Here is a 113,977-nt window from a genome sequence, read left to right as displayed (position 1 = left end):
CGGACGAGGTCGGCATCGGACTGCGCGGAGAGTCCCCGGCCGCACTCACAGTTGCCAACACGGACACGAGATTCCGGGCGGTCGATCGTTCGGTATCCCAACCGAATAGCCCTGGACAATGCGGAATCCAATCCGACGAGGGCATCCGAGTCATCGGGCATCGGGGGTAGGTGACGGATGAGGAACTGGCACTGCTCTCTGGCGGTGACCGGAGCACGCTGCGCGATGGCAGCCGAGACCTTCGCGGCATAGTTGGTCAGCACCCCCGCGATGTCTCGGTGCGCTTTCGCGGCACCGCTATTGAACGGCAGGACCTGCTCAGCTCTCGTCGTGCGCACATACCCCAGCGAATCCGCGGAGGTGATGGCATCTGTGCGACTGAGAGTGATATCGAGTTCCGCCAACAGCGTTGGGACGACCTCGAGAGCCGCCATGACAGCGGCGCGACGCTCAGAGGTGAGATGTTCGGTGTACATATGACCTTCTTGACTAGAGCCTGTCCACTACTTGCGGACACGATGATGAATGAGGAGCGCTGCGACAAGTACGCCACCGTGGTAAGTGATGGCGTACTTGTCGTAGCGGGTTGCGATGCCGCGCCATTGATTGAGACGGCCGAAGCCGCGCTCGACGGTATTGCGTTCGCGGTAGCAGTCCTTGTCGAACGCGGGCGGGCGACCACCTTCTGACCTTTGGCCTTGCGGCGTTCCTTCTGATCGGCGCGTTCGGGGATGGTGTGCGCGATCCTCCGTTTCCGCAGGTGTTTTCGTGTGTTCGGATGCGAGTACGCCTTGTCCGCCAGCAGGCGAAACGATCTGGTGTCGTGCGTTCGGTGCGCCTCGAGCGGTGGGGCCAGGTACGGGTTGTCGCCGGCCTGGCCAGGCGAGAGCATCAGGGTCAGCGGACAGCAGCACGTGTCGGTGGGAGCGTGAACCTTCGTGTTCAGGCCGCCGCGTGACCTGCCGAGGGCGTGATCGGCGGATTCGTTGGCCAGATTCTTGTCATTCGATCGAGCCCCCTGTGTAGGCGTCGGTCAGCTGCTCCCGCCGCATGCTGGTGGGCGCGGACGATCGTCGAGTCGACCGGAAGCAGACGCGAGGCGCGTCTCGTCCTCGGGTGCCAAATCACGGACTGCTGCGAGCATTCGCGCGTAGGTTCGTAGCCTGAACAGCAGCGATGGCGTTCCCAGATCGACTGCCACGCACCGAAGTGGTCGGGGACGTCACCCCACGGTGACCTGTTCGGAACCTTTACACGATCCCTTCCAGGGTCAGCCGATGGTCATTCCACGGGCGACACCGTCGGCCTGACGGTGTCGGGAACATGGAGTCGATCACGGCCCACAGGTCGTCGGAAATCTCATCGGCACACAACACCGGGGCAGCATCGCGCATCGAGCCGCGAGATTTAGCAGACACGCTCTAGGCGATCAGATCCAGCGCCGCCGCGGGTTGCTGCGGGTTGTATCGGACATACACGACTCCCGCGCGCACCTCCGACTCGAAGCCCGGACCGAACGCGGCCGCCATTCCTGTACGGAGACGATGTTTGGTGGAGTGCGGGTATCGCGTCGGCCACGGATACATCGCCCACCGCCCAGGATGCCTGCGCAACTCTTCGGCAAACTGCCGATTCTCGCGTTCACGGGCACGAGTCTGCGGAGGAGGCAGCTGGACAGCGTTGGTGGACATGAGATTCCTTCTGGATGCACAGCGCAAGTCGGGGATAACCGGTGCAACCTGGACGGGCACCAGCCCTCGCGACAGCGACGTCGCGGGGCGCGACGCAGCACCCAGATTACAATGGCACGTGCAATCTGTGCAATAGATACCAACCGCCCGGGACGAGAAAGTCACCCTGGACGCAGTCTATTACCCTCCTCACCAGGCGTTTGAACAATTTAATTCGAAGATGCAATAGATGTGTGTAATTGTTGGTAATGGTATAGAATCGGATGCATGAGCAATCGCCAAAGTGCCCCGGTACCCAAGGAGGTCAGCGAGGCGATCCGCAGCATGAGACAGGCCAAGGGGCTGTCTCGTGCTGCTGCTGCACGAGCAGCCGGGGTCAGCGTCAGCCTTTGGACGCAGGTCGAATTGGGAACCCAGTACAAAGGCGAGAAGAAGGTCGATGCCCGAACCACAGCGCACACACTCCAGGCCATGGCCGAGGCCGTGGGGGCGGATCCTGTGCCATTGCTGCGCAAGACTGGATTGGACAGGCCCGCGACCGGCACCCCATCAACTTCGCGTCCGCAGCCCCTGCTCGACTTGACTGGATTGTCGAACGAGGACCTAGGCATGGTCGCCGCGTTCGTCGCTGGCCTCAGGGCGCGCTGAATTTCCTACAGTAACTACAAGTTTGTTGTATACAACATGCAATTCATGTTGTAGCCTAACGCGGTGAACGATCAACCACCTTGCCTTGGACTACCCGGATTCCTGCACCACAAGGACACGAGCAGCTGGCAGGTACTGCCGGCAACCATCGCTGCGAAGGCGCTGTGTCAGGACAGATGCCCTCGCGACATCTTCCTGGCTTGCGCACGTTCAGCTTTGACCGCCGGAACTTGCTATGGGGAAGAAGAGCCGCGCGTCGCTGACGGCGTGGTTATGGCGGGAATCGTCTGCCGCGGCGATGCCCTGACCGAGAAAGCACTCCGCCGCGCAATCAAGCAACTCGAGCAAGCGCCAACGGCGCGCCCTACCCATTGCCGGAATTGCCACAAGCCTATGACCACGCGCCGTCGCAAGCTTTTCGGCCACGTCGTCCATGAAGGGGGCGGAATGTGCACGGGGTGCCGCCGTGCTGAGCAACGATCGGCATGACTCGACGCACGGTGCAGCACTTGCGATCACAAGCTTCCGTGGCCATGCTGTTGGGCGCCCATGCCCTTTCTGGCCCCGCTATGCGGAGGTATCCGAATCACGAAGGTGCGATCAAGAACTGGGTCATCGCCATAGGTTTGATTACTGCGCCACTCATTATTTCGCCGGCGTCACCTCAGACCTATCCGTAGGGCTCAAGCTCTCGTCGTCATCGTTTACTCCGTGTACATCACACTCGCCGGATACGTGATCTGAAAGATGCCGCGTCGCTAGCAAGAGATGCCGCCCCGTCGACAACGGGGCGGGTGAGGCCTGGGCGGATCGTCGCAGAACCTCCGATTGCCGGCTGACTAAAGTCGTTTAGGCGCACCGATGGGGATTAGCCATTTAGCGCTAGTTTCGCCGTCCACCACTCTGACGTTTTTCGCACCCTGCTCTATGCGTTTCGCGTACCCCTCGCGTCCACTATTCGGACCCGTGCACCGTCGGGAATGAAGTCAGCAGGGCGATTGTCTTCTCTTTTTTACGCGACTTTGTAGGCGCAAGTCGTACAGGCAGCCGTCGACCGCGATTCCGATCGTGGCCGAATCGCCGCGACCTCGACAACTCAACCCACGACGTCGAATACTTCACTGTCCACCACCCCAGTCGCCGCGGAAGTGACGCCCGCTGCAACTCCCGCGATCATGCCCAACGTCGTGTGCATGAATCTTCAAGACGCGCAGGACACCATTCAGTCGGCCGGAGTCTTCTTCTCGAGAAGTGCTGACGCAACTGGCGCGGGTCGACGCCAACTGGTCGATTCCAACTGGATTGTCGTCGATCAGACACCCTCTGCCGGAAGTCCTTTCGGGGAAATCGAAGCCGTGCTCTCAGCCGTCAAGATCGGCGAACCCAACCCCTGTTGATCGAGCGAGATCTCGAACTTCGCAATTCCGGGAACGCCGCGCCCTACTTGACAACTACCTTCAACCTCCTTCACTGTAGTCAACATTATGAGTATCCAATATATTGGATGCGAAAGGTTGGATTGCAACATGAAGGTGCAACGAATACGGCAGAGCGCCAACTCTCCGGCGGGCATGAGCGAACCCGTCATCGGAATACTCGGAGGCATGGGGCCGGCCGCTACTGCGGACTTCTACTCCAAACTCGTTGCCCTGACGCCAGGTTCGACGGATCAGGAGCACCCCAAAGTTGTCATCTGGGCCGATCCCACGGTTCCCGACCGGACATTGGCACTCACCGAGGACGGCCCGGACCCCACCCCCTGGCTGCTTCGAGGTGCGCGCGTCCTCCGAGAGTCGGGCGCAACGACGCTCGCCATCCCATGCAATACCGCCCACGCCTTCCTGCCCGCCATCTCATCCCAACTGGGACTTCCCGTCGTCCACATGATCGACGAAGTTGCTCGGCACATCCGGACGCTCTCACCCGCCGTCACATCCGTCGGACTGTTGGCCACCACGGGGACGGTCCGCACCGGGTTGTATCAACAATGGCTGTCGGAATACTCGATTGACGTCCTGGTGCCAGGACCTGCGATCCAGGACGAACTGGTGATGCCGGCGATCCGAGCAATCAAGAGTGGCAACGTCGGAGACGAGACCACCGACAAACTCGTCAGGGCCGCCGATCTTCTCGTCGAATCGGGCGCGCAGGTCGTCGTGGCCGGATGCACCGAGATTCCGCTCGGACTGCCCGCCGACGCCACAACCTGTCAGATCATCGATCCGGCAACAATTCTCGCCCGCGCGCTGCTCCTACGCGTTGCGGATGCCCGGAAACACGCGTCGTTGGCCGACCTGGGCTGACCTGCGACAAGCAACGTGCAGAGTACGATATCCAGTATGTTGCGTGGCGGTAAACCGGTTGAGCGAGCACGAATGAGCGACATCGCTCTCGAACGCATTCGCGAAGCGATCGTCACCGGTGAACTGGCGCCGGGCTCGAAGATCAAGGACAGCGAACTCGCCGAGTATCTGGGATTGAGCAGAACTCCGGTCCGCGAAGCGCTCGCAAGGCTGGTCGACACCGGACTCGTGGAAGCGAAGCCCGGTGCGTACACGCGCATAACCACCCTCGACCGCGGCGACGTCGAGGCAACACTCGCAGTCATCGAAGCTCTCGACCAACTGGCCGTCGTCACCGCTGTACCGAACCTCACCGACGAGATGATCGGGGCGATGCGCTCCGCCAACAAAGACTTCGCCGCTGCCGTCAAGCGAAACGACATAGGCCGAGCGCTGACCGCGGACGATCGCCTACACAGCGTCATCATCGACGCTGCGGCAAATCCGCTGTTGAAGAAGCTGATTCACCAGGTTCACCCACAAATTCACCGCATCTACTACCGCAAGTTCTCGAGCCTTCTCGGCAGCCAGGACTCCGTCGACCATCACAACAAGCTGATCGAGCTGTGCGCAGACCACGATGCCGAGGCGGCAGCGACACTGTCGGCCGAACATCGACGCCATCTCGGCGGGCTGATCGGTGAACTCTTCGACGCCGACGAGTTCGCGCTCTCGGACTGACCGACGCCCGAATACAAGTTTCGGCGCTTGCCTATATTGGCCACTGCCGATATAAATGACTGGTGCATGCGTTCGACGTTCTCGGAGACCCAGTTCGGCGAAGAATCATGGAAATCCTGTCCAGCGGCGAGCGCTCGGCGGGTCAGATCGCCGAAGTCGTGGCAGCGGAGTTCGGAATCTCGCAACCGACCGCGTCCGGGCACCTGCGAGTGCTCCGAGAAAACGGATTCGCCACAGTCCGCAGCGAAGGCACCAGGCGTCTCTATGCCGTCGAGCCCGCGCCATTGCAAGAAGTGGACCAATGGCTCGACGGATTCCGGCAGTTCTGGAGCGGTCCTCTCGACGCATTGGCCACAGAACTCGCACGCGGGAAACGACGCGGCTCCGAACGGAGCAGATCTTCACAACCGAATTCTTCCGACCAAGGAGACTCACAATGACCGAGATCGCGAACCAGGACACCAGCCTCACCGCGGTAGAGCGGAGCATGGGCAACCGCGAGATCGCAGAAGGTGCGGCTCGAACTGCCGTACTCAAGCGCCGCTACAACGCGTCGGTCGACGACGTCTGGGACGCCATCACGACCCCTGACCGCATCAACCGTTTCTTCCTTCCGGTGAGCGGAGACTTCCAGGTGGGCGGCTCGTACGCCTTCGAAGGCCAGGCAAGTGGCGAGATCCTGGCCTGCGACGCCCCACGCCTGCTGCGACTGCAGTGGACACCGCCCGGCGATCGCGGATACAGCGATCAGGTCGAGATCAGGCTGACTGCAGACGGCCCCGACGCCACCTGGCTCGAGTTGGAGCACGCCTCCGTCGCCGATGTCTTCCGCAACGACCCTGATACCGGCTGCTACGGCGTCGGAACCGGCTGGGAAGGCCCACTTCACTACCTGGGCGAATACTTGCGCGGCACTCTCCCTGATGCGCCGAGCACCGAGTGGTACACCTTCGACGAAGCAGAGGAGCTTCGTCTGGCCAACTTCCGAGGGTGGGAGTGGGCAAAGATCGAGGCAGAGCACGGCGGCCGATAACGCCCAATTCTTCGAAAACGGTCACAGGATGGCCGTTTGCTTTGTATCGTGACCGAGCTGGACGTATGTCCAGCAGTTTTGGTGGCTTTCTTTCGTGCCACAACTGCTTCGGTCCACGAGAAGAGAGCTCCACATGGCGCCACAACCCGTAGTCGACAACGCGGCCACGACGCGACGCACGCACATCATCCGGACAGTTCTCGCTGTCCTCGTCATCGCACCGCTGTCGATTGCGGCGTTCTACATGTGGGCACTGTGGGATCCGGGCGACACGGTCAACCGCTTGCCCGTCGCCATCGTCAACGCCGATGCCGGCACAGAACTCGACGGAACACGTCTGCAAGCCGGCGATGAAGTTGTTGCCGCGCTCGTCGAGAGCGGAGACGTTGCATGGAAGGTCGTCTCGGAACAGGAAGCCGCCGACGGCGTCAACGACGGCACCTACTACTTCTCGGTCGTCATTCCCAAGACTTTCAGCGCAGACGTGGCCAGTGCCGCATCGGGTTCGGGCCGCAAGGCCGAACTCGACGTCTTGTACAACGATTACAACAGTCTGGTCGCCGGCCCGGTCGGTGAAAGCATCATCGCTCAGGTGCGCTCGGCGGTCTCCGAGTCGATCGGCGAGCAGTCCATCGACCAGGTGCTGGTCGGGTTGGGTGAACTCGGAACAGGATTCGGTGAAGCAGCCGCTGGCGCGCAACAACTCTCCGACGGATCCTCCGAAGCACTCGCCGGAACCAACGAGCTCTACGCCGGAAGCAAGGAACTCGCCACCGGCATGGGTGAAGCGAATCAAGGCGGCAAGGAGCTGGCCGCCGGAGCCGGCGAGCTGGCTGCTGGAGCGAACGAAGCTGCTGCAGGCTCGGGCGAGCTGAGCAGCGGACTCAACCAGTTGGTCGGGGGAACCGACGAACTCGGCGCAGGAGCCCTTCAGATCAGCGAAGTGGTCGACATGGTCACCACCCCGGTACTCGACCTCGCGGGGTCCTCGGACGCCGTCGTCGGTCAGATCGACGCCCTCACGTCGATGCTTCGAAACTCGGCTGATCCGGTCTCCGCCGGACTCGTCGAAGCCCTGGGTGGACTGCGGGCTTCCCTGACTGCACAACCGTCGGACGACGACGTGATCGGTCAGCTCGGCCAGCTTCGCGACGGTGCGCGGGAGATCTCGCGCCAACTCACCGATCCGAGCAGCGACTACCGTGGCGGGCTTCTTGCCGCGGCGGCCGGTGCAGGTGAACTCAACACGGGACTAGGCCAACTGTCCGACGGCGCAGGCCAACTCGCTACCGGCGCACAGGAACTCTCCACCGGCCTCGGGCAGTTGGACACCGGAAGTATTGCGCTCCGTGACGGTCTCGGGCAGCTATCGGCCGGGGTCGGCGAGCTCGACGCGGGCAGCGCAGAACTCGCCACCGGTTTGTCCGACGGCGCCGCCCAGGTGCCGCAGTTCTCGGACGACGAACGCGCCACCACAGCCAATCTGCTCTCGTCCCCGGTTGCCATCGACGCGCGGAACAACTATCCCGCAGCCGGTTTCGGACCGGGAGCCGTCCCTGCCGTGATCTCGGTGGCACTGTTCCTGTGCGGAATTCTCACGTGGTTCGTCGTCCGTCCACGACGCGGACGTTCACTGAACTCGCACACCAGCGTGGTGCGTGAGGGGCTGCGCCGCTACCGCATTCCCGCCCTGGTCACCTTGGTCGCGGCGCTCGTGTTGTCGGTGGTGTCACTGACCGTGGCAAACGTCGAACCACCTAGTGTTCTGGCGATGATCGCAGTGATGATCCTGGTGGGTGCCGCCGCGGTCAGCTCGGGCAGGCTCTTCACCGTTGTGTTCGGAGCCGTCAACGGAACCTTCATCGCTTTGGGCGCCTTGATGATTCAGATCTTCGCCTTCGGCGCGGTGTACCCCATCGAACAGATGCCGACGGTTCTGCAGTGGCTGCACGCTCTGATGCCACTCACGTGGGCGCGCAACGCCATGCGTATGGTCCTAGTCGGATACTACGGGCCGAAATTCTGGGTGGCGGTAATCGCTCTGGCTGCCTTGGTGATCGGAGCCGTCTTGTTCACCATCTGGTGGCGCCGCCGACAAGAACCGCCGACCGACGCCGATGACGACGCGCCGATCACCGAGGAGATCGTGTACCTCCAACCAACGCAAATGTAAATCTGCGCAAACGTGAGTCGGATCAGCGAACGAGCGTCGTACGCATCAACATGACGTTGTAGTCGGCCCACGTGGTGGCAAGGAAGTACAGATCCGAACCACTGGACCACGGGTGGATGTATGCAGCGTAGATACCGGGAACCTCGACCAGATTGACCAATGTTTCCGGTGCCGTCCACGGACCGACCGGACCGGGAGCGGTTCGCATCACGATCGAACTGAACGCGTCGGCGTACATCGCCACGAACTTGCCGAGGAACTCGTTGTACTGAACGGAGATCTCCCCGATGCGGCCGTCCATGACGGGTACGGCCGCAGCGGGATCGGCTCGGATCCAGCCGTTTCCGTTCCAGTACTCGTAGGCGGAAAGATCGAGGATCGCCCCCTCGGGCGCGCGAGAAAGTCGAACCTCGCCGGATCGTCCCGCGGGGGTTCCGTAGTTGTAGACGAACTCGCCGTCCTTCACCATCGAGCTCATCTGAAAGTTCTCGCTACCGGCGACGGGGGCGACACCCGCGGGAAGAACCCCACCGATGTTGGGGCGCAGCGTCTCCGGACGCATGGTCCACGTCTCGCCGTTGTCCGAGGAGGTGGCAATCTGTGAGTAGTTTGTACTCCACTGCCCGGCCTCGCCCCAGTTGCGCACCGACATGTAGCTCAGATACTGCACACCGTTCACTGCTATGCCGCTCGTGGGGATGCTGGAAGCCTCGACGCCCGGAATCTTCAGACCGGAGATGATCTCACGCGCCTGACCGGTACCGTCCTTCGGCGCGCTGTCGATGCGCATACCGTCGGCGAGTACCCGATCCGAGCTGCGGAAGAGCACATTACTTCGCCACTCGCCCACCAAACCGTCGCAGGTGGGGTTACGACTGAGCCCGGTGGTATCGCCGAAAGCGGTCAGAATCTGCCCCGCACCGTTGTCCCACATGATGCCCAGGTCGGTTCCCAGGACATTGAAGCGATCAACTGTCTTGTTGGGACTGTATGTGCCGGTGACTTTTTCGATCGCGGTAGTACGACCGGACAGACCTGGCAACCCTCCGGTGTTGCCGTTGAGCCACGGCGCCGCATTGGCCGGACCTCCACTACTACCGACGCCACTGACTCCGACGCATCCCGGCGCAGCCATCGCCGGCGAAGCCACCGCCGTGACGGCAGCAGCTGCCAGAGCAGCAACTACCCCGAACACCCCCAACGATCTCCCCGCGCGAAACATGACTCCCCCATGGCCGGGATTGTTGGTGTTGTCGTCGTTCCCCCCGAACCTCGGACAATCTAGCAACTGCAGTCACAGATAACCCAATCAGGCAAAGACGCGAAAAGGCCTGAAAGTCATAGTAGTTCAGACTTTCAGGCCTTTTCGGACAGAGAAGATCAGTCAGTAGGTCAGCGCGCTCCGCTCGCACCGCCGTCGAGTGGAATCACCGCGCCGGTCAGATAAGCCCCGGCACGTGAAGCCAGGAAGATGGCAAGACCTGCAGCATCCTGGGGAGTTCCGACCCTGCCCAACGGGACCGAGTCCGCCACAGCCTTTGCACTCTGCTCGTCCTCGAGGAGGAATGCCATCATCTTCGACGGGAACGGGCCCGGCGCAATGGCATTGACCGTGATCTGTTCCCCCGCAAGCGTTGCCGCGAGCTTGCGCGTCAACATGTGCACCGCAGCCTTACTGGCTCCGTACGAGAAGTTCTCCGAACCCGACACCACGAGTCCGTCGATCGATCCGATATTGATCACGCGCGCGGGATCTTCCGCAGTGGCCGCAGAACGCAACTGCGGCAACAGCTTCTGCGTCAAGAGGAAGATTGCCTTGACATTGATGTCGAAAATCTTGTCGAAGCCGGCGGCCGGAAAATCGTCGACGGGAGCTCCCCACGTGGCACCGGCGTTGTTGACCAGTACGTCGAGCGTCGGCGAAATCTCGGCGACCTTCGCAGCGAGGCTCTCGATCCCCTCGTCCGTGGACAGATCGGCCGGATGCGAGATGCAGGTGCCGAACTCCGAAAGCTCTCGCGCGGCTTCGTCACAGGCTTCGGCTTTTCGGGCCGAAATGACGACCGTCGCTCCGCCTTCGACAAATCCACGAGCGATCATGTATCCGATGCCGCGTGATCCACCGGTGACCACAACGGTCTTGCCACTGACGTCGAACAGTCCCTCGATCAAGCTCATGCGACCTCGAAAAGCCCGGCAGCACCCATGCCGCCGCCGATGCACATGGTCACCACCACGAGCTTGGCTCCGCGCCGTTTTCCTTCCAGAAGAGCATGGCCGACCAGACGAGCACCCGTCATTCCGTACGGATGGCCGACGGAGATACCGCCGCCGTCGACGTTGTACTTCTCGGGATCGATCCCGAGCTTGTCGCGGCAGTACAGGGCCTGAGAGGCGAAGGCCTCGTTGAGTTCCCAGAGATCGATGTCGTCGACCTTCAGTCCGTGAAGATCCAGCAGACGCGGAATCGCGAACACCGGTCCGATGCCCATCTCGTCGGGAGCACAACCCGCGACAGCCATCCCACGGTAGATACCGAGAGGAGCCAACCCGCGGCGTTCCGCCTCGCCTGCCTCCATCAGCACCGAAGCGGAGGCACCGTCCGAGAGCTGAGACGAGTTGCCCGCAGTGATGGAGGAATGCGCACTGACAGTCCCGTCGGCCAGAACCGGTCGCAGACTCGACAGCCCTTCCAACGTGGTGGAAGCGCGGTTGCCTTCGTCCCGGGTCAGCGTCACGGACTCGCTGCGGATCTCACCCGTCTCCTTGTCCTGCACCTGCTTGATCGAGGGCAGCGGGACGATCTCGAGATCGAACCGACCTGCGTTCTGAGCTGCTGCGGTCCGCTGCTGCGAGACGAGCGCGAACTCGTCCTGCTGCTCGCGGGTCACTCCGTAGCGCTCGGCGACGATCTCGGCCGTGTGCAGCATCGGCATGTAGATCGACGGCTTGTTTTCCTTCAGCCACGGATCAGCCGCGCGGAAGTTGTTCATGTGATCGTTCTGGACCAACGAGATCGATTCGACTCCGCCGCCGACCGCGATCTGCATTCCGTCGTCCACGATCTGCTTTGCTGCGGTCGCGATGGCCATGAGCCCGGACGAGCACTGACGATCGATCGTCATTCCGGAAACCGAGTCCGGAAGCCCGGCCCGCAGCACCGCTTGCCGTGCGACGTTGCCGCCGGAAGATCCCTGCTGCAGCGCGGCGCCGAGGATGACGTCCTCGACCTCGCCGCCCTCGAGGCCCGCGCGCTGAACTGCATTCGAAATGGCATGTGCAGCAAGCTCTTGAGCCTGAGTGTTGTTGAACGCGCCGCGGTACGCCTTACCGATCGGGGTACGCCTTTATTAACCGCCGGGGGTTAATAAAGGCGCACAGCAAGAATCAGGGCTGGAACACGACGCGACCAACAGTGGTGCCGTCGCCGAGGCGACCGATACCGTCGGCAACGTCCGTCAACGACAACCGCTCACTGATCAGTGGTTTGACCAAGCCGGCATCGGCGAGCCTGGTGAGCTCGACGTGGCAGTCGTCGATGGCCTGCTGGTTGTAGGCCTTGTACAGCCCCCAGTGCAGTCCGATGATCGAATAGTTCTTGATGAGAGCGTGATTGAGTGCCGGCTGCGGGATCGTGCCACCAGCGAAGCCGATGATGACGATCCGTCCCTCGAAGGCGATGCACTTGGTGGACTTCGCGTAGGCGTCGCCGCCGACCGGATCGAAGACCACGTCGGCGCCCTTGCCGCCGGTGAACTCCTTGACCGCTGCCACGAAGTCCTCACTGTGACGGTCGACGACGAGGTCTGCGCCGAGCTTGCGCGCGTACTCGGCCTTGTCCGGGCCGCCGACGACGCCGATGACCTTGGCGCCTGCCGCCTTGCCGAGTTGCACTGCCGCACTACCCACACCACCCGCAGCAGCGTGGACCAACAACGTCTCACCCTCGAGCAGTTGGGTGCGGCGATGCAGAGCGAACCACGCTGTCTGATAGCCGATGCTCAGAGCGGATGCTTCCGCGTCGTCGAGAGCCGACGGCGCCGGGAACGTGTTGTTCTGATCCAGTACCGAGTACTCGGCGAATCCGCCGGACGGCAGACTCGGATTACCGATCACCCGGTCCCCCACTGCGAACTTGGTCACCGATTCACCGACCGAGACCACTTCACCACACAGTTCGACACCGGGTGTGAAGGGCAGTGGCGGCTTGATCTGGTACTCACCCCGGCACATGAGGACGTCGGGGAAGTTGGCCGGAGCCGCCAGCACCTTGACCAACATCTCCGTCGCATTCGGGGTGGGATCCGCGGTCTCCTCCAACGCGAGCACATCGCGGGGTTGACCGAGTTCGTTGACGCGCCAAGCCTTCACAGCAATTCTCCAGACAGATAGTGGGTGAGTTTCAGGACGAGATCGGGAGGTCGACCAACTCGGCGAGGCGTGCCCGATGCTGATACGCGGTTCCCAGCGACAGCTGATCGCTCTTCGCCCGTTTGAGGTACAGGTGCGCCGGATACTCCCACGTCATTCCGATACCACCATGAAGTTGGACGCATTCCTCCGCAGCATGAACCGCGACGCCGCTGCAGAATGCCTGGGCCACCGTCGCTGCGATCGCCGCATCGGCGTCGCCGCGCGCATAGGTGTCCGCCGCATATCGTGCTGCCGCTCCCGAGGAGCTGACTTCGAGCCAGAGATCGGCGAGGCGGTGCTTGATCGCCTGGTACGAACCGATCGCCCGGCCGAACTGCTTGCGCTCCTTCACATACGCGAGAGTCGTTTCGAGGCACCACTGAGCTACAGCGAACTGTTCGGACGCCAGAAGTGCGCTTCCGCAGAGCAACGCTTCCTCAACCGCTTGCGCCGCATTGCCGCTGTCGACACGGACCGACGACGAACCCGAGAACTCGACGTCCGCCAATCGGCGCGTCATGTCCAGGGACAGAACCGGCGTGACGGTAGCGTCGGCGATCCGAACGGTGTGCAACTCCAGGCCGCTCTCACCGGCAACCGGAACAACAAGAACATCGGACTCGGCGACGCCGGCAACCGTCGTGACGCTGCCGACGAGTCCACTCGCCGTTACCTTGACAGTAGGTGTGAAAGTTCCTGGTGCAGTGGACAACGGGACGACCAGAGCAGCCGTCGAATCCCCCGCTGCCAATTGACCGAGCACCTCGGTCTCGCCGGCCTTCAGCAACGCCGTCGTCGCCAGCACCGCGCTGGAGAAGAACGGAACGGGAGCGACCGCACGTCCGATCTCCTCCATCACGACCGCCGCCTCACGCGTCGACGCACCTGCCCCGCCCAGTTCCTCGGGTACCAGCAGTCCCGCCAAACCGAGTTCCGACGCCAGCGACTTCCACAGCCCGGTGAAGTCGGCGGACACGTCGTCGTACGCCGTGACCACGGTGTCGGCGCCGGCCCGCTCGCTCAACAGTCGTCTGACGCTGGCTCGCAGATCTTGTTCGGTCTCGGAGTACAGCAGATCGGCGCTCATCGGGGTAAGTCCTTCCAGGCGATGTCCTTGTCGACGCGATGCTCGGGCGGCAACCCGAGTACACGTTCTGCGATGACGTTGCGCAGGATCTCCGACGTTCCGCCCTCGATCGAATTGCCCTTGGCTCGCAGGTACCGGTATCCGGGTTCACGCCCGGTGAAGTCGACGGAATCCGGTCGACGCAGCGTCCAGTCGTCGTAGCGCAGACCGTCCTCGCCGTGCAGCTCGAGGTCGAAACCCGAAATCTGCTGAGCCAAACCGGCAAACGCGAGCTTCATTCCCGAGCCTTCGGGGCCGGGCTGGCCGGCGGCGAGCTGCTGGCGCAGTCGCTCACCGGTCAGACGCGCAACTTCGGATTCGGTCCAGAGCCGCATCAACTCGTCGTGCATCGCCGGATTACGCAGCTCGGGCTTGTCACGCCAGGCCTGAGCGACCTTTCCGATCATGCCTCCCTCACGCGGTGCGCCCGAACCGATGGCAACACGCTCGTTGTTCAGGGTGGTTGTCGCAACCTTCCACCCCTGGCCTTCGGCTCCGAGGCGATTGGCGTCCGGAATCCTGACGTCCGTGAGGAATACCTCGTTGAATTCGGCCTCGCCGGTGATCTGACGCAGCGGCCGGACATCGACGCCCGGGTCGGTCATGTCGCAGATGAAGTAGCTCAGACCCGCATGCTTGGAACGTGACGGATCGGTCCTGGCCACGAGAATCGCCAGCTGCGCATTCTGCGCGCCCGACGTCCATACCTTCTGCCCGTTGACTATCCAGTCGTCGCCGTCGCGGACGGCGCGGGTAGCGACGGCCGCGAGGTCCGACCCTGCGCCCGGTTCACTGAACAGCTGGCAGTAGACCGTCTCCGCAGTCCACAACGGGCGCAGGAACTTCTGCTTCTGCTCCTCGGTACCGAAGGCGGCGATGGTCGGTGCCGCCATGCCGAGTCCGATGCCGTTCTTGCCGGTGGCCGGGCCGGGTGCGCCGGCGGCCTCCAGCTGAGCGTTCACCTGACGCTGAAAGCTCTGCGGTACACCGAGTCCCCCATGACCTTCGGGGAAATGAACCCACGCCAGTCCGGCGTCGAATCGTGCGCCGAGGAAATCCGACACCGACACACGGTTCGGATCGTTCTCCGCGAGAAGCGTGTTCACCTTTTCGGTGAGATCACGCGATACTGCCTCTTCGTCGAAAGCCATGCCCATTCCTTCGGTTCGAGCGGTGAGCGGACGGTCAGTCCTTGGGTCCACCGGCGACGTAGACGACCTGACCGGAAACGAAGCCCGCGCCTTCACTGACGAAGAACGACGCGGTGTGCGCGATGTCCTCGGGCTGACCGACGCGGTTGACCGGAATCTGCGAAGCGGCAGCGGTCTTGAAGTCCTCGAAGCCGACTCCCATGCGCTCTGCCGTTGCGGCGGTCATCTCGGTTTCGATGAATCCGGGGGCAATGGCGTTGGCGGTGACGCCGAACTTGCCCAATTCGAAGGCCAATGTCTTGGTGAATCCCTGCATGCCGGCCTTGGCTGCGGAGTAGTTGACCTGTCCGCGGTTGCCGAGAGCCGACGTGCTCGAGAGGTTCACGATGCGGCCGAACTTCGCTTCCACCATGTACTTCTGCACCGCGCGCGACATGAGGAACGCTCCGCGCAGATGGACGTTCATCACCGAATCCCACTCGGCGACGCTCATCTTGAACAGAAGGTTGTCGCGAGTGATGCCGGCATTGTTGATCAGCACGGTAGGTGCACCGAGTTCTGCGGCCACACGATCCACCGCTGCAGCAACCGAAGCCTCGTCGGAGACGTCAGCGCCCACGGCCAGTGCTTGGCCGCCTGCGGCCTTGATCGCGTCGACGGTTCCGGCACACGCTGCTTCGTCGAGATCCAGCACGGCAACGGCAAAGCCGTCTTCCGACAGTCGCTTGGCCACTGCCGCACCGATTCCGCGTGCTGCACCCGTGACAATTGCGGTTCTACGTTCCTGGCTCACTGGCCCTCCATAATTTCGTGATTCGACGGACACCGGACGATCTCGTCAGATCCCGGCCTGATCTGCAATTTCCCTGGCTTTGGCTACCAAGGCGTCAATACGTTCCACGGTGGGAGTTCCGCTCTCGGCGGCATTCTGCGGTTCGTCGCGGGCGCGACGCATCACGCCCTCGGCGATCACGGCGATCTTCCACAGCCCCAAGGTGTGCCAGAACTTCAGCGCAGCCGGATCCCGTCCGGTGGCCTCGAGATAGATCCGGGAGATCTCCTCTCGCGAAGGGAATCCCGGGAGCGCTGACGCCGGGAAATCGCCACCAGTGTCCTCCCCGGCCGCCGGCCAGTACGCCAACAAGCTTCCGACATCGGCCAACGGATCACCGAGTGTGCAGAGTTCCCAGTCGAGGGCCGCGACAACTTCGCCGTTCTCAGCGGAGGTGATCACGTTGCGTAGGTGAAAGTCGCCGTGCACCAACGTGGTTTCGGTGTGAGCCGGCTGAGCTGCAATGAGACGTCGGGTGAGATCGTCCAGGTCAGGACATTCCCGCGTCTTCGACTGTTCCCACTGTCCGCCCCAGCGCTTCAGCTGCCGTGCAGCGTAGGGCTTGTGGCTTGCCAGGTCGTCGAGACCGGCCTTCCCGAGGTCGACGGCGTGTATCTTCGCCAGCGTCTGAGCGAGCGAGATTCCGATTGCCCGGCGACGATCTTCCGACAACGCCTCAGCAAGAGGCATTCGGTCCACCACCTCGCCGTCCACGAATTCCATGAGGAGCAGCGGAACTTCGGTGACGGCTGGATCCTCGGTCAACCCGAATACTCGCGGCGAAGGCACGTCGGTGGATTCGAGAGCGCTCAGGATTCGAGCTTCGCGCGCCACGTCGTGAGCCGAGGCCAGCAGGTGCCCCAGCGGTGGGCGTCGTAGCACCCAGCGATTGCCGGCCTGATCGCGAACCAGGTACGTGAGATTCGACTGCCCCAGGCCGATTCGATCGAAGGACAACGGCCCGGTGAAGTCGATCCCCAGGCCTGCTATCCACCCGGTGACCGCTTCGGTATCGAGTCCCACTACTCCGACGCTAGCCACCGACGGACGCTCCCTGCCGGAACGGGAGTGCGTCACCCAACAACTGGCCACCGCCGATGGTCATGATCTCGCCGGTGATCCACTGGGCTGCATCCGAAACCAGGAAGGCGATGGCAGCGGCCACGTCCTCGGGTTCACCGATGCGTCCGAGAGCGGTCGACGCGGACACCGCTTCTTCATGTTCTTTCCACAGAGCTTCGGCGAGTTTGGTTCTCACCACTCCCGGAGCAACGGCGTTGACACGAATCTTCGGTGACAACTCGAGCGCCAATTGCTTGGTGATGTGGATCAGAGCAGCCTTCGACGCGTTGTACGTACCGATCCCGGCCTCGAACGCCATGCCGCCGATCGAGGCGGTGTTGACCACGGAACCACCGTGCTCGCCCATCCAGGCCCGCGCTGCCAGGCCGGTCCACAGGACTGGAGCCCACACGTTGACGTCGAAGGTCTTGGCGAAGCGCGAGTGATCCTGGTTGATGATCGGCCCGAACGACGGGTTGGTGCCCGCGTTGTTCACCAAGATGTCGAGACTGCCGAAACGCTCGATCGTCTGCTCGACGCACTTGCTGGCAGCATCCTCGTCCGTCGCGTGAGCGCCGACGCCGATCGCGTTGCCGTTCACCTGCGCGGCAGCCGCATCTGCGGATTCCTGTGAGCGCGAGGTCAGTACGACGTTTCCGCCCGCCGCCGCAATCGCCTGCGCGGTCGCGAGGCCGATGCCCCGCGATGCGCCTGTGACGATTGCCGTCTTACCGGTGAGATCCAGTCCTGCCATGTCAGTTCGCCTTGACTTCGCGGTACTTGCGCAGTTCCTGCTTGGCGATGGCGCGCTTGTGCACCTCGTCCGGGCCGTCAGCCAGGCGAAGGGTGCGCATGTGGGCGTAAGCCATCGCGAGCGGGAAGTCGTCCGTGACGCCGCCGCCGCCGTGAACCTGGATGGCGCGGTCGATGATCTTGAGCGCGATGTTCGGCGCTGCAACCTTGATGGCTGCGATCTCGGTGCGCGCTTCCTTGTTGCCCACCGTGTCCATCATGTGTGCGGCCTTGAGCGTGAGGAGTCGAACCATCTCGATGTCGATACGAGCCTCGGCGATCCAGTCCTGGATATTTGCGTTGTCACTGACAGGCTTTCCGAAGGTGATGCGGGTGGATGCGCGCTTGCACATCAGTTCCAGTGCGCGCTCGGCCATTCCGATTGCACGCATGCAGTGGTGGATGCGGCCGGGGCCGAGGCGGGCCTGGCTGATCGCGAATCCTTCGCCCTCGCCCGCGAGAATGTCCTTGGCCGGGACGCGCACGTCCTCGAAAGTGATCTCGCCGTGTCCTTCGCGGTCCTGGTAGCCGAAGACCGGCAGGTTGCGCAGGATCGTGACGCCGGGCGCATCAATCGGAACGACCATCATCGACTGCTGACGGTGGGTGGCGGCATTGAAGTCGGTCTTGCCCATGACGATCAGAACCTTGCAGTTCTGGTGCAAAGCGTTGGAAGCGAACCACTTACGGCCGTTCAGTACGTACTCGTCGCCGTCACGGTCCATACGAAGCTGGATGTTGGTGGCGTCGGAACTGGCAACCTCGGGCTCGGTCATCGCGAAAGCAGAACGGATTTCGCCTTCGAGAAGCGGCTTGAGGTACTTCTCCTTGTGCTCGTCGGTGCCGAAGAGCGTGAGCACCTCCATGTTTCCCGTGTCCGGAGCGGCGCAGTTGGTGGCTTCGGAAGCCAGGTGGCTGCGGCCCATGATCTCCGCAAGCGGTGCGTATTCCAGGTTGGTCAGCCCGGGGCCCCATTCGGGATGCGGGTGAAAGAGGTTCCACAGCCCGCGCGCCTTGGCTTCCTTCTTCAAGTCGTCGATGATCGGCGGCTGGAAGTGCGGGTTACCGGACTCACGCATCTGCTCTTCGTAGACCGCTTCGGCCGGGTAAACGTGCTTGTCCATGAAATCGAGCAGTTCGGCCTGGTACTTCTTGGTGCGATCCGAGAACTCAAACACTGACATGTGAACTCCTGACAGAGAGGGAAGGAAAATTGGGGGCTCGATGTTCGAGATGGCTGTTGACGCCCTCGACGACATCCGGGCCGTGAAATGCGTTCAGCATCAGCGATTCCGCACGCCTGGCGGAATCGGTGAAGGTCGAGTGCGCGTCGGCACTCATCTGAGATTTGATGACGGAGAGGGACGTCGGCGAGCAGTTGGCCGCGATGTCCTCGGCGTAAGCAATCGCCGCATCCAGAACGTCACCGCCGCTGACCAGGTGGTCGATCAAACCGATACGGTACGCCTCGTCGGCATCCACCATCCGGCTGGAAAGCAGAAGATCGACTGCTCGGCTGTGACCGACCAAGCGGGGCAACATCCAGGAGATGCCGTACTCCGCAATCAGGCCTCGACGCGCGAACGCGGTAGTGAATCGCGTTGCGCTCGAACCGAAACGAACGTCACAGTACAGAGCCTCGACCATTCCGAGCCCTGCGGCGACGCCGTTGACGGCAGCGATAAGCGGCTTGCGAATGGTGGTCGGGAAATCACGGTCCCGTGGTCGGACAAGATCACTTTCGGAGACGTCGCCGACGTTCTTCAAATTGCCGAGGTCAGCCCCCGAGCAGAATCCTCGACCGGAGCCGGTGACAACAATTGCTCGGACACTGGGATCTTCGTCTGCTGCGGCCAAAAGGTCGTAGTACTGATCTTCGAGCTCGTTGGTCCACGCGTTGAGAACGCGGGGCCGATTGAATGTCAGGACCAGCACCGCTCCTCTCTGCTCGGAGAGGACGAGTTCCTCGGTCATCGCGTTCCCGCGAGCAGCGACGCCTGATACCGGCGCATCCCGCGCAGCCAACGGTCGTAGTCGGCGCCCTTCTGCCGGTACATGTCCAGAACGTTCTTGTGCGGAAGGATGAGGAATTCCTCGGCATCTACTGCGGCAAGAACGATTTCGGCGCATTCAGCAGGCTCGAGAACATTGCCTGCCGCAAGCACGGCCCCGGTTGCGGCCTTGCCGACCGGATCGCCGGAGTTCTCGCCTTCGTAGAGAAGCTTGGTGTTGACACCCATCGGACACAGGCAACTGACGCGAACGCCCTGATCTCCGTAGGTGATCGAGAGCCACTCGGCAAACGCGACCGCGGCATGTTTGGTCACCGAGTACGCGGCGGACCCGACCTGACTGAGCAAGCCGGCAGCAGAGGCAGTGCTGATGAAGTAGCCTTCCCCGCGCTCGGCCCAACCAGGGACGAGGAGCCTGGCGGCACGAATGTGGGCGCGAACGTTGACGTCGATCGTCGTGTCCCAGACGTCCTCACTGATGTCGAGGCCCATGCCTCCGGTGACGCCGGCATTGGCGAAGTAGAGGTCGACCGGGCCGAATTCCTTTTCCGCCTGCGCGATGAGGCCCGCAATGACCGTCTCGTCGGAGACGTCGCCACCCGCAGACACTGCTGCGCCGGGATGCTCCATGTTGATCGCCTCTGCCACTGCCGAAGCTGCCGCCCCGTCGAGGTCGGCTACTACGACGCGAGCGCCCTCTGCGGCCAGTCGCTGCGCCAACGCACCGCCGATCCCCCCGCCGCCACCGGTGACAATTGCTACCTTCTGGGCAACCTTCATGAGCGATTCCTCTCGCTTGCGTCATACCTACGCGCTGACAGTGATCCACGTCTCCCCTCATGTATAGTTGAATCCGGCGTCAGTTTCAACCGTCGAATCGCGACGGTCACCCGAACGGCCCGTTCCGTCCTCCTGAACTGCGAGTAAAGGGATCAACGATGACTGAAAACCAATTGCCCGTCCGCCCGTCCACCTTCGCCGAGCTCGAGAAGCTCATCGGCCAGGAACTTGGCCCGACGGAGTGGTACGACATCACCCAGGAGCGCATCAACGCGTTCGCCGAAGCCACAAACGATCATCAGTGGATTCACGTCGACCCGGAACGAGCCGCATCGAGCCCGCTCGGCAGCACCATCGCGCACGGACTCTTCAGCCTCTCGCTGGGCCCACAGTTCTCCTACCAACTCATCCACTTCGACGGCTTCGCGCACAGCCTCAATTACGGCTACGACAAGGTTCGCTTCCCCGCTCCGGTTCCCGTGGGATCCCGGGTCCGCATGCGTGCAACCGTTGTGTCCGCGGAGCAGTTGCCCGGCGGAATCCAGGTGAAGATGAGCCAGGTGGTTGAGCGCGAAGGTTCCGACAAGCCAGTCGTCGTGGCCGAATCCGTCGCTCGCGTCGTCGAGAAAAGCTGAACAGAGAAAAGCTGACTAGAGAAAAGCTGAAACAAGACTCGGCACGTCCCGGCCGCTCGAACGTCGATACGGCCGGGGCGACCTGCCGCTTCAGGATCGGTCAGGGAACTTCAGCGCGTTAGCCCACAGGTCTGTCACCGTGGCGACAATCTGATCGAACTCCGGCGAACGCCCGTCCACCTCACCCTCATGGAGGGTGAACAGACTGTAGGCGAGCCGACTCACCATGCCGGACAGAGCAATTGACGCTGTCATTGGATCCAGCGTCGTGTCCGCGATACCACGACTCTGCAGATCTGCAATCCCGCGGGCATTACGGCGTATGAACGCATTGGCACGCTCGCTGCGGAACTTTCGGAACTCCGGGTCGATGTGAGCAACCTGCTCCATCAGCCCCATCAATTTCGCATTGCGTTGATACGCCGCCAGATACGCTCGATTACTTGCCTCGAGCACGGCGTACGGATCGTCTGCGCCCGCCACGCGTCCCATGCCCGGGTGCATCATGTCGTCTCGCGCGACCTCGAGGACGGCGGCGAAGACCTCTTCCTTGTTCGCGAAGTAGGTGTAGAACGATCCCGTCGCGCAGCCGGCTTCTTTGGCGATGTCGATCAGACGGGCATCGAGATAGCCACTACGCTCGAATACCGTGCGGGCAGCGGCAATCAGCGCTGCGCGCGTGCGGGTTCCCCGCTCGGTGGTGGGCCGATCTCGGAGCAGCGCAGGCGGAGCCACTGGCAGGGCGGCAATTCGCGATTCGTCATCGAGCACGGTGCGCTCCCCATCCTTCCGAGCCAACATCATTTCGGGACAATCCCAGCAGACTCGATGTTGACGCCGGATTCAAGTGTACGCTCTGGTGAGACCCAGGACACACAATCGGTCGATTCCTCCCGAAAGGCAGAACCATGGTTAGCGTTCTCGACCCGGTGACCCGTCACGCGGAAGTCACACCGGACAACATCGCAATTCGAAACAGCATTGCGATCCGCGGCACGGATGAACACTGGACTTACCGGCAGCTCCACGACGCATCCCTGGCGTTCGCCGGCCGCATTCGCGATGCCGGGTTGAGCGTAGGCGATCGGGTTCTCCTAGCGGCACCGTCGGTAGCGGAATTCGTAGTGGCGTACATGGGAATTCAGGCCGCAGGTTGTGTCGTGGTACCGATCAACACGATGTCGGCGCAACCCGAAGTCGAGTACGTTCTGGACGACGCGGAGATTTCCCTGGCCATCGCGTGGCATCAACTCGGTCCCGCAGTCCAGGATGCAGGGAGCGCGCGCGGCGTCCCGGTGTGGACACTCACCGAAGAGTCGGCGAAGGCCGATCATGCACCCGCAACTGTGGTCGACCGTGAAGCAACAGACACCACGGCGATTCTCTATACCTCCGGCACCACCGGACGCCCGAAGGGCGCTCAGCTGACCGTCGGGAATTTGTTGTCCGCCGGTGAGATCGGCGCCGAGAGCAGCCGCGGAAACCCATCGGACCGCACCGGAACCGGACTGCCGCTCTTTCACATCTTCGGCCAGGGTTCGGTCATGATGGCAACCTTCACCGGCGGCGGATCACTGTCCCTGCTCGCCCGGTTCGACCCCGCTGCCATGCTCGACCTGGTCCGCCGGGACAAGCTCACCATCATGGCCGGTGTCCCCACCATGTGGAATGCCATGCTGCACGCCGCCGCCGATGTGGACAGCTCCGACTTCGAACAACTCAGGATCGCAATCTCCGGTGGCGCATCACTTCCCGGTGAAGTTGCTCGCGCCTTCGAAGCACGGTTCAACTGCACGATCCTCGAGGGTTACGGCCTCACCGAGACGAGCGCGTTCGGGACTTTCAACAGCATCGACCGCGTCGCAAAGATCGGATACACCGGCCGCGCCGTACCGCGCACCGAGGTCGAGGTGCGTGATCACGACGGAAATGTCTGCGAGGCAGGCACAGTGGGCGAGGTGTTCATCAAAGGACCGACGGTCATGAAGGGTTACTGGAAGCGCCCTGAAGACACCGCCGCCGTTCTTTCCAACGACGGATGGTTCCGCACCGGAGACCTCGGTGAGACCGATCCCGACGGGGACCTTCGCATCGTCGACCGCGTGAAGGACCTCATCATCCGTGGTGGATACAACGTCTATCCGGGCGAGGTCGAAGAGGTGCTCTACCAGCACCCCGACATCATCGAAGCCGCAGTGATCGGCATACCCGACGACTACTACGGGGAGGAAGTTGCCGCAGTGGTGGCCGTGCGTCCAGGCTCCGACCTCGAAGCAGACGCCGTCACTTCGTGGGCTCGGGAACGTCTCTCCGCCTACAAGATTCCCCGAGTCGTCCAGTTCATCGATGCACTCCCGAAGGGTTCGACGGGAAAGATCCTCAAGCGATCGATCGACCGAACCGAACTCCTCGCCCAGAAGCAGAACTGAAAACACAGGTGAGCCCCGGCGAGATTTCGCCGGGGCTCACCTGTTCACTCGCTCAGAGAGCGTCGAAGTACTCGATCTGCGGGGCGCCGGCGAGGAAGGGTGCCATCGCCTTTCCTGCAGCCTGGAAATGCTCGGACGTTCCGTGAGTCTTGATGGCAGCACCGTCCTGATACAGCTCCATGAACTTGTAGGAATTCGCATCCGTTTTCGAGCGGATCAGTTGATACAGAACCGTTCCGGGCTCCTCCGTGCGCACCTTCTCCGCAAGTTCGGCGATTACGGCTTCGAACTGCTCGCCGCTTCCGTCCTTGACGATGATATCCGCGATGACAGCAATCATTCGTTCCTCCAAAAGTGTTCCGGCAGTATTCGAGTGTTACCGAGAAACCTACAGTTTCACTGCGTGGGCAGTAGTCCGAACGTCGATGCCAATTGCCTGCGAGTGCTTTCTGCGTCGGTGTGGAGAATGCCGGCGATCCCCAATCGTGCCGCACCGTCGAGATTCTGTTGCAGATCGTCGATCATCACGGCATCTTCGGGCGCGACGCCCAGGCGCTCACACGCGATGGTGTAGATCTGACGGGAGGGCTTACGAATCCCGACTTCCGAGGAGATCACCACTTCGTCGGCCAGGTCCTCGAGAACAAAACCCGCATAACAATCACGCCCGAAAGCATTGGACACGAGCGCAACAGGGTGTCCCGCCGCCCGCACGTCTGCGAGCAGACGCACCATCTCCTCGTCTCGAATCAGCCCGGCTTGCATACGGTCGACCAATCCAGCACTGTCGACGACTGCGCCGTGCGCTCGTAGACGTTCTCCGAATCCGGCCTCGAAGGCCTCCTGGTCGATCTTTCCGGATTCGTGATCGGCGAGCAGCCTCTTCGAGACGTCGTCGCGGGAGAGCAGGGTCAACGGAAGTCGTGGGTCTCCCCCAAGCGAGGCCCCGAAATCTTCGAAGGCCTGAAGAACACTGGAGGTGAGAACTCCACCGAAATCGACGAGCACTGCCGTACGCGTAGGTGTCATTGCTCCATCAGACACCAAACATGAACCCGGCGTCAACATCAGTTTTGGCGCAGCGAGAATTGTAAAGTGTTGATCCACAACCGGTTGACCGTATCGAGCAGACCATCGAAGGTCACTCCGGCGGCGCCGTCCTCGCCGCCGCGGGATACGAAGTACCCGAACGCAAGTCGACTGATCATCCCGGAGAGTGCCCGAGACGTCAGTAGCGGATCCAGGTTCGCGTCCGCCAGACCGGCTTTCTGCAGCTTCTCGATACTGCGCGCGTTGCGTCGAACAAACGCGTCAGCACGCTCGAGGCGGAGAACCCGGAACTCCGGATCGATACTTGCGACCTGCTCGAGCAGCCCCATCAGCTTCGCGTTCCGTCGGTATGCCTCGAGGTACGCGCGGTTGCTCGCCGCGATGACCTCAGCGGGATCCGCGCCTTTTGGAGTGTGCGGCATGCCCGGATGCATCATGTCTTCGCGCGCCAGCTCCATCACAGCCGCGAAGATCTCCTCCTTGCTTGCGAAGTAGGTGTAGAACGTACCGGCCGAGCACTGCGCCTCCACCGTGATGTCGATCAGACGCGAGTCCAGATAACCGGTCCGTTCGAAGACGGTGCGAGCCGCATCGATCAACGCTCGACGCGTACGCAAACCACGCTGAGTGGAGGGGAGTTCCCGTGACACTGTCGACGAAGCATCTTCGGAGCCTGTGCGTGCTGCAGCCATGCTCCAGTTATACGTCAGACGCCCGCTACCGGTGACCGATAGCGGGCGCCTGTTCGAGACCGAAGGTATTACCTGGCGTAGAGGTGCGCGCCCGGAATTGCGTTCGGATCGTCCCGAACTTCCTTCGGGTTGGTCTCTTTCAGCACCCAAGCGCTGAAGAAGGTCACCAGACCCATGAGTGCTACGAACACGGCAACCCATGTCGTGGTTCCGGTCTTCGCGATAAGTGCTGTCATGATGAACGGAGTGCCACCGCTGACCGTGATCGCAGCCAACTGGTAGGCCAACGATGCTGCCGAGTAGCGCACGTTGGGTGCGAACAGCTCACCCATGTATGCCGCGATCGGCCCGTAGGTCATCGACTGGAACACGCTGCCGACCGTGACTGCGATGAAGAACAGCGGCAGGGACTTGGTGTTGATCAACCAGAAGTACGGGAATGCCCAGACCACGATCGCCGCGGCGCCGATCAGGATCATCGGACGACGACCGATCTTGTCGGACATCTTCCCGGACCACAGCACCACGCCGACTGTCAGCAACGCGCTCAGGAGCGAGATGATGAGCAGTGAGTTCCGCTTCAACCCCAGTTCGGTTGTGCCGTAGCTGAGCACGCCGGCAATGCTGATGTAGAACAGTGCATTGGTGGCGGCCAGAAGTCCGCAACCGAGCAGAATCTTGCGCCAGTGATCCTTGAGCGCCTGCGCCAGTGGAGCCTGAACGACGACGTCCTTTTGGTTCTTCTTGGCGTCTTCCTGCAACTCGAGGAATTCCGGCGTGTCCTCGACCTTCGTCTGGATGTACAGAACCACGGGGAAGAGCAGCGCGCTGGCGAAGAACGGAACCCGCCAACCCCAGCTCAGGAATGCTTCGTTGGAAATGGTCGCGGTCGCGACGAGGAAGACCAGGTTGCCCAGCACTACACCGAACGAGACACCCATCTGACCGAAAGTGCCTGAGAATCCACGCTTCTTGGGACTCGCGGATTCGGTGAGGAGAAGGACGATTCCGCCCCACTGGCCACCGCAGGCGAGACCTTGGATGAATCGCAGTGTCACCAGAAGAATCGGAGCGACGACGCCGATTGCCGACGCACTCGGAATCGCGCCGATCAGGAATGTCGCGACAGCCATCAGCAACAGGCAGGTGACGACGGCGGGCTTGCGTCCGTACTTGTCGCCGAAGTGTCCGGCGACCAAACCGCCGATGGGGCGGGCAACGAAGCCGGCCCAGAACGTACTGAACGAGAGCAATGTGCCCATCAGTGCGGATGAATCGGGGAAGAACACATGCGGAAAGACCAGTGCCGCAGCCGTTCCGTACAAGAAGAAGTCGTACCACTCGATGGAACTGCCGAGCAGTCCCGCGCCGAGAAGTTTGCGGTGCGCTTTCTTCTTCTTCCGTTCCTGATCGGACAGGCCCCCTGCCTGCGTGTTCGAATCCACTGCCGATCTCGTCATGGGTTACTCCTCGATGGGTCGGACGCTCGTCGCGCCGGGAGTTGAGAAGTGAAACCGGGCCAGAAGTAGAAACTGACACCAACTTCAACTCTGTGGCGTTGCGATCAGTCTGCGATACAAAAAGAGTGATGTCAATCACTGAAATGCATTGCCGCATAAGGGACTAAATCCCCTATCGATGCTCGCCGATCACCACGACGAATGGCCGGCTCACCTTGTCGGCGGCCGGCAATTCGTTTGTCAGGCAGATCTAGTTCGGTACCCGCAGTTCACGACGAAGAATCTTGCCGCTCACTGTTTTCGGCAGGTCATTCATGACCTCGACGATGCGTGGATACTTGTATGCTGCAAGCCTTTCCTTGCAGAACTCGACCAGATCCTCGGTGGTCGCCTCGGCACCGTCCTTGAAGGACACGAAGGCCTTCACGGTTTCGCCGCGATACGGATCCATGACACCGACGACGGCAGCCTCTCGTACGGCAGGGTGTTCGTAGAGAACATCTTCCACTTCGCGTGGCCACACTTTGAAGCCCGAGGCATTGATCTGATCCTTCATCCGGTCGACGACGTAAAACCAACCGTCGCCGTCCATGAATCCGATGTCGCCGGTGTGAAAACGCCCGTCCGGCATCGCATGTGCGGTCTCGTCCGGCTTGTTCCAGTATCCGAGTGCAACCTGGGGACCGGAGACCACGATCTCGCCGTACTCCCCGATCTGTACCGGCCTGTCGTTCTCGTCCACCACCTCGGCGTACGTATTCGATACCGGAACGCCGACAGCAACGGCCCCCGACGCCGGATCTACCGGCGCTTCAAGCGAATTCGGCACCACGATCGCCGGGCTGTTCGTCTCTGTCAGCCCATAGCCGTTGTGAATGTAGTGACCGAACTTCGCCCGGAACGCTTCCAACGCCGCGTGCGGGATCGGCGCGCCACCTGAATACACCGACTCGAGAGAGCTCAACGATTCCTTCGAGACTGCGGCGCTGTCCGTCCACGCGATGAATACGGTGATCGCTCCGATGATCGCGGTAGCCCGATGCTCCGAAATCGACTCCGCTGCAACGATGGGATGGAATCGGCAGGTCAGAATCGTGGGCGCGCCGGCCAGGAGTGGAGCCGCGACGTGCCCGATCAACCCGGTGATATGGAACAGTGGCGCCACCGCGAACATCGCGCCGCCGGGGCGCAGCCCCAACCAGTCCCGATAGATCTGCGCTGCGAACACGACATTTGCGTGCGTGTTCATCGACCCCTTCGGCGGGCCGGTCGTCCCCGACGTATAAGGAAGGTAGGCAAGGTCTTCCGGGGACAGATCGACCTTCTCGGGCTTCTGTCCTCGATGAGCCTCGATCAGTTCCAATAGGTCCGGAAATCCATCATGACGAATCCTGGCCGCCGAACCGAAGATCCGTTCATCGTCGCGCGACTGAAAATCCCGTTCCGACGTGGTGATGACCCGTCGCACTTCGGTGCCCTCGGACGCAGTCGCCACGGTCTCGGCCGAGGACTCGAGACAGATGACTGCTACCGCGCCGCTGTCCGCGAGTACGGTGGACAGCTCACGGTCCCGGTACATCGGATTGACCGGAACGACGACAGCGCCGAGTTTCCAGACTGCGACCGTCGCGATGACGAACTGCGGAACATTCTGCAGGACAAAGGAAACTCTGTCGCCGAACCCGATTCCGTCCACGGCGAGGGCTACCGCAAGCGCGTCCGACATCTCGTCGAGCTCGGCAAAGCTGACGGTCCTGTCGAAGTACCTGATGATCGGGGCGGTGCGATCGCGCTCCAGCGACGCACGGAACATCGCGAGGGCATTGACATGCTCGATGTCCACGTTCGGCGGAGTGTCGGCGTCGTAGTTGGCGAGCCACGGCTTGCTCTCGTACACGTTGGTCATAACTCAACTCTCGAAGTACCGACGCGGATTATCCACCAGCATGGTGTTGATCTGATCCTCGGTGACGCCGCGCTCGAGCAGCGTGGGAATGACCTGATCGCTGATGTGGGTGAAGTTCCAGTTCGGTACTGCGGCCGCCTTGGCCTCACTCGAGAACCAGTCGATGAAGCACGAGGCATCATGTGCCAAAACCATTTTCTCGGCATAGCCACGGCGGGCCAGTTCCACGACAGTGTTCACCCGGTCCTCGAACGGGAGCAGAACATCGAGACCGAAACGGTCCATCCCGAGTAGCGAACCCGCATCGGCAAGTGCACACAGGTAGTCCAGGTCGGTCGAATCACCCGAGTGCCCGATGACGACCTTGCTCAGATCTGCACCTTCCTCGGCCAGAACCTTCTGCGCAACGAGGCCCGATTCCGTGTGCGGGTTCGTGTGAACCGTGATCGGTACCCCGGTTTCGACCTGCGCCTGACCGACCGCTCGCATCACACGCTCGACACCGGGAGTCAAACCAGGTTCTTCGATGGCGCACTTGAGGAATGACGCGCGGATGTCTGTGCCGGCAATGCCGTCCTTGATGTCCTTCACAAATAGATCAACCATCGGCTCGCGCACGTCGAACAGCAAACCTGGACCGGTGTAATGGAATTGGAACGGAATGTCGTTGTACGTGTAGACGCCGGTGGCGACGATGATATTGAGATCGACCTGCTCGTTGATCCGCGCAATACGCGGGATGTAGCGACCGAGTCCGATGACCGTGGGATCGACGATCGTGCTGATCCCTCGCGACTTCAGTTCGGACAGCTTGGTCACCGCATCGGCTACTCGAGCCTCCTCGTCCCAAGGCTCCGGGTAGTCGGGATAGTTCTGACGCATCTCCTCCCCCAGAACGAAGACATGCTCGTGCATCAACACCTTTCCCAGATCGGCTGTGTCCACCGGCCCACGAACGGTTTGTACTGAACTCATCGATCGAACCCCTGACTGTGATCGCCATCACTAACATGAGACAATGAGCTAGTGTGTCTCACGTCGCTTGGTTCGTCAATAGGCTCGAGCCACCCGAAGCCCACCTCTGTTCGACCGCCGAAATTGTGCAGTACCGGACAACCGGAGAGAATGTCCCGATGCCTACCGACCTCGAACGCCGACGCGCGATCGACACCGCCGCGAGCATGTACCTCGCGGAGGAACCACTCGACATGTCACTGCTCGCCGAACGTCTCGGAGTAGGCCGCGCGACGCTCTACCGCTGGGTCGGCAATCGCGACGAACTGCTCGGAACAGTGCTGGCCGAGGCCACCGAACGGACATACCGGAAGGCGATGTCACAGGCGTCGGGGCAAGGTCCGGAGTACATCCTCGACGTCTTCGGACGCGTCATGCGGTCGGTGGAATCGTCGACCGAACTGCGAGCGCTGACCAAACGCGAACCGATGGTGTTCATCAAACTCGCGATGATGCCCGGCTCCATCGAATCGATCTCCGCCTCCATCACCGCCGAAATCTTGCAGTCCCAGGTCGACGCCGGCCAACTGACGATCACGCTTTCGCCGCAAGTGCTGGGCGAAGCTCTCGTTCGCATCTGCGACGTACACCTCTACGCCCCTCTACTCGGGCGGGAAAAGGCGGAGATCGAGACGGCCCTCGACCTGATCGCACTGCTCCTCGGCGTCACCCGTAACTGACGGTATCGACTGCGTGAGCACTGCTCCGACACACGGCCCACCCGAGTCCTCAGACGTCTGATGAGTTGTTACGCTGTCGGTACCCCCACGAGAGGCAAGCCGTGTCCGACGACCACACAGGATTCACACTTCGCAGTGGTCCGCTGGTGCCGCAACTCGAACAGTTGCTTCGCGGGCGAATCAGGCAAGGAACGTGGGCGCCGTCCGAGCGCATACCGAGCGAGGCGGCCCTTGCCGTCGAACTCGGTGTCGGGCGTTCCTCGATTCGCGAGGCAATCCGCCTCCTCGCTCGCGACGGACTACTCGAAGTCAGACACGGCGTCGGCACCTTCGTGGCTGCCGCGTCCGAACTCGAGCACGTCGACGAATTCACCAAGTTACTTCGACGCTCACGCATCCTGGAGGTCTTCGAAGTCCGTCGCGCACTCGAGATCGAGGCCGCCAGACTGGCCGCGGAGCGGGTACAACCCGAGGACCTCGACGGCCTGCGGCGGCGACTGACCATGCGACACAGTCATTTCGAGGGTGACGTCGAGAAGTTCGTCGACGTCGACCTCGACTTCCACACCGAAGTCGTTCGGTTGTCCGGAAACGCGGTTCTACTCTCGCTGTTCACGTCGGTGCGTCCACTCCTTCGTGAATCCCTCGTCGAGATGATGGCCCACGAGGCCGGCGTCCCCGACACCTCACATGCCCATGATCAGTTGGTCGAGGCCCTTCAAGACGCCGACCCAGAAGCCGCGGTAGCGGCAACCCGAGCAAATATCGACACCGTCTTACGGCGGTTGCGTGTGCTCGACGCCTAAGAGAGGTTAGTTCTCGTGCAACACCCCAATGGCACAGTACTGTCGACCGAACACGTGGATCTCGTCCGCGACGGCCGATACTTGTTGAAAGACATCAACATTTCGATCGAACCCGGGCAACACTGGGTGCTCCTCGGCGCGAACGGTGCAGGCAAGAGCACCCTACTGAGCCTTCTCGGAGCAACCGCCCACCCGACTCGCGGTTCCGTCTACGTCCTCGGGCACAAGCTGGGCCGAGTCGACATGAGGGAACTGCGGATGGACATCGGGCACGTGAACCCGCGTCACACGATCGGAATTCCGATCACCGTCCGCAACGTCGTGATCACCGGCCTCACCAACACCACCGAGGTAATGCCGCGGTGGTCGCCGACGCCGGAGCAAGAGGCTCATGCCGACGCACTGATCGATCTACTCGGGATGAGTCCGCGTTCGGACGCACTGTGGCCCAACTTGTCCCAGGGCGAACGGGGGCGAGCCCTGATCGCCCGTGCACTCATGGTGGAACCACGCCTGCTCCTGCTCGACGAACCGGCGACCGGGCTCGATCTTGCTGCGCGCGAACAGCTCTTGACGGCTATGGACGATCTCCGCAATCAGAACCCGTCACTTGCCAGCATCCTCGTGACGCATCACATCGAAGAGATTCCGAGCACCACCACACATGCTCTCCTGATCAAGGACGGCGTCGTGACCGCCAGCGGCCTCGCCGAGAATGTGATCACCACCCAGAACATCAGCGAGTGCTTCTCGCATCCCATCGAGATCGAGCGTCGTGGTGGTCGGTGGAATGCTCAGTCGCGGCCACGCGAAAGAGTGTGACCGACAGTAGTTTCAGAGACGTCTGGCGCCGGGCCCCTCCCGGCCCAGTTCGTCTCCAGGGTTGAGCAGGTTGCATGTCTTGAGTGACAGACACCCACAGCCGATACAGCCCGTCAGTTCGTCCTGCATCCGGCTGATGGTCTGCTTGCGATCCTCGAGGCGCTGATTCCACTCCGTCGAAATCTTGCGCCAGTCCTTCTTCGTCGGAGTTCGTCCCTGCGGCAACGACCCGAATACTTCGGCAACTTCGGCCAGAGGTATCCCGAACCTGACTGCCAACTGGATGAGCGACACCCGCCGGATCGAGTGCCGCGGGAACTTCCTCATATTTCCTGCCGTCCGCTCTGCAGGAACCAGACCGAGTGTTTCGTAGTAGCGCACCGCCGACACGGCGACGCCGGTGCGCGCCGATACCTCACCGATCGAGAGAAGTTCGTCACTCTTACGGATCATTCTGCCTCCCAATGGCTGCGCGACATTGACCTGAAGCGCACTTGAGATTCTACCTTCGACAACATGCACTCCCCCACCGATGCTCCCGCCGGAACCTGGCGGCAGCTCCTGAGCGGTCGATACCTCGGCACCGCTACCGTCCTCGCAGGCGGCGTCGCGCTGTACGCGACCAACGTCTACCTGACGACCAGCCTGCTTCCGACTGCCATCGACGACATCGGCGGTCAGCAGTACTACGCCTGGACCGCGACGGTCTTCCTCATCGCTTCCGTCATCTCCTCGATGTTGGTCACCAACGTCCTCGCCGCCAGGGGACCGCGCGGGGCCTACCTGATCGGCCTCGCGATCTTCGCGCTCGGCACCGTCGTCTGTGCGGTCAGCCCGACCATGGAATTGCTGTTGGTCGGCCGCACGATCCAGGGTTCGGGAGGTGGCCTGCTGGCTGGTCTCGGTTACGCCGTCATCAATGCCGCGCTCCCCAGACATCTGTGGACCCGCGGGGCCGCGCTGGTTTCGGCAATGTGGGGAGTCGGCACCTTCGCCGGCCCTGCAATCGGCGGCGTCTTTGCTCAATTCGGAGCCTGGCGATGGGCTTTCGGCGTTCTGGTTATCGCGACGATCGCAGTCGCAGCTCTCGTCCCCAGCGCGCTACCGGCACATGAACCGGGCAGCACCACCAGTAGCCCGGTACCGGTCCTCTCGCTGGCATTGCTGACTGCGGCAGCTTTGCTGGTCAGCGTTGCCGGAATTCTGTCCAACCTCGCAGTGACCGCAGCAATGGTTCTCGCCGCTGTGCTGCTACTGATCGCCTTTGTCGCCGCTGACCGTCGCTCGCGCCACGGCGTACTACCGCCGTCGACGTTCAACGCGTCGTCGCTCAAGTGGGTGTACCTGACCATCGTCGTCCTAGCTGTTGCGTCGACCGTCGAGACGTTCATTCCACTCTTCGGCCAACGACTTGCCGGACTGGCACCGCTCGCGGCCGGATTCCTCGGGGCCGCACTCGCTCTCGGCTGGACTCTCGGCGAAATCCCGAGCGCCTCGGCGACTTCCCCTCGTATCGTGCGACGAATCGTTGTCAGCGGTCCGATCCTCGTCGCGATCGGGTTGGGCATCATGGCAGCATTTCTCACCGAACACGCCGGCGCCGGTGCGATGGTCGCGTGGGTGATCGGACTGCTGGTCGCCGGCGTCGGAATCGGCATCGCCTGGCCTCATCTTGCAGTCGGTGCGATGACCTCGGTCACCGATCCCGGAGAAGGTGCGCGTGCCTCCGCTGCCATCAACACCGTTCAGCTGATCGCCAATGCCTTCGGCGCAGCCCTGGCCGGAGTGCTGGTGAACATCGGCGAACCGTCGACGCTTCGTTCTGCGCAATTGCTTCTCTTCACCTTCGCCGCTATCGCGATCATCGGCATTGCCGTGGCAGCTCGCGTGCTTCCGCGAACGCCCGACAAGATCGACAGCCCCGAAATCGTTCACGACGCTCGCTAAACTGTGGAAAACCCACACGGAGGAGTTGGCCAGTGACAGAACCGGATCCGGGCACAGTGGAAACCGACTTCCCGAAAACGGGAGCTCCCGCACAGCGCGCGCTGATCGGAGCGGGCTACACCCACCTCGCGCAATTGACGTCCGTGTCCGAGAAGGAACTCGGCGCTCTGCACGGGATGGGACCGAAGGCTCTGAGGATTCTGCGTGAAGCACTCGCCGAACGCGGCCTGAGCTTCGCCGACTAAGCTCTCACATCAGACCAGGCTCGCCCGAACCTGGTTGCCACCTTCGCGCTTCGCTTCGTACATCACCGAGTCCGCGACGCGGAAGAGTTCGGCAAAGACTTCGTCGACGGACTCACCCGGATGCCGGGGCGCGGTGCGGACCGCCATTCCGATGCTCGCGCTCGTCGGTGGATCATCGGTCGCCCCGTCCATTGCCGAGCGGATCTGTTCTTCCAGCCTCGCTATCACGCTGACCGGCACCCGCTCGACCACGACGAACTCGTCACCGCCCACACGGGCGGTCAGTGCAGCTTTGGTTGTCCACAGGCGAATACGCAGCGCCGTTCGCAGGATCGTGCTGTCCCCAACGTCGTGGCCGTAAACGTCGTTGATCGTCTTGAATCGGTCGAGATCGATCACCACCACGAGAACCGCGTCGGCCTCGGTCACCGGAGGCCCCATCAGATCCTTCACACGACGCGAAAGTCCGCGACGGTTGAGCAGACCGGTCAACGGGTCGATGTCGGAAGTAGTGGCGTCGGATCCCAGAACTGCCAGAACCATTTGGGACACCACGGGAATCACAATGATGGTGGCCATCACGACCGCGATTTTCGCCAACCCCAAGCCGACGTCCGCTGCTGGTCCGAACAACAAAGTCCACCCCGAAAGCACCGTGACAATCGAGGCGAAGACCAAGTGACCGACTTGGAGTTTCGGATTGTGGAAGAACGCAATATAGCCGCCGATCGACGCAAACACGACGCACGCGATGAGCCGTCCCATCGGTTCCGAGTCGGTTGCGGCGGCCGCCGCAATCGCAACGTCGGAACCCACGACAAAGGTGTACGACCACAGCGGCGTCGGCGGAAACAACCACCAGATCAGGGCCGCGCCGACGCACAGGACTATGACCATGAGATTGACCGCTCGCCAGAACGTACCTTGCGGACCGACGTCACTGAATCGCGCCGACAGCAACACCAACCCCATCCAGAGTGCCGTTCCGCCGACCAGCGCCCGGCAGGAAGTCAAGAACCCGCGGTCTTCGAGGTACCTGCTGAAACTATGGAACTGGTCCGGCAACTGCCACCAGCGCATGACAACTTCGACGAAACCCTTCATCGCCGGTCAGCCGATGCAGGTCTGCAACTTTCGGGCACACTTCGACGTAGCGGACAAGCTGATTTCCCCCCGGAGCACACTGGCATATCCGGCAGCATAGTCAGCTGCAGCAGACAAACCAACCGTTCCGCCGGATTAGCAATCGGGCCTATACCCAGCCCCCTCGGCTACTACTCAGCAAGGATTTGAGTAGCGCTTCGCCCTCCCTGTCATCTCGATCAAACGCAGTCACATCGATCAGCTCAGTGCGTCGTAGGCAGCCGATACGTACTGCGCCGATCTCTCAGAACCGAGCAGGCCCGGCCCCATCTTGTTCATCACGTACGAGAAGGTCATGCGCTTCTCGGTGTCGATGATGATCTGCGAGCCACCCCAACCTCCCCAGAAGCAGATTCGCCCCTCCGGAATGAACGGGACGGACTCCGGCGTCGGCAATCCGAATCCGACGCCGAAGCGGACCGGCACACCGAGGACGAGGTCGACCCCGTACGACTGCTCCTCGAAGATCTTGTCGATCGTTTCCTCCGACAGCAGGCGAACGTCACCGACCTTGCCACCGCACGCAATCACCGATTGGATCCTTGCGAGCGCCCTCGCATTCGAATGACCGTTGGCCGCACCGATCTCGGCGGCTCGCCACCCGTCGGTCCACGAACCTGTCGCGTCGGCCGGCGGCGCGGTGAAGGTCTTCACCATGATGTTGTCCATCCCGAGTGCCGCGATGTCGATCGGCAACGGCGGTGGCGCAATCACATTCGAGACTCGCCCGTATTCGGACTTCGGCAAGCCCAGGCGGAAATCAGCATCGAGCGGACCGGCTATTTCCTCGTCGATGAAGCGGCCGAGGGTTCGACCGTCGATGCGCCTGACGACCTCGCCGATCAGGTGGCCGTAGTTGAGGGCGTGATATCCGGATGCGGTACCCGGCTCCCACCACGGAGCCTGCGTCGCCAACCGGGCTGTGGCGTACGCGTCGTCGCAAATGTTCTCCAAGGTGAACGGTTGATCCCACCCCGAAACGCCTGATGTGTGCGACAACAGTTGCCGGACCTGAATACGGTCCTTACCCGCTGCTGCGAACTCGGGCCAGTACTGCGCGACCGGGGCATCGAGATCCAGCAACCCGCGGTCGACGAGCATGAGCGCGGCCAGTGCGGTCACGGTCTTGCTGCAGGACCAGACGTTGGTGACTGTGTCGCGGGCCCAAGGAGCAGTGTGCTCGACGTCGACCCAACCGCCCCACATGTCGACGACGGATTCGCCGTCGATCGTCAGTGCGATCGCTGCCCCGACGTCCTCGCCGGAATCGAGATTGCGTGCCAGCGCCTCCTTCAAGCCAGAGAATCGCTGGTCACATACGCCTTCGATGTTCGCCACTGACAGCCTCCACAGGAAAGTTAAAACTTGACGTCAACTTCAACTGTGTTGAGTATGTGTCCGATTTACCTGTGGTGTCAATCACTTCAAGTGTCAGAGTCGGCTCAGACCAACGGGATTCCCTTGGCGATGCGCCGACGCAGATCCCAGAGATAGAAGTTGTAGGGGAACATCCGCAGAATCTTCGGGCTGAACCGATTGACCAGCGCGGCGACCCGCATGGATCGGTCGAAGTTGCGCTGCTGACGCGCTGACCACGGGAGCCGCATTTCCTCACGAAAGGCCTGGGGCAGGAACCCGGTGGTGACAAATCGGTTGAGCGGACCGACCACGGGATGCAACAGCTTCGGCGTGAAGGTCGCCGACGCGATCCCGTAGAGATGCTCACGAATCGTCTCGTCGATCGCCACCTTGCCGAGGTTCTCGTTCCAGTAGACCTCGAACGCATCCCGGTCCGCCGGCCACATGTCGCGTCGCATCTGAAGGGTTGTACCGAACGTGGCGCTTCGCTGATAGAACGCATCCTGGGTGAGCGGATCGAGATCCCCGTACAAGATTTTGTAGACGTCCTCGAAGCCTCGGTACAGGCAGGCGGCTACCCACAACTGCAGCTCGGGATCGAACGCGTTGTATTCGACCGCGCTGTTCTCATCGGAGCGAACGTGCTTGTGAGAGCCGTTGACTGCGCGTCGGTACAGCTTCTTTTCTTCGTCCGTCGCCAGGCTCGCGACGGCGAGATACGTCAGCGTCGTCCGGGTTCGCTTCACCGGATGCCGATCCAACCGACCCGTCTCGACCTTGCTCTCGTACACGCCGTACCCCACCGCCGGGCGCGCCAACTGCATGATGACGTTGGCGCCTGCGGCCAACAGTCCGAGCCCGGACATCGCCTTTTCGACCTCGGCGTCGATGTCGACCGCCTGGACGCCGACCGCTCCGATGCCGCCTGCCACCGCTTCCTCGCGCCCGTCCATCGAATCCCTACTCACCGTCATGGCAGAACCCCTTCGAGTCGACATCTGCGAACGCATGTTCTCAGATGAGTGAAACGCCGAAATGCCGAGATGTCAAGCAATCTCGGGATGCAAAGATGGTCTTCATGAATGACCAACCGCGTTCGTACGGTGGCGTCGACGGCGCGCTCCGCGTAGCCCAACGACGAGAGACGCTGATCGAGGCCGGTCTGGAACTCATGGGCTCCGCCGAGCCCGAACTGACGGTCCGCGGAGTGTGCAAGAAGGCCGGTGTCGCGGCGAGGTACTTCTACGAGAGCTTCACCGATCGTGATGCTCTGATGTCGGCCGTCTACGACACCGTCATCACGGACATCGCCGTTTCAACCCAGGCCGCGGTGGACGCCGCCGAGACCGAACGAGGCAAGGCGCTCGCCGGAATCGCGAACATCGTCCGCACGATCGCGCAGGATCCCCGTCGCGGACGTCTACTGTTCTCCAGCGCCCTGACGAGCCCGGTCCTGGCCGAGAAACGGCGAGCGTCGACGACGATATTCATCGGTCTCCTGGCCGCCAACGCCAAGACCTTCTACCGATTGAACGACAGCGGCCACTTGACGCTGACAGCAACCTTCCTGGTCGGCGGCCTGGCGCAGACCCTCAGTGCATGGCTGGACGGATACATCGACGTGACGGAAGAAGAACTGGTCGCCGAATGTGCAGCGATCCTGCTCGCTCCCGCCCTACCTCCGTCTTGAGCTCCTGATTCAGTCCCAGATCCCGATGTTGTCGAGGTGAGCGAGAAGTCGAGCAGCGCCGTCGGAGAACTGCAGACTCATCTGCGCGTCCACCTGTTCTCGATCGTGCTTCTCGAACGCCTCGATCAAAGCGTCGTGGCTCGATACCGCAAGCTCACCCCAGCCTGGATCCGTCGCGTAGAGACGAGCAGGGGTGTACCGAATCGCGCCGAACAGGAACCATGCCAGCTTCGCACCACCCGCAGCGCGATTGATCAAGCGGTGGAATTCGAATTCGCACTGCTCGATCGCAGCTGCATCCGAAGCGTCGACTGCCGCTCGCAAATCGGCGTTGAGTTCCGTGAGTTCCACCAGTTGATCAGCTGTGATGGTGTCCATCGCCCGCAAAGCCAGCTTGACTGCGATCTGCCCCTGCAACCAGAAGATGTCTTCGATGTCTTGGCGACTGAGGGGCGAGACGAGATAGCCGCGATGCGGAACCAACTCGACCATTCCCTCGCCGCGCAATGCGACGAGGGCTTCTCGCACCGGCGTGACGCTGACACCGAGGTCGGCTGCGGTTTCGTCCAATCTGACGAACTCGCCCGGACGCACAGCGCCGGACATGATCAGGTTACGAACGTGGTTGGCCACGTCCTCCGACAACTGTGGCCGTCTCCTCAGCTCAGATGTCGCCCTCCGAGTGCGTGCAGACGTTGCCACAACCGATCCTCACAGTCCGTACGTTTTGCCGATGATGTCTCGCTGAATCTCGTTGGTACCACCATAAATGGAGGACACAAGAGTCTTTCGCACATGGTGCTCCATGTCGAACTCAGTCGCGTAACCGTACCCACCCATCATCTGCATCCCCTCGAGCGCGACCTTCTTGGCGGTCTCGGTCAGCTTCAGCTTGGCCATCGACGCTTCCCGCGGGAACATCTTGGTCGGGTTGGCGTCGACCATTCGGGCAACGCTGTAGACCAGCAGACGGCCGCATTCGATCTCCGTGGCGAGATCCGCGATCCGGTGGCGAAGCGCCTGAAACGATCCGACCGGACGGCCGAACTGCTTACGCGTGGTGACGAATTCGAGGGTGTCGTCGAAAGCGCGCTGCGCGGTCCCGAGCATCATCGCCGCGAGGATGAGGCGTTCGATGTTGAGTCCGGCCATGAGTTGACGCCAGCCGTTGCCGACTTCCCCAACCACCGCGTCCTCGGGCAGGAATGTGTCGGTGAAGTAGAGATCGTTGACCTCCTTGCCGCCCATGGTGTCGATTCCACTGATCTTCAATCCGGAGATGTCGGCCGGGACATGGAACATCGTCAGGCCCTCATGCTTGCCTTCACCTCGGGATGTGCGAGCCACCAGAAGGATGTTCTCGGCGAAGTGCGCGTTGGAACACCACGTCTTCTGGCCGTTGATCAGCCACCCACCGTCGACCTTCTCGGCGCGGCAACTCAAATTTCCCACGTCGGAGCCTGCTTCGGGTTCGGACATCGAGATCGACTGCGACGCGCCACGGACGATCCCGCCGAGCACTGCCTCCTTCTGGGCCGGACTGCCGAACTTCTCGTATGCAGCCCCGGTGATGACGGTCGGGCCCAGTCCACCGATCGGCGCCATGCCCTTGGCTGCTTCCTCCAGGAAGATGCACAGGTCGACCGTACTTCCGGCAGATCCGCCGTATTCCTCCGGGACAGTCAGCCCGAGCCAACCCAATTCCGCCATCTTCTCGTAGAACGCCTGGTTGTGGTTATGGGCGCCATGATCGGTCAGCAGGTCTCGCTGCTCACGGGTACCACTTTCCTTCTTGCAGAACGACGCTACCGACTTGGCGAAATCAGACTGCTCCTGCGTGAAATCCATGTACATCGAAAACTCCCGAGTGAGATGAGGCTGGAGGCTTGTCGGAGCTCGGTCCGACGCATACTGTGACTACCAGCACAGTAAATCACATCACATATATGTGATGCACCGACATGTGGAGGATCTGAAGAACATGACAGAACAGCTCGGCCGCCAGAGCACGTCCACGTCGACAGATCCGAAATCGGACGATCACACCTTCGCGAGCCTCGACCCTCGCAACGATTCCGTGGTCGCGCAGCACCCCATTGCAGATCAGCAAGAGATCGAGAAAGCGGTCGCCTCAGCACGCACGGCGTCGAAGTGGTGGGATCAACTCGGATTCCAAGGCCGCCGGAAGGTGCTCGGTAATTTCCGCGCCGCGATCGCCACTCACGCCGAATCGATGGCGGCGATCATTTCCGCCGAGACCGGAAAACCCAGCGACGACGCCCTTCTCGAAGTCATGCTGGCCGTCGAACATCTCGACTGGGCGGCACGCAACGCACAGAAAGTATTGCGCCGCAGACGCGTCGGTGCAGGACTGATCAGCGCCAACCAGTCTGCATCCGTCGGCTACCGGCCGATGGGCGTCGTCGGTGTGATCGGCCCCTGGAATTATCCGCTGTACACACCGATGGGGTCGATCGGCTACGCACTGGCCGCCGGCAACGCCGTCGTCTTCAAGCCGAGCGAACTCTCACCCGGCGTCGGCGTCGAATTGGCCCGGCTGTGGAACATCGCCGCACCCGGACACCCTGTCCTGCAGACCATTACCGGTGACGGAAAAACCGGTGCACTTCTGTGTTCGTCCGGTGTCGACAAGATCGCATTCACCGGCTCGACGGCTACCGCAAAGCGCGTGATGGCCGCCTGCGCGGACACCCTCACTCCCCTGGTCGCCGAATGCGGCGGCAAGGACGCCATGCTGGTGGACTCCGACGCCAACCTCGATGCGGCCGTGAGCTTCGCTGCATTCGGGGCAGTGGGCAACGGCGGACAAACCTGTGCCGGCGTCGAACGAATCTACGTCGCAGCGCCCGTGTACGACGCCTTCTTGTCCAAGCTCACCGCCGCGCTTCAGGACGCCCACGCCGGCGCCACCGACAGCTCGACCTACGGGCCGATGACGCTGGGAAAGCAGACTGCGATAGTCCGAGGCCAGATCGAAGACGCTCTCAGCCGAGGCGCGAAAGCTGTACTCGGCGGGCTTGATTCGTTCAACGGTCCGTTCATCGATCCGATCATCCTGACGGATGTTCCGGAGGATTCCACGGCGATCACCGAAGAAACGTTCGGCCCGAGCGTCGTGGTGAACAAGGTCGCCGACATGAACGAGGGGATCGAGCGTGCCAATGCGTCGAAGTACGGCTTGGGGGCCTCGGTGTTCACCAAGAGTTCGTCGAAGGGTCGAGCGATTGCCGAGAAGCTCGAATGCGGTGTCGTCACGGTCAATTCGGTTCTCGGATTCGCCGGAATCGCCGCCCTGCCGTTCGGCGGGGTCGGCGATTCCGGGTTCGGGCGTATCCACGGAGCCGATGGGCTGCGTGAGTTCAGCAGTGTGAAATCACTGGCCGTTCAGAAATTCAGCGCTCCGCTGGACCTGCTGACCATCGAGCGAAAAGCTCGGGACATGAAGATCTCTCGTTGGATGCTGGCGAAGCGCCACGCAAAGTCCTGAGAGACCAGGCGATCAGCCGGCGGTGACGAGCACCTGCTCGTCACTGTCGGCTGCTTCGAGTTCACGAACCAGCGGGAGCACCTTGGCCCCGAAGTACTCGATCTCTTCCTGGAAGTGCAGGAATCCGCCGAGAATCAGATCGACACCGCGACGGCGATATTCGACGATCCGATGGGCGATCTGTTCCGGCGTGCCGATCAGTTGTGAGCGGAAGCCATCGTTGTACTGAACCAAGTCCTCGAATGTCGAATCTGCCCACATCCCGTCCTTGGACGAGGTCGACGCGCCGGCTTGTTGGACTGCATTCTTGAAACCCTCGACTGCGGGACGGTTCGCCTTGGCGATGATCTCGCGCAGCGTGTCTTTTGCTTCGGCCTCGGTGTCGCGGGCGATGATGAACCCGTTGAGTCCGAACTTCACCTCCCGATCGTTCTCGCGAGCAACACGGCGGACGTCGACCAACTGTTCCGTGACGCCGTCGTAGTCCTTGCCGTTACTGAAGTACCAATCCGAATAGCGACCGGCGTTCTCACGGGCTGCCGCCGAGTTACCGCCTTGGAACAGTTCGGGATTGGGGCGCTCCGGGGTGTTCAGAGGCTTCGGCTTCAATGTGAAGTCGTGAATGCGGTAGAAGTCGCCGCGGAAATCGACGTCGTCCTCGGTCCAGATCTTGCGAAGAACCTGAAGGAACTCGGCGCTACGCCGATAGCGCTCGTCGTGCTCGAGCCACGGCTCGCCCAGATGAGTGAACTCGTCCTTGAACCAACCACTGACGACGTTGACGGCAAATCGACCGTTCGACAGGTGGTCAGCGGTAGCGCCCAGCTTCGCCAACACTGCCGGCTGCCAGAGTCCGGGATGCACGGCGGCGATGACCTTGAGCTTCTCGGTGGCCAGGAGCAGTGCAAGGCTGAAACTCGTGGATTCGTGCTGGAACTCGGCACCGTAGCTCGCCTCGTAACGAACCTGACTCAGGGCGTACTCGAAGCCGTTGTTCTCGGCGGTCTGCGCCAACTTCTTGTTGTACTCGTAGTCCCAGCTGGTCCGCTGCTCGATGTCGGAGGTGACCAGACCACCACTGACATTGGGCACCCAGTAGGCGAACTTGATCTCGTCGGCGATACGTTCAGTAGACATGAAATCCAGCAAACATGCAGTTCCCGGGGGTTTCCAGGGTAGCGATCACACAGGTTGTAAGTGTTGGGCGGGTGCTGCAACTGTGAAACGGTGGCAGCATGACTGCTGTGGACATTCAGGAGATCGCGCACCGCATCACCAGTGAAGACGAGGCGCTCTCGGTAGCGTCACAGCTGTCCGACGAGTTCGCGGCAGGTGCCGGCGTCCGCGATGCGCAGCGCCTCCTTCCCCACGGCGAGGTTCGTACCCTGGCGCAGTCCGGTCTGCTGGGGCTCTCGGTGCCGAAGGAGTTCGGTGGCATCGACGCGAGCACCGAGACGTTGGCCGAGGTCTTCCGCCTACTCGCCGAGGGCGATCCCAGCATCGCGCAGATTCCGCACAGCCACTTCACTTTCCTGGAAGCGCTCCGGTACCAGGGGTCTAACGAGCAGAAGCAGTTCTTCTACGCCGAAGCATTGTCGGGTAAGCAGTTCGCCAACGCCCAGAGCGAGCGCGGCAACAAGACCATCGACATCGACGGCACCACTCTCACCCCCGACGGGGAAGACTTTGTGCTCGAAGGTCGAAAATTCTATTGCACAGGAGCACTTTTCGCAGATTGGATCGTGGTACGTGCCGCCAATGCGGATCAGTTCACCGAGACCGGGGCACAGGTGAAATCCGCGGTCTACCTACCCCGGAATACTCCCGGACTGTCCATCGTCGACGACTGGGACGGCATGGGGCAGAAGACAACTGCGAGCGGAACCGTGACACTCGAATCCGTGTCGGTGCCGCGGTTCAACGTCGTACCCTTCACATCGTTGTTCACTCACCCGACCACCTACGGGGCACAGGCCCAGATTCTGCACGCCGCGATCGACACGGGCATAGCGTCGGCCGCATTGCGTGAATCCGTGAAACTCGCAGCAAAGGCGCGGCCCTTCTTCGAGGCGAAAGTCGATACAGCGGTGGAGGATCCACTGCTCGTTCAACTCGCCGGCGAAGCGACAATCGAGGTTCGCGCTGCCAGATCCCTCTTGGCGGAAGCGGCGCGATCGATCGACGTGGCGCGTCGTAATCCCACCGAGGACTCCACGGCCCGAGCATCCATCGACGCTGCAACTGCCAAAGTGGTTGGTGCCAGGGCGTCATTGGCGGCCACGAGCACGCTGTTCGAGCTCGGTGGCACCAGAAGCGCGGGCGAATCAGCGAACCTCTCGCGATTCTGGCGTGACGCACGCACGCATACTCTGCACGATCCGACGAGGTGGAAGGTCCAACACATCGGCCGCTGGACGCTGTCGGGGACAATCCCACCGAGGCACGGGCTGTTGTAAACACTCTCAGTCGGAATTTGTGTATCCACTGATCAAGACCTCGAGACCTTCCAGGTAACTCTCAGTCGTCGTCCCTCCCGGCCAGTCCTCGAGCACCTCACTGAGTACCGGCAGTTTCTCGGGACCGATTTCTCGGATCTTCACCGCGAGAGGTGACACACTGCCTTCCGGTCGTGTGGTGGTGTCGTAGATGTTGAGCAGTGCACCGAGTGTGTAGTTCCACAGCGCTCGATAGACCAACAGTGCGCGGCGCGGCGACATCCCGAGTTCGACACACGCGGCCATGGCCCGATCGACCAAGACCACAGCGCCGCTCCCGCCGCGCCCACCTCGCTGAAGCAACTCGATGATCCAGCGCTCCGATGCCAGCGTTTCGAAGATCGCGGTGAAGATCATGCGAAGCCGTTCGACCTGATCCTGCGGCAGGACCAGCGCGCCGAGATCTTGCGAGTACACATCGAGAACCGCGCTGATCAGCTGTTCCTTGTCGCCCACGTGCCGGTACAGCGCCATCGGGGTGGTGCCGAGCGACTTCGCCAACGCGCGCATGCTCAACGCGTCGGCGCCGCCGGACTGAAGTTGCCGTTTCGCCTCGTCGACTATCTGCTCCGACGTGATCGCCGGGGGACGTCCGAGCCGCGGTGATCTCGGTTCCATCTTTTCGGCCATCCGTCGATTGTGCGCGCCCCTGCTACGACGCTCTCGCCCGGGGAACCCCTTGCATCTCAGTTGTCAGCAAGGTAAACCTAACTACTTATGAGAACGCGTATACAAATTAGGTACCTGCAATGACAACAACAACTCGAGCGGTAGCCGCACCGGCTTTGGTCCTCACAGCCGCCGCGGCAGCGCAGTTCCTGGTGGCCTTCGACATGTCGGTCATCAACGTCGCGCTGCCAGACATCCAGGAATCGCTGAACTTTTCCGACGCCGGGTTGTCCTGGGTCGTCAACGCGTACGCCCTCGCCTTCGGTGGACTGCTGCTTCTCGGCGGTCGTCTGTGCGACGTGATGGGCACTCGTCGAGTTCTGGTTTCCGGGCTTCTGCTGTTCGCCCTCGTCAGCATCGTCGGCACCTTCTCCGTGTCCGCCGAAATGCTTGTCGGAGCTCGGGCGCTTCAAGGCGTCGGCGCTGCACTGATCGCGCCGGCCGGGCTCGCCGCCCTCAGTCAGGCCTTTCCCACCGGACGCGCCAGGGCCAAGGCATTCGGCATCGGCGCAATGTCATCAGCACTGGGCGGCGCACTCGGTGTCGTCCTGAGCGGCATTTTGACCGAAGGGCTCAGTTGGCGATGGGTGATGTTCGCCGGCGCACCGGTGGCCCTGATCGCCGCGGTCGCAGGTGCCCGTGGCCTGCCGGCCGGCCAAGCCGCTAGAGGTGGCTCCCTCGATCTCCCCGGAGCCATCTTGGCGACGGCCGGAATCACCGCCCTTGTCGGCACAGTGATCGCCACGGAATCACATTCCTGGACTTCGGGTTACGTGCTGGGTGGATTCGCACTCACGGTCGCCCTGCTGACTGCCTTTGTCGTAGTCGAAAGCCGCTGCGCCACACCACTGGTACGACTGTCCACCCTGCTTCGACCCCGAATCGGACTGGCCAACGCCATCATGTGCCTGGTGTGTGCGGCCCAATTCAGCGCGTTCTTCTTCGTCTCACTCTTCCTGCAACGTGGACTGGGCTATTCACCGACCACCACCGGTCTGGCTTTCCTGCCTTTCTGCTTCGGCCTGGTGATCGGCATCCTCGCGTCCACCAAACTCCTTCCGCGCTACGGAGTTCGACCGCTGCTCGTAGTCGGAACAGCAGTCGCCGCAATCGGGACTTTCATGTTTTCGACCATGAACCTCGACAGTCCCTTCTGGGCCGTCATCCTGGTGCCTTCGCTTCTGGCAAGCATCGGCATCGGTCTGTCGTTCATGCCGCTCAGTAACGTCGCCACCGCCGACGCTCCCCCCGAAGAAGTCGGCATGGCATCAGGGCTACTGAGCACATCGCGTCAGATCGGCGGTTCACTCGGACTAGCCGTTCTCGTGAGCGTCGCCGCTTCCTCGACAGCGCATTCGGACAGCGCACCGACCGAAGCACTGGTTTCCGGATACTCCCAAGCCCTCTTCGTCTGCTCCGGCCTACTGCTGGCCGGCACCCTCCTGTCCTTCTTCTTCCCACGAATGGATCGTTGACCTCAGATGTTCACCACCCGAACCGCATTCGGCATCGTCTCGGCGCTTCTCCTCACCGTTGCCGGTGCAAGCGCGTGCAGCAGCTCCGCCGAGTCCGAAACCGCTTCTGCAACTCGCTCCGTCACACACGAACTCGGCACCGTCGAAGTTCCGGCCTCACCGCAGCGCATTCTCGCGCTCGACGAGTACGCGGGGCTGAGTGCACTCGCACTCGGCGTGAAGCCCACCGTCGTCTACAGCACCCTGCGATCGGACGTCGCCAAGTCGATTCTGCGCGAGCAGGGCGTCGAAGTTCTCGACAAGCCGACTTTCTTCGCCAACCCCGCCGTCGAAGAGATCGCGTCCGTCGAACCCGATGAGATCCTGATGAGCAATGCCGGTCCACTACCGAGCCTGTTCGCGCAGATCAATTCCGTGGCGCCAACCTTGGTCCTCCCGTACTCGGCGCCGTGGCGTGATGTGCTCGAACAAGCTGGGGCACAGCTCGATCGAGGCAGCGAAGCAACCGCCATGATCGGAAAGCTGGAATCCGGCCTCGAAGACGTCAAGTCCGCGGCTGCCGGCCAGAGCCTTGCGATCCTTCTCGGCTACAGCGGAAACCTGTTCACCGTGCCACCGACCACTCCCATCTCCACACTGGTCACCGAGGCCGGATTCACCAGGCCGGCATCGGAAGTCAACGCGACCAACAATCAAGACACCGGCACGATTTCGCCCGTCTCACCTGAACTTCTACCCGAGCATGCGGCGCAGACCGTCGCCGTACTTTCCGGGCAGCAGTACGACGCATCCATCGTGCGAAACACTCCACTGTTCGACAACCTGACACCCGACCCGGCGCACGCATTGGACGTCAGCGGCGATCTCTGGTTCGGCAGCCATCCTTTTGCCATCTACTGGATCATCCAGGATCTGGACGGCATCGCACATGGCAAGGGGCAGAACAGCATCGGAACCCTCGACAGCGCCGACGCGCGATGGGCGGCGTTCAGCGCGCTCTGACGTCCTGACGGAAGGTCAGCGGAGAAACACCCACCCGGGTGGCGAAGAATTTTGTGAAGTTCGCAGAATCGTCGAACCCCAGCTTCGACGCCACCTGGGTGACCGTGTCCGTGCCGAAAGACAGCAGACGTTTCGCTTCGAGCACCACACGCTGATCGATGTACTGCTTTGCCGTCATTCCGGCAGCAGCTCGGGTAGCCCGCAATACAGTCTTCTCGGAGTACCCGATCTTGTTGGCGTACTCCGAAACCGAACGGACCGTGGCGAAGTCACGTTCGACAACGGCATGAAACCTTTCGAACACGTCATTGTGTGCCAGCACGGAACTCTGTTCCTGTCCACCGAGGTGGGTCAGTTTCAACAGAATTGCTGTCAACGTGTGCCGCAGAATGGCCGCGCGAACGACCGGCGCAGAAGTATCCGGACAACCGTAGTTCAAGTTCAGGTGTTTCATACCCGTGCTGATGGTCTCGAGGTTCTCGCCGGACAACTGCCACGCTGCCTGCCGACTGTGAGCGTTCCCGTCCAACAACTGCTGGCTGACGGCATCGAGCGACGAGGGTGTGAACAGAACGACCATCGCCTCGAAATCCTGGATTCGCCCCCACTGTTGCACCTGCCCCGGTCTGACCCAGAACACGGTCCCCGGGCTCACCGCGTAGTTGACGAAGTCGATGGTGTGTAGCGCCGAACCCTCGGTCACCAGCGCGAGTAAGTGAAACTGCGGGCGTTGGGGGCCGACGAACTCTGCACTACCCCCGTTGATGCGAATGGTGTCCAGGCTGAGTACTTCGATCTCGGTCGCGTCAGCCACCGAAGACGCGTACCCGACGTCCCGGACGGGTACTTGTCTGTTTTTCACTAGTTCGGGACTCATCTTCACCGTGACCGAATACCCGAATGCGACATACCGTCAGAGTATCAATCAGTTCGCGCTCGGATAGGAATCAACAGTGCAATCGACAGGCTCGAAAACAGCAGGCACGACGCAACTCACCTACGTCTTCGACGCCTATTGCGGGTGGTGTTTCGGCTTCGGCCCTGCTTTGACGGAGTTCGTCCGTCAAAATGCCGATTCCATCAACTTGTCCGTGGTCAGCGGCGGGCTGTTCACCGGTGAACGCGTCGCACCCATGTCTTCGGCTCCGTACCTGAAATCAGCCAACGCCACCATCGCAGCCCAGACCGGCGCCGTTTTCGGTGACGGATATTCACAACTGGTGTCTGACGGGCGGTTCGTCATAGATTCGACGGATGCTGCGATCGGACTCGCCGCGCTTCGCACACAGGATCCGACTCGCGCACTCGACATCGCGGAGGCCATGCAGACCGCGTTCTACCGAGACGGTCGCAGCCTCTCCGATCCCGAGACCTACCGAGCCATAGCGAAATCTCTCGGGCTCGACCCATCTGCCGCAGTGTCTTCCCTGTTCACCACAGATTCGAAGGACGCCGCCCGCGCCGATTTCGTCCGGGCACGCAGGCTCGGCGCCACTTCGTTTCCGACGCTGTTGTTCCACGGGAGCGACGGGTCCGTCGTGAAATTCGGTTCTCCGACCAGTACAGCGGCCGATCTCACCCGCGACCTGAACACGTGCGTGCGGGCGTATGCGGTGGCTTGACCCACCCACTTTCCGAGCGAAAGGTACGTTCAGCGCCTTCAGTACGCCGAACGTACCTTTCGCTCAGCGTGACTTCACCCAAATCACTCCGGCCCCCCTTCTGGTTTGATGAACACCGAACGAATCGCACCAAAGGGGAACGACAGTGGTTTCAGATCCGATCACGGGCCTGGAGATGGAACTTGCCGACATGTGGCAACGAGGACGCGCCCAGGCGCGCACCTATGCGCGTGCAATTCATCCCAAACTCGATCCGGCGCTCTACCCGGTTCTTGTCATCCTGAACCGTTCCGATGCCGTGCGGATGTCCGACCTGATCTCCACGCTCGATATCGAGAAGTCCACCCTGACCAGGCAAATTGATGCCGCAGCTCGGCTCGGCCTGGTGGAACGGATCCCCGACCCCGACGACGCTCGCGCGAAGCTGGTGACCCTGACCCCTGAGGCTCGGACGAAGCTCACGACGATCCGTAATCATCAGATCGATCGTTGGCGCGCCCGACTCGCAAAATGGGAAACTGACGACATCACCACGCTGACGGCCTTGCTGCACCGACTGGGCAGTTCCGAGGACTGACAACAAAGTAGTTGCGCAGTGCAACCAACTTGATCTATAGTTGCAAATATCAACTATTCGAGGGGGTGGCCGTGATCACTCACGACAGTGCCGAGGCAATCCTCGACAACCTTCGCGCCCTAGTCCGGCGCCACCGCGAGGTTTCGTCGACCGGCTCACGCCAACTGTCCCCCGGCATGTTGCCGGACCCACTCGGCGCCCTCCTCTCGCAGTTGTCGGCCGCAGATTCCACGAGATCGACGGATCTGGCGGAAAAGTTGAGAGTGACAGTCTCGACGCTGAGCAGACAGATCACACACGCCGAATCTTGTGGATACATTCAGCGGCGACCGGACCCGGACGACGGACGGGCATCGCTCCTGTCCTTGACTCCACTCGGCGTCCAGACCCTGGTCTTCCATCGTCGCGCCCAGGCGCAGCGACTCATCGACCATCTCGACGGATGGACCGAAGAGGACGCCGTCGACGTCGCATGTGCACTCGATCGACTACGCCGCTCGACCTGCCCAGAGTCCCACGCGGCGCACTGACCGACGCTGCACGATCAGATCGAATCATTCTCCGATGCAAGGATATTCATGAGTTCTTTCACGTCTACCGACGTTCCACCACCTCAGTCATCGACCGATGCGCCGATGACCCACAAGCAGAAGATCGAGGCACTTGTCGGGCTCCTACTCGGCATGTTCGTCGCATTCCTGTCATCGACGATCGTCTCGAATGCACTCCCCACCATCATCACCGAACTACACGGCACCCAGGATCAGTACACCTGGGTCGTGACGGCAACGCTGTTGGCTTCCACCGCAACAACTCCCATTTGGGGCAAGTTCTCGGATCTGGTGAGTAAGAAGCTGTTGGTCCAGCTGTCCATCACGCTGTTCACGATCGGCTCGATCCTTGCGGGCATGTCGCAATCGGTCGGCATGCTGATCGGTTTCCGCGCTGTTCAGGGACTGGGCCTCGGCGGCTTGCAAGCCCTCGTGATCATCGTGATCGCGGCGATGTTCAGCCCGCGTGAGCGTGGTCGATACCAGGGACCGATCGCAGCCGTCATGTCCGTCGCGACAGTCGCCGGCCCGCTGATCGGCGGCCTGATCGTGGACACCAGTTGGCTCGGCTGGCGCTGGACGTTCTTCGTCGGCGTGCCGCTGGCAGTCATCGCATTGATCGTCGTGCAGCGTACGTTGAACCTCCCGATCGTCAAGAAGGACGTCAGCATCGACTACGTCGGTGCAACCCTCATTGCCGCCGGTGTCAGCACTCTTTTGATCTGGGTCACTTTGGCAGGTAAGAACTTCGAGTGGGCTTCTGCGATGTCGTTCTTCCTCGTCGGACTCGGCGTCGTGCTGCTCGCCGCAGCGCTGTGGGTGGAAAGCAAGGTCAAGGAACCCATCATTCCGCTCCGCCTCTTCCGAGATCGGACTACCACGCTGGCGACGCTGGCAAGCATCGCCGTCGGCGTCGCAATGTTCGGCGGAGCAGTGTTCTTGGGTCAGTACTTCCAGATTGCCCGCGGCTACTCTCCCACTGCCGCAGGTCTTCTGACACTGCCCATGGTGATCGGTTCCATGCTCTCCGCCGGCCTGTCCGGGGCAATGATCACGAAGTTCGGGCGCTGGAAGGGCTTCCTGATCGCCGGTGCCGTCGCAATGTCGGCAGGCTTCTTCCTCCTCTCGACCATCGATCACGCGACGCCGATGTTCTGGGTCGGACTGTTCCTCTTCGTGCTCGGCGCCGGGATGGGCATGGTGATGCAGAATCTTGTTCTCGCAGTTCAGAACACCGTCGCGCCTAGCGATCTCGGCACCGCAAGTTCGACGGTCTCGTTCTTCCGCTCACTCGGCGGCGCGGCAGGCGTGTCCGTCCTCGGCGCAGTGCTCTCCACTCACGTTGCAGATCTTACGACCAAGGGACTCAGCGCAATCGGGGTCGATCTGAGTGCCTCCGGAGGGTCCGGCGCAGGGCTGTCGAACCTCAACGAACTACCCGAAGCGATCCAGGATGTGGTCCGCGCTGCGTACGGCGATGCCACCGCACGGGTCTTCCTCATCGCCGGAATCCTGGCTCTGTTGAGTCTGATCGCGATCGCCTTCATCAGGGAGAAGGCGCTTCGGACGGAAAGTGGTGACGAGCAACTCCTGGCGAAGATCGCCGTTCCCGGTGAGATCGATTCCGACACCGTCGATGCCGAACTTGCGCTTCTGACCGAAGGTGACGACGAGTTGCAACGACGAAAGTAGCAACCCAGAAACAGTTCCGCGTACCGTCCGGGTGATTCCGGCGGTACGCGGAACTGTATGGGCAGCTGGGTGCGTCAGGTCGCAGCGATCACGCCTGCGACCGGGATCCGGCCGAGAACTGCAACCCGGAAGTCCACCATCGCGCGTTCCACGTGATTGGCGCTCGAGACCACAACCACGCCCGTTGCTCCTCGATCGGCGAGAATCCGCGCAGAGTTGAGCGCGTTCTCCACCGTGGACCACGACGTTCCTTCTTCGGTGATCCGGCCCGGGTCGACGCCGTTGGCGACGAGCCACTCGCGCATCGCCCTGGCTTCCGTCACTCCGGCCTTCGGGGCCCCACCGCTCGTGATGATCGGAGACTGCGGGTACTGACGAGCCAGCTGCAGCGCCGCCTGAAGTCGGTCGACCAGCATCGGACGCATCGTGCCGTCGTCGAAGAGGCCGGCGCCCAAGACGACGATGTTGGTACCCACCGGGTTGAGGTCGAGCAGCACGGGCGACTGGCGCGTCAGCGTCTCAGCACCCGTGCACGCAAGGATGAGAGACCGCACCGGCGTCTGGCAGCCGCCGACAGTCGACAAGATACCGTTGACGACCGTGGTCGGTGTGATGTCGGCGCTCGCTGTCGCCGGCGAAAGGCCCACGCCAGCTGCGGCGATCACCGAAGCAGCGATCAATCCCTTCGTCACAGACCTGCGAACATTTGCCATGTAGCCGAACCCCCAGATTGTCGGTTGTCCAGCACACGGTAGCGAACATTTCGCCACGGTTGCATCATTTGACTCAAATTTACTGTTCACTGACCGTCACACAGACTAAACATAAATATTGGGCAACAATTCGGGTTCGAAACCGTCATCTACCAGCATCGCGAATCTACGCGCCCGCCGCATTACCTATCTGAGCAGCAGAGTCACCGAGAAGGTTGACAACGCGGAACGGCAACAATTCGTCGTTACAGATCACGATGTTGCATCCAGGTGTTCCCGCCCGCCCCGTCCCGGCCGAGGTGTCGAAGATCAATTCAGGGTTCGCGAAACCGACAAGCTCTGCCGGGTCGTCGACGGGCGGACCACCCGAACCGTGTGTGGGTGGCCCGACATACGGCGCCTGGCCATGTCTCCCCACCGGATCGCCAGCCCTCCGGCTCGTTCACCGAGAACCACAGACGCATCACGTTTGGGAAGAGTCCGCCTCCATACCGATTGCGCGACGCGCTCCCAGCGCCATGGTGACTTGCACAAGATCCTTCGGAGACGACAGGTCAAGTCCCGTCAGGGAACTCGCCTTTCGCAGGCGGTACACCACTGTGTTCGGATGTACGTGTAGCTGCCGGGCGGTGGCGGCTCGATCGAATCCGGAGTCGATGAAAGATTCGAGCGTCTCGAGTACCGCGCTATCGGACTCCAACGGCAACAACACATCTGCGAGTATCGGCAGCGCAGCACTGAAGCGGGTCAGTTGATACTCCACTGCAAGATCCTCGAGACGGACGACCCCACTGGTGCGTCCGTACTTTCGGGCAACGTTCAGCACCTCGCGCGCCTGCGTGACCGCCGCTGGAATTGCCGTGGGCGCCGCGACGTGTACAGCGGCAACCGTCGATGCACCGATGACCTTCTCGAGATCACCCAAACGTCGACACAATGACAAATACTGCGGACTCGACGCCCAGTTTCCCTCTGCGGGTTCCGATTCCACAATGGGAATCAGTACGGCTCCGCCGCTGCTCCCGAGCACCCCGAGGGCTTTGTCACGCCCCACCTGATCGAGCTCTCGTTGCAGGTGGCGCACCTTCCTCCGCTCGGCGACGGCAGTGTCCACCTCGGTCGAGGACTCGTCGTCATTCCGCTCGACGTGCAGAGCCACCACCCAGTACAGGCGCGCCAACCTGATCCCCACCTCGTCGGAGACCCGATCCACGTCGACACCCGTCGAAAGTGCTACGAACAGGGACCTTCGCGCCGAATCCTCGTCCGTCTGGGTGGCGTGGTCGGAACCGTAGCCGGCAAGAACCGCGGACGTGGAGGCCGCGGTGTATGCATTCAGGAGTCGTCCGGTGCGGGCAAGTGCAACACCGTCTTCCGGGACCGCCCATTCGCTGATCGTCTCCCACCACAACCCTGCTGCCAGGTGATATGCGCGCAGTACCTCACTGAGCGGAACCAATTCCTGCGCCCGTTGACGAGCCGATTCGCTGATGTCGGCGAGCAACTCGGGCGCCAGATCTGCGCCCGTCCGGAGCATCGAAATGAACAGTTCCAAATTTCGCCTCACGATGGTCGTCACGTCGTTACGCAACGCCTCGTCCGGAAGCAACCGGTAGAAGGTGACGTCGCGGTGGACCAGATCGACCGTCGCATTGACCAGCGGATGGGTGCGTTGCGCCAATCGGTCGGCTAGAGATCTGCCGCCAACCACTATCGGTTCGAACGGCAGATCTTTGTTTCCTGACACAAAACCCTCCACAGAATTGAATTGCCACCACAAGGCCGACCTGCCTTTTTCCCATCACTATGTAACCCACGCCACTCTCGAATTCACAATCAGCGGCGTACCTGGAAGTCCCACCTTCGACCAAATAGGAGCCTCGAGTGACGTGGAAAACGCACAGCGCAGCCATTCTGGCAGGCGTCGTGGCTGCCGGTTCGATCGCGGCACTCGGGGCCGGCGTGTCATATGCCGAGACGCATGCCAGCCCTATCAAATACGTCGCTCTCGGCGATTCCGCGGCGGCCGGCCCGCTGGTCACCGAACAAGATTCATCGGCGCCGGGCTGCCTACGATCACTCGACAACTACCCTTCCGTGGTGGCGCAAAGACTCGGCGCTCACCTCACGGATGTGACCTGCTCGTCGGCGCGATCCGCCAACGTCACGGACACCGCACAATCGACGTTCTCCGGTCAAGTACCGCCGCAGGAAACAGCATTGGGGCCCGATACCGACCTCGTCACCATCACAATCGGCGCCAACGACATCTCGTTGTTCCCGACAGTTCTGAGCTGCGTAAATCCTCTCCCCGAACCCACCGGAACGTCCTGCCGTGACAAGTTCACCGCAGGCGGCGTCGACCAACAGCGACAGTTGGTCGAAAATGCCTCCGCAGGTTGGAGTTCCATGCTCGAATCGGTTCGCGACCGAGCGCCCTCGGCGCGCATCGTCGTGATCGGATACGGAACATACATCGCCGCCGACGGATGCCCCGGCACCCAGCCGTTCTGGCCGCGCGACGCCGACTATCTCCAGAGTGTGATCGACTACGGCAACACGGTCATGGCAGCAACGGTGGCCCGTCACGGCGTCGAGTACATCGACATCACCGAAGCCACTGCCGGGCATGACATCTGCACTGACCCTGCCACTGCTTACTACACCGGAATCGTCCCTACCCAGCCGGCGGTTCCACTGCATCCCACTGCGGCCGGGATGCAGGCGATCGGCAAAACCGTCGCCGACGCTCTGTCCTGAGCCTCTCCCCCAACACAATTCATTCAGCACTCGCGAAAAGGGTGGAACAATCATGTCAATTCAACGAGACGCTCCGCCGCTGCCGTCCATCGACGGCGCCCCTGTCGGAACACGCGACAAACTTCTCGGCGGCACACTCGTCGCTCTGTTTCTCGCAAACATGCTCAACTTCTTCGACCGGGCGATCCCCTCGGTCGTTGCCGAGCCGATCAAGAACGAGTTTTCGCTCAGCGACTTGCAATTGGGATTGATCACCTCTGCATTCACCCTCGTCTACGCAGTCGCAGGGCTGCCTCTGGGCCGGTTGGCCGACACGAAGAACCGTCCCAAGATCATCGGGATCGGACTCCTGGTGTGGAGCGGACTGACGGCAGCAACCGGTGCCGCCGGCAGCTATGTGCTGTTCATCCTCGCGCGTCTAGGCGTCGGCGTGGGCGAAGCGACCTTCACACCTGCAGCCAACTCGATGATCGGTGATATCTACCCGGCGGAACGACGCTCACGCGCACTTGGTGTCTTCATGCTCGGTTTGCCGATTGGCCTCATGCTCGCCTACTTCACCGTCGGCAAGATCGCCGAGGCATTCGACAGCTGGCGTGCACCGTTCTTCCTCGCGGCGATTCCCGGTGTCCTGCTGGCAGTCGTGCTCTACCGCATGGCAGATCCGGTTCGTGGTGGTTCCGAAAGTCCGGAGGCCCGCGCAGCCGCTGTTTCACAGGCACCGATCACCCGTCCGATCCGTCGTCTGCTCGCAATTCCCACGCTTCGTTGGCTCATCCTTGCCGGACTGACGTTCAACTTCGCCGCCTACGCAGTGAATTCGTTTGTCGTCCCGCTTCTGATGCGCCAGTACCACCTGAAACTGACTGCTGCGGCATCGGTCACCGGCATCATCGTCGGAATCACGGGCTTGATCGGCTTGCTTCTCGGCGCTCGCTACGCTGACAAGGCCAGCGCACGCTCACCGCGCGCACGGTTGATGATCGGTGTCGGAACCTCGGCATTGGCAGCACCTTTGACGGCACTGGCACTGGAGCAGCACGGCGGGAACGTCGTGATGTTCACGCTCTTGTTCTCGGCCGGGTGGTTGTTGGCCTACGGCTTCTACATCAGCGTCTACCCTGCCATTCACGACGTCGTGGTTCCCAGGCTCCGAGGCACTGCGACGGCGTTGTTCTTCGCTGCCATGTATCTTCTCGGCGGATTCTCGGGACCAGTTGCCGTGGGCGCGATTTCGGACTGGTTCGCCAAGCGTGCGCTTGCCGATGCCGGTACCGGGAAGTTGGCTCAGTACGCCGGCGACGGGTTGAACTCGGCCATGTATCTCGTGCCGATCATGTTGGCGCTCACTGCGGTATTCATCTACCTGGCCACTCGCACTGTCGGCAAGGACGCCGCGCGTATGCAAGCGGAGCTGAGCCAGGCCCCCCCCCCCCCCCCCCACCGCCGAGTTCAGTTGACCGTGATCGCCAGAGTTGCCAGCATGGACCGCAACATGTCCGGCAAGCGAGCGATCATTCTCTGCTCGGTTATCCGAACGGAGACGGGCGCTGCCAGCGTCGCTCGCCACAGTTCCGGTTGATTGTTCATCAGGTTGTTGTAGACCGGGAGCAGCTGACCGTTGATGTAGGTCCAACGACCGTCCCGGTCCGCCCAGTTGAAGTCCGGAAGCGTTGTTTGCACAACGGCATTGCCCACCGCGAACGAGAGCGGGTTCGACTCACGCGGCGGTACGACGCCAGGCATGGACGGTGATGCGGCGAAGGTGGTCAGGTAGGTCAACGAGCGACCGACGCTGCCGCGGTAGGCCTTCGCCTCGTCCCACTGATCACCCACCGACTGGTACTGCTCACGGCGCAGCAGACGCACATTGCCGTCGAAGACCGACTCCGGTGTCCCCGAAGCAATGTTGTCCCACGCGATACGGGCGTTCTCGTCGAGCAGCCCTGCCCGATCGAGCTCGGCGATGCCGTCGACACCGTCGTGAACCCACGCCATGTGCATGGGAATCAGATCCGAGAAGATGTGTTTGCTCATCGCAATCACTTTCCCCTGGAACCACATCACGTCCTCGGGGCGGATGTCGTGGCCGACCTGGAGCAGCGCCGCAACGTCCTCGGGTGCTCCCATCGACGTTGCGACCGGCGACCCGATGCGGTCGATCTCTCGCCACACCAGTGCCATCGCTTCGCTGATCGCTTGGACTTCCAGCACAACCCGCCCGTAGTCCAAGTCGAGGAGTCCACCGGCAAAAGCGGGCCCGACCATTCCGCCCATGCCTGCCCACTGCAGTTCATGATGCTCGAGCTGCAGTCGCTCGTAGAACTGGAAGGTGTTGGTGAGGTTTCCGAGATTCGCGTGCACACCGTCGAACGGAGTCCACGAAGCGAGATCGATACCTGCCGACTCCGTCCCCACTGCGAGCCAGTACTGCTTGAGCAGTGTCTGATAGCGGTGCGGAGCCACTCCCGATGCTCGGGCGGTATCGACCAAACTCCGCAGCGTCGCGGAATCCGACGGCAGTGAAGGATGCAGACCCCCCGCGGCTTCGGCGTTTGCGTTCACCGCTTCCAGGTCGAGGTACCTGTCGAGTTCACCAGTACCCGCGGACGCCCGGCCTCCCAGTACGACCGCACCGCCGATGCCTGCCGAAGCGACGAGAACTGTGCGCGCGAAATCCCTGCGTGTCAAAGACTTCCGCATACTCATTTCCCTTCGGCTTCGTCGAACGTCTTCGCCAGCCAGGCGATGTCCTGCATACCCAGCTGATCGGTCACCGTCTTGTACAGGTTGGTCACGTAATCGAGCGGCCCGCACTGCGACGGGAGCAGGTCCACGTCGCCGCCGTCTGCTCGATATGTCTGCGCCAATTGCTCTGCCTCACTGAAGGGAACGAGGAAGTCGTCCTCACAGGAAGAAATCAGAAGCTTCGAGGCCGGCGCCTGCTTTCCCAACGTGTTGTCCGCGTACGCCGCGGCCAGTGCCGGGATCGTTCGGGGCGCCGGGTTGGTGAGCAGGACGTCGAAGGGAACGAACGGGAGTCCGAGGTAGAGCGCCTGGCAGGACGCGCGGAATGCTGCGGCGACGTTGTGACCGATCGGAGTGAGATGATCGTCGAGCCGAACGTCGGGGTAGCCCGCGTCGAATCCGAGAATGCTCGAGAAGACGAAGCCGGAACCGATCCCACCGGCCGCCGTCTCCTCGAATGTTGCCGGGTCGATCATCATCGCCTGGATGGCGCTGGCCTGTACGTTCAGTTCCGGCGCGTAGTCATGCGCCTGTTCTGCGGCAAAGCCCGCTGCGACACCGCCGCCGGCGACACCGTAGATGCCGACAGGGGTGTCTGATTCGAGACCGGCCTCCGGAAGCGCGAGTGCTGCCCGAACGCCGTCGAGCGTTGCCTTGCCCGAGAACTGTCCGATCGAGAACGGATGGGGAGCAGTGTCGCCGTCGTTGCCGACGTCGCTCATCATCACTGCCCAGCCGTGACCGAACATCTGGGCCACCGGGCCGAGAGCCGAGAACATCGCCGGGTCGCTCTGATTGCCGCCGGTCCACTGGTGACTTGGTGCGCAGTTCGCCCCCAGGCTGTCGTTCGCTTCGGCATATCCGATGATCTTGCGATCGCCTGGCGCAGTTCCGTCCTCGGGGATCATCAGAATTCCGGTACTGATCACCTGGCGACCGAAGTGATCAGTGGTTGTGTACATGAGTTGGTGAGCCGAGACCACGTCCGGGCGGACCTGGTAGACCTGAACACTGACCTGACGCGCTTTGAGAAGAGTTCCGGGGGCGGTGCCGGGCTCGATTTCGGGCTCGTCGAACCACGGATCGTCGGACGAGAGTCCGAGTGGCGTCAATTCGGTAGAGATATCAGCGCCTTGAAGTGCCTTCACGACCAACGGGTTGAACACGTCGGCCAGGTCGACGGTCTCCTGCGCACCAGCCGGCGACCCCACCGCAAACAAGGCCACTGCCAGGGCCGATGCCGTTCCGGCGCGCCATGACCACCGTCGCCACGTCGAGTCAAACATCGTTCACAGGTTCCTTACTTTCGGGTAATGAGCACCCCTACACTCCCATTCACCTGCATTAACAGACAAGTCGGGCACCGATCCGTTGGCCGAAAACCTCGATCGGGCTTAGGCTGACGGCACCTGTCCGGCAAGTCTGGCGTGGGAGGTTTGTCTGTGAGTGCTCCGACCCGTGTATCGCGAGCTACCGGCGATTCACCTCGCGCTCGACCGCGGCCGTCCAATATCACGTGCAAAATTCTGATGGCCGTGACGGGACTGATCTTCGCCGCTTTCGTGCTCGTCCACATGATCGGAAACCTGAAGGTCTACACCGGGGCCGATCACTTCGACGACTACGCACACTGGCTTCGCACAGTCTTCGAACCGTTCCTGCCATACGAGGGACTTCTGTGGATTCTTCGCATCGTCTTGCTCGCGTCATTGGTCGCACACGTCTGGTGCGCCTGGTTGCTCACCGTCCGTGGCCGCCGAGCTCGAGGGAAGTTTCGACGTAAAAGCTTGGGAATCAAGTCCTTTACCGCGCGCACAATGCCCGTCACCGGAGCAGTGCTGCTGCTGTTCGTCATCTTCCACATACTCGACCTCACGACCGGAACCCGACCCATCGGCAGCGCCGAGTACGAAGCAGCCACGCGCACGCAGAGTTACGCATACGACAACCTGATCGCCAGCTTCGAGCGTCCACTGGTGGCGTCGTTCTACATCGTCGCGATGGCTCTGCTGGCAATGCATCTCGCGCACGGACTCTGGAGTGCGGTCAACGATCTCGGCGTGACCGGCCAACGGCTGCGCCAGATTGCCGTTGCACTCTCCGGAATCTTTGCGCTCGTCGTGATGGTCGGAAACATGTCGATCCCCATCGCGGTGATGACCGGCGTCATCTCGAAGACAGGAGCGTCATAAGTGAACAGCTTCGAACTCGACAATCTGCGCAGCATCGGGACGCCGGTGGACGGTAAGGTCCCAGCCGGCGATCCGGAGACAGCCTGGCCCACTCGCAAACTCGACTACAAGCTCGTCAGCCCGCTCAACCGGCGCAAGTTCACGGTCATCGTCGTCGGTACCGGACTCGCCGGCGCGGCCTGCGCCGCCTCACTTGGTGAACTGGGCTACCACGTCGAATCCTTCACCTTCCACGATGCACCGCGCCGTGCACACAGCGTCGCCGCGCAGGGCGGCATCAACGCCGCTCGTGCCCGAAAGGTGGACAACGACAGTCTCGCCCGCTTCGTGAAGGACACCGTCAAGGGCGGCGATTTCCGCGGCCGCGAGGCCGACTGCTTCCGACTCGCAGAGGAATCCGTACGCGTCATCGATCACATGAATGCCATCGGAGCACCGTTCGCCCGTGAGTACGGCGGCACTCTCGCTACCCGATCCTTCGGCGGCGTACAGGTGTCGCGCACGTACTACACGCGCGGGCAGACCGGCCAGCAGTTGCAGATAGCGTCGTCGCAGGCACTGCAACGTCAGATCGCAGCCGGAACGGTCAACCTCCACACCCGAACCGAGATGCTCGATCTCATCGTTTCGGACGGTCGAGCACAAGGGATCGTCACACGCGATCTCGTGACCGGTGAGATCGGCGCCACCACAGGCCATGCCGTCGTGCTGGCCTCCGGTGGGTACGGCACCGTGTTCCACAAGTCCACACTTGCGAAGAACTCCAACGCCACCGCCGCATGGCGAGCGCACCGACGCGGCGCGCTGATTGCCTCACCCTCGTTCATCCAATTCCATCCGACGGCACTTCCCGTCAACTCCGAGTGGCAGTCGAAAACCATTCTGATGAGCGAATCACTACGCAACGACGGCCGGATCTGGGTACCGGCCAAGCCCGGAGACGATCGCGAACCAGGCGACATTCCCGAAAATGAGCGCGACTACTACCTCGAGCGCAAATATCCGGCGTTCGGGAACCTCTCTCCCCGCGACGTCTCTTCACGGGCCGCCCGCGAGCAAATCGACTCCGGTCACGGCGTCGGCCCTCTGAAAAACAGTGTGTACCTTGATTTCCGCGACGCATTGGCACGGCTCGGCCGCAAGACCATCGAGGAGAGATACGGAAATCTGTTCTCGATGTATCGCGACGCGACCAGCGAAGACCCCTATACGGTGCCGATGCGCATCGCCCCCGGAGCCCACTTCACCATGGGAGGACTGTGGAACGACTACGACCAGATGACTTCCATCCCCGGCTTGTTCGTCGGTGGTGAGGCAGGGTGGGGATACCACGGGGCCAACCGCCTCGGCGCCAATTCGTTGCTCTCGGCATGCGTTGACGGCTGGTTCACCCTCCCGTACGCGATTCCGAATTATCTTGCGCCGCTGCTCGGATCAGCATCTCTCGAACTTTCCGATCCCGCCGTGACGGCAACGCTCAGTGACGTGAGCGGTCGGGTGGACCTGCTGCTCTCGGTCGGCGGAACACACGGCCCCGACAGGTTTCATCGACAACTGGGCGAGATCCTCTATGCGGGTTGCGGTGTCACCCGAACGGCCGAAGGCTTGACCAAGGCCATCTCCGAAATCCGAGCATTACGAGGCGATTTCTGGTCGAACCTACGAGTCGCCGGCAGCGGAAACCAGTTCAACCAGGAGCTGGAAAGGGCCGGCAGGGTAGCCGATTTCCTCGAACTCGCCGAACTGATGTGTGTCGATGCTCTCGATCGTGACGAGTCCTGTGGAGCGCACTTTCGGGCCGAACATCAAACTCCCGACGGCGAAGCACAGCGAAACGATCAAGACTGGTGCTTCGTCTCCGCGTGGGAAACCGCCAAGGACGGCAGACACATTCGACACGACGAGCCGTTGTCCTTCACCGCTGTTCCACTGCAGACGAGGAACTACGTATGAAAATCACCGTGGACGTGTGGCGCCAATCCGGACCGGAGTCGTCCGGTGCATTCGACACCTACCAAGTAAACGACGCGACAGTGGAGATGTCACTGCTGGAACTTCTCGACCGACTCAACGACCAACTCGTGGAGAGCGGCAACGAACCCATCGCCTTCGATTCCGACTGCCGAGAAGGGATCTGTGGGTCCTGCGGCATCACGGTCGACGACGTTCCCCATGGGCCGGTTGCGAACACTCCCACGTGCCGTCAGCACCTGCGCAGCTTCTCCGACGGTGACCGAATCAAACTGGAACCGTTCCGCTCCGCCGCTTTTCCGGTGGTCCGCGACCTCGTGGTCGATCGTTCGGCTCTCGACCGGGTCCTCGAAGCCGGTGGCTATGTATCGGTCAATGCGGGAACTGCACCGGACGCAGACAGCCAGCCGCTCTCGCATCAAAGTGCCGAAGCTGCACTGGACTTCGCCGCGTGCATCGGCTGCGGCGCTTGCGTAGCAGCCTGCCCCAACGGTGCCGCGCACCTCTTCACCGGTTCCAAACTGACCCACCTGTCCCTCGTCACGCAGGGCCGCAACGAACGTGGCAAGCGGGCCCGAGCGATGTCGCACCAGATGGAGGCCGATTTCGGGCCGTGCTCGACCTACGGTGAATGTGCAGAAGTGTGTCCCGCGGAGATACCGCTGACCGCGATTGCCGCTGTCAACAAGGAATCGATGCGATTCGGATTGCGGCGCAAGGACAACTGAGCCTCACCAGGCGCCGATCAGCTTCATCCACGCGCCGCCGATGATCGTCCAGATCAGGATGATCACGACGCTCATCACGAAACCGATTCGGAACCATTCCGAGGTCTTGATGTATCCGGAACCGTAAATCACTCCGGCCGGACCGGACGCGTAGTGCGAGATACCGCCGAACAGGCTGCCGATGAAGCCGAATACCAGGGCTGAGAACAGCGGCGGTGCACCGGTTGCCACCGCCGCGCCGAGAAACACCGCGTACATCGCGACGATCTGCGCGGTGTTCGACGCAAACAGATAGTGCGCGTAGAAGTACACCAAGGTCAGGATCGCAAAAGCCCAGATCCACGGCAAACCGTCGACACTCGAGGAGACCTGGGTTCCGATCCACGAGATCACGCCGAGTTCTTCGAGATGGCTTGCCATACCGACCAGAACGGCAAAGAAGACGAGCGTCTGCCACGCCCCGGTGTCGTGGACCAGGTTGTTCCACGTCAGCACCTTGGTCACCAACAGGATGCCGATTCCGACAAATGCTGTTGTAGTGGCATTGACGTTGAGCTGCGAGCCCAGGCACCAGAGCACCAGCAGCAGAACGAAGGTGGCGGCCATGATCTTCTCGTTGCGGCTGATCGGACCTGCCTTGCGCAGTTCCTCCCTGGCTTGCTCGGGTGCTTTCGGAGTCTTCAACATCGTGGGCGGGAAGATCTTCGACATCACCCACGGGATCGCGATGAGACTCGCAATTCCCGGAACCGATGCTGCCAGCGCCCATTTGCCCCACGAGATGTCGATGCCGATCTTGGCAGCCGCATCGACGGCGACGGGGTTACCCGCCATGGCGGTGATGAACATCGCGGAGGTCACGACGTTGACTTGCAGCGACGTGAGCAGCAGATATGCTCCGAGCTTCTTGCGAGAGTCCTCGGGCTCAGGATTGGAGTCCTCCAACTTGCTCAGTGAGACGATGATCGGATAGACGACGCCACCGGCGCGGGCGGTGTTCGACGGTGTCGCCGGAGCAAGTATCAAGTCCGTCAACGCCATTCCGTACGACAATCCGAGGCTCGACTTGCCGAGTTTGGTCACGAACATGAGTGCAACCCGTTTGCCGAGCCCAGTGACCAGAAAGCCCTCGGCGATGAAGAACGACGCGACGATCAGCCAGATCGTGGTGTTACTGAAGCCGGACAACGCTTCTGTCGGCGTCTCCGTCTGGGTGATCATGGCGATCGACAGGCCCACCAGCGCCACCGAACCCGTCGGCAGTGGTTGCAAAATCAACGCCACGATGGTGCCGACGAAGATTCCGAGCATGTGCATGCCCTTTGGGTCCACACCGTCCGGAACCGGCATGAAAAAGATGATCAAGCCGAGGATGACGGGCACCGCAGCCGGGTAGTACCGCCTGAGCACCGATTGTTTCGACGGCTCCGTCGGCGGTGTCTTTGCCGGCGGTGTCTTTGCCGGCGGTGTCGTTCCAGCGAGAGACTCGGTGCTTTCGGATTTGGCCTCGGACATGTACATCTCCTCGACTTCTCGCCCCAGGTGATCGCCCCAGATCATTGTCCCCCAAACGTCCGGTTTTCGTGCGGTCAATCGAAGGTCGAGAGAATGCCCTCCTGCGGTATCCGATTCTCTGGATTCCGCAGGAGGGCTCATCCCGGGGCGCAGACAGCGGCCCGGGGCGCGACACATCTCCCTCATAAGGGTGCGCCAATCGATCAACAGGAGGCGCCGGCGTGCCGCAAGCTTGAATCTCGAAGAGATCCTGTTTCGGTGTTGTTTCAGCATGCCAATCGGTGCTCGTCTGCACATGGGTCGAATGGCCTGTTCAACTACCTGTTTCCGCTCAGCACCGAGTACACCGACGTTTTGTGTCGGTCCACAAAACAGGTATGTAACCGGGTAATTGAGCCGTTGTCGGCAAGCGTGTGAGACCGCGAATCTAGTCACGCCTCCGAACTGCAATCTGGAGACGAGACCTTCACAGTCTGTCAACCTCGATCACATTTCAGCACTGACGATTTCGTCTACCGCGATATGCAGCAGAACACTCGAGCCGCACGCCGAGCCGAGATCGCTGTCCCGTCAGACCGATCAAGGAAAATATCATGGGAAACCACCGGAAAAACAAACGTTCTCACACCAAACGATTCGTCACGATAGCCGCAGGAGCAGGCGTTCTGACAATTGGCGGCGCAATCGTCAACACCGGCGTAGCCAGTGCGCACGACTGGTCGCAGGTGGCCATGTGCGAGAGTTCCGGCGACTGGAACATCAACACCGGCAACGGCTTCTACGGCGGACTTCAATTCACGCAGTCGACGTGGGATGCATACAAACCGGCAGGTGCACCGACTCGCGCCGACTTGGCGTCGACAGCCGATCAAGTCGCGGCCGCGGAAGCAACCCTCTCAGCTCAAGGCATCGGCGCGTGGCCGGTATGCGGCGCTTACCTAGGTTGGGGCGGCACCACCCCTGATTCGACAACCTCGGCTCGATCGTCGGTAGGTTCAGCGGGCGACACTGTGACAGTCTCCGAGGGCGATACGTTGTTCAACCTTGCCGCTGCGAAAGGTATTCGTTGGCAGGATGTTTGGGTCATGAATGCGTGGATTGCCGATCCCGACCAGATCCGTGTGGGTGATGTGATCCGATTCTGAAGCAAATCGGCCGACAAAGTAGACCCTCGAATCGAGAACGTCGGTATCGGGCCGCCGACTGGTTGCGCCATCTATTGTCGGGAATGTGACGGAATCCGACGCCCACGAAGACTCGACTGAATCGACGACGGCTGATCACCCGAGAAAACGTCCACTGTGGCGTGAGATTCTCATCCTCGTTGTCGTCGCACTTGTCCTGAGTGTTGTCATCCAGAACTTCGTCGGACGCATATTTCTGATCCCGTCGGAGTCCATGGAACCGACGCTTCACGGATGCACCGGCTGCGCGGGAGACAAGATTTTCGTCGACAGAATCAGCTATAGATTCGGGGATCCACAGCCTGGGGATGTGGTCGTGTTCAAGGGACCCGAATCCTGGAACGACGAGTATCAATCCATTCGATCGGACAACTCGGTGGTCCGGGCACTTCAAGGACTCGGATCCATGGTCGGTTTGGTCCCGCCGGACGAGAACGATCTCGTGAAGCGGGTGATCGCGGTCGGTGGGCAAACCGTGCAGTGCCTGTCCGAGGAAGAGGGGCTTCGAGTGAACGACAAGCCGCTGACCGAGCCGTACATCGACAATCGCATTCCGGGCAACGGTACCTCTTGTCAGGGAATATATTTCGGGCCGGTCACGGTTCCCGACGGGAACCTGTGGGTGATGGGTGACAACCGCGCCCATTCGAAGGATTCACGTTTCCATCTCGATGACGAACGCAGCGGAACGGTGCCGATCGACAATGTCATCGGCAAGGTTCAATTGATCGTCCTTCCCTTCTCGCGGTGGGGCACCGTGGGCTCGTTCGATCCGCAGTGACAGATCGAATCAGCCAGTTAGCCCGCATCTTCGGACGGCACAGTCGACATGACTCCGCTTTCGGACGATCATCGAGCACATCTGTTGCCGAGGGTAGGAGAACCACATGCGTGCACGACGCATCACCGCCAATCTCAAAGTCGCCGATGTCGGAGCCGCCAAGAGTTTCTACTCCGACTATCTCGGCCTGAGCACCGAAGAGTTCAACATGGGGTGGGTCGCTCGCTACACCTCTCCCGACACCGGCGCGAACGTACAACTCGTCACGCACGACGCCACTGCAGCCGAGGACTCGGTCATCTCCGTCCACACGGACGACGTCGACGGCGCCTACGAAGAGGCACGAAGACTCGGCTACGAAATCGTGCACCCCATTACGACCGAAGAGTGGGGTGTTCGCCGATTCCTCGTCCGGGCACCCGACGGCAACGTCGTCAACATCGTGCGACACCGGGACTGAGCACTGGAAAGACTCCATTCGACGTTTTAGGTCATTTGACCTAGAGTTGAGTGCATGACCGATTCATTGCAGTATTCAGCCGACGGCCCCATCCTCGTGGCAGGCGGATACGGAACCGTAGGCAGCGCCCTGACCGCCTTGCTCGCCCCCGACTTCCCACTACTCCTCACCGGACGCACCCCCGAGCGCGGCAACGAACTGGCCAGTCGTCACGGCGCTTCCGTCCGCCGCTGGGACCTCCTCGACCCGACGCCCTTCGACGCGTCCGTACGCGCGGTCGTATCGACGGTCAACGATCCCCACGATCGTGTTCTGTCCGCCGCCGTCGAGGCCGGAATTCCCTACGTGGACATCACCCGCTGGACAACCCGCGTCGCTCGCGCCGCCACTCTGGCGGGTCAGAAGTCGCCGAGCGCACCGGTGTACCTGTCGTCTGGATGGATGGGCGGAGTCACCAATATCGTCGCCGCAGCGCTGGCCGAGGAACTGGGTGGCGCGAGCACGATCGACGTCTCGATTCGCTACGACGTCAACGACATTGCCGGGCTCGACTCCGTCGACTTCATTGATCGCCTCGGCCAGGATTTCGAGGTGATGCAGCAAGGAAACCCGATCACCGTCAGCCCGTTGACGGATACTCGCTGGGTCGACTTCCCCGGATCGCGCACCAAGGTCGGAAGAATCGACACTCCGGAACAATTCACGTTCCCCATGACCCTGGGCGCCGAAACTGCCAGCACTCGAATAGGTTTCAGTTCGCATGCATCCACAACTGCGCTGCTCGCCGCCAAGAAGGTGGGTCTGTTCCGTTGGGGTCGCGGCGACCGCTTCACACCGCTACGACGCGGACTCCTGTACTCGCCTGGCAAGGGCGGGAGCGCGCAAGTACGCATCGACGTCACCGGCCCGAGCGGCACGACAAGCGCAACAATCGTCGACCCGCAGGGCCAAGCTCACCTCACCGCGGTGGGCGGCGCACTTGCCGTCAGACAAGCCTTGGCCGACGATGCCCAGCCTGGAGTCGCTTTCCCCGAGTCGCTTCCGAACCCGCGCCGCACCGTCTCCGAGTTGGAGAGCTTCGGGGTGGCAGTATTGCGGGCATGACCCCCTCCAAGGGCGCCGCCCGCGCGGAAGCACTTCTCGACGCAGCAGAACAGGTCCTCGCCACGCAGGGCAATGCCAACTCGGCGATGCGCGATTTCGCAGCCGCAGCCGGAGTGCGGGTGGGGCACCTGCAGCACTACTACCCCACCCGTGCAGATCTCATCCGCGCAGTCATGTCACGGGCATTGACCCGCTCACTGGATCGCCTTGCCGTCGTCACGGATACGGATCAGAGTCTTTCCCGTGAGGAATCCGAACACTTCATCGGAGTCCTGCTCGGAGAACAAGACGACCAGGCCACGGTGCGTCTGTACGTCGAAGTATGGGCCATTGCGGCGGCGGACCAAGAAGTGGCGGTCGTGGTTCGAGACTTCTACGCGCAGTACATCGCACACGTAGAGCGCGCTGTTGCGTGTGCACAACCGGATCTGGATGCGGCGGACCTGGGCGCGGCAGCGCAGACCATCGTGAGCCTGCTCGAGGGTTCCGCAATTCTCCGATCGGGAATCACCGGCCGAAAGTCCGAGGCTTCGGACCGAAAGCTCGTGGACACACTGCAGTACCTGATTCACGGGTCCTGACTCGGACGTATCGTAAAGCCCATGAGCGTTGCAAACGAATGGAGCCGAATCGAAGCGTGGTGCCGTACACACGCACCGGTGACGGCTGCAGCGTTTCAGCCAGGGCTCGGTGACGCCGTTATCGAGGAATTCGAAGCGTCGACCGGCGTCACGTGGCCCCAGGAACTTCGCGAGCTGTATCGGGTGCACAACGGCAGCCTGACCCACGACGACCGGACCGGGCTCTTTCTCGGCAGCGTGCTTCCCGACAAGTTCTTCTACCCCATCGACGTCGCAACCGAAGTTCGACTCACTCTGCTCGAAACGTGGGACGAGACGATCTACGAGAATCCGGACCTCTACGCCGAGGACGAGATGGATCGACACGATCAACGCGACGCAGGCACTACCGCAACCATGTTCATCCCCTCGTTCGTTCCCTTTGCCGGGCTGGACGAGTACCACTACTTCGTGGACACACGCAACGGCGCACTCCATCATTGCGTGACCGAGTATGCGTCGGACGCCACTGACAACGGCGGTCCGATCTGGGCGTCCATCTCGGTCATGTTGAGCGCCCATGCCGCAGCGCTGGAAACAGGATCCACGATCGGAGTGTGGAAACCCGTTGTCAGCAAGGGTGTTCTGGAATGGGAAGTCGACGCATGACACCCAAGCAGGATCCGACCCGTCGTACCCTCGCCGACGGGCGTCAGATCTTCTACTTCGACGATGCCGGCCGTACCCGCGCCCACTCTGCGCGAGATTCCCGCGAATTGCCGGCTCTCGACCACTCGTCTCGGATGAGGTTCGACGTTCTCACCGGGGAGTGGATCACCATGGCTTCGCATCGCATGACACGGACACATCTCCCCTCCGCCGCCGAATGCCCGTTGTGCCCGACCAACGAAACACGCACGCCCACAGAGATACCCGACGGAGACTACGACGTCGCGGTGTTCGAGAATCGGTTTCCGAGCTTTGCCGCGGCACCCGAGGAAGCCATTGACGGTCCCGGAGACGGTGTGGGTGATCGCCCAGCTGTCGGCCACTGCGAAGTGATGTGTTTCTCGAGCGATCACACGGCGTCCGTCGCCGAGCTTCCACTCGAACGCATGCGTACGATTGTGGGTGCATGGATCTCTCGGACCGAGGAGTTGTCGGCGGATCCGGTTGTGGAACAGGTGTTCTGCTTCGAGAACCGCGGCGAAGAGATCGGGGTGACACTCACCCATCCACACGGACAGATCTACGCATACCCGTATGTCACGTCACGCACCCGATCGATGTTGACGCAGGCGGACAAACACTTCGAGCGCACCGGTCGCTCACTGCTCGCCGATGTTCTGGCGTTCGAGCGCGAGAACGGGACCCGGTTGATCTACGACGGCGATCACTGGAGCGCCTACGTCCCGACCGCCGCACGATGGCCCATCGAGATTCACCTGGCACCGCACCGAGACGTCCCGGACCTTCCCTCGTTGAACGACCAAGAGCGCGAAGAGCTTGCGGTCGTTTACCAAGATCTCCTGCGCCGTATCGATCGCTTCTATCCGGGCGTCGACCGGGTACCGTACATCGCGGCCTGGCACCAAGCTCCCGTCCGCATCGACCGACCTCTGGGTCGACTGCATCTTCAGCTGTTCTCGATCTTGCGCGCACCAGGCAAGCTCAAATACCTCGCCGGGTCCGAGTCCGCCATGGGCGCCTGGGTGAACGACACCATTCCCGAGGCAGTCGCGGCCCGCCTACGGGAGTTGAAATAGTGGAAACCGTCTCGAAACAATCTGTGCTCCAACAGTTTCGCGACGCCTATGGCTATCCGGCAACCGGAGCCTGGGCGGCACCCGGTCGAGTCAACCTGATCGGTGAACACACGGACTACAACGGTGGATTGTGCCTACCGGTCGCTCTCGAGCAGCGAACGCTGGTTGCCGTCGCACTGCGCACCGACGGGGTCGTCCGCGTGCACAGTCGGCAATCCGACGAGACATACACCGGGCCCCTCGGCGACATCGCAGCAGGATGGGCCGCCTACCCCACAGCCGTTCTGTGGTCTCTTGCGCGCCGAGGCCTCCCGCTCGGAGGAATCGATCTGGCAGTCGACTCGTCGGTACCGGTCGGGGCCGGGCTGTCGAGTTCCGCTGCCCTCACCTGTTCGGTTGCGTTGGCCGTCAATGAACTTCACGATTCACCATTCACCCGCGATGAGCTGGTACAGATATGCATCCGGGCGGAGAACCACGGCGTCGGCGCACCGACCGGTGGGATGGATCAAACCATTGCCCTCTTTGCCCGACCCTCGACCGCGCTCCTGTTGGACTGCCTGGACGGATCCACCGAACCCATCCCTTTCGAACTCCACGGTGCGGGGTACGAACTGATCGTCATCGACACTCGGGTCAAACACTCGCTCGCAGACGGACAGTACGGGTTGCGACGCTCTCAATGCATCGATGCAGCAGCAGCTATCGGCGTCGGCAGCTTGCGAGAGGCTTCTGCAGACCAAGCCGAGACAGTGCGAGACCCGATCCTCCGGGCGCGGGCACGGCACGTCGTGACCGAGATCGAACGGACACGGAAGACCGCAGAGCTTCTGCGCAGCAACAGATTCAGCGACGTTGGCGAGCTGTTCGACAATTCTCATGCGTCGTTGCGCGACGACTTCGAGGTCTCGTGTGAAGAACTCGACGTCGCCGTTGCCGCAGCACGACGCGGCGGCGCGATCGGTGCGCGGATGACCGGCGGCGGATTCGGAGGTTCGGCCATCGCATTGGTTCCGGAAGGAAGTCATGCGGAGGTCATCGCGTCGGTGAGCCGCGACTTTGCGGCGCGGGGTTGGCGAGCACCCCACTTTCTCGACGTCGTTGCCGGGGGTTCGGCCGCCCGCCTCTGAGCGAACGGCACGTTCAGCGCACTGGAGGCGCCGAACGTACCGTTCGCCCTGGTTGGGACCCCTCGAGATCCCCCTCACATAAATAGTCATCTCAGATGCGAATTATGTAGGTTCAGATCATGCAACTGACGCAGTTCACCGATCTGGGATTGCGCGTCGTCATGCGGTTGGCCGTACTCGACGCGGATGCCTCCCCCAGTACCCGGGATGTTGCGCAGCAACTCAACGTGTCGTACTCCCATGCCACCAAGGTGGTTACACGGCTCGGTGAGCTTGGCATCGTCACAACCAGGCGGGGTCGCGGCGGTGGGCTTTCCATCACCGAACTCGGCCGCACCGCCACCATCGGCTGGCTGGCCAGACGCCTCGAAGGCCCGGGTGAAGTCGTCGACTGCGAAGGCGACAAACCGTGCCCACTTCGCGGCGGCTGCCTCCTTCGGAGCGCTTTGCGCGAAGCACAGGAAGCGTTTTTCGTTTCACTCGACGCGGTCACGATCGAAGACGTCATCCGGCAGCCGTCCAAAACTGTCCTGCTCCGCCTCACCACCCGGAGCGACGAAGCAGGCTGATCAATCGAATTTCGACCGAACGGAGCAGCTCATGCTTTCCCCACAGTCAACCGAGGTCATTCGCGCCACCCTTCCCGTGGTCGGCGCCGCCATCGGCGATATCACAACCCTGTTCTACCGCAGGATGTTCGACGCACATCCTGAACTCGAACGTGATTTGTTCAATCGCGGCAATCAGAAACAGGGCGAACAGCAGAAGGCTCTCGCCGGCGCCATCGCGGCATTCGCGACGCTTCAGCTCGAGCCGGACAGCGCCAAGGTCGATCTCATACTCTCACGTATCGCCCACAAGCATGCGTCGCTGGGAATCACGCCCGACCAGTACGCAATCGTGCACGAACACCTCTTTGCCGCGATCGTCGAAATACTAGGCGATGCAGTCACTCCCGACGTCGCAGCAGCCTGGGACGAAGTCTACTGGCTGATGGCGGAAACCCTCATCACGATGGAGCGTGGCCTCTACCAACTCGCCGGCGTCGACGCCGGTGACGTCTGGCGCACGGTCAGGATCAGCGAACGAGTTCTTCAGTCCGCCGATACTGTCTCACTGACGCTCACTTCGCTAGACGGCAGTGCACTCCCCACCTTCGCGCCCGGACAGTATCTTTCGGTCGGGGTTACGCTGCCCGACGGCGCTCGCCAGATCCGCCAATACAGCCTGAGTTCGATACCGAGCAGCGCAGACTGGCGGATCAGCGTCAAGCGAATCTCCGGTACTCCTGATGGCGAAGTGTCGAACTTCCTCTACAACAACGTATTCGAAGGTCAGGAACTCTCCGTCACCACGCCTTTCGGTGATCTCACCATGCCGGATGACAACTCACCTCTTCTACTCGCGTCGGCCGGAATCGGTTGCACACCGATGATCGGGATGCTCAATCATCTCGTGGACACCGGCGCTCAGCGTTCGGTCTCTGTCATTCATGCGGATCGATCCATCGCCGATCATGCGCACCGAGCAGAACTCAGCACACTCGTCGACAAGATTCCCGCCGCAACTTTGCATCGTTGGTACGAGGATCTCGGCACGCACGTGGCGTTCGGATCGGTTCACGAAGGACGGGCGGATTTGCAAGACATTGCAGTGGAGCCCGATACCCAAGCCTTCCTCTGCGGGCCGATGCCGTTCATGTTGGCGATGCGCGCATCGTTGCTCGAACGGGACGTCCCGGCGCAGAATATCCACTACGAGGTCTTCGGGCCCGACAGCTGGGCCAACACCTGAGCGGACCACTGCCTGCGAACTGGACCTTGGCGCGCCACGGTAATCCCTTGTGTACTCGACGAAACATACGTACCGAGTAGTGGGAGACCGACATGATCACGTCAGCGTCGATGACGGGAGTCGCGCTGATAGCCCTGGCGATGGTTCTGACACCGGGCCCCAACATGATCTACCTGGTGTCACGCAGCATCAGCCAGGGCCGCCGGGCAGGCTTGATCTCGCTCGGCGGAGTCGCAACCGGTTTCCTGGTCTACCTCGCCGCCACGTGCGCTGGACTGACAGCGGTTCTCTTCGCCGTACCCACGGTGTTCACCGCGGTGAAAATCGGCGGCGCCCTGTATCTGGCCTATCTCGCCTGGTCTACGCTCCGACCAGGTGGGAAGTCCGCCTTCGAGGTGGGCGAAGTCGACCGCCACGGTAGCGGCCGTCTGTTCGGGATGGGGTTGACCACCAATCTGCTCAATCCCAAGATTGCGCTGATGTACGCGGCCCTGATCCCCCAGTTCGTCGATCCCACTGCGGGCCCGGTCTGGCAACAGGCACTCGTACTCGGCGGCGTGCAGATCCTGGTCGCAGTCACCGTCAACGCGTTGATCGTGTGCTGTGCGGCGGCCGTGTCGACCTTCCTCGTGGCACGCCCGGTGTGGATGCGGGCTCAGAAGTGGCTAGCTGGTGGCATTCTCGGAATCTTCGCCACCCGCATGGCCCTGGAGTAATTTCAGTCCTTCGGGCGTTGGTCGATCAGCCGACGCGCTTTACCGATCGAGCGTTCGAGTCCGCCGGGTTCGAGAACGTTTACCTCGACCGTGACACCGATCTTGTTCTTCACCAGCTTCTGCAATGCAGACGACGCTGCCGCATGGTCCGAAATTGCCGCGTCTGGGCGAGCCTCGACGCGAACTGTCAGGGTGTCCATACGACCCGGACGCTCCAGCACACACTGGAATTGAGGCGCGAGGGCGGGGACCGTCAGGATCAGTTCTTCGATCTGTGTGGGGAACAGATTGACCCCACGCAGGATGATCATGTCGTCGGTCCGGCCGGTGACCTTCTGCATCCGTCGCATCGAGCGCGCCGTCCCGGGCAACAGACGGGTCAGGTCCCTGGTTCGGTAGCGAATGATAGGCAGCGCTTCCTTGGTGAGCGAGGTGAAAACGAGCTCACCTTCCTCTCCGTCCGGCAGCACCTCACCCGTGACCGGGTCGATGATCTCCGGGTAGAAGTGGTCTTCCCAGATATGGAGCCCGTCTTTGGTTTCCACACATTCCATTGCCACGCCCGGGCCCATGATCTCGGAGAGTCCGTAGATGTCGACGGCGTGCATGTCGAGTTGTTGTTCGAGCTCGGTACGCATCTGTTCGGTCCACGGCTCCGCTCCGAAAACTCCAACCCGCAGCGAGGTTTTCGAAGGATCAATACCCTTCTTGATCATCGCATCCACGATGGTCAACATGTACGACGGCGTCACCATGATCGCGTCGGGTTCGAAGTCCTCGATCAGTTGGATCTGCCGCTCGGTCATGCCACCGGACATGGGAATGACCGTGCAGCCCAAACGCTCCGCACCGTAGTGTGCTCCCAACCCGCCGGTGAACAGACCGTACCCGTAAGCCACGTGCACCTTGTCCGAAGACCGCACGCCGCCGGCCGAGAGACTGCGCGCGATGAGATCGGCCCAGTTGTTCAGGTCGTTGCTCGTGTACCCCACCACCGTCGGGCGGCCGGTGGTCCCCGAAGACGCGTGAATTCGCGAGACCTTGTCCTGGGGCACCGCAAACATCTTGAACGGATAGTTCTCACGCAGATCCGCTTTGGTGGTGAAGGGGAACTTCGCGAGATCGCTCAGATCCTTCAAGTCGCTCGGGTGGACGCCGGCGTCGTCGAAAGCTTTGCGGTAGTGCGGAACATTGGTGTATGCGTGCATCAGTGACCATTGCATCCGCTCGAGTTGGAGCGTCGAAATGCGGTCCCGGCTGGCAAATTCGATTTCTTGCGAAGTAGCAGTGGCGAGTTCGGTCATGATTGTCTCCGGTGGGCTCAGTGAGGGCGCTGTGCGGGCGGTCAGGCGTCGAAATCGACTGTTATCTGTTCACCGACAGGAAAGGTCTGGCAGGTCAGCACGAAACCCGCGTCGACTTCGTAGTCTTCGAGTGCGTAGTTCCTGCGCATCTCGACATCACCGCAGGTGACCTTGGCGCGGCAGGTTCCGCACACTCCGCCCTTGCAGGCAAAGGGCAGATCCGAGCGGTACTGTTCAGCCGCATCGAGAATCGACTGGTCGCGTGGCAACGTCGCGGTGGTCGATCGACCGTCGAGAGTAATAGTCACCTCGCTGCTCGGTCCGACAATTCCGCGCTCACGATGCACTGCGACCGGCGGAGCGACGTCGTCGACGTAGAACAGCTCGTGATGGATGCGATCCTTGGCAATTCCCAAGCCGGCCAGCACTTCCTGGGCGTCGTTGACCATCCCGAAGGGGCCACACAACCAGAAGCCGTCGACTTGGTCGCACGGCACGAGAGAGGTGAAGATCTCACGCAACCGGTCGGCGTCGAGACGGCCCGAGAACAACTCGACCTCCCGCGGCTCGCGAGAGAGAACGTGAATGACGTCCAGGCGTGCACCGTACCGGTCCTTCAGGTCGGCGATTTCTTCGGCGAACATCACCGAACGAGTACGCCTGTTCCCGTACAGCAGGGTGACGTCGGCCTCGGGGTTCGCCAAAAGTGTTGCAGCGATGGAAAGCATAGGCGTGATGCCAGAGCCCGCCGCGATCAGAACGTGCCGTCCACCCAATGCCGGATCGGCGACAAAATTGCCCGAGGGGCCCTGGACGTCGATTTGATCCCCGGCCTTGACGTCGCGCACCAACCAGGTGGAGAAGAGTCCGTCTGCTACTTCGCGAACCCCCACACGTGGAGACGCCCCTACCGGTGCACAGATCGAGTAGGAACGCCGGTGTTCGACGCCGTCGATCATCCGCCGCAGTGTCAGTGACTGCCCGGCGCCGAAATCGAATTGATCGGCGATATCGGCAGGCACGTCGAAGGTGACGGCAACTGCGTCGTCGCACAGTGATTCGACACCGGCAACCGTCAACGGGTGAAAGGGTTTGTTCCGGTTCGTCGTTGCGGTACTCATCTGTTCAGATCTCCTTCACGTGATCGAACGGCTCGAGGCAGTCGAGGCAGCGATACAGCGCTTTGCACAGGGTCGCACCGAATTCCGAACTCAGTCTGGTGTTTGCCGAACCGCACTGGGGGCAGAGGATGTCGCGGGGCTTGGCCGTCAAGGTCAATGCGATCGGCCCCGAGGTGCGGCGCGGCGCTGCCCCCGGCACCGAGTACCCAGCCGTCCGAAGTTTCGCGAGCCCCTCTTCGCTGATCCAATCCGAACTCCAAGGCGGCGACAGTTGAGTCTTGATCTGGACGCTGCCGTATCCCGCATCGTTCAGCTTGTGCTCGATGTCGTCTCGCATCGTCGCCATTGCGGGACACCCAGAATAGGTGGGAGTGATTGTCACACAGACGAAGTTCGCTTCGACGTCGACCGATCGGATGACGCCGAGGTCGGCCAGAGTAAGCAGTGGCATCTCCGGATCCATCACCGAGGCGACGATCTCCTGCGCGGAAGAGACGGTGGTGGCAGCCACGGTCACCACACCCCTTCCGGGTGCTCCCGAGCGACGCTCTGCATTTCGGCAAGAAGTAGTCCCAGCGCCCCGGTGTGCAGTCCGGCACGTCCACCGCGGCCGCCGACGAAACCGGAGAAACGTGAAGGGGGCTCTTCCATTTCGGCCGCATGGAGGACCTGGGCAAGAACAGCGTCGAACTCCGGCCGAACAGTACGCGGATCCACTCCGACGCCAACTTCTGCCAAAACGAGTTCGTCCTGGGTGGGAACAAAGAGTTCGTCCACGAACGGGAAGATCTCGAGCAGGGCGTCGGCCGTCCGACGCTTGGATTCTGCCGTGCCGGCGCCCAAGGTGACGACCCATCTTGCCGCGTAGTCGCGGTGATAGGTCAGTTCCTTGACACCTTTGTTCGCCACAGCTGCGAGAACCGGATCGCGCGACATGCGCAGCCGATCGAACAGCGCCAGCCGCCAGGTCGAGAACACGAGTAGCCGAACGACCGTGTGCGCGAAGTCGCCGTTGGCGAGTTCCACCAGTCTCACGTTGCGGAACCCGAACTGATCACGAAAGAAGGCGAGCGCATCTTCGGCCGGCACCGGCGACGTATCCGAGATGAACGGAACCACAGTGGAATCGGCTGCTGCCGCGCGAGCCAGCAGCAGCCTGGCCTGCCCGATCAAGTCCAGGCCGACGTTGGCGAGAGCTACCTCTTCTTCGAGTTCCGGTGCTCGCGTAGACCATTCGGCGAGTCGTTGCGAACTGACGAGCGCGTCGTCGCCAAGCATGAGGCAGTAGCGCGCCAGCGCACCGAGATCGACATCGCCGGGCACCGTGGTGTCGACTCCGGCGAGGGGGTCGTCGAAGCTTGTTCCGAACGCCCACTGACCGTGGCCGTCACCGTCGACCAGGCCGTCGTAGGCACTGTCGTGATCGTTCATCTGTTGGTCCTCGAAGTCGAAGTGATTCTCACATGTGCGGAACGGAGTCCGGAATGTCGTAGAACGTCGGGTGCCGGTAGACCTTGTCGCCGCTCGGCGCGAAGAACGGATCCTTTTCTGCCGGACTCGAAGCCACGATTTTCGCGGATGGCACGACCCAGATACTCACGCCTTCGTTACGTCTGGTGTAGACGTCGCGCGCGTGGCGTAGCGCCATCTGGTCGTCTGCCGCGCGCAGGGATCCGACATGCACGTGGTTCAGTCCGCGCTTTCCCCTCAGAAATACCTCGTACAAAGGCCATTCGCCCCGCACCTGATCGCCCTGTACCTGATCGTTCTCGCTCATGATGTTTCCCCAGTCGTGCGATCGTGCGCGAGTCTCTCGCGCTGTGCAAAGGCGTAGGCGGCGTCGCGAACCCAGGCCCCGTTGTCGTGTGCGGCTTTCCGATTGGTGATCCGCTCGACGCTCGCCGCTCCGTTGCCGCGGACCACATCCATGAATTCGCTCCAGTCCGGCTCGCCGAAATCGTGTGCGCCACGCTCGGGGTTCCAGCGCAGGTCGGGATCAGGGAAGGTCACACCGAGTATCTCGGCCTGCGGTATCGACATGTCCACGAATCGCTGCCGCAGTTCGTCGTTCGTGTGCCGCTTGATGCGCCACTTCATCGACTGCTCGGTGTTCGGCGATTCGTCGTCCGGCGGTCCGAACATCATCAGAGCGGGCCACCACCATCGGTCGACGGCTTCCTGCACCATCGCACGTTGAGCTTCCGTGCCGCGCATCATCGTCGCCAACAACTCGAAGCCTTGCCGCTGATGGAACGATTCCTCCTTGCATACCCGGATCATCGCGCGCGCATACGGCCCGAAGGAGCTGCGGCACAGCGGAACCTGATTGCAGATAGCGGCTCCGTCGACCAGCCAGCCGATCACACCCACGTCGGCGTAGGTCAGCGTCGGATAGTTGAAGATCGAGGAGTACTTCTGCTTTCCCTCGATCAGTTTGGTGGTCAGATCGCCACGATCGGCACCGAGCGTCTCGGCCGCGGAGTAGAGATACAGACCGTGCCCGGCCTCGTCCTGGACCTTCGCCATCAAGATCGCCTTGCGTCGCAACGAAGGCGCACGGGTGAGCCAGTTTCCCTCGGGCTGCATTCCGATGATCTCGGAGTGGGCATGCTGGGCAACCTGACGAATCAGAGTCTTGCGGTAGCCGTCCGGCATCCAGTCGCGAGGCTCGATGCGCTGGTCTGCCGCGATCGTCTCGTCGAACAGGTTCTGCAGGTCTTGTGGAGCTTCCACGTTGGTCATCGTACCTACCTTTTATTACCGAATGATCGGTTGGTAACTAGTATGCACCGAGGTGTCCCAGCGCACAAGAGAATCTTTCGACCCACCAGAAATCAGCGGCCCTCGAAAACCGGCTTCTGCTTCGACAGGAAAGCCGCGACTGCGCCTTGATGATCTGCCGTCGAACCCAGCTCCACCTGTGCGTTCGCCTCGGCCTCCAGCGCCTGGGAAAGCCCAGGAACAACGGCACGGATCAGCGATTTCACGTGGGCGAAGGCCGCGGTGGGTCCGTCGGCAAGCCGACGCGCGAGTACCCGAGCCTCAGCTGCGACGTCCTCGTCGGCCACCACGCGATGAACCAAGCCCCACTCCAGTGCGCTCTGCGCGTCGAACTTGTCGCCGAGCAACATCAGGCCACTGGCACGGCTAGGTCCGAGTGCGTGCACGAGCGCATGACTGAGCCCGGAGTCACTGGCCAGACCGATGCCGGTGAATGCCGTCGCAAAGCTCGCGCGGGCCCCCACGACCCGGATGTCTCCGGCCAACGCGATCCCCAACCCGGCCCCGACGCAGGCCCCTCCGATACCCACCACTACCGGGACAGCGAGCGTCGACAGCGCCGTGACGATGGGGTTGTAGTGCGCGGCGACGGTATCCATCGCGTGCGCCGGATCAGCATCCAACGCTGCGGCGTGCTCGCCCAGATCCTGACCGACGCAGAAGTTCTTGCCTTCGGCGAGAATCAACACCGCTCGAACGCCTGCGTCCGCGCGGACCTGCAGCAACGCTTCGAGCAGCTGAGACTTCATTTCGCCGTTGACGGCATTGGCTGCCTCAGGCCGGTCGAGAGTGATTGTCGCCAAACCTCGCTCGATCTCCAAGCGGATCACGTCAGTCATCGATGTTCCTTTCGCAGGCAGTTCGGTTCAGCTCCATGTGTGAAAACCCTGTCCCGTCTTGCGCCCCAACTCGCCGCGAGCCACCTTCTCTCGCAGCAATGCTGGAGGAGTAAATCGATCACCGAGAGTGCTCGCGAGGTGTTCGGCGATCGCCAGGCGCACATCCAACCCGACCAGATCTGTCGAACGCAGCGGCCCCATCGGATGCCGATACCCCAATTCCATGGCCCGGTCGATCGATTCCGCGTCCGCCACACCTTCTTCGAGCATGCGGATGGCTTCGAGCCCGAGACCGACGCCAAGCCGGCTGGTTGCAAAACCAGGTGAGTCGTTGACGAGCACCTCGGCCTTGCCGAGCATCGACACCCATGCCCGTACCGAGTCGACAACCTCGGGGCGGGTCTGAGGCGCCCGGACGATCTCGACCAACAGCGACGCCGGGACTGGATTGAAGAAGTGCATACCGATGAACCGGCTCGGATCCGTCAGCGCTGCGCCGAGTTCGGCGATCGACATGGAACTGGTGTTGCTGGCGATCACGGTGCGTTCTCCGGCAACGGTTTCCGCAGCGGCGAGCACCTCGACCTTGAGGGCCGCAATTTCCGGGACCGCCTCGACGATCAGGTCGAGCGACGGGGGTAAGGAGCTCACTGCGCCTACGACGCTCACGCGCGCGAGGACCGTCGCGGGATCCTGGTCGCCGAGTTTCCCTCGCTCGTGGGCGCGGTCGAGGCCGGTGGAAACACGCTGTAACGCTGCCTCGGCGTCGCCACTCTCCGCGATGGTGACCGCCCCGCCGAGACCGGCGAACACCTGGGCGATACCTGCACCCATACGTCCACCGCCGATGACTCCGACGGTCTTCGGTGCAACTGCTTCAGTCATGATTTCTTCTCCAGGAAGGCCGTCATGCGATCACGCTTGTCCGAACTCTCGAACAGGACAGCTTGGGCGATGTCGTCGGCAAACGGATGCGATCCCGGCGCGTCGACAATGATCTTCGTCAATCGCAGTGCCAGCGGGGACAGTCGGGAAATACGGTCGAGCAGCCGATGCGCTGCGTCGACATGGCAGTTCGGTTCGGTCACCTCGGCAACCAGGCCCGCTCGTAGCGCCTGCTCGGCGTCGAGGTTCCTGGCACCGAGGAGCACTTGCTTCGCGATCGAGACTCCGACGAGCTTCGGCAGCCGATAGCTGGCGCCGGCGGCTGCCATTATGCCGAGATTGGGCTCGGGATTACCGAAGACCGCCGTCGTTGTCGCGATGCGAATGTCGCAGGCGTAGGTCAACTCTGCCCCGCCGCCGAGCGCATAGCCGCTCACGGCGGCCACGGTGGGCAGCGGGAGCTTTCCGATACGGTCGAACAGGGTCCGGTTGATACCCGCAAACGCTTCCTCCCGTCCGCGCTCTCGGAGCTCCGCGATGTCAGCGCCGCCCGCGAAGTGGTCTCCGCGCCCGGCAAGCAGGAGCAGCTTCGGATCCCGTTCGAGGCGTCCACAAATCTGATGCAGTTCGTCGATCATTTCCGCGTTGATCGCGTTGCGTTGCGCGGGCCTGTCGAGGGTGACCACGACGCGATCCTCGCGCTCGTCCACGTGCAGGGTGTTCACATTCGCTCCTTCTCGCTCTCTTACATTAATAACCGAACATTCGGTCGTTTGGCAAGGATGAAAACAAGGATGGTGCACAGCTTTGCCCGAACTGAGAAGATGGGGACATGACTACGGCACGCCCCACTCGACGCACCGGCCTCCCCGGACGTCCCGGCTACGACCTCGATTCGCTCCTGGCCGTGGCCGTGAAGGTGTTCAACGACAAGGGCTACGACGGCGCCAGTATGGAGGTGCTCGCCAAGAAGCTCGGCATCACGAAGTCCTCGATCTACCACCACGTGTCCGGCAAGTCGGAACTTCTCGAACTCGCACTTTCGCGTGCCCTCAACGCCCTGTTTGCGGTCACGACCGAAGAAGGCGCCACCACCGGTCCGTACATCGACCGGCTCGAATACCTGGTCCGGCGCAGCGTAGAGGTGCTGGTCGCAGAGCTTCCGTACGTCACCCTGCTCCTGCGCGTCCGCGGCAACACGACGGTCGAGCGGGCCGCACTCGCCCGTCGACGCGAATTCGACAACTTCGTCGGAGGCCTCGTCTCGTCCGCCGCAGCGGAGGGAGACCTGCGCCCGGACATCGAACCGGCCCTCGCCAGCAAGCTGATGTTCGGCACCGTCAACTCACTGATCGAGTGGTACAAACCCCGAGCGGGCGAGTCCGTCTCCGACATTGCCGACGCGGTCGTCGCCGTCACTTTCGACGGACTTCGCAAGGCCTGATTCCAGGCAGTTCTGCCGAATCCTTGACAACGCGGCGTTACCGGGCGATCGTAATTACCGACCGAACGTACGGTGAGATGGAGTTGTCGTGAGCAGACTGTTGGAAAGCTATGTAGCCGGTCGCTGGTACGCCGCACCGGACGCAGGTACCCCGTTGCCGAGCGCAGTGGACGGATCGGAGGTGGCCCGGATCTCCGCAACCGGCGTCGACCTCGCCGAGATGGTTACGTACGCACGCGAGGTCGGCGGGCCTGCACTGTCTGCGATGACCTTCCATGAACGTGCCGGCGCGCTCAAGGCTCTCGCCCTCACGTTGATGGCAGGAAAAGCCGAGTTCTACACACTCTCCACTGCCACCGGCGCGACGACGCGAGATTCCGGCGTGGACATCGACGGTGGATTCGGAACCCTGCTGAGCTACGCGAGCAAGGCTCGGCGCGAATTGCCCGACAGCACAGTCTTTCTGGATGGAAACGTCGAAGCTCTGGGCAAGGGCGGAACTTTCCTCGGGCAACACATCTATACGTCACGCCGCGGCGTCGCCGTACAGATCAACGCCTTCAATTTCCCGGTGTGGGGGTTCCTGGAGAAGCTGGCACCGGCATTCATCGCGGGTGTGCCGTCCATCGTCAAACCTGCCAGTTCCACGGCATATCTCACCGAACTCGTCTTCCGGCGCATCATCGAATCAGGCTTGCTCCCGGAGGGTTCCGTCCAACTGCTCTCCGGTAGTGCACGGGGCCTCCTCGATCACCTCGGCGGGCAGGACTCAGTGGCATTCACCGGATCCGCCGACACCGCCGCAACGCTGCGTGCTCACCCGAACGTCGTCGGCAAGGGCGTCCATTTCAATGCCGAGGCCGATTCACTCAACGCGTCGATCCTTGGCGAGGACGCCGTACCAGGAACGCCCGAATTCGATTTGTACGTCAAACAACTCGCCACCGAAATGACAGTCAAGGCGGGTCAGAAGTGCACGGCGATCCGGCGCGCCCTGGTGCCGGTCTCGCTGGTCGACGCCGTTGTCGATGCCGCATCCGAGCGACTGAACAAAGTGGTCGTGGGACACCCCGATGCCGACGGCGTCACGATGGGTGCGCTCGCCAGCATCGAGCAGCGCGATGAAGTCTTGAAATCCATTCGCGGTCTGACGAAGTCGGCAACTATCGTATTCGGAGACCCGGACAACGTCGACGTGGTCGGTGCCGACGGCCAGTCAGGGGCCTTCCTTTCCCCTGTCCTTCTCCGGGCGGAAGAGAATGCGCACGAGGTACACGAGCTGGAGGCCTTCGGACCCGTCAGCACCGTCATCGGATACGACGGCATCGATCATGCGATCGAACTCGCGGCCCGTGGCGAGGGAAGCCTCGTCGCCTCGGTGGTCACTGCCGACACCGACATCGCACGTCGACTGGTGCTGGGCCTCGCAGCTTTTCACGGCAGAGTGCTCGTCCTGAACCGCGACGATGCCAAGGAATCCACCGGCCACGGCTCTCCCCTTCCAGTCCTCGTACACGGCGGTCCGGGCCGTGCCGGCGGCGGTGAGGAGCTGGGTGGCATCCGCGGAGTTCTACACCACATGCAGCGGACGGCCGTGCAGGGCACACCCGACGTGCTCACCGCGGTCGGCGAGCGCTGGTTCACCGGGTCAGCGCGCACGACCGGATCCGAACATCCATTCCGAAAGAGTCTCGCCGAGTTGAAGATCGGCGACACCGTTGTCGGCGGTCCGCGCCAGGTCACACTCGCAGACATCGATCATTTTGCAGAGTTCACCGGTGACACCTTCTACGCACACACCGATCCGGTGGCCGCAGCGGCGAACCCGCTGTTCGGCGGCATCGTCGCACACGGCTATCTGGTTGTCTCACTCGCGGCCGGTCTGTTCGTCGACCCGGCTCCCGGCCCGGTTCTCGCGAACTTCGGCGTGGACAGCCTCAGGTTCCTGACCCCGGTGAAAGCCGAAGACAGCCTGACGGTCACCCTCACAGCCAAGACCATCACACCTCGCAGCAGCGCCGACTACGGTGAGGTTCGTTGGGATGCCGTGGTGACGAACCAGGACAACGATCCGGTCGCGACATACGACGTCCTGACTCTGGTAGCCAAGACTCGCCCCGAAGGGAATTGAAAGCACATGACCTATCGAGTAGCAGTATGTTACGGACGCCCCACCGATCCGGAGGCTTTCGACAAGTACTACAACGAGATCCACGTCCCGCTCGCCAGCGCAGTGCCAGGGCTCTCGGACTTCACGTTCAGCAAGTGCTCGACGCTTGACGGCTCCGATCCAGTCTTCTACGCCGTCGCCAACCTGGTGTTTCCCGATCTCGAGACGATGCAGAGCGGCCTGAAGTCCCCGGAGATGGGCGCCGCTGGAAAAGATGTCGCAAACTTTGCCACCGGCACAGTCGACATGTACGTCCAGGAAGTTGTCTCGGTCCTCTAGACCCCTGCAATTCTCCGATCCCACAGGAGTTGTCTCGTGAGTACAGGAAGCATCACCGCCAGAGAGATGTTCGACGCGGACCAGGCGTCGCAGGCACTCGGTATCGAGATTTCCGAGCTGGCGCCCGGTAGCGCAACCGTGACCGTCACCGTGGGCGAAACCATGGTGAACGGTCACGGAATCACACACGGTGGTTATGTTTTCCTGCTCGCGGACACCGCGTTTGCGCTCGCCTGCAATGGCTACGAGGATTCAGCCGTTGCAGCGCGCGCGGACATCCGATTTCTACGTCCGACCCGTCTGGGCGACACCTTGACCGCGGTCGCCACCGAGAAGGCACGAGGCGGTCGAAGTGGGATCTACGACGTGACCGTTCGCAACGGCGACACCGTCGTGGCCGAGTTCCGCGGCGACAGTCGAACCATCACCCGCTGAAATTCAGCCCACGGTGTTTCAGCTCACGACGGGAAGTTCGAGGGGGCCGGAACCGTCGGCAAAGATTGTCACCGGCATACCTTGCAGTCCCCCACGGAAACTGATGTCGCCACCGGTGATCGCGAGACGCACGGAATGCCCTGGCTCGAATCGATGCACTATCGCCGGCATCGTCACCGGGACCGGCTGGGACGGATCACTGATGCGTATGGGCGCAATCAGTCCGTTGATCAGCGAGGAAGTTCCGTCCGGGGCCACGTCGTAGAGTTTCGCGAACACCACCGGCTGTCCGGGCGCCGCAACACGCAGCGTCAGAGTGGGAGCTCCCACCACGTCCATCGCCTCGGTCATCGGCGCAGTGGTCCAGAGCGCCTCGGTTCCCGGAATCTGTGCATTCGGAATGTTTCCGGCCGGATTGATATTGAGCGGCTCGACGCCTGTCGGCAGCCCACCCGGTGCCGTGACGATCGTCTTCGGACCAGGTACCACCGGCGTGCCGTCCGGCAGCAGTCCCCCGTCAGCGGACAGATGGAAGGCGCGGGCGGTCCCGACATCGACGGTGTCGGACGTCGCGTATGCCGGCGCCGCGTTTCCCTCGTAGTCGATCCAGTTACGGAAATACGCGAATTCCGGTCCCGTCTCCGTGTTCTCGTCCTTGAGGTAGTGATCGAACCAGTCCATGAAGCGACCGGTTTCGTATTGCGCGTCTTCGTCGGGAGCGGAGAAGCTGAATTCGCCGGGCGCAGCGGCCAAGTGGCTGTGCCCCCACGAATGCCAGATCATCTTGGCATCGACGCCACGATCCTTCAGCGCGTCGTAAGTCGCGGTTGCCTCGTTCAGATCGAACAGGGTGTCCTGTTGTCCCTGAGCAAGCAGTACCGGAATGTTGATCCGGTCGACGAACGACGAGACCGACGACGCTCGGAGCTCACTCACTACCTGCGGTCCGATGTCGCCGGTCACGACCGCCTCGGCGATCGCGTTGCACATGTAGGGGACGTAGTTCGGGCAGCCGGGTAGCCGTGCGGGATCCGCGATGTAGCCGTCCACACCGGGATTCGCGATGCCCGCGCCGAAGAGCAGCGATGCAAAGAGCACCTTCGCTGCTCCCGGCTCCGCTGTCGACACACCGGAGATGATTCCCGTGCTGTTGGGCGCCAGAGAATACGAGAGATCGTTCCAGGTGATCATGGGGATGATCGTGTCGATACGGGGATCGACACTCGCGGCGGCGAATTGAATGCCGCCGCCGTAGGAGCCACCCGTCATTCCGACCCGCGGGTCGTTCGTCGACGGTGCACCGGTGTGATCGACGGAGTCCTGTACCACCGCGGTGAGCGCCGGATAGGGCTGCGTCAGAGCCTGATCCGTGAAGGCAATCCCTTCTTGGCCGCCGAGGAAGCTGACCAACTGGGAGGCGGCGACGCCGTCGTACGCGGGAGAATCAAGTGTGATCTTGCAACTCGAGCCGCCGAAACCCAATCCCGAATACGTCAGTCCGACATACCCGTTCTCGGCGAAGTTCTGCAGCGCGGGAATCTGGTCCTTGTACGAACCACCGAACCCGTTGGTGGTCAGGATCGCGGGCGCTGGGTTGTCCGCATCGACGCCGTCTGGAACAAAAAGTTCACCGACGACGGTGCACGGCGTCGAGAGTTCAGGCCCGACATCGACCGAGAAGTACAGCAGCTGTGACGAATACGAGCCGTTCGGTGAATCCGCGAGCGCCGGCGGCGAAAAGCCGAGGGCACAAACCACGAGCGTGACGACACTGATCGCTATTCTCCGGCGCACCTGAAAACCGTACACCCGGATCTGTTCTCCACCAGCCTGATCGGGTGCGCGCCGCCGAAGTTTCCGCAGCAAAAGCTACGCCGGACGGGGACGACCTCTACTTGACCGTCAAGGTGCCGCGCATACTCGGGTGGTAGGTGCAGTGGAACGTGTACGTTCCAGGCTCGTTCGGCACCGTGATGGTTTCCGTCTCACCCGCTTCGATGTCCTCGTTGAACAACCCTGCGGTATCGGACGTGACCGAGTGCTCGACGGTGTCGTTGTTCTGAATGGTCAGTACCTGTCCGGGCATCACCGACTCCGGCGTCGAATATTCGAAACCGCTGATCACGATTCCCATCGACGACGCTCCCGGCGTCGACATACCCAGAGGCATGCTCGGCATCGACATACTGGTCGGCATGCTGGTCATCGGCATACTGGTCATCGCCATGCCGTCGTGATCGGCCGAATCGTTGTCCGACGAATCGTTGTTGTCACTGCACGCGGTCAGTGCGAACACCGCCAGGATCAGCGCTGCGAGCACTGCGAGAATCCGCTTCATTGCTTCGCCTCCTGCTCGTTCCCCCGCAGTCTGCTGATTACCCGCCGCCTAGGGGGCCAAACAGCTCCGATGTGGTGCCTGCGGCGCTGATAGTGCACGATTTCTGCACCAGCTCCACTCGCGGACCGACACTGAAGGAAACAGCACAGATGGCCAAGAGCAAAACGTCGAAGGCAGCCCAGCCGAAGGCGCCGAAGCCAGCCCAGCCGAAGGCTCCCAAGACAGCCCAGCCGAAGGCTCCCAAGACAGCAGAGCCGAAGGTAGCCGAGAAGGCTCCTGCCGTTCTCTGGAAGGACCTGCCGGACGAGCACGACTACCCGGCGGCCCGCGATTACCTCCAGTTGGGCGCGACACCGGTTCAGGTCCAAGCTCTCGTGTACGCCCTCAAGACGGCGACGCTGGTCTCGAAGAAGGCCAAGGACATCCTGCGGGCCGCCGGGCTACCCCTGCTTCCGGTCGACAACCCGCACGTTGCTGCCGACCTGTTGAAGATCCGCAAGGGGATCGCGCTGTCTCCGATCCTGCTGGTGCAGGGAGACTTCCGCGCCGGAGTGCCGGCGCAGATCGCCGACGGCTACCACCGTGTCTGTGCGAGCTACCACGTGGACGAGAACACCGGCATCCCTGCAAAGATCGCTCCCTCGACAGTGACGTCGTAGGTCGTCGATGACCTTCGGCATCCTTGCCCTCGTCGCGCTGGCCGGCATCCTCGGTCCGCTGCTCGGCGCTCGCGTCAGTTGGCATGTCCCCGTGGTGGTCGGCGAACTTGCCGCGGGCGTCGTCTTCGGTGTCACCGGTTTCGGGCTGCTCGACTCTTCGGACCAGACTTTCACGTTCCTGGCCGATATCGGGTTCGCGCTCACGATGATGGTGGCCGGCTCACACGTCCCGGTCCGCGATCCGGCAGTTCGTGCGGCAATCGGCAAGGGTGCCGTTCGCTCGGTTGTCGTCGGACTCCTGTCGGTGGTTGCCGGCTACGGTGCGGCGACGGCATTCGGCACCGGTCACGCCGCGCTGTACGCGGTCCTGATCGCGTCGTCGTCCGCGGCGTTGATTCTCCCCATCGTCGATTCGCTGGGGCTCGGTGGAACCTCGGTTCTGCAGATGACTGCCCAGGTCGCGATCGCGGACACCGTCTGCATTGTCGCGCTGCCTCTGGTGATCGATCCGGACAATGCCCCTCGTGCCGGTGTCGGCGCATTGGCGGTGGCGGCGTGTGCGGTTGCCTTGTTCTTCGTACTGCGAGCCTTCCACCGGTCCGGCCATTGGCGAAAGCTCCACAAATTCTCGGAGAAACGAAAGTTTGCACTCGAACTCCGGATCAATCTGGTGATCCTCTTTTCTCTGGCAGCGCTGGCCTCCAGCACTCACGTGTCGATCATGCTCGCGGGCTTCGCCTTCGGACTGGTCCTGGCCGCAATCGGTGAACCCCGCCGCCTCGCCAAACAACTCTTCGCGATCACCGACGGCTTCTTCGCGCCCCTCTTCTTCGTCTGGTTGGGAGCGGCGATCAATCTGCGCGACCTCGTCACTCATCCGTCCGCCATCTGGCTCGGATTGGTCTTGGGCGGAGCAACTCTCGTGGTTCACGCCGCGATACGCGCCCTCGGTCTTCCGCTCCCGCTCAGCGTGCTGTCCGCCGCACAACTGGGAGTACCGGTTGCCGCAGTGACGGTGGGCACTCAATTGGGGGTGATGGGCGACGGTGAACCCGCAGCCATCCTCCTCGCCGCCATGATCACGATCGGGGTAGCAACACTGGCTGGTGCTGCCGCGTCGAAAGCCGGTCTCACGAAGCCTGTTTGACCGCGGCCCGCTCCACCGTCAGCAGGCTCTCCTCCGAATGTTCGGCGTGATACGCCGCGCCGCCGCCGCGGACACCGAATAGCCGCTTGCTCCAGATCAGCCACACGACGGCGGCGACGTTCACCAGCAGCAGCCCGGCCCTCAACCACGTGATCTTCTCGGTCAATTCGTAGATTTCGAGGGGCAGGAACAAGCTGGTCGCCACCACTGCGAAGTACTCGCCCCAGCGTTTGACCATCCACAGCCCGACGGCCTCGATCACTTGCAGGCCGGCGTAGACCAACAGACCGACCGCGATCCAGGTGAGCGTCGTCGCCGACAACGAAAACGCCTGCTCGATGTGATGGACCAGTTTGGAATCGTCGATGTTCCAACCCAGCTGGCGGGCCAATGGTCTGATCAACGGCAATTCGTTCTCGAAGGCGTCCTCGACGCGCCCCTTCGACGATCTGAGTTTGAACACCCCGATCGCGAGAAGAACCAACCCCAGAGCGCGGAACATTCTCTCGGTGGCAAGAAGTCGCATGATCAACCGGTCGCGAAGCAGCCGTCCCCGCGGAACCTCGGGAGCGGCGTCCGCCGGCCCGGACGCTCGCGGCGCTCCCGGGACGAAGTTGCCGCAACGTAGGCACCGCCATGCCTGGCCCACCGCAGTGTCCACATGTAGTCGCCCCCGCAGCTCAGGTTCGTCCGGAGCGTAGGTCTCGTGACCGTGCCAACTGCACGAGCGCAATGCGAAGTCCACGGGTGAACTCTATGCCGCATATGCCCGGTAGCGTGGATACCCGCTGACCGTGCACTTCGAACGATGAGGATTCCGATGACAACCACCAAGATCGAAACCCGGCATGGCGTCATGGCAGTCGACGACAGTGCCACCGATGGTTTCCCGGTTGTCTTCATCCACGGAAACTCGGCCAGCCGCTCCATCTTCCGTCATCAGGTCGACGCCGGCTGGGCGGGCGACTACCGCATGATCACTCTGGACCTGCTCGGCCACGGCGACTCCGAGGACGCGAGCGAACCCGAAGCCGCGTACACGCAGAACGGTTACGCCGACGCCATCGTCGATGTTCTAGCCGAACTCGGCGTCGAACGAGCGGTTGTCGTCGGGTGGTCGCTCGGCGGACACATCGCCCTCGAGTTGATCGCGAAATTCCCCGGGCTCACCGGAGTCGTCATCACCGGTACGCCGCCGGCAAATCCCGAGACGCTCGGCGACGCATTCAATGCCGGCGACGGATTGTCCATCGGCGGCACCGAGGTCATCACCGCGCAGGAAGCCGAACTCTACGCACGGATGACCGCCGTTCCCTTCGAACAGTCAGCCCTCGACGCCGCGATACGCACGGACGGGCGAGCTCGCAAGATCATGTTCGACGCATTCGGCGCCGGCCGCGAATCGGATCAGAAGGCTCTGGTTGCAACGGCGTCTGTGCCACTCGCGGTGATCGACGGCGCCGAGGACCCGTTCGTGAACACTTCGTATGTCGCGTCGTTGACCTTCGCGAATCTCTGGGAGGGCACCTACCACGTGATTCCCGGTGTCGGGCACGCAGCGTTCTGGGAAGCACCCGAGATCTATAACCCACTGTTGCAGCGGTTCCTCGGCAGTTTCGCGAAATAACTGGAATTCTGAAATCCGGCTATCCGTCCCAACGAAATTTCGCCCACTCTGGGTCGTACTCGGTGTCGTCCTCGTCGCCTAGTGCATGAAAAGGTCTTGTACTTGAAAAGTCGGATAGCTCGGGACTATCTCCGCCAACAAGCAAAGCAGTGCCGACAACGCTCGAAACAAGCATCGAGTAAGCGCTCGACTCGGTAAGAGAACCTCTTCCCCGAAAAAAATCGAACCGGTGGAACCGGTCGAACACAGATTTTCTCTTTACCTAAATTCAAGGCAAAATAGACAGCATGCCGAGCCCTGTCATCGCCTCCGAAGGGCACAGTTCTTGGCAAACACTTCACGAATGGTTCAACGAACCACACGACTACGAGTGGATAAAGCACCAGAGATCCGGCCGAGCAATCATTCCGATCTTCCGAACCTTGCTTGGAATGATGACGATCATCTTCGGACTCTCCGCGTTCTACAAATTGATCGGCCCGGATACGCCGCCGACCACACCCGGCAAAGCACTTTCGATTTTCATGATCTGCACGTGTGTGGGGATCGCCGCATGCTGGTTCACACAACCATTTCCCGGACGCCGGGGGTTGCTTGCTTTCGGGATATTCGCAGATCTCGGGATCGCGGCCGCAGTCCTTCTGGTGCCGGATCGCTCGTCCGCGACGTTCGGTTGCACCGTCTTCGCCGTCACCGGAACCTTTGCGACTCTTTTTGTCAGCGCAAGGTGGCTTGTCGCTCATGTCGTTTGGTCGACGACCATCACGACTACCGTTTTTGTTCTTGCCTATCTAGAAGGCGACGTCGATATCACGACGCTTCTGGCCCGTGGCACCGTTCTTTTCGGAGCTGTCACACTCGTTCCCATTTTTGCGCACCTGACCTGGCGCACTCTCTACCGCGATGCCCAGTATTCGGACCGGGATCCCCTCACTGGCCTGTTCAACCGTCGGGGACTGGAGGGGGCAGTCGGCGATCTCTTCGAGAGCACCCGAGACGATTCTTCGTCTCTCGCTTTCGTCGTCGTCGATATCGACAAATTCAAGACGGTCAATGATCTTCACGGTCATGCCGAAGGCGATCATGTCATCAGAAGAACCGCGAACCGATTGAGCACACATCTCGGCGAACACGGAATCATCGCTCGTACGGGCGGAGAAGAATATCTGGCTGTCATTGCCGGTGATCCCGAATCGACAACCCTGTTGATCGAAGGGATAAACGCGGCGCTGTCGGATTGTTCCGACGCGATCCCCACAACGGTGAGCGTCGGAGCTGTGATGATGACCGCCGAATCGAAGGCGTGGAGCGGCGGTGCTTCCGCAATCCTGGCGGCGACAAACGTCGCGGATTCGATGATGTATCAAGCGAAAGCGGCAGGCGGTAATACGATCCGCTCGGCTCAGATCTGATTCACAGCCACGTAAGTGGGTGGACGCTGCGCCCGGTTTCCGTGTCCGTGGCGGCAAGATACACATCGACGCGCTCAGCGGTCAGAGCCTTGCTGATGTGATAGCCCTGGACCAGGTCACACCCGACCCACTGAACGCGGCGGAACTGCTCGATGGTCTCGACGCCCTCGGCCAACGATTTCATACCGAGGGCCGCGGCCAATTCGACAATGGACTTCACCACGGACATCTTCGGATCGTCCGAGTCGGTGACCAGCATGCGATCGATCTTGAGAACGTCGATTGGAAGTCTCTGGAGCGTGGCGAAGGAAGAATAGCCGGTGCCGAAATCGTCGAGCGCGACGGTAACCCCGAGCTCACGCAGCTTGTAGAGATCCCGGATCGCGCGATCGTCCACAACACCTGTCTCGGTGATTTCGAGCTGCAGCAGATGCGGAGCCAAGCCCGAATCCGTCAGAGCTTTCTTCACCATCGCACCGAACTCTCGCGACACCAACTGCACTGGCGAAACGTTGACCGAGACACCGATTCCGGTCGGCCACCCCGCAGCAGCCGCGGTCGCCATCGCCATCGCCTGCGCGCCGAGGGGAATGATCATTCCGGTTTCCTCCGCCACCGAGATGAACTGGCTGGGCCCGATGAGGCCGCGACTGGGATGGTTCCACCGTAGAAGAGCCTCGAAGGCCACCACTTCACCGGTCTGAGTGTCGACCTGAGGCTGATAGTGGAGATCGAACTGCCCTTCCTCGATCCCTCTGTCCAGCTCGTGGAGCGCAGTCGCCCGCGCCGATGCCCTCGCCCGCAGCAGCGGTGAGAACTTGCCTACTCGATTGCGCCCCGTCGACTTCGCTTCGTACAGAGCCAGATCCGCCAGCATCACCAATCCGTCTGCGTCTGTTGAATCCTCGGGCGCGCTGGAGTAACCGATCGTGGCCCGCACTTCTATTCGATTGCCTTCGACGAAGAATGGTTCGTGCAGCACTTCCAGGTACCGATCGAAGATCACTCCGGGATCGTCGCGCGACGACGTGCAGACGATCAGCCCGAATTCGTCGCCGCCCATCCGCGAGCACATGTCCGAACCTACGACCTTGCGCAGGCGTGTCGTGACTTCGAGAAGTAATTGGTCCCCGATCGGATGTCCAAGGGTGTCGTTGACCGATTTGAAATTGTCGAGGTCGAGAATCCCGACGAGAACCTGCTTGTCCGGCGCCCGAGAATTGATCGCTTCCTCGAGCGCCACACCGAACGCACGACGGTTCGGCAACCCGGTCAACGAGTCGGTGGCCGCAAGGCGAAGGATCTCCTGCTCGTGGACATACCTCTCCGTGATGTCGGAACCGACACCGCGCCAACCCAGAATCACACCGGATTCGAGAACCCGCGGATTACCGGAAAGAGACCACCAGCGCCGCCTACCGTCGACATGCACCGGCACGACGGTGTCCCGGAAGGGGGCACTCGATTCGAGTTTGTCGATCATCTGGGCCGCGGCCGCACGTCCCTCCGGACTCGACGCGATCTGGAGTCTGGTGAGGAGTTGCCCGAAGGTGAGTTGCTGCAACTCGTCCACCGTCATACCTGCGACCTCGGCGAGACGTGCCGAGGTGTGGGAGAACCGGCCGTTGGTGTCGCACTCCCACAGCCAGTCGCGGGAACCGCCTTCGAAACCGTCGAGCAACAACGCCACCGTCTGACGCTCGGATTCCGCCTGAAACTCTGCGAGACAACGTCTCTGGAACGAGGCCGACAGATAGACCGCCCCTACGGTGAGCGCAAACATGTAGATGCACAACTGAATCGCAAGTACGCGAAAGTGGGGTTCGGCGTGGACGATGAGAACAGTGAAGACGCCGAGGCCGTGAATGTAGATCCAGGTCAGGCTCACCGATCTCAGACTGGAGAACGTCACGGTCCCGGCGCCCATGATTCCTGCCATCGTCGCGATCAGAACCAAGTCGCGGAAGACGTCCATGTCGTGAAAGAGCAGGGCAAAGAGTGCGACGTCGAGGGTCGCGACAACGATCACTTCGACGAGCAGACCCACGTAGTCGTAGCGCGGTGTGTGCTTCGACGGTCGCCAGCGAAGCGGTATCCATACTCGAATCGAATTCGCGAGGACAAGAAAGATGAGGGCGCCGCCCAACCACCTGAGCGTCTGACGTCCAGGCGGGACGGTGTAGGTCAGAATCACGACCAAACTCGCCATGTACGCAAGATTGGCGAACGGCGCGACGGCCGCAGCCTCGTCGATCTGACGGCGAAACAGGCTGTTGCAGTCGGTCTCCGAAGCAGGATCTTGCCGACTCAATCGACTCAATCGACTCAGACGGTTCATCAGTGAGGCATCCCGACACCAGCGCAGGCGCTATCAGCGGGCGTCGAATCCGCTCGCCTGGCCATCCGAACCTCCCCTGGCTCCCCACCGAACCCTTATCCGGTGAAACGTCAGTGTTTCAGACTCGCTGCTTGTTTCCTTCACAACGGTAGCCATCTGACGAATCGATTGTGCGCAGATCACTATATCCAGAGGTCGTTCCGTCGATCGTCCAGGTCGATCCGCGATTGCTGATTCTTAGCTCGAACCACGTTTGTCGCCGACCGCGACGCGGGGGATTCGAGCGGTCGGGAACAACGCGGCGATTGCGAGCAGCGCTGCCACGGCAAAGGCGACACGCAACGCGTCCAGCCTGGCTTCTTCGTTCACGTCCACGATCGCATCCGCCGTGGACTCGGCGACGCCGGCGTCACTGAGAGCGGATCGGAGTTGCGTCGTCGACAGGAACGGCACGCCCGAGGCCATGTCGGTGCTCGCTTGCTGCTGCACCGATGTCGGAACCGCCGGATTGTCTTCGATTCCGGCGATCGCCGACGTCGTGAGTGTGGCAATGAGAACCGATCCGATCAGGGCAGTTCCCAAGGATGCGCCGAGGTTGGTGGCGGTGTTCTGCAACCCGCCGACCTCGGTGCTGCGTTCGTCCGGGACCGAGGACACCGTGACGGCTCCGAGCTGCGAAGACAGGCACCCCAAGCCGAAACCCATGAACAGCATGGGAATCATCACGATCGCCGCATTGGCGCCGGGGTCCATGCCTGCCACGAGCATCAGAATGCCGACGACCATGACCAACAATCCGACTCGGACCACGCGTCGCGGGTTCGCGGTAGGCCGTAGCTTCGGAATACCGATCGCCGCCACGACGAGCGCCGCCGACAACGGCAGGATGCGAATTCCGGTCTCGAGAGCGCTGAGCTCCAGAACTACGGACAAGAACAAAGGAACCGCGAAGAACACGCCCGCCTGCACCAGAAACTGCGCGAAGAACATCGACAGCCCGCCACTGAGTTCGCGGTTTCGCAGCATCGCCGGATCAAGCAACGGCTCCTTCCCCGCAGCGGCCAGTCGACCTTCCCAGCGTAGGAATCCGTAAACGACAAGGAGCCCGACGATCAGCAGCCACACCACCGGAGACAACCCCACCAGCTGCGGCCCGCCAGGTTTGGCCTGTACCCAACCCCACTCGCTCGAACGCAGCACACCGAAGACGATCATTCCCAGTCCCACCACGGACAGGATCGAACCGAAGTAGTCGAGGCGCGACTTCGACGGTGGGACGTCGACCACCTTGCTGAGCACCAACAAGATCAGGACGACGATCACGACTTCGCCGACGAACACGTAACGCCACGACGCAAATGTCGTCGCCGCGCCGCCGATCAGCGGCCCCACTGCCACGGCTATCGCGCCTGCTGCAGCGACGAGGCCGTAGGCCGCCGGACGCTTCTCCGCCGGGAAGTTGGTGGCGACGAGCGCAACGATCGCGGGCATGATGAGCGCCGCGCCGACGCCTTCGAGGAACGACCAACCGATCAACAGGACCACGAGATTCGGAGCGAGCGCAGTCGTCAGAGAACCAGCGCCGTAGATGACCAAGCCGAGTGCGAAGGCTCGGCGACGGCCCATCATCGAACCGACTTTGCTACCCGTGATCATCAGAGTCGCCATGACCAGGGTGTAGAGCGTGATCGCGGTTTGAATGCCGGTGATGCTCGTGCCGACGTCCTCGGCGACGGTCGCCATCGAAACATTCATGACCGAGCTGTCCAGGGTCATCAGGAACTGGCTGCTCGCCAACACCGTGAGAACCAGCCCTGAACCCGCCTGCGTAGTCGAACCAGCAACCTGTCCGTCACCCATCGTGCGGGTGTACCCGGTGCTCAGGTCTTCGAAGCAGACCGGTCAGTGCTGTTCGAGGCTGTTCGATGCTGTTTGAGTCAGTGCCGTTCGAGTCAGCGCTGTTCGAGTGCGAGTTGATCCGCCCAGGCCGACACGTCGCCGCGTTCCAGAGCGACCGCGAGCAGTTCCGGAAACTTGTCCGGCGTGCACGCAAACGCGGGAATCCCGAGGGCACTCAGCGCCGCTGCATTGTCGTGATCGAACGATGGAGCGCCGTCGTCCGAGAGCGCCAGCAGAACCACAACCTGAACGCCGGCATTCTTCATGGCCGCCATGCGCCGCAGCATCTCGTTCCGAATACCGCCCTCGTAGAGGTCCGAGATCAGAACAAACATCGACTCGGCAGGACGCGAGATCAGCGACTGGCTGTACGCGATTGCGCGGTTGATGTCCGTGCCCCCACCAAGTTGGGTCCCGAACAGGACGTCGACGGGGTCGGACAGTTTGTCCGTCAGATCGACGACGGCGGTGTCGAAAACCACGAGCGAAGTCTTCAGCGCTTGCATCGACGCCAACACCGCGCCGAACACGGACGCGTAGACGACGCTGGACGCCATCGAACCCGATTGGTCGATCGCCAGGACCACGTCGCGCTGCACAGATTTCGACTTGCGGCCGTATCCGACGAGCCGCTCGGGGACGACGGTTCGATACTCCGGCAGGTAGTGCGACAGATTTGCTCGGATGGTTCGGTCCCAGTCGATGTCACGCAACTTCGGATTCGACGTTCTGGCCGAACGATTGAGTGCCCCGGTCACCGCGGCCTTCGTTTTCTGCGCGATTCGCTCTTCGACTTCCTGAACCACCTTGCCGACGACCATTCGAGCAGTGGCCTTGCTGGCCTCCGGCATGACCTGGTTGAGGCTCAGCAGCGTCCCGACCAGATGTACATCGGGCTCGACGGCATCGAGCAGTTCCGGTTCGAGCAGCAACTGCGCCAAACCCAGTCGGTCGATTGCGTCCTTCTGCATCACCTGCACCACCGTGCTGGGAAAGTACGTCCGGATATCGCCGAGCCATCTGGCGACGGACGGCGCCGACGCCCCCAATCCGGCTGAGCGGCGGCGCCCCTTGGTCGGGCCGGACGAGTCGTAGAGCGCTGCGAGAGCTGCATCCATTCGACTGTCGCCCGGTTGGCCCAGCCCTCCCGTCGATTCTTCGGCGGATTCCCCGAGCATCAATCTCCAGCGCCGAAGGCGCTGATCGTCGTCGCTCATACGCGCGCTCCCAGTATCTCGGCAACGACCGCCATTGCCGCTCGGCCGCGTCGAGTATCGGTCTCCACTGTCGTCTCGACGCGTCGTCCACCTCTGACCGCCTGACCGATCGCTCGACGCTCCCCTGCCTCGAAGGCTCCGAACGTGCGTCGAAGCAACGGAAGCGTGTCGATGAAGTCCTGCTCACGAAGTTGGCGGACCCACGTGTCGATCAGCGTGAGCAACGCTCGATCGTGAACGAGCACAAGCCCTCCACCGCCGAGAAACCCGTCGACCCACCCGGCTTTGGCGGTCGGCGCGCTTCCCACGGACAGGGCCCGAGACAAGCGCTGGGCTGCAGCGGTTTCCGTGATCGAACCGCTGTCGCGCAGTAGCCGCACCATCCGTCCGACGAGTAAACCGTTGACGTCGTCACGGTCGATCACGCCGGCCATCGCCTGCAGCCACCGTGCGCTCGCATCGCGATCGTCACGGACCATGACTGCCGAGTGAACCTTGTCGAGGTGATCGCGAAACTCCTCGGCGCTGGGATCGTCCAGTCCGGTGACGGCGACTGCGAGGCCGGTGCAGATCCGGATCAACAAACTGTCGGCGACGTCGATCAACGCCGTCACATCGGTTCCGCGCACATCGCCGTATCGCAGCGTTCGGGTCAGCGCCGGTAGCGCAGCCATCAGATGTGACACGTCATGGTCTAGTGCCGCAACTGTTTTCACACTCTCCAAAACCGCAGACAAAGCTGCCGGGAGGTTTGCGAGCAGTGAGCTCTCCAGTAGTCCGATCAGTGACGCGAGAGTGATGTCCGGCTCGTTGATCTTCGAGACGACACGTGATGCCGCCGCTGCGGCCACCGTCGTACCCCACAGCGACGCCTCGATCACCGAGACCGAGAATTCGGGCTTCCATTGCAGCGCCCAAGTCTCTCGGAAAGTTCCGGTGGAACGGACCTCACTGTCGGCCGGGGTTCCCCAATCGATCTCGAGGATCCCCAGTCGGTGCAGGAACTGGGAACGCTCGACGTCGATATCGCGTCGCAGGTCCAGATCGAGATTCTTGGCTCCCGCTTGTTGTTTGAGCCGCAAAGTCTTCGAACGTGCTCGCAGGTCTGCTTCGAGCGGAACCGTCGGAGTTTCTTCGGGCACCGTGCCCAGGGCTTCGCCCACAACGAGTCTTCGTGTGATCAGATCGAGAAGAACGTCGTTTCCGTCGCACATCACCGACCTCGTAGCCTCGGTAACTTCCGACAATCCGGCCAGCGGGCGAGAACGCAGTGCAGCCAACGTATCTGCCAATCGGACAGCTTCGATGACGTGAGCACTCGAGATCGGAAGGTCCTCGTCCCTGAGCACCCTCGCAACTTTGGTGAGCCACCGCGTGATCGTCTTGTCGTTCGCGGTGAACAGATGGTGATACCAGCCCGGCGAGGTAATTCCGGCTCCGTAACCCGATGCCGACGCCAGGCGTGAATGTGTCCAGGGAACCCAGGTCAGCGAGGTCTTGACCTTGGACATCCCCTTGAGAATGCGGGCGTCGGGTGCCGCAGGCCCCAGGGCTCCGACCAACGCCGGCGCGTGCCAGGCACCGCAGACGACCGCTACCCGCTCGGCGCCATCCTTCAACGTCTTGCGCAGCACCTGCCGCATATATGCTTCGCGATGCGCTGTCTCCTCGTCGATCGGCACTGTCTCACGCAGCGCCTCCATCGCCTCGGTGATCGCATCGAAAGAATCTGCGCCCGAGCTTGATTCGATCACCGAATCCCACCAGCGTTCGGTGTCGTCGAAACCCGCGGCCGCGGCCAGTTCAGACAGAGGATCGCCCTCGCGGACAGTACGAATCCCCTGATCCGCCAACACGTTGAACGCGGGCAGATCGCAGAATCTTGCCTGCACACCGTTCTTCGCAGCCCACTGCAGCGCTTGCCATTCGGGTGAGAACACCGCAAACGGCCAGAAGGCCGCCTTCGACGGTTCGCCAGTGGCGTACGCGAGCAACGCAATCGGCGGTTCCATCGACTCCGATGCCGCCAGCATCACCAACGGGTCTGCATCCGAAGGACCTTCGATCAGGACCACGTCGGGGGAAAACTCGTCCAGGCCCTGCCGAACCGAACGAGCAGATCCCGGGCCGTGGTGACGGATACCGAAGACCCGGACACGCAGGTCCGGAATCACGATGGTCACCCGGTGACCTCGCGGCACGCCCGGTAGAAGTCGGACCACTCGCCGCGTTCACGCACTACTGCCTCGAGGTACTCGTTCCACACAACCTTGTCTGCGACCGGATCCTTGATCACCGAACCCAGGATTCCGGCAGCGACGTCGGATGCCCGCAGTACGCCGTCCCCGAAATGCGCAGACAACGCCAAACCGTTGGTGACCACCGAGATCGCCTCCGCCGTCGACAGAGTTCCGGACGGGGACTTCAACTTGGTGCGGCCGTCGGTGGTCGTGCCTGATCGCAGTTCCCGGAACACGGTGACGACCCGGCGAATTTCCTCGGCTGCTGCGGGGGTTGTCGGCAATTCCAGTGCTGCGCCCAACTGTTCGACTCGGCGTGCCACGATAGCCACCTCGTCCTCCTCGCTGGCCGGCAACGGGAGAACAACTGTGTTGAACCGTCGACGTAGTGCGGACGACAGATCGTTGACACCGCGATCGCGATCGTTGGCGGTAGCGATCAGATTGAAGCCCTTGGCTGCCTGCACCTCGATGCCCAGTTCCGGCACCGGCAACGTCTTCTCGGAGAGAATGGTGATGAGGGCGTCCTGCACGTCGGCCGGAATACGCGTCAACTCTTCGACGCGGGCGATCTTCCCGGTTTCCATCGCGGTCATCACAGGTGACGGCACCAGCGCACCGGCGGTCGGCCCCTCCGAGAGAAGGCGTGCGTAGTTCCAGCCGTAGCGGATAGCTTCCTCGGGTGTACCCGACGTGCCTTGAACCAGGAGCGTCGACGCACCCGAGATTGCAGCCGAAAGGTGTTCGGAGACCCAGGTCTTGGCTGTACCCGGCACGCCCAACAGCAGTAGTGCCCGGTCGGTGGCAAGAGTTGCGACGGCCACTTCCATCAACCGCCGTGGACCGACGTACTTCGGTGAAATGACTGTTCCGTCGTCGAGAGTGCCACCCAACAGATACGTCACCACGGCCCAGGGCGACAAGTTCCACGACGGTGGACGCGGACGGGTGTCCTGCGCGGCCAGTGCTTCGAGTTCGAGTGCGTACTCCTGCTCTGCGTGGGGCCGCATCAGCTTTGCCGGTTCTGTGGTGGGCACGGTTGCGCTGTCAGTCATGTGAGCTCCTCGAGCAGGGTCTTGCGGTGGGTGATGGCGCTGGCAGTTCTGGCGAAGGTCTGCCGCCAGTCCGGGTCACGTGCACGTTCCGCAGCCCGATCGAGCAAAGTTACTGCGCTGTAGGGAAATCGACTCTCGGCTAGGCGTAGCGATGCGCTGTATTTGTAGCGCGAGAATTCGCCGGCCTTGGCGCCCCCATCGGCACGTCTGGCCGCAACTCGTTCCCACTGGGCCACGACTGCCCGGGTGATGTCATCTGGCCATGGACCTGGCAGAGCGTCGTAGATCGCTGCCCGGCCCGGGTGCAGAACATTGGCGTCGCCGTTTCCAGACCTCAACAGGTCAGCCAACGCCTTGGCCGGCACCAACGGGAGTAGGCGTCGATCGGTGGCCGTGCCGCGTATGCGAAAGAGTTCCAGCGCCCATTCCGCATTGTTCTGCGCGACTGCAGCGGTGGACCAAGCGTCGTGAAGGATCGGCTCCCAGCCTTCGTCAACGCTCATCCCCATGACCTTGCCGGGTTCACCGATCATGTTGTTCCACAGAGACAACGGTGCAGAACTGATCGCCTGACGCACATACTCGGCACGATAGTCGGTGTGTGGATTCGGCCGATCTTCGATGCCGTCTCGCCTCGACGCCGCATCGACTTCCTCAGGCGGCAGGATGACCAACGTGGATCGAAGCAGTTTCCGCTCCACCCGCGCCCATTTCTGAACCCGCGCAGCCATTCGCTCCCCGAACTCCGATTCGGGAATACGTCCGAGCACCTCCGCTGCTGCGCGTCGCACGTCCTTGCGACGGTCGTCGAGGGCTTCCTCCAACAATGGTTGATCGTCGGCGCTCGATCCGATTGCCAGAGTCGAGACAAATGCAGCCTTCTGTTCGCCCCGCTCGGTGCCCCACGATTTTCTGAGTTCGGCCAGTGCCAGCGCGGGATCTGTTCGGCGAGTGTCTATCAGCCACTGCGTGCGCTGGGACGAACTTCCGTGACGCCAGACATCCGGATTTGCATCCCTGGTTCGGACGAGCTTGCTCCACTCAGGGTTTTGCGCGGCTAGCCATCGGCCACGCTCGCCGACGATCTGCAGGATGCTCTCCCGGTGAGCTTCGCTCGCACGTGCAAAGGAAAGCAACTCGGCGACCAGATGATCAGGCGCACGGTAGTTGCGCTCCAACGCGACTGCGAACCACTCGTCGAGCAAGGTCGCTTTGGCCGCGAGCATCGACAGCAGGTGCGCCGATGAGGATTCCGGCAGCGTGAATCGCACATCGTCTGGAGCAGGTGTCGGCACCGCCGCCGTGGTGGAGCCCGCACCGCCACGGCGGTACGCCCTCTCCAACGCTGCTGCTGCCAGAAGCATCTCGGCAGGATCGCCGTCGAGTTCGCGGGCGTGGCCCCGCACTTCGGCCGGCAGCTCCTCGAATGTTGTCGAGGTTCTGGCAGTCCCGAGAAGAGCAGCCGAGATCAAAGTGCTCACAGCACGATCACCTGTCCTCCCGTGAAAACCGAGATCGGAGTAAGAGCCAGCGCATTCCACGTTCCGCAGACCGTGACCGGGTAACCGCCGGAAATACCGAGCAACTTCCACAGAAGATCCGAATCACCTTCTGCCCGAAGCGCTGTGCCCGATTCGTCGACGAGAAACCAGGAACCGTCGACGAACGACGGGACCACCGAACTGATCACTGCCGGCCACGAGCGCAACCAGGGATCTGCGGCGAGGGCATCGGTAAACTGCTGCAACGCAGCGTCGATGCTTCCGAACGGCATGGTTGTGAAGGGCTCCGGTTCACCGTGCGTTGCCCCCATCCGCGCCCGCAATGCCGCGGCACCGGGATAGAAATGAACATCGGCATTGAGCAGAAACCCGACTGGCGGCGTTTCGGTGGCGAAGTTGGGTGACCCGTGGGAGAAGTCGAGCAGCATGGCCCACCGTTTCGAATTCCTGCCGAGCATCCACACGGTTCGGGTGAACAGTCGCTTCTCCTCGGTGATCCCGGAACCGAGAATCATCCAGTTCTCTTTCACCGGAATCGATTCCATCACACTCTCGGTTGAGACGGGATAGCCGACGTGCGCTTTCACCGAATAGGCAAGATCTTCCGGCAACTCGGACAGCTTCTGATGCGCAGCGACCAGCAGGTGCAACCGAGCCAACTCGTCGAGGACCTTCTCGGGCCAGTTCTCCGTAGACGCAACGATTCCCGCCAATGCTCGAAGCGTGCCTGCAATACCGGGCGCCTGAGCATCCACCATTCGAGCGGCTACCGCGTCGAAGCCCGCCCAGGATGTGTCCATCGCTGCCAGACCACTGCGGATCTGATCGGTGATCCACAGGTCCAATTCGACGAGCCCGCCCGCAACGCGGTCGGCGCGCTTCTGCGCTGTCGCCGGGTCGGGAGATTTCTTGGGAGCCTCGTCACCGCTTTCGCCGGTGTTCTCGGCCTTCTCCTCGCGGCGCGACAACCACTCTGCCGCGAAGTCGGCCGGCTCGTCCGCCGACGGCACACGCCCTTCCGACCATTCCACCAGCAGCCCCAGAGCATGTTTGCACGGAAACTTTCGACTGGGGCACGAGCACTTGTATGCAGGGCCCCGCAGGTCAACCACTGCTTGATACGGCTTCGAGCCGCTGCCCTGACACAGCCCCCAGAGCGCGAGACCGCTACTGCCGGCATGGCTCCACGAACCAGCCAACTTGCGCGCAGCGGCCAGCGATGCGGCGTCGGGAGCTACCGACGCCACCTGCCCAGCTGTCCACGGCGAAGTCACTCGACCACAGTATGACAACCCGCTGACATCGCAGAGTCAGGCCGATTCTTTAGTGAATCAGCTCTTGACTCGAACGCATGTTCGAGTATTGTCTGGGGTGGGGATCGGGGGATTCAATGAGTGTTCTGTTGTCGGATGTGGTCTCGGGTTCTGCGGTGGGGTTGCGCGGACGCCTGTGGCGGTTGACGGCTTCTGAGTTGCGTGCGGCTGCGGTGTCGGCGAGTGCGGAGATTCTTCGTCTCGAGGCTGTTCGTGTGGCAGTGGTCGACGAGTTGTCGATGCGTCCCGATGATCAGGTGATCGCCAGCCGCGGTGTCGGTGCGTGGTTGGCGGCGAACACGATGCTGCAAATCCGGGACGGGAAGAAGATCGCCGCCCTCGGTGCAGCGCTACGGCCGTTTCCCGCGGTGGCGGCCCGGTTCGATGACGGGGACTGCTCCTTCGAGCACGCCGTGCTGATCGTGGCGTTCTGCGAATCACCACCGAAGGGCATGCCGGAGGAAGCGCTCCCTCGCTGTATCGACCTACTGTTGGCTGCCGCTTCTGGTGTCGAGGCCACGACCACGAAGGTACGAAACGTCATCGCGACCTTGGAGCGAATCTTCGAATCCGACGAGATTCCGCCCGCCGAAGATGACGACCGGAACGAACTCCGGATCGCGTCGACATTGAACGGCCGGGTGGTGGTGCGCGGCGATTTCGACGCCCTCACCGGCGAAATGCTGCTCTCCGCCCTGTCGAATCTGACGATGCCCACCCCCGCACCCGATGGAACCCCCGACGCCCGGTCGGCGGCGAAGCGGACCGCGGACGGGTTCACCGAACTGATCCGCCGCTACCTCGACTGCGCCAAAACCGGCACCGACGGTGGTCAGCGTCCGCACGTGAACGTGCACATCAACGCCCGCGATCTCGCGGAGCACCGGGACTGCGCCGCTACACCCGCTGCTTCTGGTGACGGAGTGGCTGTGTCGGATCTCGATGTCGGGCACATGCCCTGGCTCGGACCACTCTCGGTCTCGCAGACCAGGCTTCTCGGCTGCGACTGTTTCCTGTCCACCGTGCTGCTCGACGACCACGGGGCGCCGCTCGATGCGAAACCCGGAAAGCGATTAGTGTCCGCGGAGCAGCGAGTGGCGTTGATCGCCCGAGACAAAGGCTGCGCGTTCCCCGGCTGCACATGCGTGCCTGCGTGGACGGATGCGCACCACATCCGGCACTGGGCCAACGGCGGCCCGACGGTGATGAACAACCTTGTCCTACTGTGCCGTTCACATCATCGATTGATGCACCGAAAAACCGGATTCGTCGGGAAATGGGTGATCCGAATAGGCACCGACAACAAACCCTGGTTCATCCCACCACCCTCGATCGACCCCGGCCAGCACCCACGGCCCGCGAACACCACCTTCAAAACCGGAGAAGAACCTCAGGCACAACAGAACACGGCCAGGCTCCGCATCGGTCATCAAACCCCGATACGGAGCCCACAGGCCGTGTCGCGTCCACAACTCACGACGTTTTGGCGGGGCGCAAGACCGATCTACCCAACAACTCACAAACCTGCAGGGCCAGAGCGAGATCCAACTTGTCTCGGCCGGCAGCGACTGGATCCCCGAGCGCCTTGTTGATGCGATACTTCACGGTATTCCGGTGCAGATTCATGTGATTGGCAGTGTGCAGATGGCTTTCTCCGTGGGCGAAGTACACACTCAAGGTCGTCCGCAAGGATGCAGCAGAAGGCGTATCGTCCGCCAACGGGCCTAGCACCTCCCAGACCCATGACTTCGTAGAATCGATGTTCTCGGACAGAAGTGAAACCACAGCGACGCCGCGGTCCCCGAAGCTCACCACCGGCCGTTGCGGCGTATCCGGCACGGCAGCAACCGAATAGGCGGCGGTTGCCTGTTCGTGAGATCGCTTGAAACCTTCGACCCCTGACCCTGGCAGTCCGATTGCCACCCGCGCTCCGCCGTCCAACGGCACTGCCGCAGCGAGAACCTCCGGATCCGGCGCAGGCACCCGGCGACCGAACGGCAGCCACGCCCACACCGTGCGTCGATCGATGGCGGTGATGATCGGCGGCTTGTCCGCTCCCGCCGCTGCGCCGAGATCACGTACGAGTCGATCGAGCGTGTTGATGCCCATGACGTCCGCATCCCACGTCGACCAAACCACCAGGGCGACGTGGTTCTGACCCAGGCGGTACCCGGTCTCCGCTTCGAAAGCAGCGGTATCTGCGTTGGTGCCGGACAGGAGGGCGTGGATCGCGGCCGAATGGAGGTTTCCCTGCGCTGCCATCCATCGACTGCGTTCCCGCTCGTACGCGTCGAAGACGTAGAGCGTGATCCAGTCGATGTAGCTGTAGACCACATCCGAAGTGTGTTTCAGGACAGCCAAAGTGAGTCGCGCCGGAATATCCAGTGTGCTGATCTCGTCGTGACAGATCCGCATCAGATCGCCTTGGCCCATGTGGTAGGCCCGAACGAGAGAGTTGGACGGAACGTCCCGCTGCGCCAGACGCAGAGCGTATTCCACTGCGGCAGTGGTCGGTTGGAGATGATCGATCGGAATGTCGTTGGCCAGTACGTGGATGATCGTCGTGATGTTTCCCTGCACGCTGGCCTCGAGCATTTCGAGCAATTTGGCGTCTGCATCCAATTGGTCGATTTCGTGAGCCATCATGAAGGCCATCTCACGCGCAATGTCGGCACTGCGCTCGTCGAGTCGTCGGGCCAACTCGGCAACCACCGCAAGCACTTCCGGCTCCGCGGCTGCAGGCACTCGGGCGAGGCGCCGCATCGCGCCGGCGCCTCGCTCCTTGTGCGATGGACTACTCACAGAACTTCCGCACCCTTTCGTCGCAGGTACTTCAGAGCCGATTCGGCCGCGTTGTACCCGCACATTCCATGTGCTCCGGCACCCGGCGGGGTCGAGGCCGAGCACAGGTAAGTGCCCGCGATCCCCGTGCTGTACGGATCGACTGCGACGCGCGGACGCAAGACAACCTGCAGTTCGGTGTTGGCACCTCCGATGATGTCGCCGCCTACCTGATTCGGATTGTCTTGTGCCAGGTCAGCTGTACCACTGCTCGATGTCGCGACGATCTGATCCCGGAATCCTGGCGCAAACCTCTCGATCTGACGAATGATCGCCTCCGTAGCGTCGCCGGCATATCCGTGTGGCACGTGCGCATAGGCGTACAGCGGATGAACGTTCCCGGCGGATCGGGTGGAATCAGCCAGGTATTGCTGACCGAGGAGCACGAACGGCCGGTCCGGCATGCGGCCTGAATTCGTCTCACGCTCAGCGGCCACGATTTCGTCGAAACCACCTGCCAGATGGACAGTTCCGGCCCGAGCGCAATCCGGATTGGTCCACGGCACATGACCTTCGATCGCGAAATCGACCTTGAACGCTCCGGGAGCCTGCTTGAACTTTCGATAGGCTCTCGCCACTCGGCCCGGGAGTCGATCGCCCAGGATTTCGAGCGCACCCCCCGGATTGACATCCAGCAGAACAACATCGGCGTCCGGAATCTCGGAGGCCGTGCGAACCCGAATGCCGGTGTCGATCTTGCCGCCGTGATCGAGGAGCATCGCGGCCATGGCGTCGGTGATCGAACGCGAACCTCCCTCGGCAACCGGCCAACCGTAGCGGTGACCAGCAGCAGTGATCATCAATCCCACCGCCGAGGTGGCCGGACGGTTGAGTGGATAGAAGGCGTGCGCGGCAACCCCGCCGAACAGCGCCTTCCCTTTGTCGGTCTTCCACAACTTCGCGGTCACGGTTGCCGGAAGCAGCGCTCGCGGACCGAAAGCTGCGAGCCGCAGCGGATGCCGCGGGACATTGACGATCGGGCGCATCAGGTCGGACGCCAATGCATCGAATCCCGTCGACAAGTCACCGAACATGCGTTGCCATCGAGGTCCGTCCGCGCCGAGTCCCGCCGCCGTCTGCTCCAGCGAGCGGTACAGAACACCGGCGTCCCCGTTGTCGAGCGGATGCGCGCAGTCCACCTCTGCCCATCTCCAGATCAGCCCGTATCGCTCGAGGTCCAGCTTTGACAGGTACGGCGAGCCGATACCCATCGGGTGAAACGCCGAGCAGTGATCGTGAGCGAGCCCATTGGGCCCGCTGCCGACGACTACGGCGTTTGTCACTTACTCACCTCTTGCTCGCTACCGCTGGCCCTCGTACGCATCTTCGGCTCGGAGACAACCTGCGGATCTGTTGCCGCGCGGTCGGCCCGTACGTCCAGTGTCCACTGAACGTCGAACGGAATGGGCCCGTTCGGCAACCACGGTTGTTCGGCAACTGCGTCGGCGACCTTGAAAGTACCCCGTTCGATGACGCCGAGAGCGGCGTCGATCACCTGGTACTCCTGCGTTCCCTTGTGGATGGGCTGCGATTCGATCCAGGTCACCAGGAACTCGCCGGGCGCGAAATTGCAGCGACGCTGAATGGCAGCGATCAACTTCGCGTCGTGCAGGTGCCCGTCACCGAAGTTGAAGGCGACGATGGAGTTGCACATGAACTCGGCTTCCCGCAGCGAGTACGTGTTGATGTCGTCGCCGAGGTGCCTGATCATCAGTGAGAACAGTGCACGCCCCTGGCTGTGCATGGAACGCCAACCCAACAGCTGATGCAGAACGACATCGGACACATCTTCGGGGTACATCGTCATCAACTGATTACGCGTATCCGGCGACGGACGCTTGATGTACTGGTCGATCTTTGCTTCGGCGCCCGGCGCGAATGCCCACGTCGCAGATGCCCAGTTGCCGGCGTACTGACGCATCGACGGCAGGAACGACACCAGATCGGGTCGAAGGTTTCCGAGAATGGGGAAGAAGGCAAGGGCTGCAATAATTCCCGCTGTGATCCACGGTGAAGACATGGCGCCGAGGCCGTAGCCGTCCCACGCCGGGAAGCCCAGGAACAGGAAGACCGAGGCGTAAGCGAACAGAAGATTCCATTCCAGCGGAACGGCCAGCGGGAAGGTCGACGCGATGAAGAGATGGAATCCGACCATGAGGATCACGGCGAGGATGGTGAGTGTCTTGTTCGTCGAGAACAGCAGTATCAACGGGGTGACGATTTCGACCATCGTTCCGGCCACGTGTGCGACCCCGCCGCCGAGGTGCGAGGGCCGCAGATCCTCCGGGAAATTCCGGTAGTGCGCACGCTTGATCTTCTTCGACGGGATCCACGGCGTATTGCTGAGCATCGGGGGGACCACCAGCGAGAAGTGACGGCCGAACTTCGAGACACCGGCACCGATCCACACCATGACGATCAGCAGTTTGAGCGCCAGAATCATGTCGACGAAGGGCAGGAACGTGAAGAAGAAGATCGCCGGCAGGTACTGCTCACTACGGGCAGCGATGAAGGGCACCTTGTCTCGCAACCCGAGAATCACCATGAGCACGAGGAAGGAGTACAAGACCGTCGGGCGTACCAGTCCGGCATTGTCGGCGATTGCCGAATCGATTCCTGCGGTGTGAACGCCGGGAAGAACCGCGGCAACAAGAAGATTGGCGACTACGGCGACGTAGATGAAGACGTCGAACACCGTGCGGGTGTCACCCGAGGTGAGCGGCACCTTGCCCGGCCACGGTGGAAGGCGAATCGTGCCGGGGCGGATCCAGTAGAGAACTCCACCGGTCATCGGTTTGAAGTGGCCGGCCAATGGACCCCAAGACCCTGCCAGGCCCAGGATTTCGAGCATCATGGTCCAGATGATGAGTTTCTGGTAGACGATCGGCTGGTTCCACCATGATCCGATGTCGAACCACGAGAGGCCGGAAGTCAAAGTGGCAACGGCTGTTCCAGCTGCCAGGTATAGGAACAACAGTTTCATGATGTAGACGGTGTGGACCATCTTCGGTGTACCGAAGCCGTAATCCACCCAGTGCGTGGACATGTCACGCAGACGCTCGAGAAACGGCTTGTCCATGAAGGTTGCCGGATCGACGGGAGGGAAGTTTCCTTCTTTGAATCCCATGATGTGCTCCTGAAATACGGAATGTGGGCATGACGGATCGACTCGACGCACGTCGTCGAATTGTGCTGGTATTACGGGGAAGGGACTAGTGAGCGGGAGTTGCGCTCAGAGCTCGTCTCATTCCGGGTTTGTCGATCTTGCCCACCGGGTTTCGGGGAAGCGTATCGACGACGTAGATCGCCACTGGCACCTTTACTCGGGTGAGCAAGGCCGTGACATGTTCGAGCAGTTCGCCTTCGGTGACGGGCGCGTCGGGGTAGGCAACGACATAGGCAACTGGCACCTCTCCGTAGACCTGGTGCGGAGCGCCGATGACGGCGGCCTCGAGCACGGAAGGATGTGTGGCGAGCGAATTTTCGATCTCCTTGGGGTAGATGTTCTCGCCCCCACGGATGATCATGTCCTTGATGCGATCGACCAGGGTCAGGTAGCCGTCTTCGTCGAGGACCCCGACGTCGCCGGTATGCAACCAACCATCCTTGACGGTCTTCGCGGTCTCCTCCGGCTTGCCCAGATAGCCACGCATCACGTTGCCGCCCTTGATGACCACCTCTCCGGCAGTTCCGACGGGAGCAAAGGTTCCGTCCTCGGCAAGAATGGCAATCTGCTGGCCGGGCAACGCCGGGCCGACCGTACCGAGTTTGCGCAGGCCCTCCACAGGATTACAGGCCGACGCACAGGTCCCCTCGGTGAGTCCGTAACCCTCCACGATCACGAAACCGAAACGCTGCTCCGCGCGTTCGAGGAGTTCCTTGCTGATCGGCGCCGCACCGCACACCGCAAACCTCAAGGACGACGTGTTGATCGAGGCGTCTTCCGGCTGCGAGGTCAGCATCGCGTAGATTGCCGGCACCGCCGAGAAATACGTGGGGCGAAGCCGCGCAACGTCGTCGAAGAATCTCGAAACCGAGAACTTCCCGGTGACACTCACCTGTCCGCCGACAAGCAAGGGCGTCAGGACGCTGACGCAGATCGCGTTGACATGGAACAACGGCAGAATCAGCAGGCAGTGATCCGCGCCGGTAACACCGATGTTCTTGCCCATCGACGAAGCCATGAACTGCAGGTTGGAATGCGTGAGCATCACTCCCTTGGGCCGTCCAGTGGAGCCGCTGGTGTAGATGAGCAACGCCAGATCGTCTGCTGCAACATCGATTCCGGGTCGGGGATCGGTCGGCGGCACTGTCGCCAGATCGTCGACGACCAACACCGCACGGCCACCCGAGGGCGCATCGGCAGAGGCGGTGATGACCAACTCGGCCCCGGAGTCCGCGATCTGGTAATCCGCTTCGTTCGCGGTGAACATCGGATTGATGGGCGTAGCTGCAGCACCGATGCGCCAGGCAGCCATGATCGCGATCAGCAACTCGGCGCGATTGGGCAGCATGATCGCCACCACGTCACCGAGTCCGATTCCGAGTCCGGCCAATTGCGCGGCAACAGCTTCCGTACGATCTGCGAACTCTTCATACGTGAGTTCGACGTGGTCGTCCCGCAGGCACGGCTTCTTCCCGTACTTCTCCGCAAGATCCCAAGCCAGATATCCGATGTCCGCCACGAGAGTCAGCACCTTTCATTCGTGTGTGACTCAAAACACTATCGGCGTCCTGCGGCCGAAGAAACGGTCTCAGGGGATCAACTTATCCAGGTTCTTTGTTCCCTGAGCACAACGCCGCAAGGGCGGCGAACATCAGATCGAGGGCTGATGCAACACCTCGTGAGCGCGTCGGGTCACCACTTCGGAGATCCGGCGCAAGACGGGTGACGACAGTTTCCACTGCTGCCAGTACAGCGGAACGTCGTCCACGAAGTCCGGATCGAATCCGATCAACACCCCGCCGCGATCGTCTTCGCCGCACTGCAGGTCCGGTATCAACCCCCACCCGTATCCCCGCCTGACGGCGTCCGCGAAGTCTGCCGATGACGGAACAAGATGGCGAGGCGGATCTGCCGGGTGGCCGACCTTTTGATCGAGGTACCGATCCTGCAGCAGATCCTTGCGATTGAACACCACCAGCGGTGCCTCCGAAAGAGATTCGGCCGTGACACCATCTGCGAACCAGCGACGGCAGAACTCTGCGCTCGCCATCGGCCGATACCGCATGATGCCCAACCGACTGGAGGTACACCCTTGAATCGGTGACGCAACCGACGTGACGGCAGCCATGACCGAACCGTCGCGCAGCAGTTCGGTGGTGTGGTCTTGATCGTCGAGATGAAAATCGAAACTGACTTCTTGCGTGAACTCCGCGAGGGCCCCGAGAACCCAAGTGGACAGCGAATCGGCATTGACCGCGATCGAGACGCGGGCGAAGGTGTTCGAACCGTTTTCCAAACCGAGTTCTCGCACGGTGTCACGCGACAGTGCGTCTATCTGACGGGCAAGACGCAGGACTTCTCTCCCGGAATCGGTGACCTGGATGGGTTTGGTGCGCTGCACCAGGATCCGGCCAACCGAGGTCTCGAGAGCTTTGATTCGTTGGCTGACCGCCGAAGGCGTGATGTGTAACTTCCGCGCCGCCGCCTCGAAGGTTCCCTCGTCGACCGCAGCGTGCAATGCCCTCAGTTGCTCGAAATCCAACATAATCTGAAGCTACTCTTATGCGTCCTAAGAATCATTAGCTGGACTGAATGAAATCTGAGCGGCAGGCTCGACAACATGCTCAGCACCAACGACCCTGCGTCGGCCCTCGTCGGTTTCGGAGTCGGACTGTCATTGATCGTCGCAATCGGCGCCCAGAATGCGTTTGTTCTTCGCCAAGGTCTGACGCGATCGCACGTACTCCCGATCGTCGCAGTGTGCGCGTTGTCAGACGCAATTCTGATCCTTGCAGGCATCAGCGGAATCGGGACCCTCCTCGAACACGCACCGTCGCTGATCACGTTCGTTCGTATCGCCGGTGCGGTCTTCCTCCTCAGCTATGCAATCTTCGCCGCCAAGCGGGCGCTTCGACCCCAGACGCTGGCGCCGGATCAGCACGGCAACGGTTCGAGGCTGGCCGCCGTCACGATGGCATTGGCTCTCACCTGGCTCAATCCACACGTTTACCTCGATACCGTGGTGCTCATGGGTTCAATTGCCAACGGTCGCGGCGAAATCGGACGTTGGTGGTTTGCGGCCGGTGCCATCACCGCGAGTGTGGTCTGGTTCAGCGCCCTCGGTTACGGCGCACGTCTGCTGACGCCGCTTTTTGCGAAACCCAACGCCTGGCGGATTCTCGACGCTCTGATCGCCGTGATGATGGCGGTTCTCGGAATCAGCCTGCTTGTCGAATTGTGACTCGGCTGCACAACCTCGATCCGACACTGCGGGTATCGGGATGGGTTACCGTCCAAGGTGAGCAAGCTCAATTCACCTGTCGCGAGTTGTGACCATCAGGTAGGGCTGATCACGATGACCGAGGACGACGGCGGCACCGAACCGCGTGACTCCAACCGCGGACTGAGTTTGCTGTGCCTTCTCGCTGCGGTCGCCGGCGTCGGGGTCGGATTTGTCGGCGGCGCGTTCCGTTGGTGTCTGATCAGGGCCGACGAACTCCGTCGGACGATCGTGAACTGGGCGCATCACGTTCCGTACGTCGGGTGGCTCGTGCCGGTCGTCCTGGTGGCCTTGTGCACCGTGCTGGCCGTACTGATCGTCAGACGAGTCCCCCTCGCAAAGGGAAGCGGCATCCAGC

The 113,977-nt window shown here is 61.9% G+C and carries 109 protein-coding genes and 4 pseudogenes (2 of these 113 only partly in view); 51 read left to right on the top strand and 62 right to left on the bottom strand.

Annotated features, from left to right (window positions below; all coding sequences use genetic code 11):
• On the bottom strand, positions 1-476 hold the 5' portion of the coding sequence (locus tag AC1DWA_RS11640) for a hypothetical protein (RefSeq protein ID WP_151531397.1). It extends 268 nt beyond the left edge of the window; 476 of the gene's 744 nt are visible here — the first part of the coding sequence; it begins with the start codon at positions 474-476; its stop codon lies beyond the left edge, outside the window.
• Here AC1DWA_RS11640 and AC1DWA_RS11635 point away from each other — a divergent pair, their 5' ends adjacent.
• Positions 477-689 carry a hypothetical protein gene (locus tag AC1DWA_RS11635; protein WP_428691098.1) on the top strand — a complete coding sequence of 71 codons (213 nt, stop codon included), beginning with the start codon at positions 477-479 and terminating at the stop codon, positions 687-689.
• Here the strand turns inward: AC1DWA_RS11635 and AC1DWA_RS11630 are convergent.
• The 3 genes and pseudogenes from AC1DWA_RS11630 to AC1DWA_RS11620 form a co-directional block, all read right to left on the bottom strand.
• Positions 593-946: pseudogene (locus tag AC1DWA_RS11630) on the bottom strand (transposase); the annotation flags it as partial. The gene AC1DWA_RS11635 and the pseudogene AC1DWA_RS11630 overlap by 97 nt on opposite strands.
• 87 nt (positions 947-1,033) lie before the next feature.
• Positions 1,034-1,201: a hypothetical protein gene (locus AC1DWA_RS11625; protein WP_477916642.1), complete on the bottom strand. Its 168-nt coding sequence runs from the start codon at positions 1,199-1,201 to the stop codon at positions 1,034-1,036.
• A gap of 220 nt (positions 1,202-1,421) precedes the next feature.
• Entirely contained in the window at positions 1,422-1,691 is a 270-nt protein-coding gene (locus tag AC1DWA_RS11620; RefSeq protein WP_151531398.1) for a hypothetical protein, read from the bottom strand.
• A gap of 267 nt (positions 1,692-1,958) precedes the next feature.
• Here AC1DWA_RS11620 and AC1DWA_RS11615 point away from each other — a divergent pair, with 267 nt between their 5' ends.
• From AC1DWA_RS11615 to AC1DWA_RS11585, 7 genes and pseudogenes are all read left to right on the top strand, one after another.
• Complete coding sequence (locus AC1DWA_RS11615) at positions 1,959-2,339, top strand: helix-turn-helix domain-containing protein (protein ID WP_428691099.1); 381 nt, start codon at positions 1,959-1,961, stop codon at positions 2,337-2,339.
• A gap of 1,091 nt (positions 2,340-3,430) precedes the next feature.
• A pseudogene (locus tag AC1DWA_RS11610) lies at positions 3,431-3,736 on the top strand (PASTA domain-containing protein); the annotation flags it as partial.
• Between the two features lie 129 nt (positions 3,737-3,865).
• Positions 3,866-4,642 (top strand): cysteate racemase, encoded by a 777-nt coding sequence (gene cuyB / locus AC1DWA_RS11605; RefSeq protein ID WP_020971074.1) that lies wholly within the window; start codon positions 3,866-3,868, stop codon positions 4,640-4,642.
• Positions 4,643-4,678: 36 nt separating this feature from the next.
• On the top strand, positions 4,679-5,362 hold the full coding sequence (locus tag AC1DWA_RS11600; protein WP_019745689.1) for a GntR family transcriptional regulator: 684 nt from the start codon (positions 4,679-4,681) through the stop codon (positions 5,360-5,362).
• A gap of 62 nt (positions 5,363-5,424) precedes the next feature.
• Positions 5,425-5,802 carry an ArsR/SmtB family transcription factor gene (locus AC1DWA_RS11595; RefSeq protein WP_477846874.1) on the top strand — a complete coding sequence of 126 codons (378 nt, stop codon included), beginning with the start codon at positions 5,425-5,427 and terminating at the stop codon, positions 5,800-5,802.
• On the top strand, positions 5,799-6,395 hold the full coding sequence (locus AC1DWA_RS11590; protein ID WP_477846873.1) for an SRPBCC family protein: 597 nt from the start codon (positions 5,799-5,801) through the stop codon (positions 6,393-6,395). Before AC1DWA_RS11595 ends, AC1DWA_RS11590 begins: the two co-directional genes overlap by 4 nt.
• Positions 6,396-6,528: 133 nt before the next feature.
• Positions 6,529-8,568 carry a YhgE/Pip family protein gene (locus AC1DWA_RS11585; protein ID WP_477846872.1) on the top strand — a complete coding sequence of 680 codons (2,040 nt, stop codon included), beginning with the start codon at positions 6,529-6,531 and terminating at the stop codon, positions 8,566-8,568.
• A gap of 22 nt (positions 8,569-8,590) precedes the next feature.
• Here AC1DWA_RS11585 and AC1DWA_RS11580 read toward each other — a convergent pair whose 3' ends face one another.
• From AC1DWA_RS11580 to AC1DWA_RS11525, 12 genes are all read right to left on the bottom strand, one after another.
• Positions 8,591-9,790, bottom strand: a complete 1,200-nt coding sequence (locus AC1DWA_RS11580) for a DUF4185 domain-containing protein (protein WP_477846871.1) — start codon at positions 9,788-9,790, stop codon at positions 8,591-8,593.
• Between the two features lie 170 nt (positions 9,791-9,960).
• Positions 9,961-10,746, bottom strand: a complete 786-nt coding sequence (locus tag AC1DWA_RS11575) for a RhlG family 3-oxoacyl-ACP reductase (RefSeq protein WP_020909426.1) — start codon at positions 10,744-10,746, stop codon at positions 9,961-9,963.
• Positions 10,743-11,903 (bottom strand): acetyl-CoA C-acyltransferase, encoded by a 1,161-nt coding sequence (locus AC1DWA_RS11570; RefSeq protein ID WP_477916644.1) that lies wholly within the window; start codon positions 11,901-11,903, stop codon positions 10,743-10,745. Before AC1DWA_RS11570 ends, AC1DWA_RS11575 begins: the two co-directional genes overlap by 4 nt.
• A 52-nt stretch (positions 11,904-11,955) precedes the next feature.
• The gene (locus AC1DWA_RS11565) at positions 11,956-12,939 is read right to left on the bottom strand and encodes an NADPH:quinone oxidoreductase family protein (protein ID WP_003943088.1); all 984 of its coding nucleotides are present in this window, start codon (positions 12,937-12,939) and stop codon (positions 11,956-11,958) included.
• 31 nt (positions 12,940-12,970) lie between these two features.
• Entirely contained in the window at positions 12,971-14,068 is a 1,098-nt protein-coding gene (locus AC1DWA_RS11560) for an acyl-CoA dehydrogenase family protein (protein ID WP_020909428.1), read from the bottom strand.
• Positions 14,065-15,258 carry an acyl-CoA dehydrogenase family protein gene (locus AC1DWA_RS11555; protein ID WP_477846870.1) on the bottom strand — a complete coding sequence of 398 codons (1,194 nt, stop codon included), beginning with the start codon at positions 15,256-15,258 and terminating at the stop codon, positions 14,065-14,067. The genes AC1DWA_RS11560 and AC1DWA_RS11555 overlap by 4 nt, the downstream gene beginning before the upstream one ends.
• A gap of 34 nt (positions 15,259-15,292) precedes the next feature.
• Positions 15,293-16,051: a 3-oxoacyl-ACP reductase FabG gene (gene fabG, locus AC1DWA_RS11550; protein ID WP_020909429.1), complete on the bottom strand. Its 759-nt coding sequence runs from the start codon at positions 16,049-16,051 to the stop codon at positions 15,293-15,295.
• 45 nt (positions 16,052-16,096) lie between these two features.
• Positions 16,097-17,131 carry a phosphotransferase family protein gene (locus tag AC1DWA_RS11545; protein ID WP_477846869.1) on the bottom strand — a complete coding sequence of 345 codons (1,035 nt, stop codon included), beginning with the start codon at positions 17,129-17,131 and terminating at the stop codon, positions 16,097-16,099.
• The gene (locus AC1DWA_RS11540; RefSeq protein WP_477846868.1) at positions 17,124-17,906 is read right to left on the bottom strand and encodes an SDR family oxidoreductase; all 783 of its coding nucleotides are present in this window, start codon (positions 17,904-17,906) and stop codon (positions 17,124-17,126) included. The genes AC1DWA_RS11545 and AC1DWA_RS11540 overlap by 8 nt, the downstream gene beginning before the upstream one ends.
• Position 17,907: 1 nt before the next feature.
• Complete coding sequence (locus AC1DWA_RS11535) at positions 17,908-19,128, bottom strand: acyl-CoA dehydrogenase family protein (RefSeq protein WP_019745701.1); 1,221 nt, start codon at positions 19,126-19,128, stop codon at positions 17,908-17,910.
• A complete protein-coding gene (locus tag AC1DWA_RS11530) occupies positions 19,115-19,918 on the bottom strand; it encodes an enoyl-CoA hydratase-related protein (protein ID WP_113682693.1) in 804 nt (267 codons plus the stop codon). The genes AC1DWA_RS11535 and AC1DWA_RS11530 overlap by 14 nt, the downstream gene beginning before the upstream one ends.
• Positions 19,915-20,736, bottom strand: coding sequence for an SDR family oxidoreductase (locus tag AC1DWA_RS11525; RefSeq protein WP_283567227.1), 822 nt, complete (start codon positions 20,734-20,736; stop codon positions 19,915-19,917). The genes AC1DWA_RS11530 and AC1DWA_RS11525 overlap by 4 nt, the downstream gene beginning before the upstream one ends.
• Before the next feature lie 158 nt (positions 20,737-20,894).
• Between AC1DWA_RS11525 and AC1DWA_RS11520 the strand changes: the two genes are divergently transcribed.
• On the top strand, positions 20,895-21,371 hold the full coding sequence (locus tag AC1DWA_RS11520) for a MaoC family dehydratase (protein WP_003942878.1): 477 nt from the start codon (positions 20,895-20,897) through the stop codon (positions 21,369-21,371).
• A gap of 90 nt (positions 21,372-21,461) precedes the next feature.
• On the opposite strand, the gene AC1DWA_RS11515 is transcribed toward AC1DWA_RS11520, so the two are convergent.
• Positions 21,462-22,175: a TetR/AcrR family transcriptional regulator gene (locus AC1DWA_RS11515; protein WP_019745704.1), complete on the bottom strand. Its 714-nt coding sequence runs from the start codon at positions 22,173-22,175 to the stop codon at positions 21,462-21,464.
• 104 nt (positions 22,176-22,279) lie between these two features.
• On the opposite strand from AC1DWA_RS11515, the gene AC1DWA_RS11510 reads away from it, so the two are divergent.
• The gene (locus AC1DWA_RS11510; RefSeq protein ID WP_021331756.1) at positions 22,280-23,800 is read left to right on the top strand and encodes an AMP-binding protein; all 1,521 of its coding nucleotides are present in this window, start codon (positions 22,280-22,282) and stop codon (positions 23,798-23,800) included.
• Positions 23,801-23,852: 52 nt separating this feature from the next.
• Here the strand turns inward: AC1DWA_RS11510 and AC1DWA_RS11505 are convergent, their stop codons facing one another.
• The 6 genes from AC1DWA_RS11505 to AC1DWA_RS11480 all read right to left on the bottom strand — a co-directional run bounded on the left by AC1DWA_RS11505 (position 23,853) and on the right by AC1DWA_RS11480 (position 29,883).
• Positions 23,853-24,140: a putative quinol monooxygenase gene (locus tag AC1DWA_RS11505; RefSeq protein WP_445386894.1), complete on the bottom strand. Its 288-nt coding sequence runs from the start codon at positions 24,138-24,140 to the stop codon at positions 23,853-23,855.
• A 56-nt stretch (positions 24,141-24,196) separates the two neighbouring features.
• Entirely contained in the window at positions 24,197-24,829 is a 633-nt protein-coding gene (locus AC1DWA_RS11500) for an HAD family hydrolase (protein ID WP_205907017.1), read from the bottom strand.
• Positions 24,830-24,867: 38 nt separating this feature from the next.
• On the bottom strand, positions 24,868-25,542 hold the full coding sequence (locus AC1DWA_RS11495; RefSeq protein ID WP_019745708.1) for a TetR/AcrR family transcriptional regulator: 675 nt from the start codon (positions 25,540-25,542) through the stop codon (positions 24,868-24,870).
• Between the two features lie 68 nt (positions 25,543-25,610).
• Positions 25,611-27,002 (bottom strand): MFS transporter, encoded by a 1,392-nt coding sequence (locus AC1DWA_RS11490; RefSeq protein ID WP_019745709.1) that lies wholly within the window; start codon positions 27,000-27,002, stop codon positions 25,611-25,613.
• Between the two features lie 250 nt (positions 27,003-27,252).
• Complete coding sequence (locus AC1DWA_RS11485; protein ID WP_205907018.1) at positions 27,253-28,908, bottom strand: AMP-binding protein; 1,656 nt, start codon at positions 28,906-28,908, stop codon at positions 27,253-27,255.
• Positions 28,909-28,911: 3 nt separating this feature from the next.
• Positions 28,912-29,883 carry a phosphotriesterase family protein gene (locus AC1DWA_RS11480; protein WP_195790873.1) on the bottom strand — a complete coding sequence of 324 codons (972 nt, stop codon included), beginning with the start codon at positions 29,881-29,883 and terminating at the stop codon, positions 28,912-28,914.
• Positions 29,884-30,041: 158 nt separating this feature from the next.
• On the opposite strand from AC1DWA_RS11480, the gene AC1DWA_RS11475 reads away from it, so the two are divergent.
• The 3 genes from AC1DWA_RS11475 (at position 30,042) to AC1DWA_RS11465 (ending at position 32,230) form a co-directional block, all read left to right on the top strand.
• Complete coding sequence (locus AC1DWA_RS11475; protein WP_003943195.1) at positions 30,042-30,602, top strand: TetR/AcrR family transcriptional regulator; 561 nt, start codon at positions 30,042-30,044, stop codon at positions 30,600-30,602.
• A 101-nt stretch (positions 30,603-30,703) separates the two neighbouring features.
• Positions 30,704-31,408, top strand: a complete 705-nt coding sequence (locus tag AC1DWA_RS11470; RefSeq protein ID WP_019745713.1) for a FadR/GntR family transcriptional regulator — start codon at positions 30,704-30,706, stop codon at positions 31,406-31,408.
• Positions 31,409-31,423: 15 nt separating this feature from the next.
• Entirely contained in the window at positions 31,424-32,230 is an 807-nt protein-coding gene (locus tag AC1DWA_RS11465; protein WP_477846867.1) for an ABC transporter ATP-binding protein, read from the top strand.
• Between the two features lie 12 nt (positions 32,231-32,242).
• Here AC1DWA_RS11465 and soxR read toward each other — a convergent pair whose 3' ends face one another.
• Complete coding sequence (gene soxR, locus AC1DWA_RS11460) at positions 32,243-32,683, bottom strand: redox-sensitive transcriptional activator SoxR (RefSeq protein WP_477846866.1); 441 nt, start codon at positions 32,681-32,683, stop codon at positions 32,243-32,245.
• Positions 32,684-32,746: 63 nt separating this feature from the next.
• Here soxR and AC1DWA_RS11455 point away from each other — a divergent pair, with 63 nt between their 5' ends.
• A complete protein-coding gene (locus AC1DWA_RS11455) occupies positions 32,747-34,177 on the top strand; it encodes an MFS transporter (RefSeq protein WP_477846865.1) in 1,431 nt (476 codons plus the stop codon).
• 32 nt (positions 34,178-34,209) lie between these two features.
• The gene (locus tag AC1DWA_RS11450) at positions 34,210-34,422 is read left to right on the top strand and encodes a helix-hairpin-helix domain-containing protein (protein WP_020971089.1); all 213 of its coding nucleotides are present in this window, start codon (positions 34,210-34,212) and stop codon (positions 34,420-34,422) included.
• 9 nt (positions 34,423-34,431) lie between these two features.
• On the opposite strand, the gene AC1DWA_RS11445 is transcribed toward AC1DWA_RS11450, so the two are convergent.
• The 3 genes from AC1DWA_RS11445 to AC1DWA_RS11435 form a co-directional block, all read right to left on the bottom strand.
• Positions 34,432-35,526 carry a GGDEF domain-containing protein gene (locus AC1DWA_RS11445; RefSeq protein ID WP_060937842.1) on the bottom strand — a complete coding sequence of 365 codons (1,095 nt, stop codon included), beginning with the start codon at positions 35,524-35,526 and terminating at the stop codon, positions 34,432-34,434.
• Positions 35,527-35,763: 237 nt separating this feature from the next.
• The gene (locus AC1DWA_RS11440; RefSeq protein ID WP_020971091.1) at positions 35,764-36,903 is read right to left on the bottom strand and encodes a serine hydrolase domain-containing protein; all 1,140 of its coding nucleotides are present in this window, start codon (positions 36,901-36,903) and stop codon (positions 35,764-35,766) included.
• 104 nt (positions 36,904-37,007) lie between these two features.
• Positions 37,008-37,877 carry an oxygenase MpaB family protein gene (locus AC1DWA_RS11435; protein WP_182261964.1) on the bottom strand — a complete coding sequence of 290 codons (870 nt, stop codon included), beginning with the start codon at positions 37,875-37,877 and terminating at the stop codon, positions 37,008-37,010.
• Between the two features lie 116 nt (positions 37,878-37,993).
• Here AC1DWA_RS11435 and AC1DWA_RS11430 point away from each other — a divergent pair, with 116 nt between their 5' ends.
• Positions 37,994-38,614 (top strand): TetR/AcrR family transcriptional regulator, encoded by a 621-nt coding sequence (locus AC1DWA_RS11430; RefSeq protein ID WP_019745721.1) that lies wholly within the window; start codon positions 37,994-37,996, stop codon positions 38,612-38,614.
• 9 nt (positions 38,615-38,623) lie between these two features.
• On the opposite strand, the gene AC1DWA_RS11425 is transcribed toward AC1DWA_RS11430, so the two are convergent.
• Positions 38,624-39,316 carry a GntR family transcriptional regulator gene (locus tag AC1DWA_RS11425; protein ID WP_019745722.1) on the bottom strand — a complete coding sequence of 231 codons (693 nt, stop codon included), beginning with the start codon at positions 39,314-39,316 and terminating at the stop codon, positions 38,624-38,626.
• A 9-nt stretch (positions 39,317-39,325) separates the two neighbouring features.
• Positions 39,326-40,468 carry an acyl-CoA dehydrogenase family protein gene (locus AC1DWA_RS11420; protein WP_007730792.1) on the bottom strand — a complete coding sequence of 381 codons (1,143 nt, stop codon included), beginning with the start codon at positions 40,466-40,468 and terminating at the stop codon, positions 39,326-39,328.
• A gap of 127 nt (positions 40,469-40,595) precedes the next feature.
• On the opposite strand from AC1DWA_RS11420, the gene AC1DWA_RS11415 reads away from it, so the two are divergent.
• Positions 40,596-42,122, top strand: a complete 1,527-nt coding sequence (locus tag AC1DWA_RS11415; RefSeq protein WP_477846864.1) for an aldehyde dehydrogenase family protein — start codon at positions 40,596-40,598, stop codon at positions 42,120-42,122.
• A gap of 12 nt (positions 42,123-42,134) precedes the next feature.
• Here AC1DWA_RS11415 and sfnG read toward each other — a convergent pair whose 3' ends face one another.
• On the bottom strand, positions 42,135-43,259 hold the full coding sequence (gene sfnG, locus AC1DWA_RS11410) for a dimethylsulfone monooxygenase SfnG (RefSeq protein ID WP_024487492.1): 1,125 nt from the start codon (positions 43,257-43,259) through the stop codon (positions 42,135-42,137).
• 98 nt (positions 43,260-43,357) lie between these two features.
• On the opposite strand from sfnG, the gene AC1DWA_RS11405 reads away from it, so the two are divergent.
• The gene (locus AC1DWA_RS11405) at positions 43,358-44,578 is read left to right on the top strand and encodes an SfnB family sulfur acquisition oxidoreductase (RefSeq protein ID WP_477846863.1); all 1,221 of its coding nucleotides are present in this window, start codon (positions 43,358-43,360) and stop codon (positions 44,576-44,578) included.
• A gap of 6 nt (positions 44,579-44,584) precedes the next feature.
• Here AC1DWA_RS11405 and AC1DWA_RS11400 read toward each other — a convergent pair whose 3' ends face one another.
• Entirely contained in the window at positions 44,585-45,247 is a 663-nt protein-coding gene (locus AC1DWA_RS11400; protein WP_477846862.1) for a TetR/AcrR family transcriptional regulator, read from the bottom strand.
• 119 nt (positions 45,248-45,366) lie between these two features.
• Here AC1DWA_RS11400 and AC1DWA_RS11395 point away from each other — a divergent pair, with 119 nt between their 5' ends.
• Together AC1DWA_RS11395 and AC1DWA_RS11390 are read left to right on the top strand one after the other, a co-directional pair.
• Complete coding sequence (locus AC1DWA_RS11395) at positions 45,367-46,761, top strand: MFS transporter (protein WP_113682706.1); 1,395 nt, start codon at positions 45,367-45,369, stop codon at positions 46,759-46,761.
• Positions 46,762-46,767: 6 nt separating this feature from the next.
• Positions 46,768-47,763 (top strand): ABC transporter substrate-binding protein, encoded by a 996-nt coding sequence (locus tag AC1DWA_RS11390; RefSeq protein ID WP_317559192.1) that lies wholly within the window; start codon positions 46,768-46,770, stop codon positions 47,761-47,763.
• On the opposite strand, the gene AC1DWA_RS11385 is transcribed toward AC1DWA_RS11390, so the two are convergent.
• The gene (locus AC1DWA_RS11385) at positions 47,750-48,577 is read right to left on the bottom strand and encodes a helix-turn-helix domain-containing protein (RefSeq protein ID WP_019745729.1); all 828 of its coding nucleotides are present in this window, start codon (positions 48,575-48,577) and stop codon (positions 47,750-47,752) included. The two genes, AC1DWA_RS11390 and AC1DWA_RS11385, sit on opposite strands and share 14 nt — an antisense overlap.
• A gap of 139 nt (positions 48,578-48,716) precedes the next feature.
• Between AC1DWA_RS11385 and AC1DWA_RS11380 the strand changes: the two genes are divergently transcribed.
• The 4 genes from AC1DWA_RS11380 to AC1DWA_RS11365 all read left to right on the top strand — a co-directional run bounded on the left by AC1DWA_RS11380 (position 48,717) and on the right by AC1DWA_RS11365 (position 52,205).
• Positions 48,717-49,385, top strand: a complete 669-nt coding sequence (locus AC1DWA_RS11380; protein WP_477846861.1) for a DsbA family protein — start codon at positions 48,717-48,719, stop codon at positions 49,383-49,385.
• A gap of 145 nt (positions 49,386-49,530) precedes the next feature.
• A complete protein-coding gene (locus AC1DWA_RS11375) occupies positions 49,531-49,962 on the top strand; it encodes a MarR family winged helix-turn-helix transcriptional regulator (protein WP_019745731.1) in 432 nt (143 codons plus the stop codon).
• A gap of 71 nt (positions 49,963-50,033) precedes the next feature.
• Positions 50,034-50,492 (top strand): MarR family winged helix-turn-helix transcriptional regulator, encoded by a 459-nt coding sequence (locus AC1DWA_RS11370; protein ID WP_020971103.1) that lies wholly within the window; start codon positions 50,034-50,036, stop codon positions 50,490-50,492.
• Between the two features lie 105 nt (positions 50,493-50,597).
• Entirely contained in the window at positions 50,598-52,205 is a 1,608-nt protein-coding gene (locus tag AC1DWA_RS11365) for a DHA2 family efflux MFS transporter permease subunit (protein ID WP_020723618.1), read from the top strand.
• Positions 52,206-52,279: 74 nt separating this feature from the next.
• On the opposite strand, the gene AC1DWA_RS11360 is transcribed toward AC1DWA_RS11365, so the two are convergent.
• The 3 genes from AC1DWA_RS11360 to AC1DWA_RS11350 all read right to left on the bottom strand — a co-directional run bounded on the left by AC1DWA_RS11360 (position 52,280) and on the right by AC1DWA_RS11350 (position 54,665).
• Positions 52,280-53,008: a YdcF family protein gene (locus AC1DWA_RS11360; RefSeq protein ID WP_019745734.1), complete on the bottom strand. Its 729-nt coding sequence runs from the start codon at positions 53,006-53,008 to the stop codon at positions 52,280-52,282.
• 76 nt (positions 53,009-53,084) lie between these two features.
• Positions 53,085-53,336 (bottom strand): hypothetical protein, encoded by a 252-nt coding sequence (locus AC1DWA_RS11355; protein ID WP_139047394.1) that lies wholly within the window; start codon positions 53,334-53,336, stop codon positions 53,085-53,087.
• 45 nt (positions 53,337-53,381) lie between these two features.
• Positions 53,382-54,665 (bottom strand): PucR family transcriptional regulator, encoded by a 1,284-nt coding sequence (locus AC1DWA_RS11350; RefSeq protein WP_029256487.1) that lies wholly within the window; start codon positions 54,663-54,665, stop codon positions 53,382-53,384.
• 137 nt (positions 54,666-54,802) lie between these two features.
• Here AC1DWA_RS11350 and AC1DWA_RS11345 point away from each other — a divergent pair, with 137 nt between their 5' ends.
• Positions 54,803-55,678, top strand: a complete 876-nt coding sequence (locus tag AC1DWA_RS11345; RefSeq protein WP_021331735.1) for an SGNH/GDSL hydrolase family protein — start codon at positions 54,803-54,805, stop codon at positions 55,676-55,678.
• Between the two features lie 52 nt (positions 55,679-55,730).
• A pseudogene (locus AC1DWA_RS11340) lies at positions 55,731-56,882 on the top strand (spinster family MFS transporter); the annotation flags it as partial.
• A 248-nt stretch (positions 56,883-57,130) separates the two neighbouring features.
• Here the strand turns inward: AC1DWA_RS11340 and AC1DWA_RS11335 are convergent.
• Together AC1DWA_RS11335 and AC1DWA_RS11330 are read right to left on the bottom strand one after the other, a co-directional pair.
• Complete coding sequence (locus tag AC1DWA_RS11335; protein WP_252858453.1) at positions 57,131-58,381, bottom strand: Tat pathway signal protein; 1,251 nt, start codon at positions 58,379-58,381, stop codon at positions 57,131-57,133.
• A 2-nt stretch (positions 58,382-58,383) separates the two neighbouring features.
• Positions 58,384-59,712, bottom strand: a complete 1,329-nt coding sequence (locus tag AC1DWA_RS11330) for a lipase family protein (RefSeq protein ID WP_021331733.1) — start codon at positions 59,710-59,712, stop codon at positions 58,384-58,386.
• 156 nt (positions 59,713-59,868) lie between these two features.
• Between AC1DWA_RS11330 and AC1DWA_RS11325 the strand changes: the two genes are divergently transcribed.
• Genes AC1DWA_RS11325 through AC1DWA_RS11315 form a run of 3 tightly spaced genes read left to right on the top strand, consistent with a single transcriptional unit; the run spans position 59,869 to position 63,317 of the window.
• Entirely contained in the window at positions 59,869-60,618 is a 750-nt protein-coding gene (locus AC1DWA_RS11325) for a succinate dehydrogenase cytochrome b subunit (RefSeq protein ID WP_031333845.1), read from the top strand.
• Positions 60,619-62,571 (top strand): fumarate reductase/succinate dehydrogenase flavoprotein subunit, encoded by a 1,953-nt coding sequence (locus AC1DWA_RS11320; RefSeq protein ID WP_477846038.1) that lies wholly within the window; start codon positions 60,619-60,621, stop codon positions 62,569-62,571.
• Positions 62,568-63,317, top strand: coding sequence for a succinate dehydrogenase/fumarate reductase iron-sulfur subunit (locus tag AC1DWA_RS11315; protein ID WP_047888993.1), 750 nt, complete (start codon positions 62,568-62,570; stop codon positions 63,315-63,317). Before AC1DWA_RS11320 ends, AC1DWA_RS11315 begins: the two co-directional genes overlap by 4 nt.
• Before the next feature lie 3 nt (positions 63,318-63,320).
• On the opposite strand, the gene AC1DWA_RS11310 is transcribed toward AC1DWA_RS11315, so the two are convergent.
• On the bottom strand, positions 63,321-64,832 hold the full coding sequence (locus AC1DWA_RS11310; RefSeq protein WP_414209875.1) for an anion permease: 1,512 nt from the start codon (positions 64,830-64,832) through the stop codon (positions 63,321-63,323).
• Between the two features lie 593 nt (positions 64,833-65,425).
• Here AC1DWA_RS11310 and AC1DWA_RS11305 point away from each other — a divergent pair.
• The 11 genes from AC1DWA_RS11305 (at position 65,426) to AC1DWA_RS11255 (ending at position 74,327) form a co-directional block, all read left to right on the top strand.
• Entirely contained in the window at positions 65,426-65,977 is a 552-nt protein-coding gene (locus AC1DWA_RS11305) for a LysM peptidoglycan-binding domain-containing protein (RefSeq protein WP_070795528.1), read from the top strand.
• Positions 65,978-66,062: 85 nt separating this feature from the next.
• Complete coding sequence (gene lepB / locus AC1DWA_RS11300) at positions 66,063-66,797, top strand: signal peptidase I (RefSeq protein WP_477846037.1); 735 nt, start codon at positions 66,063-66,065, stop codon at positions 66,795-66,797.
• A 106-nt stretch (positions 66,798-66,903) separates the two neighbouring features.
• The gene (locus tag AC1DWA_RS11295; RefSeq protein WP_020971115.1) at positions 66,904-67,257 is read left to right on the top strand and encodes a VOC family protein; all 354 of its coding nucleotides are present in this window, start codon (positions 66,904-66,906) and stop codon (positions 67,255-67,257) included.
• A 54-nt stretch (positions 67,258-67,311) separates the two neighbouring features.
• Positions 67,312-68,361, top strand: a complete 1,050-nt coding sequence (locus tag AC1DWA_RS11290; RefSeq protein ID WP_046379465.1) for a saccharopine dehydrogenase family protein — start codon at positions 67,312-67,314, stop codon at positions 68,359-68,361.
• Positions 68,358-68,942 carry a TetR family transcriptional regulator gene (locus AC1DWA_RS11285; RefSeq protein WP_019745748.1) on the top strand — a complete coding sequence of 195 codons (585 nt, stop codon included), beginning with the start codon at positions 68,358-68,360 and terminating at the stop codon, positions 68,940-68,942. The genes AC1DWA_RS11290 and AC1DWA_RS11285 overlap by 4 nt, the downstream gene beginning before the upstream one ends.
• A gap of 21 nt (positions 68,943-68,963) precedes the next feature.
• Positions 68,964-69,590, top strand: coding sequence for an SMI1/KNR4 family protein (locus AC1DWA_RS11280; RefSeq protein ID WP_477846036.1), 627 nt, complete (start codon positions 68,964-68,966; stop codon positions 69,588-69,590).
• Entirely contained in the window at positions 69,587-70,687 is a 1,101-nt protein-coding gene (gene galT / locus AC1DWA_RS11275; protein ID WP_477846035.1) for a galactose-1-phosphate uridylyltransferase, read from the top strand. Before AC1DWA_RS11280 ends, galT begins: the two co-directional genes overlap by 4 nt.
• Positions 70,687-71,817, top strand: coding sequence for a galactokinase (gene galK, locus AC1DWA_RS11270; protein WP_477846034.1), 1,131 nt, complete (start codon positions 70,687-70,689; stop codon positions 71,815-71,817). The genes galT and galK overlap by 1 nt, the downstream gene beginning before the upstream one ends.
• Positions 71,818-71,936: 119 nt before the next feature.
• Entirely contained in the window at positions 71,937-72,386 is a 450-nt protein-coding gene (locus AC1DWA_RS11265; protein WP_003943059.1) for an RrF2 family transcriptional regulator, read from the top strand.
• A gap of 31 nt (positions 72,387-72,417) precedes the next feature.
• Positions 72,418-73,611, top strand: coding sequence for a globin domain-containing protein (locus tag AC1DWA_RS11260; RefSeq protein ID WP_477846033.1), 1,194 nt, complete (start codon positions 72,418-72,420; stop codon positions 73,609-73,611).
• A gap of 92 nt (positions 73,612-73,703) precedes the next feature.
• Positions 73,704-74,327, top strand: a complete 624-nt coding sequence (locus tag AC1DWA_RS11255) for a LysE family translocator (protein WP_019745753.1) — start codon at positions 73,704-73,706, stop codon at positions 74,325-74,327.
• Between the two features lie 2 nt (positions 74,328-74,329).
• Here the strand turns inward: AC1DWA_RS11255 and paaK are convergent, their stop codons facing one another.
• The 9 genes from paaK to AC1DWA_RS11210 form a co-directional block, all read right to left on the bottom strand.
• Positions 74,330-75,631, bottom strand: coding sequence for a phenylacetate--CoA ligase PaaK (gene paaK, locus AC1DWA_RS11250; RefSeq protein ID WP_019745754.1), 1,302 nt, complete (start codon positions 75,629-75,631; stop codon positions 74,330-74,332).
• A gap of 41 nt (positions 75,632-75,672) precedes the next feature.
• Positions 75,673-76,752 carry a 1,2-phenylacetyl-CoA epoxidase subunit PaaE gene (gene paaE, locus AC1DWA_RS11245; RefSeq protein ID WP_019745755.1) on the bottom strand — a complete coding sequence of 360 codons (1,080 nt, stop codon included), beginning with the start codon at positions 76,750-76,752 and terminating at the stop codon, positions 75,673-75,675.
• 4 nt (positions 76,753-76,756) lie between these two features.
• On the bottom strand, positions 76,757-77,215 hold the full coding sequence (gene paaD, locus AC1DWA_RS11240; RefSeq protein ID WP_044480149.1) for a 1,2-phenylacetyl-CoA epoxidase subunit PaaD: 459 nt from the start codon (positions 77,213-77,215) through the stop codon (positions 76,757-76,759).
• 50 nt (positions 77,216-77,265) lie between these two features.
• Positions 77,266-78,183: a 1,2-phenylacetyl-CoA epoxidase subunit PaaC gene (paaC, locus tag AC1DWA_RS11235; RefSeq protein ID WP_007730623.1), complete on the bottom strand. Its 918-nt coding sequence runs from the start codon at positions 78,181-78,183 to the stop codon at positions 77,266-77,268.
• A 28-nt stretch (positions 78,184-78,211) separates the two neighbouring features.
• Positions 78,212-78,529, bottom strand: coding sequence for a 1,2-phenylacetyl-CoA epoxidase subunit PaaB (gene paaB / locus AC1DWA_RS11230; RefSeq protein WP_020909477.1), 318 nt, complete (start codon positions 78,527-78,529; stop codon positions 78,212-78,214).
• Complete coding sequence (gene paaA, locus AC1DWA_RS11225) at positions 78,526-79,494, bottom strand: 1,2-phenylacetyl-CoA epoxidase subunit PaaA (protein WP_007730621.1); 969 nt, start codon at positions 79,492-79,494, stop codon at positions 78,526-78,528. The genes paaB and paaA overlap by 4 nt, the downstream gene beginning before the upstream one ends.
• Before the next feature lie 92 nt (positions 79,495-79,586).
• On the bottom strand, positions 79,587-80,372 hold the full coding sequence (locus tag AC1DWA_RS11220; RefSeq protein ID WP_021345851.1) for an enoyl-CoA hydratase/isomerase family protein: 786 nt from the start codon (positions 80,370-80,372) through the stop codon (positions 79,587-79,589).
• A 27-nt stretch (positions 80,373-80,399) separates the two neighbouring features.
• Complete coding sequence (locus tag AC1DWA_RS11215) at positions 80,400-81,257, bottom strand: 3-hydroxyacyl-CoA dehydrogenase family protein (RefSeq protein ID WP_019745760.1); 858 nt, start codon at positions 81,255-81,257, stop codon at positions 80,400-80,402.
• The gene (locus AC1DWA_RS11210; protein ID WP_021345852.1) at positions 81,254-81,982 is read right to left on the bottom strand and encodes an enoyl-CoA hydratase/isomerase family protein; all 729 of its coding nucleotides are present in this window, start codon (positions 81,980-81,982) and stop codon (positions 81,254-81,256) included. Before AC1DWA_RS11210 ends, AC1DWA_RS11215 begins: the two co-directional genes overlap by 4 nt.
• Before the next feature lie 107 nt (positions 81,983-82,089).
• Here AC1DWA_RS11210 and AC1DWA_RS11205 point away from each other — a divergent pair, with 107 nt between their 5' ends.
• The 4 genes from AC1DWA_RS11205 (at position 82,090) to paaI (ending at position 85,585) form a co-directional block, all read left to right on the top strand.
• Positions 82,090-82,701: a TetR/AcrR family transcriptional regulator gene (locus AC1DWA_RS11205; protein WP_019745762.1), complete on the top strand. Its 612-nt coding sequence runs from the start codon at positions 82,090-82,092 to the stop codon at positions 82,699-82,701.
• Positions 82,702-82,789: 88 nt separating this feature from the next.
• Positions 82,790-84,832, top strand: a complete 2,043-nt coding sequence (paaZ, locus tag AC1DWA_RS11200; protein WP_477846032.1) for a phenylacetic acid degradation bifunctional protein PaaZ — start codon at positions 82,790-82,792, stop codon at positions 84,830-84,832.
• Between the two features lie 6 nt (positions 84,833-84,838).
• Positions 84,839-85,150 (top strand): EthD family reductase, encoded by a 312-nt coding sequence (locus tag AC1DWA_RS11195; RefSeq protein ID WP_003943191.1) that lies wholly within the window; start codon positions 84,839-84,841, stop codon positions 85,148-85,150.
• Between the two features lie 66 nt (positions 85,151-85,216).
• Positions 85,217-85,585 carry a hydroxyphenylacetyl-CoA thioesterase PaaI gene (paaI, locus tag AC1DWA_RS11190; protein ID WP_046380079.1) on the top strand — a complete coding sequence of 123 codons (369 nt, stop codon included), beginning with the start codon at positions 85,217-85,219 and terminating at the stop codon, positions 85,583-85,585.
• A gap of 18 nt (positions 85,586-85,603) precedes the next feature.
• On the opposite strand, the gene AC1DWA_RS11185 is transcribed toward paaI, so the two are convergent.
• Entirely contained in the window at positions 85,604-87,394 is a 1,791-nt protein-coding gene (locus AC1DWA_RS11185) for a CocE/NonD family hydrolase (protein WP_046379476.1), read from the bottom strand.
• 82 nt (positions 87,395-87,476) lie between these two features.
• The gene (locus tag AC1DWA_RS11180) at positions 87,477-87,923 is read right to left on the bottom strand and encodes a cupredoxin domain-containing protein (RefSeq protein WP_029256507.1); all 447 of its coding nucleotides are present in this window, start codon (positions 87,921-87,923) and stop codon (positions 87,477-87,479) included.
• Between the two features lie 296 nt (positions 87,924-88,219).
• Here AC1DWA_RS11180 and AC1DWA_RS11175 point away from each other — a divergent pair, with 296 nt between their 5' ends.
• Together AC1DWA_RS11175 and AC1DWA_RS11170 are read left to right on the top strand one after the other, a co-directional pair.
• Complete coding sequence (locus AC1DWA_RS11175; RefSeq protein ID WP_029537164.1) at positions 88,220-88,582, top strand: hypothetical protein; 363 nt, start codon at positions 88,220-88,222, stop codon at positions 88,580-88,582.
• A gap of 7 nt (positions 88,583-88,589) precedes the next feature.
• Positions 88,590-89,729, top strand: coding sequence for a cation:proton antiporter (locus AC1DWA_RS11170; RefSeq protein WP_020971128.1), 1,140 nt, complete (start codon positions 88,590-88,592; stop codon positions 89,727-89,729).
• On the opposite strand, the gene AC1DWA_RS11165 is transcribed toward AC1DWA_RS11170, so the two are convergent.
• On the bottom strand, positions 89,713-90,474 hold the full coding sequence (locus AC1DWA_RS11165) for a DUF2127 domain-containing protein (RefSeq protein ID WP_031333849.1): 762 nt from the start codon (positions 90,472-90,474) through the stop codon (positions 89,713-89,715). The genes AC1DWA_RS11170 and AC1DWA_RS11165 overlap by 17 nt on opposite strands.
• 75 nt (positions 90,475-90,549) lie before the next feature.
• Between AC1DWA_RS11165 and AC1DWA_RS11160 the strand changes: the two genes are divergently transcribed.
• Positions 90,550-91,356, top strand: a complete 807-nt coding sequence (locus tag AC1DWA_RS11160) for an alpha/beta fold hydrolase (RefSeq protein WP_317830311.1) — start codon at positions 90,550-90,552, stop codon at positions 91,354-91,356.
• 287 nt (positions 91,357-91,643) lie between these two features.
• On the top strand, positions 91,644-92,768 hold the full coding sequence (locus tag AC1DWA_RS11155; protein WP_019745775.1) for a GGDEF domain-containing protein: 1,125 nt from the start codon (positions 91,644-91,646) through the stop codon (positions 92,766-92,768).
• Position 92,769: 1 nt separating this feature from the next.
• Here AC1DWA_RS11155 and AC1DWA_RS11150 read toward each other — a convergent pair whose 3' ends face one another.
• The 7 genes from AC1DWA_RS11150 to AC1DWA_RS11120 all read right to left on the bottom strand — a co-directional run bounded on the left by AC1DWA_RS11150 (position 92,770) and on the right by AC1DWA_RS11120 (position 104,293).
• Positions 92,770-95,106, bottom strand: coding sequence for a putative bifunctional diguanylate cyclase/phosphodiesterase (locus AC1DWA_RS11150; RefSeq protein ID WP_232816841.1), 2,337 nt, complete (start codon positions 95,104-95,106; stop codon positions 92,770-92,772).
• Between the two features lie 237 nt (positions 95,107-95,343).
• Positions 95,344-96,966: an MFS transporter gene (locus tag AC1DWA_RS11145; RefSeq protein WP_020971136.1), complete on the bottom strand. Its 1,623-nt coding sequence runs from the start codon at positions 96,964-96,966 to the stop codon at positions 95,344-95,346.
• A 92-nt stretch (positions 96,967-97,058) separates the two neighbouring features.
• Complete coding sequence (locus tag AC1DWA_RS11140; protein ID WP_019745778.1) at positions 97,059-98,222, bottom strand: VWA domain-containing protein; 1,164 nt, start codon at positions 98,220-98,222, stop codon at positions 97,059-97,061.
• Positions 98,219-100,405: a DUF5682 family protein gene (locus AC1DWA_RS11135; protein WP_477846031.1), complete on the bottom strand. Its 2,187-nt coding sequence runs from the start codon at positions 100,403-100,405 to the stop codon at positions 98,219-98,221. The genes AC1DWA_RS11140 and AC1DWA_RS11135 overlap by 4 nt, the downstream gene beginning before the upstream one ends.
• Entirely contained in the window at positions 100,402-101,517 is a 1,116-nt protein-coding gene (locus AC1DWA_RS11130) for an ATP-binding protein (RefSeq protein WP_020971138.1), read from the bottom strand. The genes AC1DWA_RS11135 and AC1DWA_RS11130 overlap by 4 nt, the downstream gene beginning before the upstream one ends.
• Positions 101,514-102,998 carry a DUF5691 domain-containing protein gene (locus AC1DWA_RS11125; protein WP_029256522.1) on the bottom strand — a complete coding sequence of 495 codons (1,485 nt, stop codon included), beginning with the start codon at positions 102,996-102,998 and terminating at the stop codon, positions 101,514-101,516. Before AC1DWA_RS11125 ends, AC1DWA_RS11130 begins: the two co-directional genes overlap by 4 nt.
• Positions 102,995-104,293 carry an SWIM zinc finger family protein gene (locus tag AC1DWA_RS11120; RefSeq protein WP_046379485.1) on the bottom strand — a complete coding sequence of 433 codons (1,299 nt, stop codon included), beginning with the start codon at positions 104,291-104,293 and terminating at the stop codon, positions 102,995-102,997. The genes AC1DWA_RS11125 and AC1DWA_RS11120 overlap by 4 nt, the downstream gene beginning before the upstream one ends.
• A 116-nt stretch (positions 104,294-104,409) precedes the next feature.
• On the opposite strand from AC1DWA_RS11120, the pseudogene AC1DWA_RS11115 reads away from it, so the two are divergent.
• Positions 104,410-105,711: pseudogene (locus AC1DWA_RS11115) on the top strand (HNH endonuclease signature motif containing protein); the annotation flags it as partial.
• 94 nt (positions 105,712-105,805) lie between these two features.
• Here AC1DWA_RS11115 and AC1DWA_RS11110 read toward each other — a convergent pair.
• The 5 genes from AC1DWA_RS11110 to AC1DWA_RS11090 all read right to left on the bottom strand — a co-directional run bounded on the left by AC1DWA_RS11110 (position 105,806) and on the right by AC1DWA_RS11090 (position 112,884).
• On the bottom strand, positions 105,806-107,095 hold the full coding sequence (locus AC1DWA_RS11110) for a PucR family transcriptional regulator (protein ID WP_019745783.1): 1,290 nt from the start codon (positions 107,093-107,095) through the stop codon (positions 105,806-105,808).
• Between the two features lie 35 nt (positions 107,096-107,130).
• Positions 107,131-108,456, bottom strand: a complete 1,326-nt coding sequence (locus AC1DWA_RS11105) for a phytoene desaturase family protein (protein WP_477916638.1) — start codon at positions 108,454-108,456, stop codon at positions 107,131-107,133.
• On the bottom strand, positions 108,453-110,300 hold the full coding sequence (locus AC1DWA_RS11100) for a DUF3556 domain-containing protein (protein ID WP_019745785.1): 1,848 nt from the start codon (positions 110,298-110,300) through the stop codon (positions 108,453-108,455). The genes AC1DWA_RS11105 and AC1DWA_RS11100 overlap by 4 nt, the downstream gene beginning before the upstream one ends.
• Positions 110,301-110,385: 85 nt before the next feature.
• Positions 110,386-111,858: a class I adenylate-forming enzyme family protein gene (locus AC1DWA_RS11095; RefSeq protein WP_269576735.1), complete on the bottom strand. Its 1,473-nt coding sequence runs from the start codon at positions 111,856-111,858 to the stop codon at positions 110,386-110,388.
• 132 nt (positions 111,859-111,990) lie between these two features.
• Complete coding sequence (locus tag AC1DWA_RS11090; RefSeq protein WP_020909504.1) at positions 111,991-112,884, bottom strand: LysR family transcriptional regulator ArgP; 894 nt, start codon at positions 112,882-112,884, stop codon at positions 111,991-111,993.
• Between the two features lie 75 nt (positions 112,885-112,959).
• Between AC1DWA_RS11090 and AC1DWA_RS11085 the strand changes: the two genes are divergently transcribed.
• A complete protein-coding gene (locus tag AC1DWA_RS11085; RefSeq protein ID WP_020971145.1) occupies positions 112,960-113,580 on the top strand; it encodes a LysE/ArgO family amino acid transporter in 621 nt (206 codons plus the stop codon).
• 114 nt (positions 113,581-113,694) lie between these two features.
• Positions 113,695-113,977: the 5' portion of a ClC family H(+)/Cl(-) exchange transporter gene (locus AC1DWA_RS11080; RefSeq protein WP_477846041.1), read on the top strand. It continues 1,040 nt past the right edge of the window; only the first 283 of its 1,323 coding nucleotides appear in the window; the start codon lies at positions 113,695-113,697; its stop codon lies beyond the right edge, outside the window.

The sequence above is a fragment of the Rhodococcus sp. P4_F3_2 genome (genome assembly GCF_056401335.1).
Note: the sequence above shows the minus strand (reverse complement) of the source record. Positions and strands in the feature narration are given on the sequence as shown.

What these genes read in the sequence shown, in the direction of transcription:
- AC1DWA_RS11635 (WP_428691098.1), top strand. Translation starts at nt 477, where the DNA reads ATGACCTTCTTGACTAGAGCCTGTCCACTACTTGCGGACACGATGATG.
- AC1DWA_RS11620 (WP_151531398.1), bottom strand. Translation starts at nt 1,691, where the DNA reads ATGTCCACCAACGCTGTCCAGCTGCCTCCTCCGCAGACTCGTGCCCGT.
- AC1DWA_RS11615 (WP_428691099.1), top strand. Translation starts at nt 1,959, where the DNA reads ATGAGCAATCGCCAAAGTGCCCCGGTACCCAAGGAGGTCAGCGAGGCG.
- cuyB (WP_020971074.1), top strand. Translation starts at nt 3,866, where the DNA reads ATGAAGGTGCAACGAATACGGCAGAGCGCCAACTCTCCGGCGGGCATG.
- AC1DWA_RS11600 (WP_019745689.1), top strand. Translation starts at nt 4,679, where the DNA reads ATGTTGCGTGGCGGTAAACCGGTTGAGCGAGCACGAATGAGCGACATC.
- AC1DWA_RS11590 (WP_477846873.1), top strand. Translation starts at nt 5,799, where the DNA reads ATGACCGAGATCGCGAACCAGGACACCAGCCTCACCGCGGTAGAGCGG.
- AC1DWA_RS11585 (WP_477846872.1), top strand. Translation starts at nt 6,529, where the DNA reads ATGGCGCCACAACCCGTAGTCGACAACGCGGCCACGACGCGACGCACG.
- AC1DWA_RS11580 (WP_477846871.1), bottom strand. Translation starts at nt 9,790, where the DNA reads ATGTTTCGCGCGGGGAGATCGTTGGGGGTGTTCGGGGTAGTTGCTGCT.
- AC1DWA_RS11575 (WP_020909426.1), bottom strand. Translation starts at nt 10,746, where the DNA reads ATGAGCTTGATCGAGGGACTGTTCGACGTCAGTGGCAAGACCGTTGTG.
- AC1DWA_RS11560 (WP_020909428.1), bottom strand. Translation starts at nt 14,068, where the DNA reads ATGAGCGCCGATCTGCTGTACTCCGAGACCGAACAAGATCTGCGAGCC.
- AC1DWA_RS11555 (WP_477846870.1), bottom strand. Translation starts at nt 15,258, where the DNA reads ATGGCTTTCGACGAAGAGGCAGTATCGCGTGATCTCACCGAAAAGGTG.
- AC1DWA_RS11540 (WP_477846868.1), bottom strand. Translation starts at nt 17,906, where the DNA reads ATGGCAGGACTGGATCTCACCGGTAAGACGGCAATCGTCACAGGCGCA.
- AC1DWA_RS11535 (WP_019745701.1), bottom strand. Translation starts at nt 19,128, where the DNA reads ATGTCAGTGTTTGAGTTCTCGGATCGCACCAAGAAGTACCAGGCCGAA.
- AC1DWA_RS11530 (WP_113682693.1), bottom strand. Translation starts at nt 19,918, where the DNA reads ATGACCGAGGAACTCGTCCTCTCCGAGCAGAGAGGAGCGGTGCTGGTC.
- AC1DWA_RS11525 (WP_283567227.1), bottom strand. Translation starts at nt 20,736, where the DNA reads ATGAAGGTTGCCCAGAAGGTAGCAATTGTCACCGGTGGCGGCGGGGGG.
- AC1DWA_RS11520 (WP_003942878.1), top strand. Translation starts at nt 20,895, where the DNA reads ATGACTGAAAACCAATTGCCCGTCCGCCCGTCCACCTTCGCCGAGCTC.
- AC1DWA_RS11515 (WP_019745704.1), bottom strand. Translation starts at nt 22,175, where the DNA reads ATGATGTTGGCTCGGAAGGATGGGGAGCGCACCGTGCTCGATGACGAA.
- AC1DWA_RS11510 (WP_021331756.1), top strand. Translation starts at nt 22,280, where the DNA reads ATGGTTAGCGTTCTCGACCCGGTGACCCGTCACGCGGAAGTCACACCG.
- AC1DWA_RS11505 (WP_445386894.1), bottom strand. Translation starts at nt 24,140, where the DNA reads ATGATTGCTGTCATCGCGGATATCATCGTCAAGGACGGAAGCGGCGAG.
- AC1DWA_RS11500 (WP_205907017.1), bottom strand. Translation starts at nt 24,829, where the DNA reads ATGACACCTACGCGTACGGCAGTGCTCGTCGATTTCGGTGGAGTTCTC.
- AC1DWA_RS11495 (WP_019745708.1), bottom strand. Translation starts at nt 25,542, where the DNA reads ATGGCTGCAGCACGCACAGGCTCCGAAGATGCTTCGTCGACAGTGTCA.
- AC1DWA_RS11490 (WP_019745709.1), bottom strand. Translation starts at nt 27,002, where the DNA reads ATGACGAGATCGGCAGTGGATTCGAACACGCAGGCAGGGGGCCTGTCC.
- AC1DWA_RS11485 (WP_205907018.1), bottom strand. Translation starts at nt 28,908, where the DNA reads ATGACCAACGTGTACGAGAGCAAGCCGTGGCTCGCCAACTACGACGCC.
- AC1DWA_RS11480 (WP_195790873.1), bottom strand. Translation starts at nt 29,883, where the DNA reads ATGAGTTCAGTACAAACCGTTCGTGGGCCGGTGGACACAGCCGATCTG.
- AC1DWA_RS11475 (WP_003943195.1), top strand. Translation starts at nt 30,042, where the DNA reads ATGCCTACCGACCTCGAACGCCGACGCGCGATCGACACCGCCGCGAGC.
- soxR (WP_477846866.1), bottom strand. Translation starts at nt 32,683, where the DNA reads ATGATCCGTAAGAGTGACGAACTTCTCTCGATCGGTGAGGTATCGGCG.
- AC1DWA_RS11455 (WP_477846865.1), top strand. Translation starts at nt 32,747, where the DNA reads ATGCACTCCCCCACCGATGCTCCCGCCGGAACCTGGCGGCAGCTCCTG.
- AC1DWA_RS11445 (WP_060937842.1), bottom strand. Translation starts at nt 35,526, where the DNA reads ATGAAGGGTTTCGTCGAAGTTGTCATGCGCTGGTGGCAGTTGCCGGAC.
- AC1DWA_RS11435 (WP_182261964.1), bottom strand. Translation starts at nt 37,877, where the DNA reads ATGGACGGGCGCGAGGAAGCGGTGGCAGGCGGCATCGGAGCGGTCGGC.
- AC1DWA_RS11430 (WP_019745721.1), top strand. Translation starts at nt 37,994, where the DNA reads ATGGTCTTCATGAATGACCAACCGCGTTCGTACGGTGGCGTCGACGGC.
- AC1DWA_RS11420 (WP_007730792.1), bottom strand. Translation starts at nt 40,468, where the DNA reads ATGTACATGGATTTCACGCAGGAGCAGTCTGATTTCGCCAAGTCGGTA.
- AC1DWA_RS11415 (WP_477846864.1), top strand. Translation starts at nt 40,596, where the DNA reads ATGACAGAACAGCTCGGCCGCCAGAGCACGTCCACGTCGACAGATCCG.
- sfnG (WP_024487492.1), bottom strand. Translation starts at nt 43,259, where the DNA reads ATGTCTACTGAACGTATCGCCGACGAGATCAAGTTCGCCTACTGGGTG.
- AC1DWA_RS11405 (WP_477846863.1), top strand. Translation starts at nt 43,358, where the DNA reads ATGACTGCTGTGGACATTCAGGAGATCGCGCACCGCATCACCAGTGAA.
- AC1DWA_RS11400 (WP_477846862.1), bottom strand. Translation starts at nt 45,247, where the DNA reads ATGGCCGAAAAGATGGAACCGAGATCACCGCGGCTCGGACGTCCCCCG.
- AC1DWA_RS11395 (WP_113682706.1), top strand. Translation starts at nt 45,367, where the DNA reads ATGACAACAACAACTCGAGCGGTAGCCGCACCGGCTTTGGTCCTCACA.
- AC1DWA_RS11390 (WP_317559192.1), top strand. Translation starts at nt 46,768, where the DNA reads ATGTTCACCACCCGAACCGCATTCGGCATCGTCTCGGCGCTTCTCCTC.
- AC1DWA_RS11365 (WP_020723618.1), top strand. Translation starts at nt 50,598, where the DNA reads ATGACCCACAAGCAGAAGATCGAGGCACTTGTCGGGCTCCTACTCGGC.
- AC1DWA_RS11335 (WP_252858453.1), bottom strand. Translation starts at nt 58,381, where the DNA reads ATGCGGAAGTCTTTGACACGCAGGGATTTCGCGCGCACAGTTCTCGTC.
- AC1DWA_RS11330 (WP_021331733.1), bottom strand. Translation starts at nt 59,712, where the DNA reads ATGTTTGACTCGACGTGGCGACGGTGGTCATGGCGCGCCGGAACGGCA.
- AC1DWA_RS11315 (WP_047888993.1), top strand. Translation starts at nt 62,568, where the DNA reads ATGAAAATCACCGTGGACGTGTGGCGCCAATCCGGACCGGAGTCGTCC.
- AC1DWA_RS11310 (WP_414209875.1), bottom strand. Translation starts at nt 64,832, where the DNA reads ATGTCCGAGGCCAAATCCGAAAGCACCGAGTCTCTCGCTGGAACGACA.
- AC1DWA_RS11305 (WP_070795528.1), top strand. Translation starts at nt 65,426, where the DNA reads ATGGGAAACCACCGGAAAAACAAACGTTCTCACACCAAACGATTCGTC.
- AC1DWA_RS11295 (WP_020971115.1), top strand. Translation starts at nt 66,904, where the DNA reads ATGCGTGCACGACGCATCACCGCCAATCTCAAAGTCGCCGATGTCGGA.
- AC1DWA_RS11290 (WP_046379465.1), top strand. Translation starts at nt 67,312, where the DNA reads ATGACCGATTCATTGCAGTATTCAGCCGACGGCCCCATCCTCGTGGCA.
- AC1DWA_RS11285 (WP_019745748.1), top strand. Translation starts at nt 68,358, where the DNA reads ATGACCCCCTCCAAGGGCGCCGCCCGCGCGGAAGCACTTCTCGACGCA.
- AC1DWA_RS11280 (WP_477846036.1), top strand. Translation starts at nt 68,964, where the DNA reads ATGAGCGTTGCAAACGAATGGAGCCGAATCGAAGCGTGGTGCCGTACA.
- galT (WP_477846035.1), top strand. Translation starts at nt 69,587, where the DNA reads ATGACACCCAAGCAGGATCCGACCCGTCGTACCCTCGCCGACGGGCGT.
- AC1DWA_RS11265 (WP_003943059.1), top strand. Translation starts at nt 71,937, where the DNA reads ATGCAACTGACGCAGTTCACCGATCTGGGATTGCGCGTCGTCATGCGG.
- AC1DWA_RS11260 (WP_477846033.1), top strand. Translation starts at nt 72,418, where the DNA reads ATGCTTTCCCCACAGTCAACCGAGGTCATTCGCGCCACCCTTCCCGTG.
- AC1DWA_RS11255 (WP_019745753.1), top strand. Translation starts at nt 73,704, where the DNA reads ATGATCACGTCAGCGTCGATGACGGGAGTCGCGCTGATAGCCCTGGCG.
- paaK (WP_019745754.1), bottom strand. Translation starts at nt 75,631, where the DNA reads ATGACCGAACTCGCCACTGCTACTTCGCAAGAAATCGAATTTGCCAGC.
- paaE (WP_019745755.1), bottom strand. Translation starts at nt 76,752, where the DNA reads ATGAGTACCGCAACGACGAACCGGAACAAACCCTTTCACCCGTTGACG.
- paaD (WP_044480149.1), bottom strand. Translation starts at nt 77,215, where the DNA reads ATGGATCCGGAGATGCCACTGCTTACTCTGGCCGACCTCGGCGTCATC.
- paaC (WP_007730623.1), bottom strand. Translation starts at nt 78,183, where the DNA reads ATGAACGATCACGACAGTGCCTACGACGGCCTGGTCGACGGTGACGGC.
- paaB (WP_020909477.1), bottom strand. Translation starts at nt 78,529, where the DNA reads ATGAGCGAGAACGATCAGGTACAGGGCGATCAGGTGCGGGGCGAATGG.
- paaA (WP_007730621.1), bottom strand. Translation starts at nt 79,494, where the DNA reads ATGACCAACGTGGAAGCTCCACAAGACCTGCAGAACCTGTTCGACGAG.
- AC1DWA_RS11220 (WP_021345851.1), bottom strand. Translation starts at nt 80,372, where the DNA reads ATGACTGACGTGATCCGCTTGGAGATCGAGCGAGGTTTGGCGACAATC.
- AC1DWA_RS11215 (WP_019745760.1), bottom strand. Translation starts at nt 81,257, where the DNA reads ATGACTGAAGCAGTTGCACCGAAGACCGTCGGAGTCATCGGCGGTGGA.
- AC1DWA_RS11205 (WP_019745762.1), top strand. Translation starts at nt 82,090, where the DNA reads ATGACTACGGCACGCCCCACTCGACGCACCGGCCTCCCCGGACGTCCC.
- AC1DWA_RS11195 (WP_003943191.1), top strand. Translation starts at nt 84,839, where the DNA reads ATGACCTATCGAGTAGCAGTATGTTACGGACGCCCCACCGATCCGGAG.
- paaI (WP_046380079.1), top strand. Translation starts at nt 85,217, where the DNA reads ATGTTCGACGCGGACCAGGCGTCGCAGGCACTCGGTATCGAGATTTCC.
- AC1DWA_RS11180 (WP_029256507.1), bottom strand. Translation starts at nt 87,923, where the DNA reads ATGAAGCGGATTCTCGCAGTGCTCGCAGCGCTGATCCTGGCGGTGTTC.
- AC1DWA_RS11170 (WP_020971128.1), top strand. Translation starts at nt 88,590, where the DNA reads ATGACCTTCGGCATCCTTGCCCTCGTCGCGCTGGCCGGCATCCTCGGT.
- AC1DWA_RS11160 (WP_317830311.1), top strand. Translation starts at nt 90,550, where the DNA reads ATGACAACCACCAAGATCGAAACCCGGCATGGCGTCATGGCAGTCGAC.
- AC1DWA_RS11155 (WP_019745775.1), top strand. Translation starts at nt 91,644, where the DNA reads ATGCCGAGCCCTGTCATCGCCTCCGAAGGGCACAGTTCTTGGCAAACA.
- AC1DWA_RS11150 (WP_232816841.1), bottom strand. Translation starts at nt 95,106, where the DNA reads ATGAACCGTCTGAGTCGATTGAGTCGATTGAGTCGGCAAGATCCTGCT.
- AC1DWA_RS11145 (WP_020971136.1), bottom strand. Translation starts at nt 96,966, where the DNA reads ATGGGTGACGGACAGGTTGCTGGTTCGACTACGCAGGCGGGTTCAGGG.
- AC1DWA_RS11140 (WP_019745778.1), bottom strand. Translation starts at nt 98,222, where the DNA reads ATGAGCGACGACGATCAGCGCCTTCGGCGCTGGAGATTGATGCTCGGG.
- AC1DWA_RS11130 (WP_020971138.1), bottom strand. Translation starts at nt 101,517, where the DNA reads ATGACTGACAGCGCAACCGTGCCCACCACAGAACCGGCAAAGCTGATG.
- AC1DWA_RS11110 (WP_019745783.1), bottom strand. Translation starts at nt 107,095, where the DNA reads ATGCGGCGCCTCGCCCGAGTGCCTGCAGCCGCGGAGCCGGAAGTGCTT.
- AC1DWA_RS11100 (WP_019745785.1), bottom strand. Translation starts at nt 110,300, where the DNA reads ATGGGATTCAAAGAAGGAAACTTCCCTCCCGTCGATCCGGCAACCTTC.
- AC1DWA_RS11090 (WP_020909504.1), bottom strand. Translation starts at nt 112,884, where the DNA reads ATGTTGGATTTCGAGCAACTGAGGGCATTGCACGCTGCGGTCGACGAG.
- AC1DWA_RS11085 (WP_020971145.1), top strand. Translation starts at nt 112,960, where the DNA reads ATGCTCAGCACCAACGACCCTGCGTCGGCCCTCGTCGGTTTCGGAGTC.